The following is a 112,727-nucleotide window of genomic DNA, read 5'->3' on the forward strand; positions in this document are numbered from 1 at the left end:
CGATTGACGCGCACGGCCCAGTGCGGCAGCTCGGCCAGTTCGGCGAGCTGCTCGGCCTGGTTGACGAAGCGGCTGCGGATCGAGCCGGCATCCGCTTCCTGCAGGCCGATGATGTCGAAGTGGGTCAGGGTCGGGGCAATCGCGGCGAGGCTGCGGTCGCGGTCGGCGCTGGGCAGCAGGTGCTTCCAGCCGCCGGTCAGGTAGTCGCGATAGCGGTGCGTGGCGATGCCGACCTGGATGTTGTGCGACAACAGGCGCAGCGGTCGGTGACCGCGCACGGCGGCGAAGTCGCTCGGTCCGTCGGCCGGCCGGCTGGTCGCCAGGTTGCGACGGCTGCCGGGCCGGCGCCTCATCCGCCCACCAGGGTCTCGCCGAGGCGCCGGGTGAGCTGCTCGTTCTCGCGATAGTCGACCGGCACGTCGATCACGCAGACGGCATTGCTTTCCATCGCCTCCTTGAGGATCGGCAGCAGCCCGTCGCCGGATTCCACCCGATAGCCCTTCGCGCCGAAACTCTCGGCCAGCTGGACGAAATTGGGGTTGCCGAAGTGCACGCCGGTGGACCGGCCGAAACCGCGACGCTGCTTCATGTCGATCAGGCCGTAGCCACCGTCGTTCCAGATGAGCACGATGATCGGCGTGTTGCAGCGCACCGCGGTCTCCAGTTCCTGCACGTTCATCAGGAAGCCGGCATCGCCGGTGGCCGCGACGATGTGCTGGTCCGGGTAGAGCAGCTTGGCCGCGATCGCGCCGGGCAGGGCGATGCCCATGCTGGCAAAGCCGTTGGATATCAGGCAGCTGTTGGGACGCTCGGAGCGGTACATGCGCGCCAGCCACATCTTGTGGGCGCCGACGTCGGAGATGACGATGTCGCGGCTGGACAGCGCGGTGCGCAGGTCCCAGATCAGCTTCTGTGGCTTGATCGGCAGGCAGTCGTCATCCGCGTGCCGGTTCATGTCCTCGATCAGCGCCTCGCGCAGGTCGCGGAACGCCGGGCCCTCGTGCGGCGTGGTCAGCTCGCCGAGGCGATCCATCGCCGTGTTGATGTCGCCGACGATGCTGGTGGCCACGGGGTAGTGCGCGTCCACCTCGGCCGCCTCGGTGTCGACGTGGATGATCTGCCGGTCGCGGGTGGGATGCCACAGCTGCGGGTGGTACTCGACCAGGTCGTAGCCGATGCAGACGATCACATCGGCCTGGTCGAAGCCGACGTTGACGTAGTCCTTCGACTGCAGGCCCACCGAACCCAGTGCCATCGGGTGACGGAACGGGATCACGCCCTTGGCCATGAAGGTGTTGGCCACCGGGATGTTGAGCCGTTCGGCCAGGTTGGCCAGCGCCTCGCTGGCCTGAGCGCGGACGACGCCGTGCCCGGCAAGGATGATCGGGTGGCGTGCCTCGCTCAACAGGCGCGCGGCCTGTTCGAGGGACGCTTCGCGCGGTTCGCCCTCGCCGTTGGCGGTCACCGGCAGCGGGTCGGAAAAGCCGGCCTCCACCGGCATGGCGGCGACGTCCTCGGGGAGTTCGATGAAGCTCGCCCCGCCCTTGCCGGCCTCGGCAAACTTGGCCGCACGCCGCACCGTCTCGGGAATCGCCGCGGGGGTGACCACGCGCGAGGCGTAGCGGGTGATCGGCTCGAACATCCGCACCAGGTCGAGCACCTGGTGGGATTCCTTGTGCAGCCGGTCGATGCCGGCCTGCCCGGCGATGGCGATCAGCGGGGCGTGGTCCATGTTGGCGTCGGCCACGCCGGTGACGAGATTGGTCGCACCAGGGCCGAGGGTGGAGAAGCACACGCCCGGCTTGCCGGTCAGCCGGCCGACGATGTCGGCCATGAATGCTGCGCCCTGCTCGTGGCGGGTGACGATCAGCTCGATCGGCGACTCGTTGAGCGCGTCGACAAAGTCGAGGTTCTCCTCGCCCGGGATACCGAAGACGTATTCGACGCCCTCGTTTTCCAGGCAGCGCAGCAGCAGTTTGGCGCCCGAGCTCACGGAGCGATCAGTCGCGTTCGTCGCGGATCGACGCGATCAGCGCGTCGACCACCTGCAGCATCTCGGCGTTACCGCCCGCCAGCCGGCCGGTGACCAGATAACGGCCGTCGACCAGCAGGGCCGGCACGCCGCGCACGCCGGCGGCCTGCGCGATCTGGCCGGTCTTGCGGATCTCGTTCTGCACCGAGAAGCCCTGGTAGGCGTCACGGAAGGCCTTTGCCTCGACACCCTGCTCGGCGTAGAAGTCCACGATCGCATCGAAATCGTGCAGGCGCTTGCCGTCCTCGTGGATGGCCAGGAACACCTCGTGGTGCGTGTCCTCGACCGCCTCGAGCATCTCGGCCGCGTAGTAGGCGCGGGTCAGCGGCAGCCAGTGCTGGCCGAGCGCCAGCGCGCGACGCTCGAAGACCACGTCGTCGGACAGTCGTTCCAGCCACGGCTGGATTTCGGCCTCGAGGTGGTAGCAATGCGGGCAGCCGTACCAGAAGAACTCCTGCACCAGGATCTTGCCCTCGGGCGAGGACACGTCGGTCTGTACCTCGCGGTAGCCCTTGTCGTCGGCCGCCAGGGTGGGGGCGGTGACGGCCATCAGGCCGACGGCCACGAGGGCGAGCAGGCCGTGCTGGAGTCGAGAGGCGAATGTCCGGAAAGCGGTCATGTCGGAGAATCTCCGGGATTGGTTTGGTGATCGGGTGGGGGTGAGCGTACCCCGGAACGAAGTATGGGGCAGACCCGCTGCCCTTGCAGCCGGCCGCCCCATCGGATTCCCTCGGTCGGGACGGGTCAGAGCTCCCCGTAGGAGTGCAGCCCCGAGAGGAACATGTTCACGCCCAGGAAGGCGAAGCTGGTGATGAACAGGCCACCGATGCTCCACCAGGCCATGACCGGGCCGCGCCACCCCTTGGTCAGGCGCATGTGCAGCCAGGCGGCGTAGTTCAGCCAGACGATCAGCGCCCAGGTCTCCTTCGGGTCCCAGCTCCAGTAGCCGCCCCAGGCCTCGGCCGCCCACATCGCGCCGAGGATGGTGGCAATGGTGAAGAAGGCGAAGCCCAGCGCGATCGCCTTGTACTGGATGTCGTCCATCACGGCCAGCGACGGCAGGCGGTCGTTCGGTCCGTCGCCGCCCATCTTCTGCTTGATCAGGTAGGCGATGCCGACCATCGCGGCAATGGCGAAGGTGCCGTAGCCGATGAAGTTCGCCGGCACGTGGATCTTCATCCACCAGCTGTTCAGGGCCGGGACCAGCGGCGCGATCACCTCGGCGTCACGCGTGAACTGGTACCACATCAGGAAAGCCAGGGCGACGCCGACGATCGTCATGACGAAGCCGCCCAGGCTGCGGCTGTTGTAGCGCTTCTCGTAGAACAGGTACAGCAGCGCCGTGACCACGGCGAAGACGATGAATACCTCGTAGAGGTTGCTCACCGGGATGTGGCCGTAGTCGAGGTTGATCAGGTAGGACTCGCGCCAGCGGGAGAAGAAGCCGATGAACGCCATGGCCGAGCCGCTCCATACCAGCGCGCTGCCGACCTTGAGGCCGTACTCCGAGCGCACCGCCAGCCCGATGAAGTAGGTCGGGATGGAAAGGAAGAACAGCGCGACCATCCACATGGTGGCCGCCTGGCTGGAGAGCAGGAACTTGAACAGGAAGTTCGACTCCTGGAACTGTGCCAGTGCGTCACGACCCACGGCACCATCGGCGCCGAGGATGTTGTATTGCCACAGCGCATACATCGACACGACCGCCACCACGCCGGTCAGCCAGCGCGTCGCCGGCCAGACCCAGCCGAGGAAGCCCAGGCCGAGGGCGGCGCCGAACAGCGTGCCGGTGGCGTAGACGTCCAGTGATTCGCTGTACTGGGTGTAGCCGATGCCGGCGGCCACCAGCATGGCGAGCGCCCACAACACGTCGATCACGCCGATGCGTTTCTGGGTCGGCAACTCGCTGGCGGGCTCGAAGCCGTTGGCCATTTGTTCGTTGGGGACGGACATACTCGGTTCTCCTGCGCGGATTGTCCTGTCCTCAGCCCTTCGCTGGGGTCGAGGACGGATTGTTCTGGCCTTTTGACCCGGTCCGTCGCTGAAGTTCATTGCTGAACTGGGCGAAGGCCTGGTCAAAGTCGATGTTCTTGCGGGCATCCGTACCGGCGACGACCACGCGTTGGTCGCCGGACTGGCCATCTTGGTCCAGCGTGGATGGTTTGATCAACACCCACAGCCGGCGGTAGTGAATGTAGAACAGCATGAAGATGCCGGCCGTCAGCATCAGCGAGCCGAGGTAGACCCACAGCATGCCCGGCGCCCGGGTGATCTCCAGGCCGGTCGACTGGATGTGGTTGAAGCTCTTCGGTGCGACGTAGATCGGCGAGCCGTAGCTCGGGATGACCGTGATCACGTCGAGTGCGTTCTCGAAGAAGGCCTCGTCCTGCTGGGTGAAATCCTCGATGCCCTGCTCGTCGAGCACCTCCATGTAGGTCCGCATCAGGACCTGCTGCACCACGCCGAACGTGGCATTTCGTGCCTGTTCGGCCTGCTCGCCGGTCAGGCCGCGTTCGGCCAGCGACTGGTCGACTCGCTCGCCCAGGGCGGAGAAGCCGTCGTTGACGAAGGTGGTGACCAGCTCGGCAATCGAGCGCGCGGCGGCGTTCTGCATCCGCTGGTCGCGCTGCTCCCGGCCCTGCGTGGTCTGGCCGATCAGGTCGGCGGCGACGCCGGCAATGGCGTCGCGGTCCTTGAGCTTGGCGTAGAACGCCATGAAGGTCTCGATCGAGTTGTTGCGGTCGGCCGGGATGAACAGGAACTGCTGCTGGCCGCCGACTTCCTTGGTCACGCCGCTGAGGAAGTAGCGGGTGCCGTCGAAATCGACCGGCTGGAAGTAGTTCTCGTACTCGATCGCCTGGCCGGCGGCGTCACGCAGGCGGAAGGTGACCGACGGGCCGAAGTTGGTGTTCTCGGTCTTGCCGTCGGGGCCTTCGGTCGGGTTGACGTTGAACAGCGAGAAGTCGCGGAATTCCAGCGTGTATTTCTTGCCGTCGAACTCGAAGGTGGTGTCGTCGTTGACCTTGCCTTCGCGCTCCTGATGGCTGCCGACGTCGCCCGCGAGCTGCCAGGCGTCGAAGGTCAGCTCGGTGCCGCCGTCGCCGAAGCTCGACTGGAAGATGTTGTAGCCCTTGTAGCGCAGCGGGTGGTTGACGCGGATGGTCTCGGTGGTCGACTCGCCGGTCTCCTTGTCCGTCAGCGTGAGCTCGGAGTTGAAGGACTTGGGCATGCCGGTGTCGTAGAACTCGACGAAGAAGTCCTCGACCTCGATCTTGAACGGCAGGTTCTGCACCACGTAGCCGTCCTTCAGGCCGATGAAGGCCACGTCGCCCCACTTGCCCTCGGGGATGTTGACCGAGCCGCGGAAGCCGGCCAGCGAATCCGGCGGCAGGTGGGATTCCTCCGGCACCTGGCTGACCGGCAGGTCGCGGGTCTCGACCTCGACCACACCCAGCATGTTGAGCGTCTTGAGGTACATCTTGCTGTCGACCAGGCCGCCGACTAGGATCACCACCATCCCCAGGTGGGTGAGGACGTAGCCGATGCGGTTCATCCCGCCCTTGCGTGCGGCCACTAGGGTCTCGCCGTCGCGCTGCTTGAGGCGCGCCTTGTAGCCCAGCTGCTGCAGCAGGCCGCGGGCGCGCTCGGCCACCTCGTCACCGTCAAGCGGCGTTTCGAACTGGCGCGAGTGGGCGAAGGCCTTGAGCGACTTCTCCTGCGCGTTGAGACGGAAGCTCTTGATGTCGCGCAGGAACCCGGGGGTGTTGCGCAGCAGGCAGGCGCTGGTGGAGGCGAGCAGGAACAGCAGGATCGCCACGAACCAGCTGACCGAGTAGACGTCGTACAGCCCCAGGGTCTTGAACACCTCGTACCAGAACGGGCCGAACTCGATCAGGTAGTCGTTGAACGGCTGGTTCTGCTGCAGCACGGTACCGATCACCGAGGCGATCGCCAGGATCGAGAGCAGCGCGATCGCCAGGTTCATCGACGTGAGCCAGGTGTACAGGCGCGAGGCGAGGCTGCGGCGGCGTTTGCGGGCGGTTTGGGCCTGGGAAGTCATCGGCTAGCCTTGGGATTCGGGGCGAATGTCGGCGTGCAGCCGACCGGCGCCCCGCAGGGCACCGGTCGGCTGCCGGGGAGGATGCGCCGGTCAGTCGAGCGTGGCGATGTGTGCTGCCAGCGCCTCGATCTCCTCGCCGGAGAGCTCGGCGGCGACCGGCAGCATCAGGCTGCCCTGGCCGTGGGCACGCTTGCCGGCGCGGTAGTCCTTGAGCGACTGGCCCACATAGGCGGCCGGCAGCCCGCGCAGCGCCGGGAAGCCGGCCGGCTGGTTGCCGTGGCCGCCCACCCCGTGGCAGGCGGCGCAGGCCGGCACGCCCTCGCGGCCGTGGGCATAGAGCTGAGCGCCCATTTCCGAGCCCTCGCTGGCCGGGTTGGCGACCTTGCGTTCCTGGGCGGCATAGTAGGCGGCGATGTCCAGGATCTGCTGGTCGGAAAGGCCGGCGGCCTGGCCGTTCATGATCGCGTTCTCGCGCTTGCCGCTGCGATAGGCCTTGAGCTGCGCGGCGATGTACTTGGCCGGCTGGCCGGCGAGCGACGGGAAGGCCGGCGTGGGGCTGTTGCCCTTGGCGCCGTGGCAGCCGGCGCAGGTCTGGGTCGCCTCGCGGCCGGCCTTGATCGAGCCGCCTTCCTGCGCGTGGACCGAACCGGCGAGGAAGGTCAGTCCCAGAAGCATGCCGGCAGTGAAACGGCCGCGGCGCGGCATGGGGTGAATTGCGTTCATCATCACTAGCTTTCTCGTTGTGGTTTCGCTGAAGGCCGGCCCTGGCCGAGAAAAACGACCCGTAATCAAACCGCATAAGTCTCTCGCTTGCAACCTCGCGGCGTGGCACGATGCCCGCGGGGAAACACCGGTTTACCTCCGCTTGCCCCGCTCAAGCCTAACCATGACCCAGCGAAACGCTCAGGAACGACCTGCATGACCCAAGATGCCGCCCCGTCGAGCCGCCAACTGTTCGACGCCGCTACCTTCATCAAGAGCGCCCCGCGCCTGGCCGACATCGGTGCGGATGCCGGCGCCGAGGTTGCCTTCGCCGGCCGCTCGAATGCCGGCAAGTCCACCGCGCTCAATGCCCTGGTGGGGCAGAAGGCGCTGGCCCGTACCTCGCGCACGCCCGGGCGCACCCAGATGATCAACCTGTTCGGTCTGGGTGGCGAGAAGGAGGGCGCGCGCTACCGGCTGGTCGACCTGCCCGGTTACGGTTTTGCCAAGGTGCCCCAGGCGGTCCGCCGCCAGTGGGGCGAGGCGATGGCGCAATATTTCGCCGAGCGCGAGTCGCTGGTCGGGGTGGTCGTGATCATGGACATCCGTCACCCGGCCAAGGAACTCGACCGGCAGATGCTCGACTACGCCGCCGCCCGCGGCCTGCCGGTGCTCGCCCTGCTGACCAAGGCCGACAAGCTCGGCTTCGGCAAGGTCAAGCAGACGGTCGCCCGACTCGAGCGCGAGCACCCGCTGCCCAACGGCCAGTGGATGGCGTTTTCCGGCACCAAGAACACCAACGTCCGCGAGGCGCGCGCGGTCATCGCGGATTGGTTGACCGCCGCCGGCTGAATCCGGCCTTATCCCAGCGAGAGGTCGGCGACCACCGGCAGGTGGTCGGAGATGCGCGGCACGATCGGGTCGCGCACCGCGGTCAGCGCATGCGCGTGCAGCGGACCGCGGATCCAGACCTGGTCGAGTGGCAGCAAGGGCCGCGCAGCCGGGAAGCTGCGCTGCGGCGGCAGGCGGGTAATCTGTCGATGCAGCGCCCGCAGGCTGCGCGCCCGCGGCAGCCATTCGTTGAAGTCGCCGGCGAGTATCAGCGGCTCGTCACCGGCCAGGCGTTCGACGGCCTCGGCCAGGCGGCGCCCCTGCTCGCGCCGCTCGATGACCCCCAGTCCCAGATGCACGGCCCAGCAGTGCAGGCACGCCTCCGGCAGCTCCACCCGGGCGCGCAGTGCCTGGCGTGGTTCGCGATTGGCGTGCGACAGCTCCAGCGGGGTCTCGGGGTGGATCGGCCAGCGCGAGACGATCAGGTTGCCGAAGTTGGTGGTCTCGCCGGGCCGATGCGCGCAGCCGCGTTCGTGTGTGGGGGCGAACAGCCAGTGGGGCAGGTCCGGCGCCAGTGCCTTGAGGAGCCGGTCGCGGTCCGGCTCGCTGGCGAGATTGGCTTCCTGCAGGGCGACGATGTCGGGGGCCAGCAGCCGGATCACCCGGGCCGTGCGTTCCGGCGTATAGCGTCCGCGATGGTCGATGCAGCTGTGGATGTTCCAGGTGACCATCCGGAAGCGGCGGGTTGCCTCATGCTGGTCGGTCATGTGTTTCCCGACGCCTGCTCACGCAGGGCGAGCCAGCGCGATAGCCCCCAGCCGATGCCGACGAACAGCACGGTGAGCGCGGCCAGCACACCGATGGTCGTCGGGCTTGGTTCGAGCACGGCGCGCAGCAGCTGATCGGAGAAGATCGTCAGGGCGGCGGTGCCGGGAGCCAGTCCGGCAAGACTGCCGATCAGGAAGTCACGGAAACGGATGCGGGTCGCGCCGGCCACCAGGTTGACCACGGTGAACGGTGCCAGCGGTATCAGCCGCAGGGAAAAGACGGTCAGGATGCCGCGCCGTGCCAGCCGGCGCGAGAGCTCGTCGAGCCGCTTGCCGGCCAGCCGGCGCAGGGCCTCGCCACCGAGGAAGTGCCCGATGAAGAAGCCGAGCAGCGCCGCGAGGTTGAGCGCGCCGTAGGCCAGACCGAATCCCGTCCAGGCGCCGTACATCAGGCCCGCGACCACGACCAGTGGCGTGGCCGGCAGGCCGGCGAGCAGTGCGACCACCGCAAGCCCGAGGAAAATCCAGCTGCCGCCCGGCACCTGCCGCAGATCGCCCAGCTGCGCGAGCAGCTCTCCCGGCGAGATGGCCTCGCCGAGTGGCGTGAACTTGAGCAGGCCGGCGGCGAGCACGGTCAGGACGATTAGCCCGGCGAAGGCGGCGGCCTTGCGGCGCAGCGGTCGGCGCGCCTTCCTTTCAATGAACATGTCGATCAGCTCCTCGGGTGGTCGGGCGCGCTCGGGGTCGATGACGGCAGCGCCCGGCACCTGGCGGTCGATCTCCGGATCGAGCGTGATCTCGAGCGGTTCGAGCCAGCGGTCCTCGCCCGGTCGGTTGAGCCGGTCGATGGCCGCGCTGACACTGCCCTCGGCGCGTTCGGCCTCGGCAACCTCGCCCGGCCGGCAGCCGAGGTGTTCGCCGAGGAGTTCGTGGCGCATGGCGGCAATGGTCCGGCGGGCCTCGTCGCGGTCGCCCAGCAGCGAGAGGTTCAGTTCGCTGTCGAAGCCCATCGAGCGGTTGGAGGTGTTCGCCGAGCCCAGATTGATGTGGCGGTCGTCGCCGATCACCAGCTTGGAGTGCAGGCTGACCATGGACGGTTCCAGTCCGACCACCGCGGGGTAGAACAGCCGCAGGCGGCCGTGGCGGTCGGCCTCGCGCAGGCGATCGATCAGCCGGGCGCGCAGCACGTCCATGGTCAGGCGCTCCAGCCAGCCGTCCTTTTCCCGCGGCAGCAGCACGATCACCTCGGGGCCGGAGTCGGCCTGCAGCGAGTCCATCAGCGCGTCGCCGATGCGATGGCTGGTGAAGTACTGGTTCTCGATGTAGATGCAGTCGCGCGCCTCGCCGATCAGCCGGCACAGGGCGGTCTCGATCTCGCGCACCTCGGTCTGGTCGCGCCAGGCCGGCAGCGTGCGGCAGATGCCGACCGAGGCCTGTTCGAGGGTCACCGCGACCTGTGCTGCGGGCCAGGGTGCCTCGCCGGCCGGCAGGGCCGGTGAATCGAGCGTCTCGCCGGTGGCGCGCTGCCAGCGCTCCCGGGCCAGCTCGCCCAGGTCACGGCAGATCGGTCCGGTGAGGGCGAAGGCGAGATCGTGAAACGGTGGATAGGGATGGCCGTCCGGGTCGCGGCGCACCGGGTCGTCGGCGGCATGGTCACGGCGATCCCAGCGCCAGCGGGACGGGTCGAAGCCGCCCACCAGGGCCGTGCGGTCGTCGACCACCAGAAGCTTCTGGTGCTGCGAGGCCCCAAGCGGGTGTTCGCCGTCGTAGTGGACGCGCAGCCGTGGGTGACGCGCCATCGGTCGCGAGAACAGCGGCATCCATTCGCGCTCGAAGGCGTAGATCATGGCGAAGTTCCACGGCAGCAGGTGGATCGTCAGTCCGGGGTTCCGTTCCAGGGCCCGGTGCAAGATCGCCGTGAGGTGACAGGGCGCCTGCTCGCTTTCGCAGGGCCGTCGCATGATCACGCGGCTGTCGACATCCCAGCACAGGATCACCGCCTGATTCCGGGCCTGAGCGATCAGCTCGGCGAACGCCGGAAACCAGTTTTCGCCGTCGACGACGAGGCCGAGGCGGTCGGCGCGGCCAAGTCGCCAGAACCCTTTCGGCTTGTCGGTCGAGGTTGAGGTGGCCTGTTCCTGGGGTGGCATGCGGGTGTCACCCTCCTGTTCGGGTCGAGCGCTTATGAATGGTCGTCCTCAAGGCTAGTCCAATGGCGGCGTCATGCCGTGAGCAATGCCCACCAGGTCAGCGCCGCGATCAGGCACCAGGCCAGCGGCAGCACCAGCAACGGGACCGGGTGGCGCAGCTGGCTCGACAGCAGCAGTCCGATCGTGGCGATGGCCGTGGGATCGGGTGCCAGGCCGAAGAGTTCCAGTGACGCCGGCGAACGCCCCACGGCCAGCAGCAACAGGGGGTGCCCCAGCAGCCCCCAGCAGGCAATGGCCAGACCGATGCGAGCACGCCGGCCGGCATACCCGATGGCCAGGCCCGGCCCGACCAGCGCAATCGCGGCGATGGCGAGTGCCTGGGCGACGAACACGCCTGCCAGCCAAGGGGCGAGGAGGTTGATCTCCGCGTAGAGATCGAAAAAACCCCAGGCTACCGCGGCCCACGCCGCGGCCAGGAGGATGCCTGCCGCCCGCTGGGCGACCCGCTCGGGGCGCAGGGCGAGCCACAGCATGGCGACGACCAGCAGCGCAAGCAGGCCGTGCCACGGCCACAGTTCGAGGTTGAGCCGCTCGAACAGGCGCCGATAGGTCTCCGGCGAGAACATCAGCAGGTCGCCGGGGCGATAACTCAGCCAGGTGGCGAGCGTGTCCATCATGGGCTCAGAGCCGCGCGACGTGGCGTGCCAGTCGTTCGCGCAGGGCCTCGTCCGGCAGCGGGCCGCGCAATGCCTGCATGTTCTCGCGCATGTGGTCGACCCGGCTGGTGGCGGGGATCGCACAGGTCACCGCGGGGTGGGCGATGATGAACTTGAGCAGGGCGTCGGCCCAGTTGGCCAGCCCCGCCTCGCGGGCCCAGCCGGGAAACGGGTGGCGCTTGACCCGGTCGATCAGCCGTCCGCCCTGGAAGGGCCGATTGGCGATGAAGGCGATGTCGCGCTCGGCGGCCAACGGCAGCAGCCGCTGCTCGGCCTCGCGGTTGGCGAGGCTGTAGCTGGCCTGCACGAAGTCGATGGGCCGCTCGCGCATGATCCGTTCGAGCTCGCGGTGGCGCCGGCCGTGCGAGGTGGTAATGCCGACGTAGCGCAGTTCGCCTGCCTCGCGCATCGCCAGCAGGGTCTCGAGGTGCGCCTCCCAGGCCACCAGGTTGTGCACCTGCATCAGGTCGAAGCGGTCGATGCCCCACAGTCGTTCACTGCGGGCGACCTGCTCGCGGGTGGCGTCCTCGTCGGGCGTCCACACCTTGCTGGCGGCGAACAGCGGATCGGTCCGCTCGATCGACGCGAGGGCATGGCCGAGGACCGCCTCGGCCGAGCCGTACATCGGCGAGGAGTCCACCAGCTGGCCGCCGCGGTCGAGGAAGGTACGCAACACCTCGGTGCGCTGCTGGCGGGCACGCGGATCGCTGCCGACATTGAAGGTGATCCAGGTGCCCATGCCGATCGCGGCCACCGTCTCGCCGCTGGCGGGAATGCGTCGCTTGATGATCGGGTCCGCCACCGCGCGGGCGGACCCGCCCGGCAGATAGCCGGCGATGAGCCCCGCTGCGGCGGCGCGCAGCAACTGCCGCCGTCGCCTGTGGTGGGTATTCGGCACGCCTCGTTTTCTCCCTGAAAAAGTCCCTTTCGTAACAATAGTTTTTCAGCACTGGCAGTGCCAACAACCCAGCGCTAGACTCGGTTTATGCCCCTTTCCGCATAAGGTGCGGTTGACGCTAAGGAGGCGTCGACGGCGTATGCAGCGACGAATCACCCTTTTTCTGCTGCTTGCGGTGGCAATGGCCGCCGCCTTGACGGCACTGAGCGTGGCCGGGTTGGCCAGCCACCAGCTGGCCGAGGTGGGAGAGGAGCGTGTCGCCCACCTGCACAGTCAGCTGCGCGAGCGCTTTCGTGCCTTCGACCTGTTGCTGGCCGAGGAGGAGGCACAACTCGACGAGCGCCTCGAGAACCGGCTGCCGCGCATCGACTCCGCCCTGCGTGTCTGGGTCGAGGACCCGCGTGCCGCTCCGCCGGAGGTGCTGGAGCGTCTGGCAGAACGCTTTCGCGTCGAACACCTCTACGTCATCGATACCGACGGGGTGGTCGTGGCGACCAACTATGCCCCGGACCAGGGGCTTGACCTATCCCAGGCCGGCGAAGGAATGCGCCAGATGCTTGCCCGGCTGCGCGGCAGCGGCCAGGTATTCTCCGACCGGTTCAACATCTCCATCGCCACGGGCAAGCTGCGGAAATATGCCTATTTCGGCCCCGTGGATGCCTCCTACATCCTGGAGGCATCGCTCGACCTGCAGGAGTTCATTGCCAAGCGCCGCAGCGATCGCTACCTCGACTTCCTGTTCAACCGTCTGTTCCGGGCGCCGACCCGGATGGACGGCCAGGTCGTCTCGCTGGACACCTTCCTCGCCAACGGGTTCGGCGCCTGGTCCCTGGGCGGTTCGGGCGAGACCTTGCCGGCCAAGGTGCTCGAGGTGTTCGAGACCACCGAGAGGGACACCGTGGTCCGGCGCCGCGGGGATCGATTGGTGCGTTACGAGCGCTATACCCGCGTCGGCGGCTCCGGCGGCGAGACGGAGGACCTGATCACCCGGGTCGTCTACGACAACAGCGCCCAGAAGCGGCTCCTGCAGCTCACGGGCATTCTTGCCGTGGTGGCGGTGCTGGTGTTCGGCACCCTGGCCTTCCTGATCAGTCGCTGGTTGTTCTCCCGTCACCTCATCCGGCCGGTCAATCGGATTGCCGATGGGCTGGCCGGGCTGTCTCTCGGCCATTCCGGGTCCATCGAGCCGACCGGGGTGCGCGAGCTCGACGTGATCACCCGTGGCGTCAATCAGTTGCAGGGACGCATCAAACGACGCGAGCGGGCGCTGGTGGAGGCCAACGAACGGCTCGATGCGCGGGTTCGAGCCCGCACCGCCGAGCTCGAGGAGGCCAATCGCGAACTGCAGATGCTGGCGACCCGCGACGGCCTGACCGGGCTGGCCAACCGGCGGCATTTCCTCGCAGAGGCGGAGCAGCTCTGGCTGCACGCCAGGCGTTCCGGCGAGCCGCTGGTCATTGCCGTACTGGACCTCGATCATTTCAAGGACACCAACGACCTCTACGGGCATGCCGCCGGGGACGTGGTGCTTTGCGAGCTGGCCGCCTGCCTGCGCGGCACGTTGCGGGAGACCGACCTGGTCGGCCGGCTGGGTGGAGAGGAGTTCGGCGTGCTGTTGCCCGACACGGACCTTGCCGGCGGCGAGTCGCTGCTGCAGCGATTGCGCGAGCGGATCGCTGCCATGCCGGTGAGCTTCGAGGGGCGGACGTTGTCCTTGAGCGCAAGCATCGGCCTGAGCCAAGCGCGGCCCGAGGATGGTGGCATTGCCGAGGCATTGTCCCGGGCGGATCGCGCCCTGTATGTCGCCAAGCGCCAGGGCCGGAACCGGGTGCGCGTGGATCGTGCCTAGGGCCGGTTCCCGTCGTACGCGATGGCGGGTACGCATTTTGAAAACAGAATATTCAAATATTTGATAATGCTGGAATTAAAACTGATTTCAGTCCGCATCTGGACCCCGGTAGGGTAATAGTCCAATAATGCCCACACTGAGGCTGTGGGTTTGGTCATCGATGCCCGTCCCGGCGGGTCAAGGAGGAGGTGGATGCGGGGCAGGCGGAAGCAGGCAGGAGGGTGGGGTCGGGCACTGGCCGATCGGCTGGCCGCCTCGTTCCGTTCGCTGCGCGCGCTGATGGTGATTGCCGCCCTGCTGGTGTCGCTGGGGCTCACCGTCGCGGTCTACCTGGTCACCGAGACGGTGTTTACCCAGGCCGTGCAACGTTCCGCGGTGCAGAACGCCCGCGTGCTCGCCGACGGCACCTTCAACGCGATGTACCAGATCATGCGTCAGGGATGGACGCGTGAGCAGCTCAACGAATTCCTCGATTCCCTCAACCAGCGCGCCGATCCGGGCGCGGTGATCAACGTCTACCGTGGCGAGCGGGTCGACGCGCTGTTCGGCCCGCTCGCCCAGCCCGCCCCCGATGACACGGCACGCGCGGCGTTCGATACCCGTCGCACCCATGTCGAGACCGACGCCCAGCTGGTGCGTTACGACCGTCCCCTGATCGCCAGCGGCGAATGCCTGCAGTGCCACGTCAATGCCGAGGTCGGTGACGTGCTGGGGGTGCTTTCCATCCGTCAGCCGGTCGGACCGATGATCGAGCAGGCGCACGACCAGCTGGTCGACCGCCTGATGCTGATCGTTCCCGTCCCTCTGCTGGTCGCGCTGCTGATCGCCGGCTTTCTCAGCTGGCGGCTGGGTCGGTCGCTGCGGCGGCTCAATCGCTCGGTCGAGCAGGTCAACCGGGTCGACGATCTGGCGCATCTGCGCTTTGCCGGCGCGTCGACCGGCTTTTCCGAATTCGACGACGTGCTCGGTCGGGTGGACGTGCTGACCGACAAGGTCCGTGACGTCGCCATCGACCGCAACCTGCTCGAGTTCGAGATCGGGCTGATGGAGCACTTCGTGATCACCTCCGACGTGGTGCGCGACTGGCGGCGCTACGTGCGCGACCTGCTCGAGGAGATCAACAAGCAGTTCACCGTTCACGGCGTGTTCACCGCCTTCTCGATCGCCGACCGGCCGGTGGGCGTGGACGTGTTCTGGCAGGGGCGGACCGATGAGGTGGTCGCCGCGCGGATCGATGCCGAGGTCAGCCGGCGGGTGGGCGAGTGCTTCGGCGGCGAGGCGCGCGAGGTGACCCCGCGGCAGCACAACGGCCATGACGGCGAACTGCTGACCGACGCCGGTTGCCTCGACCTGCATACCAAGACACTGACGATGGACCTGCCGCCGATGCAGGGCATGGTCGGGCTGATCGTGCCGATGGGCGAGGCGCGCATGACGGTCAAGCGCCTGGTGATCGAGTCGATCCTCTCGACGCTGATCAACGTGGTCGGCTCGGTGCGCGCGATCGAGAAGCACACCGAGGATCTCGAGTACTTCGCCACGCGCGACCCGCTCACGCGTCTGTACAACCAGCGCATGTTCTGGTCACTGCTCGAGTACGAGATCGGCCGGGCTCGCCGTCACGAGTACCGGTTCGGGTTGATGGTCATCGACCTCGACGACTTCAAGCGCGTCAACGACCGTTACGGCCACGGCTTCGGTGACGACTACCTGCGGCGGGTGGCGGATCTGCTGCAGACGGGCCTGCGCGACGGCGACATCGTGGCGCGTTACGGTGGCGACGAGTTCGTGGCCATCCTGCCGGATGCCGACGACCGCACGGCCGAGCAGGTCGGCGAGCGGTTGCTTGCCCGTGTTCAGGAGACCTCCATCGCGGCCCCCGACGGCGAATCGCTGCGCCTGTCCCTGTCGATCGGCCTGGCGGTCGGTCCCGCGGAGGAGGGCGCGACGACCGGCCAGGTGCTGTTCTCGCTGGCCGATCAGGCGATGTACCGCGCCAAGGCCGCCGGCAAGAACCGGCTGGCGGTCGCCGATCGCGACGATGTCACCGCCGCCGAGCCGGTCGACGAGCCTGGCGCGGACGCGGTCACGTCGCTCACGGCCGAGGCGGTGTCGGTGGTCTATCAGCCCGTCCGGCGGGGAGACGGCACGGTGGTGGGCGCCGAGGTGTTTGCCCGCGCCCGGGTCGGTGATCGTGTCGTGCCGGCCGCGGCGTTCGTGGGGGTGCTGGGGCGCGGCCAGATGATCGACGTGGTCGACCGGCGCGTGGTCGCCATGGTGCTGGCCGACCCCGCCCTGGCCGACTGCCGTGGCCAGTTGTTCTTCAATATCGCACCGACCAGTCTCCTGGAATCGCGTTTCATCGATTTCCTGCTCGAATCGATCGCCCATTCGCCGCTGAACCCCGACCAGGTGGTGATCGAGATCAGCGAGAGCCCGCTGGCCGGGGACGTCAGCGCGCTGGGCCGGCCGATGGCGGACCTGCGTGCGGCCGGCGTGCGCACCGCGATCGATCATGCCGGCTCGGGCCGGGAGACGTTCGCCTATCTGCGGCGCTTCGCGTTCGATTACCTCAAGATCGAGGCCGACTGGCTGTGCGATCGCAAGGTGAATCGCCGCGACCGGGCGTTCATCGACGGGCTGCTGGCCATCGCCGAGACCCTCGGCGTCACGGTCGTTGCGCACAATGTCGAGACCGACGCCCAGGTCGAGCTGATCCGCGGGCTGTCGATCGAGCTGATGCAGGGCTACCGCTTCGCCCGCGAGACCGAGGCCCTGCCGTCGGCGTTGCTGCCCGCCCCGGAGGCGCGCTGACGTCTTGGGGGTGGGACGACGGGTGCGGTTTCTCAGCGGCTGGGGCGCACCAGGCTGATGTCATCCAGTCGCTGGCCCGCCTGTTCGCGTGCCAGGCGCAGGAAGGCGTCCATGTAGGCCAGTCGGTGCTCGTCGCGGCGCACCGCCAGGTGCATGGTCGAGGACATGCCGTCACCCAGCGGGCGGGCGGTGACGATGCCGCGCTCCAGTTCGTCGGCGATGGCCCATTTCGGCAAGGCCGCCACGCCATGACCGCTGGCCACCCACTGGGCGATCATCGCCGTCAGTTCGGACTGCCGCGAATTCGCCGGCTCGATGCCGGCCGGGTCAAGGAAGCGGCGGTAGATGTCGAGCCGTTCGCGATCGACCGGGTAGCCGATCACCGTCTGGTCGGCGAGCATCTCGGGCTCGATGCGGGTCTCGTTGGCCAGCGGGTGTCCCGGCGCGAGCGCAAGGACCACGGGGTAGCGGAACAACGGTTCGAAGTGCAGTTCCGGGTCGTCGATCGGATCCGAGCTGATCACGCCGTCGAGCCGGCCGTCGCGCAGCGCATCGATCGCATCGAAGCCCAATGACATCGACAGGTCGGTCTCGATCGATGGCCACTGCGCCCGATAGTGCTCCAGGGTGGGAATCAGCCAGGTGAAGCAGGAATGGCATTCCAGCGCCAGGAACAGGCGCCCGGTCGCCCCGCCGGCGATCTGGCGCAGATCGCGGTCGAGCCGCTCGATCTCCGGCAGGATCACGTCGGCCCCTGCCAACAGCCGGCGGCCCGCCTCGGTCAGACGCATTGGCCGCGAACTGCGTGAGAAAAGCGGCGTCTCGTAATAGGATTCCAGTGCCCGGATCTGGTGCGACAGCGCCGATTGCGTCAGGTGCAGCCGGTCGGCTGCCGCGGCCAGCGAACCGGTCTGCTCGATGGCGCGGATGGTCTTGAGGTGACGCAGTTCCAGAAACATGGAAAGCCCTCGCAGGAACCCTGTTCAAGGATAAAAAAGGCCGGAGGGATTGTCCCGCACCGGCCTTGATGTGTCCGCTGTCCGCGGGACGTCAGTCGTCGCGCGGGGACTTCAGGGTGACCAGTTCCTCGGCCGAGGTCGGGTGCAGGGCCACCGTGTTGTCGAAGTCGGCCTTGGTCAGGCCGGCCTTCACCGCCACCGCGAAGCCCTGCAGCATCTCGTCGGCGCCGTCGCCCACGAGGTGAAGGCCGGCGACACGCTCCTCCTTGCCCACACAGACGAGCTTCATCGCCGTCTTGAAGCCGTGCCCGGAGAGAGCGTAGCGCATCGGCGTGAACCGGGTCTCGTAGATGGTGACCTGATCCTTGCCGAATTGCTCGATCGCCTGCGGCTCGGTCAGCCCGACCGTGCCGACGGCCGGGTGGGCGAAGACCACCGTCGGAATGGTCTCGTATTCGAGGTGCGCCTCTTCCTGGCCGTCGAACAGCCGATCCGAGAGACGTCGGCCCGCGGCGATCGCCACCGGCGTGAGCGGATACTTGCCGATGATGTCGCCGATGGCGTAGATGCCCTTCACGTTGGTGTTCTGATAGGCATCCACCGGGATCATGCCGTTTTTCTCCACCTCGACGCCGGCCTTGTCCAGACCGATGTCGTCGGTATTCGGCTTGCGGCCCACCGCCCAGATCACCTGGTCGAACGGGCCGAGCTGCTCGCCGTCGGCGCCGTGTATGACGGTGCCCTCGTCGGTCTTCTCGAGTTTCGCGACCTTGAACGGCAGGTGGGTTTCGATGCCCTGCTGCTCGAGATTCTCGGTGGCCGTCTCGCGGATCAGCGGATCGAACGGCGCGAGGATGGTGTCGAGCATGTCGAGCAGGGTGACGTAGCTGCCCAGCGAGCGCAGCACGCCGGCGAGCTCCACGCCGATGTAACCGCCGCCGATCACGGCGGTGCGCTTGGGCAGCTCGTCGAGCTCGAAGAAGCCGTCCGAGGTGATGCCGTGCTCGGCGCCCGGCACCGGTGGCACCAGCGGCCGGCCGCCGGTGGAAAGCACGATGTGGTCGGCGCTGTAGGTGGTGCCGTCGACATCGACCTGCTTGTCACCGGTCAGCCGGCCGTAACCGTCGATCACGGTCAGCTTGAGGTCCTTGGCATAGCCGTCCCAGAAGCGGTTGATGCCGGCGATGAACTCGCGGCGCTTCTTTGCCAGCGTGCCGAAATCGACCCCGCCGGTGGCCTCGGGGAAGCCCCAGTCGGCGGCATCGACGCGATCGTGGGCCAGGTTGGCGGCGTACCACATGACCTTCTTCGGCACGCAGCCGACGTTGACGCAGGTGCCGCCGAGAGCGGTCGGCTCGATGACGGCAACGTCCTTGCCGTACTGCGCGGCCCGCTCGGCCACGGCCAGGCCGCCGGAGCCGCCGCCGAGGACGATCATGTCGAAATGCTTGCCACTCATGGATGCCTCCAGAAAGGTGTTGGGACGATTGTCGTCTGGCTTTCGGATGCCGGGGCGCTCCCGCGGCATGCGAAAGCCGGCCCGGGGGAGGCCCGGGCCGGTGATGGGTCGCTACGGTTGAGCGATCAGTAGCCCTGCTGCTTGAGCCAGGCTTCGACTTCCTCGCTGCCGCCGACCTTCTGGCCGTCGACGTAGCACTGCGGCACGGTCTCGGTCTGGGCGACGGCACGCAGGGCGCGCAGGTTCACGTCGTCACCGACGACGATCTCGTCGAACTCGAGATTCGCGTCGTGGAGCATGCCCTTGGCGCGGGCGCAGAACGGGCAGCCCTTGCGGGTGAACAGCATGATCGAGTGCGGCTTCTTGGCGTTCGGCGCCAGCCAGTCGAGCATGGTGTCCGCGTCGGAAACCTCGTACGGGTCGCCCGGCTTCTCCGGCTCGATGAACATCTTCTCGATCGTGCCGTCCTTTACGACCATGGAATAGCGCCAGGAGCGCTTGCCGAAGCCGAGGTCGTCCTTGTCGACCAGCATGCCCATGCCGTCGGTGAAATCACCGTTGCCGTCCGGCAGGAAGCGGATGCGGTCGGCGTCCTGGTCCTCGGCCCACTCGTTCATGACGAAGGCGTCGTTGACCGAGATGCAGACGATCTCGTCGACACCGTTCTCCTTGAACACCGGCGCCAGCTCGTTGAAGCGCGGCACGTGGCTCGAGGAGCAGGTCGGGGTGAATGCGCCCGGCAGGGAGAAGACGGCGACGGTCTTGCCCTTGAAGATCTCGTCGGTGGTCACGTTGACCCAGTCGTGGTTCTGACGGGTGCGGAAGGTGACGTTGGGTACCTTCTGGCCTTCGCGGTTCTCCAGCATGCGGAATCTCCTTTTGAGTTGGAAACAAACGAACGAACAAAACCGGGGCGGGGTGCGGGGCACCTCGCCGTCGAAAAATCATGGGGACGGAACGTCAAAAAACAATCGCCGCCCGGTCAGTCGCCGCGGCGAGTGCCGCGACGTGACTGCAGAAAGCATAGTCGAGGGTTTCCATCGAGGGAAATTGGTTTTTCCCATGCTTTTGATAGCCGAAAACTATCAATTGGTGCGACGGCTGCCGCTTGCCGGCCGAAGGGGTCAGTCGGTCGGCGGCAGTTGTTCCAGCGCCCAGAGCGACTCGAGCGGTTCGCGGCGACGGATCTCGTGGCAGGCATCACCGTCGACCAGCACCTCGGCCGCCCGTGGGCGGGTGTTGTAGTTGGAGGCCATGGAGAAGCCGTAGGCCCCGGCGCCGAGCACGGCAAGCAGGTCGCCCTCGGCCAGGTCGAAGCGCCGGTCATGGCCAAGGAAGTCGCCGGTCTCGCAGATCGGCCCGACGATCTCCCAGGCGGCGTGCTGGCGTTCGCCCGGGGCCTGCCCGGCCGGGACGATCGCCATGTCGCTGCCGTAGAGGGCCGGGCGCATCAGGTCGTTCATCGCCGCGTCGACGATGGCGAACGACTTGTGCTCGCCGGGCTTGAGGTATTCGACCCGGGTGAGCAGTGCACCGGCCGGTCCGGCGATGAAGCGGCCCGGCTCGATCCAGATCGGCAGCTCGCGGGCGAGCGGGTCGGCGTCGACCACCGAGCGGATCGCCTCGATCCAGTCGGCCGCCGCCGGCGGGGTCTCGTCGGTGTAGCGGATCCCGAGCCCGCCGCCGAGGTCGAGGTGTGCCAGTTCGATGCCGCGCTCGGCGAGCTGGTGGGCGAGCTTCATCACCCGTTCGGCTGCATCGCGGAACGGGCTGACGTCGGTCAGCTGCGAGCCGATGTGGCAGTCGATGCCGGTGACCGCCAGTGACGGCTGGGCATGGGCCCACTCGTACAGCGGCAGGGCATCGTCGATGGCGATGCCGAACTTGTTGTCCTTCAGCCCGGTGGAGATGTAGGGGTGGGTGCGGGCGTCGACGTCCGGGTTGACACGCAGCGAGATCGGCGCAATTTGGGACATTTCGCTCGCAATGTCGGCAATGCGCCGCAGTTCGGCCTCGGATTCGACATTGATGCAGCCGATGCCTGCTGCCAGCGCGCCGCGGATTTCGTCGGCCGACTTGCCCACGCCGGAAAACACGCACCGGGCCGGATCGCCGCCGGCCGCCTGCACGCGGGCCAGCTCGCCGTAGGAGACGATGTCGAAGCCGGCGCCCAGTCGGGCCAGCACGCTCAGGATGCCGATGTTGCTGTTCGCCTTGACGGCGTAGCAGATGCGGTGGGACCGCTCGCCGAAGGCCTCGGTGAGCGCGGTGAAGGCCGATTCGATCGCTGCCCGCGAATAGACGTAGGTGGGCGAGCCGAACCGCTCGATGATCGCGCTGGCGGTGACCTGTTCGATCTGCAGCTCACCGTTGGCGGTGCGGGAGAAGAACGGCGGGAGTTCGGTCTGGGACACGGCGTGGCTCCGGGGTCAGTCCTGGTCGGTGGCGGTCGGGGAGGTGTCGGTTTCGGCCGGCGCGGCATTCGCGTCCTCGTCGGGGAGGTACAGCGGCCCCTTCTGGCCGCAGCCGCTCAGGCACAAGGCGGTCAGCAGCAGCCCTGTTCCGATTGGGCGAGACAAGCTGGGGATCGGCAACAAGCGTGTCATGCGGACTCCCGGGCCCGGAGGGCCGTTTGCGGATGAATGACGAGGATGGCTGGCGGCCGATTATGCCTCAAGCCGCGGCCGGTTTGCTCGGCCCCGGCGTCACGGTGCCTGCAGGCAGGCGATGAAGAAACCGTCGCAATCGTGCCGGTCCGGGCGCAGTCGCAGCCAGCCCTCGGCGGTGACGGCATCGCCGGGCAGGCCGATGTCCTCGGGGCTGGCCGTCTGCCAGCCGGGGTGCTCGGCGAGAAAATCGGCCACCACCGCCTCGTTTTCTGCCGGCCACAGGCTGCAGGTGGCATATACCAGCCGCCCGCCGGGGCGGGTGACCGCGGCGCCCTGCTCGAGCAGTTGGCGTTGGGTGGCGGCCAGGCCCGGCCAGTCGATCTCGGCCCAGCGCAGCTCGGGGTGGCGACGCCAGGTGCCCGAGCCACTGCAGGGCGCGTCGATCAGCACACGATCGAACTGACCGAGTGCGTCGGGGAGGGGCTGGGTGGCGTCCAGGGCGTGCAGCGACAGCGCACGATCGCCGTGCCGCTCGGCGCGGGCCCGCAGGCGCTCCAGGCGCTCGGCATGCAGATCGCAGGCGACCAGCTCCAGGTTGCCGCCGCTCTCGTCCAGCAGGCCGAGGCTCTTGCCGCCGGCGCCGGCGCACAGGTCGAGGACCCGCTCCCCCGGCTGCGCGTCGAGGGCGCGTACCACCCACTGGCTGCCGGCATCCTGGATCTCGAACGCACCGCGCTCGAAGGCCGGCAGGCGCGTCAGGCGGGCGGGCCGGTCGAGCCGCAGGCCGAGCGGCAGGCCGGCGATGGGCGTGGCGTCGATCGCCGCGTCTGCGAGCTCGCGCCGCAGCGCGTCGACCGTGCCGCAGCGTGGGTTGGCGTGCAGGTCGATCGGGGCACGGGCCTCGAGCGCCTGCGCCAGTGACTCGGGGTCATCGGGGGCAAGTGCGTCCCACTGGGTCGCGACCTCGGCGCCCAGGTTGAAGCGGATCTCGGTCGGTAGGTCGGTAAAGGACCTCCGTCGGCGATCGGCAAGTCGGTCGATGTCGTGCTCGTCGAGCCCGGCCTTCTCGGCGAGGACCGGGTCGAGCGCATCGGCGAGCAGCAACGCGGCGCCCACCCGCATTGCCATCGTGGGCGCTTCGCGGCCGAGCAGCCAGTCGAGCACATTCCGCTGACGGAGGACGAACAGGGTCAGTTCGCGTACCCGCTCGCGATCGCGGCGGCCCATCCGGCGCCGGGCGGCGAGCTCGCGTTGCAGGGTGCGATCGGCCGGCAGGCCATCCTGGCTGATGCGCTCGAGCAGCTCCGCGGCGAGTTGCAGCTGGGCGGGGAAGGGACGGCCACGCGGCAGGGTCGGCGCGGGCCAGTCGTTGCCGGACAGGGTGGCGGGATCGGGGGTCGGATCGGACATGCCGTGGGCTCGTCGGTCGGTTGGCGGCGCTGGGGTCGAGCGTGGGATCGCTGCCCTTTGGTAGTATCTCACGACCCAGCAAGCGGTCCGGCTCCGGCCGGCCAGCGTCATTCCAAGGGAACCAGTTACATGAACACGCAAGCAAACGCGGCGGTCGACCTGCATTTCGAGGAGCGCGGCGGCGGGCTGCCGGTGATCATCATGCACGGCATGTTCGGCTCGCTCTCCAACTGGCGCGGTGTCGCCCAGTCGCTGAGCGAGAACTACCGGGTGGTCAACGTCGACCTGCGCAACCACGGCCGCTCCCCGCATGCACCGGGACTCGGCTACGAGGCGATGACCAGCGACATCCTCGCCCTGATGGACCGGCTCGGCATCGAGCGCGCCCATCTGATCGGTCACTCGCTGGGCGGCAAGCTCGGCATGGTGCTCGCCGACCGGCACCCCGAGCGGGTCGCGCGCCTGGCGGTGGTCGACATCGCGCCGAAGTGGTACCCGCCCTGGCACCAGGACGTCTTCGAGGCCCTGGATGCGGTCGACCTGCCCAATCTGGAATCGCGCGAGCAGGCTCGCCAGCAGATGGCGGCCCATGTGTTCGAGCCGGAGGTGCGCGCCTTCCTCGCCGCCAATCTCGAGCAGGTCGACGGGCAGTGGCGCTGGCGCTTCAACCTGCCGGAACTGAAGGCCGCCTACGAGCAGACCTCGGACATGCCGGCCCTGTCGGGCTTCTATCTCGGCCCGACGCTGTTCATCCGCGGCGCGCAGTCGGCCTACATCGAGGCGGCCGACGAGCCGCAGATCGGACGGGATTTCCCGCAGAGCTGCATCGCCACGCTCGAGCGGGCGCGCCACTGGCCGCACATCGAGGATACCGAGGGCTTTCTCGACGCCGTGACCCGTTTCTTCGCCCGCGGTTGCGAGGAATTCCCCGCGCCTCGCGAAGACTGACGGCCGGTTTGTAGGAAAATTCCTACAAAACAAATCGCAAATTCCTACGAAACTTTCGGCGATTTCGTCTATCCAGCCGCCGCCCGACGGCGCAATATGTGTCCCGTGCTCGGATGCACATCGGGCAGGAAGCCCACCAGGCCAGGACGGCCGAGGGATCGTACGGCGAACAGGACGTTCGCGCAGGAAGCACCGGCAGAGGATCTGCCAGTACGGGTTGCCGGGTTCGCCCGGCGCGCGCCAGGCGCTTGTCTAAGGATGCGCACCGTAAACAACCGGCACTCGGGACAGAGTCCAGGTTTTTTGCGGGTCGCCAGGAGGCAACGGCGCGTTCGGCAGGGAGGCCGGGCCCGACCAGGGACATGCCGAGCGTCCAGGATGGACGCTGCCAAGGATGGCACGGGACGATTCCGCGCGGGACGCGCGCTCAGATGCAGGAAGGCATCGCCGAAAAAAAACGGTGGTAGACACCGGCAACAACAAGCAACCGCAGGAACGGTCACCGGCGAGACAAGAAGCAAGAAGCAACAGGACCGGCAACGGAGTTGCCCTTGTCTTAGGGATAAGCACTCGCCACACCGGACCCAAGGATTGGGACCCAAGCCTACGCGCAGGGAAACCGCGCGAGATCCGGCTTCACGGCAGGATCGATTCTTGGCCAGGAAGGCCCTCCTCCTTTTTTCAGCAATGCTGTTCGCAAACCACCCTCTGACTGGATCAGATCGGGTGTTTTTTGCGTGTCCGCTGGCCGGGTGCGGTCGCCGGCCGGCCCGGTAGTGGCCTGTCCCGGCGTGGCGGGGTAGACTGCGCCGGCCATGAAGCTCGACGCCTTCGACTACCACCTGCCCCCGGAACGGATTGCCGCTCGTCCGGCCGAGCCGCGCGAATCCGCGCGCCTGCTGGTGCTGCCGGCGACCGGCCCTTTCGATCATCGCCATATCGCCGATCTTCCCGACCTGATCGCGCCCGGTGATCTCCTGATACTGAACGACACGCGCGTGATCCCGGCGCGCGCCTTCGGTCGCAAGGCCTCGGGCGGCCGGGTGGAATTCCTGCTCGAACGACTGCTCGATGCCGAACGGGCGCTGTGCCACCTGCGCAGCAGCCGCTCGCCCAAGATCGGCGCCCAGCTCCTGATGGAGGGCGGTGCGACGCTCGAGGTGGTCGGACGCGACGGGGCCCTGTTCGAACTGCGGCTGGTCGACTCGGAAACGCCGGGTGGCTTGCTCGGCTGGCTGGAAGCGCACGGCCACATGCCGCTGCCGACCTACATCGAGCGCCCCGACGACGACCAGGATCGTCACGACTACCAGACCGTGTTCGCCCGCCGTGACGGAGCCGTCGCCGCGCCCACCGCCGGCCTGCACATGACCGAGGCGCTGCTCGAGAAGCTCAAGGCCGGGGGCGTGGAGACGGCGTTCGTCACCCTGCACGTCGGGGCGGGGACCTTCCAGCCGGTGCGCAGCGAGACCATCGAAGGGCACGAGATGCACCGCGAGTGGACCGAAGTGCCGGAGGCGACGGTCGAGGCGGTTGCCGAAACCCGGCGGCGCGGCGGGCGCGTGATCGCCATCGGCACCACCGCCGTGCGCGCGATCGAGACCGCCGCCCGCGCCCATCCCGAGCGGGCCGCGCGGGGCGAGATCGGGGCGTTCGTCGGTGACACCCAGCTGTTCCTGTATCCCGGTGTGCCCCTGCACGTGATCGACGCGATGCTGACCAATTTCCACCTGCCGCGCTCGACTCTCTTGATGCTGGTCTCGGCCTTCGCCGGGCGCGAGCGGGTGCTGGCCGCCTATCACGAGGCGATCGCACGGGGCTATCGCTTCTACTCCTTCGGGGATGCCATGTTCATCGAAGCCAATTCGTCCGGCGAGCGGAAGACCGACGCATGAAGTTCCAGTTGCACGACTGCACCCTGGCCAAGCCGGCCGGCGAACGGGTTGACGGTCCCCGCCGCGGCCAGGTCCGCTTCGAACGCGGGGTGATCGATACCCCCGCGTTCATGCCGGTGGGGACCTACGGCACGGTCAAGGCCGTCACGCCCGAGGAGCTGGTCGACCTGGGCGCGCAGATCGTGCTCGGCAACACCTTCCACCTGATGCTTCGCCCCGGCACCGAGATCATCGGCCTGCACGGCGACCTGCACGATTTCATGCACTGGGAGCGGCCGATCCTGACCGATTCGGGCGGTTTCCAGGTGTTCTCGCTGGCCGACATGCGCAAGATCACGGAGGAGGGTGTGCGCTTCGCCTCGCCGGTCAACGGCGATCAGGTGATGCTCAGCCCCGAGTCCTCGATGCAGGTGCAGCACGAACTCGGTTCGGACATCCAGATGATCTTCGACGAGTGCACCCCCTACCCGGCGACGCCGGAGGTCGCGGGCGCCTCGATGCGCCTGTCGCTGCGCTGGGCGAAGCGCTCCAAGCAGGCGTTCGAAGCGCTGAAACCCGAGGGCTCGGATCGCGCCCTGTTCGGCATCGTCCAGGGCGGAATGCACGAGTCGTTGCGGCGCGAATCGGCCGCCGGGCTGATCGACCTGGGTTTCGACGGCTATGCCGTCGGCGGGCTGTCGGTGGGCGAGCCGCTCGAGGAGCGCAACGCGGTGCTCGAGGTCACGCTGCCCGAACTGCCCGCAGAGCGGCCGCGCTACCTGATGGGCGTGGGCAAGCCCGAGGATCTGGTCGAGTCGGTCGCCCGCGGCGTGGACATGTTCGACTGCGTCATGCCGACCCGCAACGCGCGCAACGGCCACCTGTTCACCCGCTATGGCGACGTGCGGCTGAAGAACGCCCGCTTTGCGACCGACGTGCGCCCGCTCGATGAAGACTGCGACTGCTACACCTGTCGTCACTACTCGCGTGCCTACCTCAAGCACCTGCACAAGACCCGCGAGGTGCTGGGCGCGCGGCTGGCCACCATCCACAACCTGCACTACTACCAGGTGCTGATGGCGGAGATGCGCGCGGCAATCGAGGCCGACGACTTCGAGGCCTTCCGGGCGCGCTTCTACGCCGATCGCGACCGCGGGACCTGACGGCTCGGCCCAGCGGGCAATGCAATCCCCCGGGCTTGTGGCATACTCCGGGGCTGCTTTAAATCACCACGCACGAATCCAATCGGGAGCACCAAACACGATGTTCTTTATCAGCGATGCCATGGCCCAGGCGCAGGGCGCCGGTGCCGGCGAGCCCAGCCTGCTGGCCACCTTCCTGCCGCTGCTGCTCATTTTCGCCGTCATGTACTTCCTGCTCATCCGCCCGCAGATCAAGCGGCAGAAGGAGCACAAGAAGCTGATCGAGTCGATCGAGAAGGGTGACGAGGTAGCGACCACCGGCGGCATGCTGGGCCGTGTGGTCAATCTGGGCGACACGCTGGTCGTCCTCGAGGTCGCGGACAACACCACCATCGTGGTGCAGCGTTTCGCCATTGCCTCGGTCATGCCCAAGGGCACCATCAAGGACGCTCGCGAGGCCTGATCCTCGCGGTTGTTACCAGGGCTCGCCACGGCGGGCCCTTTGTCATTCCCGTCCACCGACAAGGGATTGTCGTCGGTGGATCGAGCCCCGTCCCGGGGTGCATTCCACGCGAAGGTCTAGAAGATGAACCGCTACCCCCTGTGGAAGAATCTGATCGTCGTCGTTGTCGTGCTGGTGGGGCTGTTCTACGCCCTGCCCAACTTCTTCGGCGAGGAGCCCGCCCTGCAGATCTCCAAGCGTGACGGTGCCGTCGAGCAGACGGCGCTGGCCGAGGCCCAGAGCGCCCTGCGCGCCGCGGGCATCGACTACACACGCAGCGAGACGCAGGACGAGTCGGCCCTGATCCGGTTCCCGTCGACCGACGAGCAGCTCGAGGCCGTCGACGTGGTCCGGGCGGCGCTGGGCGGTGATTACCCGGTGGCGCTCAACCTCGCGCCGGCGGCTCCCGACTGGCTGACCGACCTCGGCGCCCTGCCGATGTACCTCGGTCTCGATCTGCGTGGCGGCGTGCACTTCCTGATGCAGGTCGACATGGATGCGGCAATCAAGACCGCGCTGGAACGTCGCGTCGACGGCATGCGCGCCGACCTGCGCCAGACGAAGCTGCGCTACGTTTCGGCCGAGGTGGGCGATGATCAGCGCATCCGGGTGCGCTTCCGCGATGCCGCCGACCGTGACCAGGCCATCGAGCAGCTCACCGCCGACTACGAGGACCTGACGTTCGACGAGAGCGAGATCGAGGGCGAGCCGTACCTGGTCGCCAAGATGACCGAGGAGGGCGTGACCACCGAGCGTCGCGCCGCGCTCGAGCAGAACATCACCACGCTGCGCAACCGCGTCAACGAGCTGGGCGTGGCCGAGCCGCTGATCCAGCAGCAGGGCGAGGACCGCATCGTGGTCGAACTGCCGGGCATCCAGGACACCGTCCGCGCCAAGGAGATCCTCGGCGCGACCGCGACCCTGGAATTCCGCCTGGTGCACGGCACCCCCACCGACTGGATGGAAGCCGACGATTCCGGCAGCGTGCCGCCGCAGGCGCGTCTCTACCAGCGTCGTGGCGGCGGTCCGGTACTCCTCAAGCGCCAGGTGATCGTCACGGGTGATCGCGTCACCGGCGCCTCCTCCGGTTTCGACCAGGATTCCGGCTCGCCGGCGGTGTTCGTCAATCTCGACAGCCAGGGCGCGCGTCGCATGGCCGACATCACCGGCGACAACATCGGCCAGCAGATGGGCGTGGTGTTCATCGAGAACCGCACCGACAGCAAGGTCGTCGACGGCAAGCTGGTCGAGGAGAAGCGCCGGGTCGAGGAGGTGATCAATGTCGCCACCATCCGCGACCAGCTCGCCAACCGCTTCCAGATCACCGGTCTCGACTCGCCGGAAGAGGCGCGCAACCTCGCGCTGCTGCTGCGTGCCGGCGCCCTGCGCGCCCCGATGGACATCGTCGAGGAGCGCACCGTCGGCCCGAGCCTGGGTGCCGAGAACATCCAGGCGGGCGTGAACGCCGCCATCCTCGGCTTCGTGCTGGTCGCGATCTTCATGATGATCTACTACCGCGTCTTCGGCGTGATCGCCGTGGTCGCGCTGGTGACCAACCTGATCCTGATCGTCGCGGTGCTCTCGATGCTGCAGGCCACGCTCACCCTGCCGGGCATCGCCGGGATCGTGCTGACCGTGGGCATGGCGGTGGATGCGAACGTGCTGATATTCGAGCGCATCCGCGAGGAGCTGAGGAACGGCATGACGCCGCACGCGGCGATGAAGGCCGGCTACGAGCGGGCGTTCGCCACCATCCTCGACGCGAACATCACCACGCTGCTTGCCGCACTGGCGCTGTTCGCCTTCGGCACCGGCCCGATCAAGGGCTTCGCCGTGACGCTGTCGATCGGCATCCTGGCCTCGATGTTCACCGCCGTGATGCTCTCGCGTGCCTTGGCCAACCTGATCTACGGCCGCCAGGCGCGCCTGAAGGGACTTTCCATCTGAGCCGACTCCGTGCCGGCGTTCGAATCAGACGAGTGAAAACATGAACGTATTTCCGCCCAACGCGCGTTTCGACTTCTTCGGCAAGCGCTTCATTGCCTACGTCCTGTCGGTGCTTCTGCTGCTGGTGGCCGCCGGCTCGCTGGCGACCAAGGGCCTGAACCTGGGGTTGGACTTCACCGGCGGCGTGGTCGTCGAGCTGGGCTATCCGCAGGGTGCCGACATCGAGGCGGTGCGCGACACGCTCGACGAGCACGGCTTCGACCAGGCGGTCGCACAGCTGTTCGGTTCCTCCGAGTCGGTGCTGGTGCGCCTGCCGCCGAGCGGCGAGAGCCAGTCGCGCGTCGCCGACGCCGTGCTCACCGCCCTGCAGGCCGAGGCCGAGGACGTGACCATGCGTCGGGTCGAGTATGTCGGCCCGGCCGTGGGCAAGGAGCTGTTCAATGCCGGCGGCCTGGCGCTGCTGGTGGTGCTCGCCGGCATCCTGGTCTACGTCGGTTTCCGCTTCCAGCTGCGCCTGGCCGGCGGGGCGATCCTCGCCCTGGCTCACGACCTGGTGGTGGTTCTCGGTATCGTCAGCCTGCTGGGCATCCGTTTCGACCTGACGGTGCTGGCGGCCTTCCTGGCGCTCGCCGGCTACTCGATCAACGACACCATTGTCGTGTTCGACCGCATCCGCGAGAACTTCCAGAAGATGCGCAAGGGTACCGAGCAGGAAGTGATGAATGCCTCGGTCAACCAGACCATGTCGCGGACGGTGATCACCTCCGGCACCACCTTCTTCACCGCGCTGGCGCTGTTCGTCTTCGGTGGCGAGGCGCTGTACGGTTTCTCGCTGACCCTGCTGCTGGGCATCGCGATCGGTACCTTCTCCTCGGTCTACGTGGCCTCGGCCCTGTCGCTGGACATGGGGCTCAAGCGCCAGGACCTGCTCAAGATCGACGATCGGGAAAAGGCCAAGCAGGTCGAGGACAACGCCTCCTGACCGGCATTGTCGACCGGACACGAAAAAGCCCGCCGATCGGCGGGCTTTTCATTGCCGGCAGTCGCCGTGGCTTACGCCTCCGGGCGGGACACCGACTGGTAGGCCTGATCGGCCTTGCTGATGCGCTGGAGCATCACGTGCGCCAGCTTGGGGTTGGCGCAGATCACGTTGCCGTTGGCCAGGTACTCGTCGCTGCCGCGGTGGTCGACGACCACGCCGCCGGCCTCGCGCACCAACAGCACACCGGCGGCCATGTCCCAGGGCTTGAGGCCGAATTCCCAGAAGCCGTCGAAGCGGCCGGCGGCCACATAGGCCAGGTCGAGCGCAGCCGAACCCGGGCGGCGGATGCCGGCGATCGGGCCGTGCAGCGCCTTGAGGGTCGCGACGTAGCGGTCGAGGTTCTGGTCGTCGCGGAACGGGATGCCGGTGCCCAGCAGCGCGCCGTCGAGCCCCTTGCGCGGCGAGACGCGGATGCGGCGGTTGTCGAGGAAGGCGCCCGAGCCGCGCTCGGCGGTGAACAGCTCCTGGTTGACCGGGTTGTAGATCACCCCGAGTTCCAGCCGGCCGCGACGCTCCAGTGCGATCGAGACCGCGTAGTGGCCGATGCCGTGCAGGAAGTTGGTGGTGCCGTCGAGCGGGTCGACGATCCAGCGGTACTCGGCGTTGTCCTCCCCGCTCGCACCGGTCTCTTCGGCCAGGATGGCGTGATCGGGGTAGGCGCGCTTGAGCGTGTCGATGATCGCGGCTTCGGCCTGGTGATCGACCTCGCTGACGAAGTCGTTGCGCTTTTTCGACTCGATGGTGAGATCGTTGACGCGATCCCGGCTGCGGGAGATGACACTGCCGGCGGCGCGAGCGGCGCGCACGGCGATATTGAGCATGGGGTGCGGCATAATGGTCTGGTCGGCTCGACGAGCGAATGGTGGATGACGGGCCGTGGCAGGCGGTCTCGCCGCTGCCGTCAGGCACGTCCGGGCCGGTCGATCGGACCGATGCGTCCGGCCGTGCCCCGTTTCCCGGATCCGGAATTATACGCGTAAACGCCCCCATGTCAGCCATGTCGCCTTCCCCCACTGCCGCCCCGACCTCCGCCCTTGATCGCATCGAGGTCGTCCTGTGCCAGACGTCGATGGCCGAGAACATCGGCGCGGCGGCCCGGGCGATGAAGACGATGGGGCTGTCGCGGCTGGTGCTGGTCGCGCCCAGGGCGACGATCGACGCCAAGGCGCGGGCGGTGGCCACGCATGCCAGCGATGTCCTCGATGCGGCCCGGGTGGTCGATTCGGTCGACGAGGCGGTGGCCGACTCGGTCGCCGTGTGGGCGACCACGGCCCGCTCGCGCAGCCTGACCCTGCCGCTGCTCGACGGACGGGCGGCCGCCGGTGAGATAACGCGTCAGGCGGCGGCCATCCCGGCGGGTTCCGGCAACCGGGTCAGCGTGCTCTTCGGTGCCGAGCGCACCGGACTGACCAACGAGGAGCTGAACGTGGCCGACCGCTTGCTCGCCCTCAACGCCAACCCGGACTACCCGGTGCTCAACCTCGCCCAGGCCGTGCAGCTGGTCGCCTACGAGGTGTTCCACGCGACCGGCGAGGCGCCGGCCGGTCTCGAACCGGCCGAGCCACCGGTGACCAAGGCCGAGCTTGCTACACTCTGCGCTCGTCTCGAGACGGCGCTCGAGGGGCGTGCCTTCTTTCCGGGCGAGGGGGAGGAGCGCGAGCGGCATGCGCGCCGGCTGATGCAGCGGGTGCGGCTGCTGCTCAATCGCGCCCAGCCACGCCACGACGAATTGCAGATCCTGCACGGCATGCTGACCGCGCTGTTGCGCCTGCCGCGCGAACGGGACGAGTGAGAGACTTTCTGGAGCGAGCCGATGGGTTGGTGGAAAACGATTCTCGATGACGTCGACAGCGTGTTCGACCGCGACCCGGCCGCGCGAAGCCGCTGGGAGATCGCCCTGACCTATCCCGGCCTGCACGCGGTCTGGTGGCATCGTGTCGCCCATGCCCTGTGGCGGCGTAACTGGCGGTTGCTGGCGCGGCTGATCTCGAACGTCAGCCGCTGGCTGACCGGCATCGAGATCCATCCGGGAGCGCACATCGGTCGACGCTTCTTCGTCGACCACGGCATGGGCGTCGTGATCGGCGAGACCGCCGAGATCGGCGACGACTGCACGCTGTATCACGGCGTGACCCTCGGCGGCACCACCTGGCGCGAGGGCAAGCGCCACCCGACGCTCGGTGATGGCGTGGTGGTCGGTGCCGGTGCCAAGATCCTCGGCCCGATCGAGCTCGGCGAGGGCGTGCGCGTGGGCTCCAATGCGGTGGTCCTCAAGGACGCCCCCGCCGGCGCGACCCTGGTGGGGATTCCCGCCCGCGTGGTCGAACAGCGTGCCGAGGAGAACGAGACCAAGCGCCGGGTGGCGCAGCGGCTGGGCTTCGATGCCTACGGGGTCGCTCGCGACATGCCCGACCCGGTCGCCACCGTCGTCGACCGTCTGCTCGATCACGTCCAGACGGTCGATGGCCAGCTTGACGAGATGGCCGACGCGCTGCGGTCGCTCGGCGTCGAGGTCTCGCGCCCTAGCCGCCCCAGCCTGGACGGCTGCCATCTCGACGAGGAGGAAGGCGTGGCCGGTTGCGGCCAGGCCGAGCCGGAAGAGCCGGTGGATGCGGAGCGCCGTTGACAGCGCTCGATCGAAACCGTATACAGCACCGGCCTGCGCGACTATGATGGGCGGGCTATTCCCCGAGAGGATTGCTCGGGATTGACTGTTGGGCAGCACGCCGCGCGGCTGCCGGGAGGTTGTTTAATGAGGCTGACGACTAAGGGCCGATACGCCGTCACGGCGATGCTGGACCTGGCCATCCATGATCGCGGCCAACCCACGGCGCTGGCCGATATCGCCGAACGCCAGTCGCTGTCGCTCTCCTACCTCGAGCAGCTGTTTGCCCAGCTGCGCCGTGGTCAGCTGGTCAGCAGCGTGCGTGGCCCCGGTGGCGGCTACCAGCTGGCGCGCGAGCCTTCGCGCATCAATATCGCCGAGATCATCCACGCGGTCGACGAGGTGGTCGACGTCACCCGCTGCGGCGGCCAGGGCAACTGCCAGGGTGGCGGCAAGTGCCTTGCGCACGACCTGTGGATGGGGCTCTCGGCCCAGATCCGGGGATTCCTCGAGTCGATCTCGCTTGCCGACCTGGTGGAGCAGCCCGACGTGCTCGACGTCTCCGCCCGTCAGGATGGTCAGCTCCAGGCCGCGCGCGACGAGCGCTCCGAGGCCGTCGCCGCCGGCATGCGGGGCGTCGGGCCCTGATCATTCGGCCGCCGTTTCTCGGGCGGCCCGCTCTCGCTTGACGTCTCCGCATGGATTGTTTCCCGGTGACTCGTTAAACTATCGCGCTTTGTGGCCGCTGGTCGGGGAGTTTTCCCGGACGAGCGGCAGCTTTCTGTTTTTTCGTTTCTTTTTACGTTTCACCGGGGCGGGTTGAACCGCCCGATCAGGAGAGAGTCTTATGGCCGTAGAACGCACCCTTTCGATCATCAAGCCCGACGCCGTCGCCAAGAACGTGATCGGTCAGATCATTTCTCGCTTCGAGGACGCCGGTCTGTCGGTGGTCGGTGCGCGCATGATGCAGCTGACCCGCGAGCAGGCCGAGGGCTTCTACGCCGTGCACAAGGAGCGCCCGTTCTTCGGCGAACTGGTCGGCTTCATGGTCTCCGGCCCGGTGTTCGTCCAGGTGCTCGAGGGCGAGGACGCCATCGCCAAGAACCGTGACCTGATGGGCGCGACCAACCCGAAGGAAGCCGAGCCGGGCACCATCCGCGCCGACTTCGCCGAGTCGATCGACGCCAATGCCGTGCACGGTTCCGACAGCCCGGAGACGGCCAAGACCGAAATCGAATTCTTCTTCAAGCCCGACGAGCTGACCAGCCGCTGATCGCGCTGGCACCTTTTCGGGTCGACTAGACTGGTGGCCTGAATGACCTCGACCGACGAACGCATCAATCTGCTGGGCCTGACGCCCAGCCGCCTGCGTGCCTGGTTCGCGGAGATGGGCGAGAAGCCCTTCCGCGCCAACCAGGTGCTCAAGTGGGTGCATCAGCGTCGGGTCGACGACTTCGACGCGATGACCGATCTCGCCAAGAGCCTGCGCGAAAAGCTCAAGGAGATCGCCTGCATCCGGCCACCCGAGGTCGTGCTCGACCAGGAATCCGAGGACGGAACGCGCAAGTTCCTCCTCGACACGGGTAGCGGCAACTCGGTCGAGATGGTCTACATCCCCGAGGATGACCGCGCGACCCTCTGTATTTCCTCGCAGGTGGGCTGCTCGCTCACCTGCACCTTCTGCTCGACCGGCCGGCAGGGCTTCAATCGCAACCTGTCGACCGCCGAGATCGTCGGCCAGCTGTGGGTGGCCGAACGGTTGATCGAGCAGCGCCTGCCGACCGGCAAGGCGATCAGCAACATCGTCTTCATGGGCATGGGCGAGCCGCTCTTGAACGAGCAGGCGGTGGTCGATGCCGCCGAGCTGTTCCTCGACGACTACGGCTACGGCCTGTCCAAGCGGCGGGTGACCATCTCGACCTCCGGCATCGTCCCGGCGATCGACCGGCTGGGCGAGCGCCTGCCGATCTCGCTGGCGATCTCCCTGCATGCGCCCAACGACGAGTTGCGCAACGAGCTGGTGCCGATCAACGAGAAGTACCCGCTCGACCAGCTGATGGCCGCCTGCGATCGCTACGCCAAGGTGGTGCCGCACGGCGCGATCCTCTACGAGTACGTGATGATCGAGGGCGTGAACGATACCCTCGAGCATGCCGACGAGATGGTTGCCCTGCTCGGCCCGCGCCGGGAGGAGGTCAAGGTCAACCTGATTCCCTTCAACCCCTTCGAGGGTTCCGGCTATGAGCGCTCGTCGCGCAACCGCATCATGCGCTTCGCCAAGCGGCTGCGGGACAACGGCATCAACACCGTGGCCCGCAAGACGCGCGGCGACGACATCGATGCCGCCTGCGGTCAGCTGGCCGGGCAGGTGTCCGACCGCTCCCGTCGCCAGGATCGCCTGGCGAAGATGGGGCTGGATCGCGGCGTCGTCGAGGTGACCCGATGATCGGGCGCGGCCTCCTGCTGGTCGCCCTCGCCGCGCTGGGACTGACCGGCTGCGTGACCACCGGCGGCTCTGCCGGTGACGGCGCGATCGAGCGCAGCGTCGGCCAGAATCGCGAGGCGGCCAAGGTGAACACCGAGCTGGCAAGCGGTTACATGCAGGAAGGCCAGATCAAGGTGGCCGTGGAAAAGGTGCGTCGCGCGATTGCCTTCGATGACGGCTACGGCCCGGCGCACCACGTGCATGCCTTGCTGATGGCGCGCCTGGGCGAAGAGGAGAAGGCCCGGGACTCCTTCGCTCGCGCCGCTCGCCTGGATCGGGACAACTCGGATCTCGCCAACAACTACGGTGGCTTTCTCTGTTCGCAGGGCGACTACGAGCAGGCGCAGGCGATGTTCGAGCGCGCCTACAGCGATCCGCTCTACGAGACGCCCGAGTATGCGCTGGTGAATTCCGGGCGTTGCTACCAGGAAGCCGGCAAGCCGACCGAGGCGCTGGCCCAGTTCCGCCGTGCGCTGGACAAGGGGGCACGCAGCCCGGCGGCCCTGCTGGGGTTGGCTCGCGCGCTCCACCAGACCGGCGCGCACCAGGAGGCCGCCGAGGTCATGCGCCGTTACGAATCGCGTCACCGGCACACGCCCGGCTCGCTGGCGGTCGCCATCGCCATCGACAAGGCAACGGGTGACCAGCAGGCGCTGAAGAACCACCGCCTGATCCTGCGCGGTCGATTCCCCGACTCGCCGGAAGCCAAGGCAATCGAACAGGGAGGCAGTCGATGAGCGAACAGGAGCGGCAGGAGCCGGTCGTTGCGGCACAGGGACGCGAGCCGGGCGAGACCGGGTCGCTGGGAGAGGAGCTGACCGGTCCGACCGTCGGCGAGCGCATCCGCCGAGCGCGCGAAGCCTCGGGCCTGAGCGCAGCCGATCTGGCCCAGCCGCTCAACCTCGATCTGAAGGTGATCGAGCACATCGAGCGCGACGAGCTCGATGCGGTGCCGGGGCGTCCCTACATCCTGGCGTACCTGCGCAGCTGGGCCGCGCAACTGGGCCTTGATGCCGACGCGCTGGTCGCCCAGTACAACGCCCAGCAGGCGCCGGGTAACGAGGCGGTCCAGGGCGGTATCCACCCGACCCTGGATGTGATGGAGCCCCGCCGCGGCGGGGCCGCCCGGCGTCTGTTCGGCTGGCTGATCCTCCTGTTGCTGGTCGCCCTGGTGGCCGTTGGCCTGTCGAAGCTGGATACCCAGCAGCTGCGCACCTGGTGGGCGGAGCTGCGCGGCGTCCCGGTCGAGGCCGAGGGCCAGCCGGGTGTCGAATCGAAACAGGGCGATCCGGCGGGTGCCGAGCGTCCGCCGATCGACGGTGCACTCGAACAGCCGCCCAAGCCGCCGGCCGAGCCGGTGGTCGAGCGTGCCGAGCCCGAGCAGGCGCCCGCCGAGATGACCTCGGCCGGTCTCCCCGAGCAACGCCTGGTCGCGATCGAAAGCGCGCCCGCCCCGGAGGAGCCCGAGCCGGCTCCGGCCGAAGCGGCGCCGGCGGCACCGGTGCTGGTGCTGCGGGCCACCGAGGCCGACAGCTGGGTCGAGGTGCGTGACGGCAAGGGCGAGCGCCTGATGTACGACGTGCTCGCTGCCGGCGAAGAGCGGTCGTTCACCGACGTCGAGGGACCGTTCTCGCTGGTGCTCGGTCAGCCCAAGGGGCTGGAAGTGGAATACCAGGGCGAGCCGGTGGAGCTGGGTGAACCCAGCGAGGCCACCGGGGTGCTGCGAACCACAGTGGGGAATACATGAGTTTTCAGCCGGTTCCCGTGACGCGCCGCCTCTCGCGGCGCATCCAGGTCGGATCCGTGGGCGTCGGCGGCGATGCGCCGATCGCCGTCCAGTCGATGACCAACACCGACACCTGCGACGTCGAGGCGACCGTCGCCCAGATCGAGCGCCTCGCGGCCGCCGGCGCGGACATCGTGCGCGTGTCCGTGCCCAACATGGACGCCGCCGAGGCCTTCGGCAAGATCAAGCAGCGGGTGTCGATACCGCTGGTCACCGACATCCACTTCGACTACCGCATCGCCCTGCGGGTGGCCGACCTCGGTGCCGACTGCCTGCGCATCAACCCGGGCAACATCGGTCGCGAGGACCGCGTCCGCCAGGTGATCGATTCGGCGCGCGATCACGGCATCCCGCTGCGGATCGGTGTCAATGCCGGTTCGCTGGAGAAGGACCTGCAGCAGAAGTACGGCGAGCCGACCCCCGATGCGCTGGTCGAGTCGGCCCTGCGCCACATCGACATCCTCGACCGGCTCGACTACCCCGAGTTCAAGGTCTCCCTGAAGGCCTCGGATGTCTGGATGACGCTGGGCGCCTACCGCAAGCTGGCCGACCAGATCGAGCAGCCGCTGCACCTGGGGATCACCGAGGCGGGCGGCCCGCGTGCCGGGGCGGTCAAGTCGGCCGTGGGACTGGGCATGCTGCTGGCCGAGGGCATCGGCGATACCCTGCGCGTCTCGCTGGCCGCCGACCCGGTCGAAGAGGTCAAGGTCGGCTGGGACATCCTCAAGTCGCTCAAGCTCAGGAGCCGCGGGGTGAACCTGATCGCCTGCCCGTCCTGCGCGCGCCAGGAATTCGACGTGATCAAGACCGTCAACGCCCTGGAAGAGCGGATCGAGGACATCGATACCTCCATGGACGTGGCCGTGATCGGCTGCGTCGTCAACGGGCCCGGCGAGGCCCGCGAGGCGGCCATCGGCCTGACCGGCGGCAAGCCCAACCTCCTGTATGTCGACGGCAAGCCCTCGCGCAAGCTCTCCGAGGACGCGCTGGTCGACCAGATCGAAGACACCATCCGCGAGCGCGTCGCCCGGGACAAGGCTGCCCACGAAGCGGCCCGTGATTCCGACGACGACCGATAACCTTCCGAACCCGACGATGAGCAAGACGCCCAAGAGCATCCGGGGCATGCACGACGTGCTGCCCGACGACACGCCCGCCTGGCAGCGCCTGGAGTCGGCGCTGCGCGACACCGCCGCCGCTTACGGCTACGAAGAGATCCGCATGCCGGTAGTCGAGCATACCGGGCTGTTCGCCCGCTCGATCGGCGAGGTGACCGACATCGTCGAGAAGGAGATGTACACCTTCGAGGACCGCAACGGCGATTCGCTCACGCTGCGCCCCGAGGGTACGGCCGGTTGCGTGCGCGCCTGCCTGCAGCACGGCATCATCCACAACCAGCAACGTCGTCTCTGGTACACCGGGCCGATGTTCCGCCACGAGCGTCCGCAGAAGGGCCGCTACCGGCAGTTCCACCAGTTCGGCGTCGAGACCTTCGGCGTGGCCGGGCCGGAGCTGGAGGTCGAGCTGATCCAGATGGCCGCCTCGCTGTGGCAGCGTCTCGGCATCGAGGACGTGCGCCTGGAGATCAACACCCTGGGCCAGCCCGAGGCGCGTGCCCGCCACCGCGAGGTGCTGATCGAGTATCTCGAGGGTCACGCCGACCAGCTCGACGAGGAGGCGCGTCGTCGCCTGCACGAGAACCCGCTGCGGGTGCTCGACAGCAAGAACCCGGACATCCAGCCGATCCTCGAGGCCGCGCCGAAACTGGCCGACTACCTCGACGAGGAATCGGCGGCCGACTTTGCCAAGACCTGCGAGCTGCTCGATGCGCTGGGCATCGAGTACCGGGTCAACCCGCGGCTGGTGCGCGGTCTCGACTACTACAACAAGCTGGTGTTCGAGTGGGTCACCGAGTCGCTCGGCGCCCAGGGCACCATCTGCGCGGGCGGACGCTACGACGGGCTGGTCGGGCAGCTCGGCGGTCGGGCGACGCCGGCGGCGGGTTTCGCCATCGGCCTCGAGCGGCTGCTTTCACTCGCCGAGACGCCGGCGGACGCAGGTCGGGCGGACATCTACGTGGTCGTGCCGGACGCCTCCCGTCTGGGTGCGGCACTGCGGCTGGCCGACCGGCTGCGCCGCACCTTGGCCGGCCGGCGGGTGCAGTGTAATCTCGACGGCGGCAGCCTCAAGGCGCAGTTCAAGCGCGCCGATCGCAGCGGCGCCGAGACCGCGGTGATCGTCGAGGACGAGGCGGCCGCTCAGGTATCGATCAAGCCGCTGCGCGGTGATGGCGAGCAGCAGACGGTTGCCGCCGACGCCCTCGACTCGCTGCTCGCCAAGTAAGGAACATCTGGACACATTTCGGGAACCCCTATGGTCGCCTCAGACGAAGAACAGATCGAACGCATCCGTGACTGGTGGTCGGAGAACGGCCGCACGGTCATTGCCGGGGTGGTGCTCGGCGTCGCCGGCCTGGTCGGCTGGCAGGGCTGGCAGGTCTGGCAGGACAACCGCGTCGCCTCGGCCGCTGCCGCCTTCGCCCATCTCGAGCAGATGGCGGCCAGCGGCGAGGGCGACGTGGTCGAGCGTGCCCAAGCGGTCGCCTCCGCCCACGACGGCACCAGTTACACGGCCCTTGCCTGGCTGATCGGTGCGGGTGCCGCGGTCGAGAAGAATGACCTCGACACCGCCGTGGCCTATCTCGAGCAGGCGCGGGCCAGCGCCGACCGTGAGCAGCTGGTCGCGACCGTCGATCTGCGCCTCGCCCGGGTCCTCTGGGCACAGGGCAAGCATCAGGCGGCCCTCGATCGGCTGGCCGAACCGCCTGCAGGGTTCGCCGGCTTGTTCGCCGAGCTGCGCGGGGACGTGCTCGCCGACCAGGGCAAGCTCGCCGCCGCGCGTCAGGCCTACGAAGATGCGGCCGCCGCCAGTGCCGGCAACGGCCTGCTGCAAATGAAGCTCGACAGCCTGCCGGCTGCCGGGGAGGAGTCGTGATGAAGACCTTGCGCGCCGCCCGTCTGGGCCTGCCGATCGCCGCGCTCGCCGTGGTGCTGGCCGGCTGTTCCTCGCCGCGTGAATTGGTCAAGCCCACGCCGCTGACCGAAATCAGCAACGAAAAGCCGCCCCAGGTGGTCTGGAGCGATTCCTCCGGCGGTGATCAGAACAACGACCTGACCGCCATTGCACCGGTCGAGAGCGATGGGCGCCTGTTCGTCGCCGGGCCGGACGGTGACGTGCTGGCCTATGATCTCGAATCCGGTGACGAGCTGTGGTCGGCCGACCTCGATGCCGATCTGAGTGTCGGTGGTGGTGCCGGCGAGGGGCTGGTCGTGTTCGGTTCCGACGACGGCCGCGTATTCGCGCTGGAAGCCGACAGCGGTGCGCTGCGCTGGCAGACGACCATTCGCAGTACCGTCGACGCGGCGCCGTCGGTCGGTTTCGGTGACGTGGCGGTGCGCGGTCGAGACGGCACCCTTGCGGTACTGGATGTCGAAAACGGCGAGGTGCGCTGGCGCCAGTCGCGCAGCCAGCCGCCGCTGACCCTGCAGGGGCAGGGGCGCGTGCTGATGTTCCCGGATGCCCTGGCCGCCGGCTTCGACGACGGTACCCTGGCCGTCTACGCCCGCGAGGACGGCAACGAGGTCTGGAGCCGGACCGTGGCCCTGCCGACCGGCCGGACCGACGTCGACCGGATGGTGGACGTCGATGCCACGCCGGTGTTCGCCGACGGCGTCTTCTACGCCGCCAGCTACCAGGGCAAGCTCGTCGCGCTGGCGGCCCAGGGCGGTCGCGAACTGTGGTCGCGCAACTTCTCCAACGCCAACAGCATCGCCGCCGGCAGCCGGGCGCTCTACCTCAGTGACGCCGACGGCGTGGTCTGGGCGATCGACCGTCGCAGCGGTGATGCCCTGTGGCGCCAGTCGGATCTCGCCCATCGCGGCCTGACCGGCCCGGCGCTGATCGGCGGCTACCTCGTGGTCGGCGACCGAGAGGGCTACGTGCACGTACTTTCCAGCGCCAGCGGTGCACTGCTTGGTCGGGCCGACTGGGGTGACCCGCTGATCGATCCGATCCTTCAGGTCGACGGGCGGGGCGTGGCCGTGACCCGTGACGGCGAACTGCGCGTTTTCACCCTCGACTGAACCGCCGCCACCCGCCGCATAGCCAACGAGTCCTAACGACGCGATGAAACCCGTTATCGCCCTGGTCGGCCGCCCCAACGTGGGCAAGTCGACCCTCTTCAACCAGCTCACCCGCAGCCGTGACGCCCTGGTGGCCGACTACGCCGGCCTCACGCGTGATCGCCAGTACGGCACCGCGAGCCACGAGGGCCGCGAGTGGCTGGTGATCGACACCGGCGGCCTGACGGGCGAGCGCGGCGGTATCGAGGCGTTGATGCAGGATCAGGCGTGGCTTGCCGTGGAGGAGGCCGATCTGGTCGCCTTCATGGTCGACGGCCGGGCGGGTCTCACCGCGGCCGACGAGCAGATTGCCGCCGAGCTGCGCCGCGCCGGCAAGCCGGTGCAGCTGGTGGTCAACAAGATCGACGGCGTCGACGAGACCGAGGTGCAGACCGAGTTCTGGGCGCTGGGCATGGGCGAGCCGGCCTTCCTCGCAGCCACCCACGGGCGCGGCGTCGGCGGGCTGTGGGAACGGCTCGAGGACATGCTGCCCGAGTCGTTCGATGCCGACAGCGACGAGGAGGGCGAGGATCACGGGATTACCGTGGCCCTGGTCGGGCGGCCCAACGTCGGCAAGTCGACCCTGACCAACCGTCTGCTGGGCGAGGCGCGCGTGCTGGCCTTCGACGAGCCCGGCACCACCCGCGACTCGATCAAGATCCCGTTCGAGCGTGACGGCAAGCCCTACACGCTGATCGACACCGCCGGGGTGCGGCGCCGATCCCGCGTCGGCGAGGCGATCGAGAAGTTCAGTATCGTCAAGACGCTGCAGGCGATCGAGGCGGCCAACGTGGTCATCCTGGTGCTGGACGCACATACCGGCATCACGGACCAGGACCAGCATCTGCTGGGCTTCATCAACGATCGTGGTCGGGCGCTGGTGATCGCGGTGAACAAGTGGGACGGGCTGGAGAGCGACATCCGCGAGCGGGTCAGCTCGGAGATCGACCGCAAGCTCGGCTTCATCAACTTTGCCGAGATCCATCGCATTTCCGCGCTGCACGGCACCGGCGTCGGCCACCTGTTCGAGAGCGTCGACCAGGCCTATGACGCGGCGATGCGGTCGATCTCGACCAATGCGCTGACCCGCACCCTGCAGGCAGCCGTCGAGCAGCACCAGCCGCCGCTGGTCCATGGCCGGCGCATCCGCCTGCGCTACGCCCACCAGGGCGGCAGCAACCCGCCGGTGATCGTGATTCACGGCAAGCAGACCAAGCGCCTGCCGGGCCACTACCACCGCTACCTCGAGTCGTACTTCCGCAAGGAATACGATCTGATGGGCACCCCGATCCGGATCGAGTTCCGCACCGATTCCAACCCCTATGAAGGCAAGTTCGACCGCCGCACGCCGTTGCAGAAGGTCAAGCAGAAGAAGGCCGAAGCGCGCCGCCGTTCGCGTCACCGCGACAAGGGCTGAGTCGGCACGACCGACCCTTCATTCCCGACCGGCCGGGCCGATATCAGCTCACGCAGCCGCCCAGGTTCGAATCACACGCCGTGAACCGGCCGGGCTTCCGGCGCTTAGCTCTGGTCTCTGAGCTCTTTTCTCTGGAATCCTTCCACCCACATCCGGGTCGCCCCGCAGACCCCGACCGGCATGGCGAGGAAATTCGCCACCGGCACCAGGGTCATCAGCGTCATCAGGCTGCCGAATCCCAGCGTCAGGGCCGGGCGCTGCCTGAGTCGACGGCGTTGTTCGGCGAAGCTCAGTCCGTGGTTTCCCGCCGGGTTGTCGACGTACTCGACCGTCATCATCCAGGCCGAGAACAGGAACCAGGCGACCGGGGCGAGCAGGTTGAGACCGGGGATGAACAGCAGCACGAGCAGCGGGATGGCCCAGGCCGCGAGGTAGAGCAGGCGACGGATCTGGTCGACCAGTGCGCGGCCGGCCTCCGCCAGGAAGCCCGCGCCATTCTCGGCGGGCGGGGAGCCGGTCAGATGCGCTTCGACTCGGGCGGCGAGAATGGCGTTGAACGGCGCGGCGATCAGGTTGGCGACCAGGGTGAAGCTGAAGTACGTCGCCACCAGCAGCGTGATCACCAGCAGCGGCATCAGCAGCCAGTAGAGAAAGTCGAGCCAGCCCGGAAGCAGCGAGTCGATCCAGCTGCCGGCGAAGCTCAACAGCAGCCAGCCGGCCAGGGCGAACAGCAGCACGTTGATGGCGAGCGGGATCAGGGTGAAACGCCGCAGACCCGGTTGCCACATCAGTCGCCAGCCGGCCAGCCAGTAGCCCAGTCCGCCCATCTCGGTGGCAGCCTGTCTCAGGGTGCTCATCGGGTTGCTCCTGTCGTCGTTTGCTCGTGCAGGGCGAGCTCGGCCAGGCGGGCAGCACCAATGGCCGCCTCGGTGTGTTCGGCCACCCTCACCGGCACGCCCAGCGCCCGCGAGCGGATCGCGCGGAACACCCTGTTGTGGGCACCACCGCCGGAGGAGAGCACCCGGCGCAGGGGCGAGCCGCCCAGCTCGGCAAAGCGCCGGTAGCCGAGCGCCTCGATCCGGGCGATGCCGCGCAGCAGCCCGGCCAGGAAGGCCGCCGGATCGGTCGGGCGCGGGCTCAGGCGCGGCCCCATGTCCGGGGCGACCACGGGAAAGCGCTCGCCGCGGCCGGCCAGCGGCCAGTAGCCGAGGGTATCGGGGCGCTCGGGATCGATCTTCCGGCTGAGGCGCTCGATCTCCTCGGCCGAGAAATGCGCGGCCAGCACCCGCCCGCCGGTATTGGAGGCGCCCGAGACGGCAAAGCGCTCGCCGAAGCGGTGGCTGTAGACGCCGCTGGCGGCATCGGCGATTGGCCGGTCGCTGATCAGCTTGAGCGCCAGGGTCGAGCCGAGGCTGGTCACGCCGTCGCCCTCCTCAAAGGCACCACTCGCCCAGAGCGCGGCCATGGAATCGGTGGTGCCGGCGGCGATGTGCACGCCGGCCGGCAGCGACCAGCGGTGGCACCAGCGTTCGAGCAACGGCCCGACGGACGTGCCGGCACGCTGTACCGTCGGCAACTGGGTGCCGAAGCGTTCGGCCAGCGCCGCCGGCCAGCGTTCGGCCACCGGGTCGAAGCCCCACTTGAGCGCGTTGTTGCTGTCGCTGACGTGCTGGCCCGTCAGCCGGTAGACGAACCAGTCGGCCTGGCTGACCGGCCGGCCGTGCTGGCCGCGCGATTCGGCCAGCCAGCGCCAGCGGGCCAGCGCGTCGATCTGCGCGTCGGCGTTGATGTCGAGCCGCCGCAATGCCTCGCGCTGCTCGTCGCCACGCGGGTCGTCGTACATCAGCGCCGGCCCCTCGGGGGTGCCGTCCTCGTTCACGGTCAGGACGGTGCCGGAGGTGCCGGCAAAGGCGATGGCCCGAACCTCCCCCAGGCGACCGTTATCGCCGAGCGTTTGCATGAGCTCGTCGAAGGCCAGCCACCAGCCGGACGGATCCTGCTCGTGCCCACTCTCCAGCGTCGGCACCGACCAGTCGGCCTTCTCCAGCCACAGGCAGTCGCCGTCCGCCCCGAGCGCGGCGATACGCAGCCCGGAGGTGCCGACGTCGATGCCCAGTGTCCGCGCTTGCCGGTCCGTCATGGCGCGGGCGGGTCTCAGGGCAGCTCGACGCGCGGGGCGGGCTCCCAGCCGTCCTGGCGGTGCTCGACCACCACGTTGGTCCAGATGCCGCCGCGGACGTTCCAGCGGCCGGTGACGCGCAGGAAACGCGGGTCGATGGCGGCGGCAATGTCGTCGGCGATGCGGTTGGTCATCGCCTCGTGGAAGCCGCCTTCCTCGCGGAACGACCACATGTACATCTTGAGCGACTTGAGCTCGACGCAACGCTGGTCCGGCACGAAGTCGATCACGATGGTGGCGAAGTCCGGCTGGCCCGTCTTGGGGCACAGGCAGGTGAACTCGGGCACTTCCATGTGAATGGTATAGTCGCGTTCCGGATGCGGGTTGGGGAAGGTTTCGAGTGTCTTGCTGGGTTGCGTCGACATAGATGACTGTCCTGTTGCGGCAATGTGGCAATCGCCCGTTGATCGGGGGGGGTGATTATAAGGGCCGAGGGACCGGCTTGCAGGCCGCGTTGTCCCTCGTCCCCCCGATGCGTGCGGGAGGACGCCCGTGCGCCTGACCCGCCTGTACCTGGCCGGCTTCAAGTCGTTCGCCTCGCCCACCGAGATCCGCCTGCCGGCCAACACGCTCGCCATCGTCGGTCCCAACGGCTGCGGCAAGTCCAACCTGATCGACGCCCTGCGCTGGGTGATGGGCGAATCCTCGGCCCGCCACCTGCGCGGCCAGGCCCTCGACGACCTGATCTTCGCCGGCAGCGGTGACCGCGCCGCGGCCAGCCGCGCGGTGGTCGAGCTGACCCTGGACAACCGCGAGCACCGCATCCACGGCCCGTTCGCCGCCTACGAGGAGATCACCGTCCGGCGCAGCCTCGACCGTGACGGCCAGTCCCGCTACGAGATCAACAACACCCGCGTGCGCCGTCGCGACGTGGTCGACCTGTTCCTCGGCACCGGCGTGGGCGCGCGCTCCTACTCGGTGATCGAGCAGGGGCAGGTCAACCGCATCGTCGATGCCAAGCCCGACGAGTTGCGCGGTTACCTCGAGGAGGCGGCCGGCATCTCGGTCTACCGCGAACGTCGCCGCGAGACCGCCAACCGCATCACCCACACCGAGGAGAACCTCTCCCGGCTCAACGACATCGCCGCCGAGCTGGAACGCCAGGAGGCGACGCTCGCCCGCCAGGCCCGTGCCGCGCGTCGCTACCGCGAACTGGCCGAGGAGCGGCGCTACCGCCAGGTCGAGGCAGCGGCCGTCGCCCTGATCCATGCCCGCGAGGAGCGCCAGCGTCTCGATCGCGTGGTGGCCGAGGCGGGCGACATCGAGACCGCCCGCGAAAACCGCCTCGCCCAGGCACAGACGGCACAGGACGAGGCCGAGCATGCCTATCAGGCCGCCGGCGACCGGCTGGGCGAGTTGTCCGCCGAGAAGTACCGGCTCGCCAACGAGCTCAATGCCGTCACGACCCGGCAGGCGGAGCTTGATGCTCGCCTTGAGGGGCTCGACCGTCAGGCCCGCCATGATCGCGACACCCGCGAGCGCCGAGAGACCGAGCGTCGCGAGGCCGAGCACCGGCGCGAGCAGTTGATCGCCGAGCAGCGCGACAGCCGTGCGGGCCTGGACGAGCTGGCCGCTGATCATGACCGGGCGCGGGAGCGTCGCGCCACCGTCGAGGCCGAGCTCGACGCCCTGCGCCGCGAGGCCATGACGGCCGCCGAGGCGCGCGTCGAGCCGCAGCGGGAGCAGGCGCGTCTCGATGCGCGTCTCGAGGCCGTGACGCGGGATTGCCGCCGGCTCGAGTCCGCCCCGGCGGCCGCCGAACTGGCCGCGGTGCGCGACGAGCTGGCCGGGTGGCAACAGGAACGGCAGGCCCGGGCCGACGAGATCGAGAGCGCCGAGGCGGCGGCCGTCGGGGCCGAGCAAGCACTTGATGCCGCGATTGTCGCGGAGCAGGCCAGCGAGGCCGCGCTGCAGGAGCACGACGAGGCGCAGCGTGCCGCCCGCAACGAGCACGACGGTCTGACCAACGAACGCCAGGCCCTGGAGCGGCTGATCAGCGCCCATGCCACTGCCGATCGCGGCGAGGCGGCCGGTCCGCGTCTGGTCGATCGACTTGTCGAGGCCGATATTCACGACCCCTGGGTGGGCCATGCCCTGGGCGAGGCGCTTGAGGCCGAGCTGATCGAGGACCTCGACCTCGACGCGATGGTCGCCGCCGAGATCGACCGATTTGTCGACGAGGACGGTGCGGGTGGCTGGTGGCTCGAGGCCGGTCGCTCGAGCGCCGATGCCGACTGGCTGGCCGACCGGATCCACGACTTTCCGGGACGTCCGGCAGAGGGCCTGGAGGCCGCGCTGGCACGGCGCGGGTCGCTTGCCCGCGGCGAATTCCTGATCACCCCGTCGGGCTGGTGGGTCGGTCGGCACTGGCTCGGCCGCGCGGGCACGTCGGGAGCGGCTGCCCATCTCGCCCACCTGGCACGGCGCCGCGAGTTGGACGCCGCCATTGCCCGGAGCGATACCGCCCTGCAGCAAGCTCAGAAGGCGGTGCAGGCGAGTCGGGCGCGCCGCGACGAAGATCGCCGCGCAGTCGAGGCGGCACGCCGCGAGCGCGACGAGCGCAATCGCGCCCTCGAGTCGGCGCGGCTGGCCTATCGGCATCTGGACGAGCGCATCGAGCGGCTCGAGGACACCGTCGACACCCTGACGGAACGAGCGACGGCCGAGACCGAGGAGCTCGACGCGGCCCGCCGGGACCGGGCGGAACTGGAGCAGCAGCGGGAGGCGGCGGTCGCTGCGGTGACCGAGGCCGATCGCCGGCGGGATGCGGCGGTCGAGCGGCAGGAGGCCGCGCGCAAGGCGCTCGATGCAGCGCGCGACGTCGCCCGGGCGGCGGCCGACCGATTCCACCGTGCCCGTCGCGAGATCGAGCAACGTGACGAGACCATCGCCCGGCTCGGTGACGAAATCCGGCGTCTGGGTCACGAGTGCGAGGCGATCGCCCGCCGACTCGACGAACAGGCGCAGGAGGCCCGGCGGGCGCGCGACGATCGCGAGGCACTCCTGGGCGAGCGGCAGCGTCACAGTGAGCGGCTGGCCGAGGCCGAAACGGCCGAAGCGGAGGCCCGCCAGGCGCAGCAGGCGGCGGCCGAGGCCCAGGCCGAGGCGCGTCGTGTCGTGGCCGAGGCGCGTGCCGAACGCGACGCGGCCCGGGAGAAGAGCGAGCAGGCGCGGATCGATCGTGCCCAGGGCGAGACCCGCGAGCAGCATGCCCGTGCCCGTCTGCAGGAGGCCCGCGAGCAACTGGCCGACGACGAGGACGAGCCCGAGGCGGCGGCCGTCGAGCAGCTGGCGGCCGAGGCGGGCGTGAGCGAGCGCCTGGCCGGCCGGCTGACCGAACTGGACGCGCAGATCCGCCGGCTGGGCTCGGTGAACCTCTCGGCGATCGAGGATCACCGCGAGGTCGAGCAGCGCCGCGAGGAGCTGGCGGGCCAGATCGAGGACGTCGAGTCGGCGCTGGCCCAGCTGGCCGAGGCCATCGACACCATGGACCGCCAGACCCGCGAGCGCTTTCGCGAGACCTTCCACGCGGTCAATCAGCGGCTCGGTCCCCGCTTCGAGGCGCTGTTCGGCGGCGGCGAGGCGCGGCTCGAGCTGACCGGCGACGATCCGCTTGATGCCGGGGTCGCCCTGATGGCCCGTCCGCCCGGCAAGCGCATCAGTCACCTGTCGCTGCTTTCGGGCGGTGAACGGGCCCTGACGGCCACCGCCCTGATCTTCGCCATATTCGAGCTCAACCCCGCGCCGTTCTGCATTCTCGACGAGGTCGACGCGCCGCTGGACGAGGCTAACGTGGGGCGCTTCTGTGCTATGGTTTCGGCCATGTCGGACCGGGTGCAGTTCATGTACATCACCCACAACAAGACCACCATGGCGAGCGCCTCGGCACTGGTCGGCGTGACCATGCGCGAGGCCGGCGTGTCGCGCATCGTGTCCGTCGATGTCGATGCCGCCGTGGACCTGATCGAGACTTGATTCGAATGCCCCTGAAAGCCGTAGCGAGCGGGACGACTGCTGCCGCGAACCACCAGACGTATCGAACTGACGCGCCTGACGCGGGTCGGAGCATGGCGTTCCGCCGGAGAGGCGGGCTCTCGGCGTCGACACCGGGTCTCGGGGGATAGACGTTATGGAATGGTTGCGCTGGATAGTTCTTCTGGTTGGTCTGCTGGTGATCGGGGGCATCGTCTGGATGTACCGTCGCCATCGCAGCGAGCAGGCGGTGGACCTTGGCGGTGGCCGTGCGGACCCCGGCGGTTACCACGACCCGATCGACGCCAGCGTGGGCGCCCGGGACGATGAGGCAGACGCCGGCGAGGCGCGCCGCGAGCCGCAGCTGGAGCTGGGCGGCAGCGGCTACTGGTCCGAGCCGGACGAGGACGGCTTCATTGACGGGGCATCGAAGGCCCGCGTGGTCTCGCCGGCGGACGATGCCGAGCCTGCGCCGCGCGGATCGGATGACGAGGCGTCGTCGGAGCCGGTGATCGGGCCGGACGAGGATCAGGCCGCACCCGAGCCGGCTCCCGAGGAGCGGCCCCGGCCCGGTTTTTCCCGCCTGTTCACCCGCCAGGGACAGCAGCCTCAGGAGCCGCAGCCTTCGACCGAGCCGCAGGCCGAGAACGAAGCGGCGCCGTCCGCCGATACCGCGGCGGACGAGGGCAGTGAGGACGCCGAGGCGAGTGTCGGCGGTGCGGTGATCTCGATGATGATCGTCGACCGGGAGCAGTCGCCCATGCCGGCCGAGCGTGTGCGCCGTGCGGTCGAGGAAGCCGGCTTCGAGTACGGCGAGTTCTCGATCTATCACTTCCACGGGCTTGACGGCGAGGAGTGGTTCTCGCTGATGAATGCCGTCTCGCCGGGTCATTTTGACCCCGACGACCTCACTTCCTACGAGACGCCGGCGCTGGCGCTGTTCATGCAACTGCCGGTGCGTGGCAGCGCGGATGCCTCGCTGGTGTTCGATCGCATGCACCAGGTGGCCTCCTCGCTGGCCGAGTCGCTTGATGCCATGCTGATCGACGACCGGCGCGAGCCGCTGGACAGCGAATCGATCGACCGGTACCGCGAGCTGATCGAGCAGCACGGGTGAACTGCGGCTGATGACTGACGCAGACGATCGCAAACGCCTGTCGGCCCTGCGCGCCGAGCTCAACCAGCACAACTTCCGCTACTACGTCCTCGATCGGCCGACGGTCTCCGATGCCGAGTACGACGCGCTGATGCGCGAGCTCGAGGCGATCGAACAAAGGCACCCCGACTGGATCACGCCCGATTCGCCCACCCGGACCGTGGGCGCCCCGCCGAGCCATGCCTTCGAGACGGTCGAGCACCGCGTGCCGATGCTCTCGCTCGACAACGCCTTCGACGAGGCGGAATTCGAGGCCTTCGACCGCCGCGTGCGCGAGCGCCTCGGCCGCGACGAGCCGGTCTGCTACTTTGCCGAGCCGAAGTTCGACGGTCTGGCGATCAGTCTGACCTACGAGGGCGGCGTGCTCGTACGTGCCGCGACCCGTGGTGACGGTCGCCGCGGCGAGGACGTCACCGACAACGTCCGCACCATCGAGTCCGTGCCCTATGCGCTCGACCTGCCGACCGCCAGCACGATCGAGATCCGCGGGGAGGTGGTGATGACCCACCGGGCGTTCGCCGAGATCAACCAGCGTGCCGAGCGTCGCGGCGAGAAGGTGTTCGCCAATCCGCGCAATGCCGCCGCCGGGTCGTTGCGGCAGAAGGACCCCAGGATCACCGCCAGCCGACCGCTGCACTTCTATGCATACGGCCTCGGGGCGGTCGACGGTGTCGAGCCCCCCGAGCGTCACTCCGCCTGGCTGGACTATCTCGAGAGCCTGGGTTTCTCGGTGGCCGAGCATCGCCAGCGGGTCACCGGCCTGGAGGGGGCGCGTTCGTTCTATGAGGGGCTGGGCGAGCGTCGCGACAGCCTCGCCTTCGACATCGACGGGGTGGTCTACAAGGTCGATGCGCTTGCCGATCAGGAGCGTCTTGGCTTCGTCGCCCGGGCGCCGCGCTGGGCGATCGCCTGGAAATTCCCGGCCGAGGAGAAGGTCACCCAGCTGCGTGACGTGGAATTCCAGGTCGGTCGCACCGGGGCCCTCACCCCGGTCGCGCGAGTCGAGCCGGTGGCCGTCGGCGGGGTGACCGTCGCCAACGTCACCCTGCACAACATGGACGAGATCGAGCGCAAGGACGTGCGCATCGGCGACTGGGTGCGGGTGCGCCGCGCCGGCGACGTCATCCCCGAGATCATCGAGGTGCTCCCCGAGAAGCGCCCGGCGGATGCGCGCGAGATCGAGCTGCCCGCCCACTGCCCGGAGTGCGGCTCCGAGGTGCTGCGTGACGAGGAGCAGGCGGTGGCCCGCTGTACCGGCGGGCTGTTCTGCCCGGCGCAGCGGCGCGAGGCGATCCGCCACTTTGCCAGCCGCAAGGCGATGGACATCGACGGGCTGGGCGAGAAATGGATCACCCTGTTCCTCGAGCGCGAGATGGTCGATCACGTCGACGACCTGTTCCGTCTCGACCGCGACGACCTGATCGCCCTGCCGCGTATGGGCGCGAAGTCGGCCGACAATCTTCTCGATGCGCTCGAGCGGGCCAAGGAGACCACGCTCGGCCGCTTCCTCTACGCGCTCGGGATTCGCGAGGTAGGCGAGGTGACCGCCGAATCGCTCGCCCGCCACTTCCGCGACCTCGATGCATTGATGGCCGCCTCCGAGGAGGAGCTGCAAGCGGTCGAGGACGTCGGCCCGGTGGTCGCGCGACACGTCCACGCCTTCTTCCAGCAGCCACACAATCGCGAGGTGATCGACGGGCTGCTCGATGCCGGCATTCACTGGCCGACGCCGGAGGCACCGGCCGATGACGCGCCTTTGGCCGGCAAGACCTTCGTGATCACCGGCACCCTGCCGGACATGACCCGTGACGAGGCCTCCGACCGGCTGACCGCGCTGGGGGCGAAGGTCACCGGCTCGGTCTCGAAGAAGACCACCGCCCTGATCGCCGGCGAGGCTGGCGGCAGCAAGCTTGCCAAGGCAGAGAAGCTTGGCGTGCCGGTGCTCGATGCCGAGGCATTCGCCCGGCTGCTCGACGATCCCTCCGAGGTCCCGGCCTGAGCGGCGCGGGTCGAGCATCGGTCCGCCCTCTGGCCTTTTTCTTCCCTGTCGCCAAATCGTCAACCGGCCGACACGGCACTGTCATCCAAGCCGCCTAGCGTTCTGATCTACGGGGTACGTTCGCCTCGGATCGATCGCGGGGTGCCGCTTGGATATACGTCTCGTCACGGAAACCTATCTGCCCGACATCAACGGGGTGGCCACCACGCTGGGTTGTCTCGTGGATGCCTTGCGCCTGCGGGGGCATCGGGTGATGGTGACCTGTCCGCGGGGGCGTTCGCGCCGTGACCTGGGCGACGGTACCGAGGTGCCGGGGCTGGCGTTGCCGTTCTATCCCGAGGTGCGTTTCGGTCTGCCGCGTCGCCGCGCGTTTCTCGACGAGTGGCGCGCGGATCCGCCCGACGTCGTTCACATCGCCACCGAAGGCCCGCTGGGTGCCTCGGCGCTCGCTGCAGCCCGCGCGCTCGAGTTGCCGGTCACCACCTCGCTGCACACCAATTTCCACGCCTATGCCCGCGCCTATCGGCTGGGCTGGCTCGCCCGGCCGGTGATGCGTTACCTGCGCCGGTTCCACAACCGCTCCGATGGCACCTTCATCCCGACCGACAAGCAGGCGGCCGACCTGACGGCGAACGGCTTCGAGCGACTGGTGGTGCTCGGCCGGGGCGTGGATACCGACCTGTTCGGTCCGGCTCGGCGGGACCGTGCCCTGCGGTCCTCCTGGGGTGCGGACGAGCACACCCCGGTGCTGCTGCATGTCGGGCGTCTGGCGGCGGAGAAGAATCTCGACCTGCTGATCGAGGCGATGGACCTGGCCCGCTCGGTCAATCCGACCACGCGTCTGGTGATCGTGGGCGACGGCCCCGAGCGCGGCCGGCTCGAGCGGCATCTGCCGGGCGCGATCTTCACTGGCGCACTGCGCGGCGAGACCCTGGCGCGGCACTATGCCTCCGCCGACGGTTTTCTGTTCCCCAGCCTGACCGAGACCTTCGGCATCGTGGTCCTCGAGGCGATGGCGAGCGGGCTCGATTGCCTGAGTTTCGATTACGCGGCCGGACGCATGCTGATCGAGCCGGGTGTCAACGGGCTGCTCGCGCCGGTCGACGCGCCCGAGGCGTTTCTCGACCAGGTGCCGGCGCTGCTGGATGCCACCGGTTCGGACAGTGCGGACGGGCGTCGTGCCCGCGCCCGCGAGACGGCACTCAAGTGCGGCTGGTCAGCGGTGATCGACTCGTTCGAACGGCATCTGCTCGGGGTGGTCGAGAGCGCAACACGGCAATCGGTTGCCATGGAGGGGCGTGCATGAGTCTGTTGCGTCACCGTCCTCTCGGGATGCCGCGCTGGTCGCGGCACCTCGACACCTACCTGGCCTGGGAGGCGCTGGTTACCGAGCGCTGCAACCGTATCCATCGTGTGCGTTGCCTGCGGACCGTGTTCGCGCTCGTCTCGAGGCTGGGCGACGGTATCGGCTGGTACGTGCTGGCCCTGCTGGTCCTGGTGGCGCACGGACGGCCAGCGGTCGAGGCGATGTTGGTCATGCTGCTCTCGGGTGGCGTCGGGGTGCTCGTCTACCTCACCATCAAGCGACGGACCGCCCGGCTGCGACCGCTGCATCGCAACGCGCGGATCGAGGTGAGCGTGGCGCCGCTCGATCAGTACAGCTTCCCCTCGGGGCACACCCTGCACGCGACCAATTTCGGCATCCAGCTTCTTGCCTTCGAACCCCTGCTCGCCCCTCTGGTCGTGCCGTTTGCCCTGCTCGTTGCCGCCTCGCGAATGGTGCTTGGCCTCCACTACCTTTCCGATGTGTTGGTCGGTGCCGTGATCGGGGTATCGATCGCCTCCATCGGCCTCTCCCTGACCTGATTTCCCCCCGCCTGTCGGCCCGGCAGAGAAGCCCCTTTGCGTATATTAGAAAAACATTATGGTAAATCAGTGTGCCGGCAGGAGTGGTTATTTGCCGTGTTATGTGCAGATCTAAATATTCAATGATAGTGCAAGTATATGACTGTAAGGAGGTTAGTCTGGTTGGATTGCCTGTCTAATAAATATGGGTAAAAGAACTGACTATATAAGCATTGCAAAGTCGTGAACTGTGGCGGTAAGGTTGCAGCGCCTGGACGGGGCGTCTAATGCTTGTCTGGGCGACAAGAACAATTCGAGGAGGAAAGGGGATGTCACAGAATCGAGAAGCGGCGCTCAGTCGCCGACTGCCTGCCGTTTCCCTTGCGGCGATCGGGCTTGGCCTGATGCTGGCGACCGGGGCGTCGCAGGCAGATGGTCATACGGGAAAGATGGAGCTGAGCAACGGCTCGGTGATCGGGGCGACCTGCATGGGTTGTCACGGTTTCAAGGGCATGGGTAGCGGCAACATTCCGCGTCTGGCGGGGCTGCCCAAGGAAGTGACGGCCGGGAAGCTGATGGCTTACAAGTCGGATGCGCTCGAGGGCACGGTGATGAACCGGATCGCCAAGGGCTACAGCGATGAAGAGATTCAGGCCGTAGCCGAATTCTTCGCCAACCAGTGAGCCGTCCCGCTCAAGCACAAGGAATACGAGAGGTAACCGCTATGAGTCTTTCCCGACGCGGATTTCTGAAACTGAGTGCCGCGATGGCGGGCGCTGGGGCGATGGGTGCCACCGCCGGCTGCCAGAGCACCGGCATGATGGCCGGGCGCAAGCGCGTGGTGGTCATTGGCGGCGGCTTCGGCGGCGCGACGGCGGCCAAGTACGTCAAGCTGTTCGACCCGAACGTCGACGTCACCATGATCGACGGCAAGGCGAGCCACACCACCTGCCCGTTCTCCAACCTGGTGATCGGTGGCCTGAAGGACATCGACGAGATCACCCACGATTTCACCGCCCTGGAAAAGCGCGGCGTGAACGTGGTCAAGGGTTGGGTCACCGGCGTCGACGCCGGGGCACAGGTCGTCACGCTCAAGGATGGTCGCAGCTACGAGTACGACCGCCTGGTCGTCTCGCCGGGCATTGATTTCCACTACGACGCGATCGAGGGCTACAGCGAGGAGGTGGCCAATTCCAGCATGCCGCACGCCTGGCAGGCGGGTGAGCAGACCTTGCTCCTGCGCGAACAGCTCGAGGCGATGCCGGATGGCGGCACGTTCATCATGGCTGCGCCGCCGAACCCGTTCCGTTGCCCGCCGGGGCCGTACGAGCGTGTCTCCCTGATCGCGAACTACTTCCAGAAGCACAAGCCCAACTCGAAGATCCTGGTTCTCGATCCCAAGACCAAGTTCTCCAAGGAGCCGCTGTTCCGCGAGGGCTGGACGGCCAACTACGGCAACATGATCGAGTGGATCGGCGGCGATTTCGGCGGCGGCGTGACCAAGGTCGACCCGGCCACCATGACCGTCACGGCCGGCGGTACCGAGTACCAGGGCGACGTGATCAATGTCATCCCGCCGCAGAAGGCCGGCTGGATCGCCCACAAGGCGGGCCTGACGGACGATTCCGGCTGGTGCCCGATCAACACCGGCACCTACGAGTCGACGATTCACTCGCGCATTCACGTCGTGGGGGATGCCTGCATCGGCTCGCCGCTGCCCAAGTCCGGATATGCGGCCAACTCGCAGGCGAAGAACTGCGCGGCGGCGATCGTGGCGATGTTCCACAACGAGAGCCCGCCGGAGCCGAGCTGGGTCAACACCTGCTACAGCTTGGTCGCGCCGGACTACGGTATCTCCGTGGCGGCTGTCTATCGCGTAGAGGACGGCAAGACGGTATCCGTGAAGGGCGCTGGCGGCGTCTCGCCGAAGGGCGGCGTCAATGCCGAGAAGGAAGCCGGCTACGCCCATGACTGGTACGCCTCGATCACCGAGGACATCTGGGGCAGCTGATCGCCCCGGCGGCGCCCTTCTCTTTCCCTCGGGCGCCTGATGATGCTGCAAAGGCCCGTCACCGTGAGGTGACGGGCCTTTCTAATCTGCGACACACGGCCCTTGGCGGGGCGGTCCTTGGGCAGGGGTTCGCCGCCGGAAGCGGCCCTTGGGTGGCGGCGTGGTCCAAGCGAACCTTGCCTTCCGGTTGCTAGCTTTCCGCCGTGAGTACGTCCAGCCACTCCTCGAGAAGCTCAACGTGGGTCGCGGCCACGGCCGAGCGCGGCAGCGGCTCGAGCGGCTCCTCGGCGATGTCCAGCCGGCCGTCCAGTTCGGCCGACGTGCCGCCGGCCTCCTGCAGGACCAGCTGGCCGGCGGCGTAGTCCCACAGCTTCTGCTTGCCATGGACGTAGACCTGTACCCGGTGGGCGGCGACCCAGCACCAGTCGAGTGCCACCGAGCCGATCGAGCGTTGCGAGGCGTAGGGCGGCTCGCAGGCCAGCCGCGTGGCGACCGGCTTGGGCAGTCGCTTGAAGTCGACGGTCGCCAGACAGCTGCCGAGAGCCTGGCGGGGCTCGTCCTTGAGCGACAACGGCTCGCCATTGAGCCAGGCGCCGCCATCGCGCGCGGCGTGGAAGCACTCGTCGCGACAGGGGTCGAAGACCACGCCGAAGACCGTCCGGCCACCCACCAGCAGCGCCACGGTCACGGAGTACACCGGGAAGCCGATACGAAAGTTGCTGGTGCCGTCGAGCGGGTCGACCACCCACGTCGGCTGCCCGTCGAGGCATGCGCGCCAGGCGGCTTCCTGCTCGGCGACGCTCATCTCCTCGCCGAGAAAGCCGTGGCCGGCGAAGCGCTCGGCGAGCCCCTCCTGCAGTGCGGCCTGCATGGCCTCGTCGGTGGCGGTGATCCAGCTACCGTCGGCCTTGCGGTCGGCGGACTGGGTGCCGGCGCGGGTCAGGTGCTCGGCGGCGGCGCTTCTGACCAGTTCGATGACGGTCTGCTGCTCGGTCGGGGAAACGTGGTGATCCTGCGTCATATCGGCTTCCGATGGAAATGGGGTCTGCCCCGGATTCTACGTCACCGATCGGACGGTCGACCGCTCGTCGGCCGAAACCGTCCTTTCGTCACCTATGGGCTGGCGGGTCGCGTTCGGGCATGATTGGATCTAGTGCGTGGAAAAGGAATTGAACGGCATGAATCGTAATCTCGTCAGTCTTCGCGGCCGGCAGACGCGGCAACAGGGTTTCAGCCTGATCGAGCTGATGATCACTACCGTGGTCGCAGCCGTGTTGCTCGCCGTCGCGATCCCGAGCTTCCGCAACATCATCCTGGCCAACGAGCTGACCACGACGACCAACGAATGGGTCACCGCGGTGAATCTGGCTCGATCCGAGGCCATCAAGCGCAGCGCCGCCGTCGTGGTCTGCGGTGCTGGCGGTAACCAGAGCGGGAGCAGTGAGCTCAGTGATGGCTGCGCCAGCAATCTCGGGGAGGTGCGCGCGTTCCAGGCGGGGACGACGACCGTGACGGTCGTTCGAGCCGCGCTGGAAATCCCGGATAGCGTGAGCCTGGCGCAGACGCAAAGCCTGCGTTTCGGCTCGACCGGCATCGGTCGGCTGCCGAGTGGCACCGCGCCGTACACGGGGATTGTCGCCGACATCAGCTCGGCGGATCTTGCTGGCGAGAATCACCGCTGCATTCGCGTGATTTCCGGGACCACCGTGACCACCGACTCCGACACGGTATGTAACTGATGAACACGAGCATTCATGACAGAAAGGCGCAGGCGGGCGTCGGGTTGATCGAGATCCTGATCGCCGTGTTGGTGTTGTCGATCGGTTTTCTCGGCATGGCCGCGCTGCAGACCAAGGCGCTGTCGAACAACAACAGTGCGATGGACCGCACTCAGGCGACCATTGCCAGCTACTCGATTCTCGATTCCATGCGGGCCGACCGCTCGAATGCGCTTGCCGGGGATTACGACGGCACCGTGACAGTGGGCAGTTGTCCTGCTGTCGGCGGCACGCTCGCCAGCGTGCAGCTGAATCGCTGGTGCACGGGATCGGGCAACACGCCACCGGACGGGCTGGCCGCCCTCGGCGACGGCACGACCGGCGAGGTCGACTGCGACGGCAACGGCATCTGCGAAATCACCGTGACATTCGACGATGACAAGGCCACCGGCGGCAGTAACGCCCAAGAAGTGGTGACCAGGGCGAGACTATGAACATGATGACCTATCAGCGAAAACCCCGGCGGGGGCATGCGGCCATTCAGCGAGGGGCGCGCGGTTTCACCCTGGTCGAGTTGATGATCGCCATGGTGCTCGGCCTGGTCGTGATCGGTGGCGTGGTCAGCGTCTTCGTTGCCAACAAGCAGTCCTATCGCACCAACGAGGCGCTGAGCCAGGTGCAGGATCACGGCCGGACGGCCTTCGAATTCCTGGCGCGGGATATCCGCATGGCGGGCCTGACCGGCTGCGGCAACCTTAACCGGATCGCCAACGTGCTCAACAACGGGCCGAATGGCGGCTCGGCGACCGACTGGTTCGCCGATTTCGCCAATTCCATCATCGGTTACGAAGGCAACCAGACTGATCCGGCCGTGGCCACCGGTACCGCCGAGGCCGAGCGTGTCGCCGGCACCGATTCGTTCCAGCTTGTCGGTATCGAGGGCAGCGGCTTCAGCGTGGAAAGCCACCAGCCGACCTCGGCCCAGTTCAAGATCAACGAGGCATCCACCGATTTCCAGGTGGGTGACATCGTCGTGGTCTGTGACCCCGATCACGCCGCGGTCATGCAGATCACCAACTACAACAGCAGCAACGTGACCGTGGTGCACAACACCGGTACCGGCACGCCGGGCAACTGCTCCAAGGGGCTGGGCTTCCCGACGCAGTGCACCGCGGTGGGCAACAGCTACGAGTTCGGGCCGAATTCGCAGATCGCCAAGCTGGCATCCACGGCTTGGTACATCGGCAACAACCCGGTCGGTGGTCGTTCGCTCTACCGCATCGACATCATCACCAGTAGCGGTGTGCCCACCGAGCGGGCGACCGAGATGGTGCGCAACGTGACCGACATGCAGGTCACCTACATCACTGACGGCGGCACGACGCTGCAGGATGCCGACGCGGTCTCCGACTGGGCGCTGGTCGACGCCGCGCGGGTCGAGTTGACCATGCAGAGCGAGATGGAGCGCGCCGGTACCGACCAGGACGTCCTGACCCGGACCCTGTCGACCACGGTCGCGGTCCGCAACCGGGTGGAATGACATGACAATGAATGCCCTGAAAAACCGACAATCCGGTATCGCGCTGGTCATCGCGCTGGTGCTGTTGCTGGCCATCAGCCTGGTCGGGCTCGCCTCGATCCGCGGCACGACGCTGCAGGAGAAGATGTCCAGCAACCTGCAGGATCGGGACATCGCCTTCCAGGCAGCCGAGGCGGCCCTGCGCATCGCCGAACGGCGGATCGCCGATACCACCGCGGACATCTGGCACGACTGCTCGCTGGGCGGGGTGACCTGCGAGGCGCTGCCTACGGGTAGCAGCGTGCCGTGGCAGACGGTTGATGCGGGCACGGCGGCCGACGAGTTCGATGCCGGTGCCCTGGCGGCCGCCCAGCCGCAGTACGTGGTCGAGAACATGGGGTTGTGGCCGGATCCGACCTCGAACACGGGCGTGAACCTGAGCGGTGCGGCCAGTCAGTACGGGGCGCAGGGAACCAGCACGACTATCAATTTCTACCGGGTCACGGCACGCAGTGCGGACCCGTCAGTGGCGTCGGACCGGGCCATCGTGGTCCTGCAGACCTGGGTTCGGGGCTAGGAGGAATATCCCATGAACATTGCAATGCGTTACCGGGATCTCTCTTGTCACCTGCGAGCCTTCGGCAGGAGATACGTAGCTCGAGCCGCTTCCAGCCTGCTGCTCGCAAGCGGGTTGTGGGCCGGGCAGGCGACCGCGATCACCATCGACCAGAAGCCGCTGATCGTCCAGCAGGCCTTGCCGCCCAACGTGATGCTGCTGCTGGATGATTCCGGCTCCATGTTGCGCGAGTACATGCCTGATGCTTCGTATCTCAGCGATACCTCTGATCAGGGCATGCAGAGCGCGTCGGTCAACTACATCTACTACGACGGCAGCGTGACCTACGAGCCGCCGGTCAAGGCCGATGGCACCTACTATTCGGACATCACCACCTTCCCGACCCTGCCGCTGGATGGGTTCGATAGCTCCTCGTCCACGGCAGACGTGACCAGGTACTACTCGAACGGCAGCTACGCGAACGTGAACTTCCCGTTCTTCCGCGCCTTCTGTCCGCCGGACACGACCCAGAGCGTCGTTCATTACGGGGATTGCTATTCCGCTACCTACTACAACGATGCCGATCACGTTTTCCTATTCCAGGATAGCGGCAACAATCTCTACTACTACGAGGCCGATGCCCTCGCGTTTGTCTACACCACGCCCGACGGTAGCGGTGGCTACATCGAGAATTATGTCGCCACAAACTGCGCCGATCTGCCGACGGATGCGCAGGCCACTTGTGCGGACGATGCGGCCACCCAGCAGAACGTCGGCAACTGGTTCGGCTACTACCGTACGCGCATGCTGGCGGCCAAGAGCGGCCTGATGAACGGCTTCGCCGACGTGAGCGCGGAGTTCCGGGTGGGGTTCGGCTCGATCAATGGCAACTCCGCCGACTATATTCGCAACATCACCGCCGGTGAGTGCGGGGACGTGTTCAGCGCGAGTTGCCGCTACGGGTTTGTCACTGACACCAATAACAATAACGAACTGGCCGGCGTCGCGACTTGGGGCGACGGTGCTGCCGGTACGCGAAAGGACGAGTTCTGGGGCTGGCTGGAAGACGCCGGGGGCGACCAGAACACCCCGCTGCGTGAAACGCTGGAAGCGGCCGGGGAGTATTACCGCACCGGCCAGCCGTGGTCGAGCCGGGACTCCAGCGGCACTTCCCAGGAATATGCCTGCCGCCAGTCCTACACCATCCTGACGTCGGACGGTTTCTGGAACGAGGTTGGCGCCCCGGATCCGGACGTCGGCAACGCCGACGGCACCTCCGGCGCCACGTTGGGTGACGATGGCTCCGGCACCATGACGGCCCCCAACGGGATCGAGTACACCTACGAGGCGGTCGATCCGTACAGCGATGATTTCAGCAATACGCTGGCGGACGTCGCGATGTACTACTGGAAGAACGACCTGCGCACGGGCCTGACCAATCAGGTGCCTACTACCAACGAGGACCCGGCCTTCTGGCAGCACATGACCACGTTCGCCATCGGGCTGGGATACGACCCGCTCGATGCCAATGGCAACGTGATCGACTCGGACGCGGTCTTCGACTGGGCCAACGGCGGTGACCCGATCAGCGGGTTCGCCTGGCCGGAGCCGGCATCGGGCAGCATCAACAACATTGCCGACATGCTGCATGCGGCGGTCAACGGCCACGGCGGCTTCTATTCCGCCAAGTCGTCGCAGGCCTTCGCCGCGGCGATTTCGGATGCCGTGGGGCGTACCGCCGAGCGGGTTGGTACGGGCGCGAGTCTGGCGGCCAACTCCACGCGTCTGGAGACCGGCACGGTCACCTATCAGGCGAACTACTTCACCGGCACCTGGGTGGGGGACCTGAAGGCTTATCCCGTCGATCCGCTCACCAAGCAAATCGCCACCTACCCGGACTGGTCCGCGGCCGACAATCTGCTGGCCGAGCCGGCAGACAGTTGCGCCGCATCGGCGGGCGAGGTCTGCCCAGATGGCCGGGCGATCTATACCTACGCGACCAGCGATGCCAATCTCGGCAACAACGACCCGCAGTACCGTGAGTTCTTGGCCAGCGACGTCGCCAGCCTGTCCAACGCGCAGCAGGCGGCGCTGGGCGGTACGACGACCGAGCGGCAGGCGATCGTCGACTTCCTGCGCGGCGACACCACCAACGCTGAAGCAAATGGCGGCAACTATCGTGACCGAAGCACCGCGCTCGGTGACATCGTGAACTCCCAGCCAGTCTATGTGGGGCAGCCGGATCCGAACCTCCATACCGCGCGCTCCTTCGACGGGGTGGAGTTTTATCCGGCCTTCGCAGAAGATCCGGAGGGCGACAACGACAACCAGGGCATCGATCCGGAAGGCGGCAGCAACACCCGCGAGCCACTGGTCTACGTGGCCGCCAACGACGGCATGCTGCACGGCTTCGACGCCATTACCGGCGAAGAACTGTACGCCTTCATGCCGGGCGCGGTGATCGAGGCGGGTGTCAAGAAACTCGCCGACCCCGACTATGGGGCCAACCCCGGGCACGAGTTCTTCAACGACGGTGAGCTGACCGTTGCGGACGTCTACATCGACCTGCCCTATACCAACGGCTCCGACGTGCAGTGGCGCACCGTGCTGGTGGGTACCACCGGTCGGGGGGAGGCGAAGACCGTCTATGCCCTCGATATCACCGACCCGGCCGATATCCGTTTCCTGTGGGAGCGTTCTGCCGGTGATGGCGGCGCCAACGCCGGCTATATCGGCCAGATGATCGGCAAGCCGCTGGTGGTTCAGACCGCCAACGGCGAGTGGTCGGTCCTGATCGGCAATGGTTACAACAGCGCCAATGACAGCGCTGCACTGCTGCAGTTCGACGTCGGCACCGGCGCGCTGGACGTGCATGTGACCAACGACGGCATTACCGGCAACGGCCTCGCCGCACCCGCCACGTTCGACTACACCGACAGCCCGGACGGCATCCAGGACGTGGCCTATGCCGGCGACCTGAACGGCTGGGTATGGCGTTTCGACCTGAGCACCTCGACCAGCAACGGCGTGCAGGTCTACCAGGCGACCCGCGCGGACGGCACGGCACAGCCGATCACAGCGGGCCTGCTGCTGGGCAAGAACCCGGCCACCAGCAACCTGTGGGCGTTCTTCGGTACCGGTCAGTACCTGTCGCAGGGCGACCTGACCGACCAGTCGGTCCAGACGTGGTACGGCCTGATCGTCGAGTCTGCCGACACCAGCCTGCCCGTCTCCAGTGGCGACGGGAGGTCGGTGCTGGTCGAGCGCGACATCGTCGACGAGCAGAGCAACGGTACCTTCACGGCGCGTGCCTTCAGCCAGGGGGCGGCGAACGACATGGACGGCAAGTCCGGCTGGTATATCGACCTGATCTCGCCCGACAACGGCGCAGAAGGCGAACGCATGGTCGAGCCCAACCAGTTCCAGGGCGAAGTGCTGGTGGGCACGTCGGTGATCCCGGACGCGGCGGATATCTGTAACCCCTCCGGTCGCGGTTTCATCATGGGGATCGACCCGTTCGACGGCACCAACGTCGAGCAGGCGTTCGTCGATTACAACGGCGACGGTGTGGTCGATGGCTCGGATGTGATCACCGGTGACGATGGCGTGACCTATGCCGTTGGGGCGATCGGCTTCAACCGTCTGCCCAACGCACCGATCTTCGTCGGCAATACCATGCTGATCAGCTTCGATGACGGCAGCACCGCTTCGGTCGAGGCGGCCGGTGGCGGCAGCTCGGGGCAGCGTAGTTCCTGGCGCGAGATCATCTTCGATTAATAAAAGGAGACACGGATGAGCACAGCGATGAACGCGGGCCTGATGTCGCCGTCCCGGCGCGGTCTTGGTTTCACCCTGATCGAGTTGATGATCGTCGTGGCGATCGTTGGCATCCTGGCCGCGATCGCCTACCCGGCGTACACCAATCATGTGGTCAAGACCAAGCGCGCGGCGGCCGCGGCCTGTCTGTCCGAGTATGCGAGCTTCATGGAGCGGTTCTACACCACCAACCTTCGCTACGATCAGGACAGTGGCGGCACCGCGGTGGCCCTGCCGGCTCTCGACTGCGCCTCGAACGACAATACCGGCCAGGATTACAACTACGCCTTCGCCGCCGGCGAACCGACCCAGTCGACCTTCATCGTGACCGCCGCGCCCCAGGGTGCCCAGGCGAGCCGAGATGATTGCGGCACGCTGACACTCGACCAGGCAGGCACGCGAGGCGTGACCGGTGGCGGAACGGTGGAGCAGTGCTGGTAGGGCGGTTGATCCGAGAAGCGATATAAGTCACGAGAGCGGGCGCAGGGAAGCGCCCGTTCGTATTTCTACCAACCGGACAAGGAGGTCCTTATGCTCAAGGATGAGCGGGGAGCCCTGTGTGGCTCCTTTTTGCCGTTGGGTTGCGCCAGCCCGTCCTGCGGTGCGCCTGGCGGTCAGCGCGGCTTTACCATCATGGAACTGATGGTCGCCGTGACGGTGTCGGTCGTGCTGATCGCCGTCGCCGTGCCGGCATTCTCGGCACTTGCGGCGCGTAACGATCTGACCGTGGCGACAAACTCGTTGCGTGGCGCATTGCTTGCCGCTCGACAGGCTGCGGTCACGCAGGGGCGGCCGGTCGGTCTGTGCGCCGGTTCGCCGACGGCCGGATGCACGGGCAACTGGCGTGACGGTCGCTGGATGGTGTTTCGGGATGCCGACCACGGTGGCGACCTCGATGCCGGCGAGACCGTGATCCGCAGCGGCGGGGTGCCCGGCGGCGCGCGCGTCGACGGCAATGGCCCGCTGGACGCAGCGCTGGTGTACGTTCCGATGGGGCATGCCGAGTGGCCGGGCGGTGGCTTTGGCGCCGGTCGTCTGCGTATCTGTGTCCCTCACGACCTCGCATTCAATGCCCGCGAACTGGTGATTTCCGCCAGCGGCCGGGTGCGTCTCGTGTCGCGTGATTTCGGCGGCAGTTGCCCCGCTCTGTGACCGCCGGCGCGCGCAGGCGCCGGACGACCGCGAGGACGAGCGCCGGCAAGGGCTTGCCTGTTACAATCGGCCGGGAAAACTCTGCACGAATCCGATGGCGCTCTGGCTGGCGAGCCGTTCGTGATCAAGGCGCGTCGTCGCCGGCGTGCCGGTGGCCACGGCAAGACGGCGCAACGCCGAGTACGGGCGGATCGCCAAGCCCCGCAGGGCGCGCCTTGAACCGGGCATCTGCTGTGTGGTCGTCCTTGGAAAGAGAATGACTCTTCCGCGGTGGACGATCGCCTTGCACCTGCCCGGCTCAAGACGCGCAGAGCGATATCCGATTCGTGCAGAGTTTTCCCCTAGCAGTGTTCCGGCGAACTGAACTGACGTGGCCCAACCGTGACCGATTACAAATCGACGCTCAACCTTCCCAAGACCGACTTTCCCATGCGCGGCAACCTGCCCAAGCGCGAGCCGCAGATGCTCGAGCGCTGGCAGGAGCGTGATCTCTATCGCGCCGTGCGCGAGCATGCCGCCGACCGACCCAAGTTCGTGCTGCATGACGGCCCGCCGTACGCCAACGGCGATATCCACATCGGTCACGCGGTCAACAAGATCCTCAAGGACGTCATCAACAAGACGCGTCTGCTGGAAGGGTTCGATACCCCCTACGTGCCGGGCTGGGACTGCCACGGCCTGCCGATCGAGCTGGTGGTCGAGCGCGAGCACGGCAAGCCGGGCGTCAAGCTCGACGAACGTGCGTTCCGCCAGGCCTGCCGCGATTACGCGGCCAGCCAGATCGAGCGCCAGAAGCAGGACTTCATCCGCCTGGGCGTGATCGGCGACTGGGACAACCCCTACCGCTCGATGGATTTCGCCTTCGAGGCCGACACGCTGCGCGCGCTGGCGGGCATCATCGAGCGCGGCCACCTGCACCGTGGCGAGAAGCCGGTGCACTGGTGCGTCGACTGCGGCTCGGCACTGGCCGAGGCCGAGGTCGAGTACCAGGACAAGACCTCCCACCAGATCGACGTGGCCTTTGCCGCCATCGACCCGGCGAGCGTCAATCGCGCTTTCGGTGTCGAGGACGAGGCGCCGGTCGACTTCGTCATCTGGACCACCACCCCGTGGACGCTGCCGGCCAACCAGGCCGTGGCGATGAATGCCGAGCTTTCCTATCAGCTGATCGAGATCGACGGCCGGCGCGTGGTGCTGGCCGAGGGGTTGGCCGAGGAAGCGCTTTCTCGCATGGGTGTCGAATCGCCGCGTGTGCTGGGCGAGGCAGGTGGCCAGGCGCTCGAGGGCGCCAAGCTGGCGCACCCCTTCCTCGAGCGCGAGGTGCCGGTGATCCTTGGCGAGCACGTCACGCTGGATGCCGGTACGGGTCTCGTGCACACCGCCCCGGCGCACGGCGAGGAAGACTTCGCGGTCGGCAAGCAGTACGACCTGCCGGTCGACAACCCGGTCGACGGCGAGGGGCGCTTCTTCGCCGACACGCCGCTCGTCGGCGGGCTGGATCTCAAGGCCGGCGGCAAGGCGATCCTCGAGGAGCTCGAGGCCAAAGGTCGTTTGCTGGCGCATTCCAAGTTCAAGCACAGCTACCCGCACTGCTGGCGGCACAAGACGCCGCTGATCTTCCGCGCGACGCACCAGTGGTTCGTCTCGATGACGCAGCAGCGTCTGCGCGCCGATGCGATCAACGCGCTCGACGAGGTCGACTTCACGCCCGACTGGGGGCGTGCCCGCATCGAGGGCATGGTCGAGAACCGCCCGGACTGGTGTATCTCGCGCCAGCGCTTCTGGGGCGTGCCGATCGCGCTGTTCGCCCACAAGCAGACCGGTCACGCGCACCCCGATTCCGCCGAGCTGATGCGCCGTGTCGCCGAGCAGGTCGAGCAGCATGGCGTCGACTACTGGTTCGACCTCGATGCCCGCGAGCTGATCGGCGAGGATGCTGCCGAGTACGACAAGGTGATCGACACCCTCGACGTCTGGTTCGACTCCGGCGTGACCCACTGGGCCGTGCTCGACCGTCGCGAGGAGCTCACCTGGCCGGCGGACCTGTACCTCGAGGGTTCCGACCAGCACCGCGGCTGGTTCCAGTCCTCGTTGCTGACGGCGACCGCCCTGCGCGAGAAGGCGCCGTACCGCGGGGTGCTCACCCACGGCTTCACCGTCGATGCCAAGGGGCGCAAGATGTCCAAGTCGCTGGGCAACGTGATCGCGCCGCAGCAGGTGATTGACAAGATGGGCGCCGACCCGCTGCGCCTGTGGGTGGCCTCGACCGATTTTTCCGGCGAGATGACCGTCTCCGACGAGATCCTGCAGCGTACCGCCGACGCCTATCGCCGTATCCGCAACACCGCCCGCTTCCTGCTGGCGAACATCGACGGCTTCGACCCGAACACCGATGCGGTCGCCGACAGCGAGCTGCTCGCGCTGGACGCCTGGCTGGTCGACCGCGCCGCGCAACTCAACCGTGAGGTGCGCGACGGCTTCGAGGCCTACCAGTTCCACCAGATGGTCGCGCGCATCCACCACTTCTGCTCGATCGAACTGGGGGCGTTCTACCTCGACATCGTCAAGGACCGCATCTACACCGGGCAGACGAATGCACCGATGCGCCGTTCCGCGCAGACGGCGATGTGGCGCACGGTCGAGGCGCTGACTCGCTGGATCGCGCCCGTGCTGTCGTTCACCGCCGAGGAGATCTGGCAGCACCTGCCCGAGCTGGCGGACGGCCGCGAAGACACCGTCTTCAAGGCCACGCACGTCGACGCGCTGGCGCCACTGCTCGAGGACGGTCATGCCGGTCCGGGTCAGCGTGGCTTCTGGGATGACGTGATCGCCATCCGCGATGCGGTCAACCGGCATGCCGAGGCGGCGCGCAACGAGAAGCGCATCAAGGCGAACCTGTCGGCGAACGTGGAGATCTGGGCCGGCGAGACGGTCGCCGAGCGCCTGGACACGCTGGGCGACGAGTTGCGCTTCCTGCTGATCGTCTCGGAGGTCACGGTCCGTCCGCTGGCGGAAAAGCCGGCCGATGTGGCCGCCGAGACGGTCGAGGGCGTAGGCGAGCTGGCGGTCCGCATCGCGCCGATGGAGGCCGAGAAGTGCGATCGCTGCTGGCACTTCCGTCCCGATGTCGGCACGCACGCCGCGCATCCGACGCTCTGCGGGCGCTGCATCGAGAACATCGAGGGTGACGGGGAAACCCGCCACCTGGTGTGATGCGTCTGCCCGCGGGGAATCTGCGCTGGCTTTGGTTGTCACTCGGTCTGCTGGTCGCCGACCAGCTGACCAAGTGGGCCGCGCTGGCGGGGCTGGAGTATGCCCGGCCGCGTGAGGTGTTGCCATTCTTCGACCTGACGCTGCTCTACAACACCGGGGCGGCCTTTTCGTTTCTCGCCGACCACGACGGCTGGCAGCGCTGGTTCTTCATCTTCCTCGCCGTGGTGATCGTCGCGGCCTTGCTGGCGTGGCTCGCGTTCGTGTCCCTCGACGACCGCCGCATCAAGGCCGGGATTGCGGCGGTGATCGGTGGCGCGGTGGGCAACGTAATCGACCGGGCCGCCTATGGTTACGTGGTCGACTTTCTCGATTTTCACGTGGCCGGTTGGCACTGGCCGGCTTTCAACATCGCCGATGCGGCCATTACCATCGGCGTGATCCTGATCATCTGGGCCGAGTTGCGGCCCCAACGGCAAGCGAGCGCATCCGATGACTGACGCCGACAATCCGACGCTGCCGACCATCGCGAAGGACTCCGAGGTCACCATCCATTACGAGATCCGCCTGCCCGACGACCGGGTGGTGGACAGCACCCTCGACGACGAGCCGTTCACGGTGCGCCTGGGCGGCGGGGCTTTCGAACCCCGTCTCGAGGAGGCGCTGGTGGGCCTGCCGCTGGGCGAGCACACCCGCATCCTGCTGACGCCCGAGTATGCCTTCGGCCAGCCGGACCCGAGCAACATTCACACCATGCCGCGCGGGCAGTTTCCCGAGGACATGCGGCTCGAGCCGCAGCTGGTGATCGAATTCGATCTGCCCAACGGCGAGTCCGTGCCCGGGACCGTCACGGCGGTTACCGAGGATGCGGTCACCGTGGACTTCAACCATCCGCTGGCCGGTCAGAACATCCAGTTCATCGTCAAGGTGCTGGGCATCGACGGCCAGCAGGCGGAACAGGCGGGCGAGACCCCGCCGGGAGCGACGACATGAAGATCCAGCTGGCCAATCCGCGCGGTTTCTGCGCCGGTGTCGACCGGGCGGTCGAGATCGTCGACCGGGCGCTCGAGTCGTTCGGCGCGCCGATCTACGTGCGCCACGAGATCGTCCACAACCGCTACATCGTCGACAACCTGCGGGACAAGGGCGCGATCTTCATCGAGGATCTGGCCGACGTGCCGGACGACGCGACCCTGATCTTCTCCGCGCACGGCGTGTCCAAGGAGATCCAGGATACTGCCGCCGAGCGTGGCCTGACGGTGTTCGATGCCACCTGCCCGCTGGTGACCAAGGTGCACATGGAGGTTGCCCGCCACGCCCGCGCCGGGCGCGACGTGGTGCTGATCGGTCATGACGGCCACCCCGAGGTCGAGGGCACCATGGGGCATTTCGACCCGTCGTTCGGCGGCAAGATCCACCTGGTGGAGAAGATCAGTGATGTCGAGCACCTGATCATCGACAATCCCAAGGGGCTGGCCTGGGCGACCCAGACCACCCTGTCGGTCGACGAGACCCGTGCCATCATCGGCGCGCTGCAGGAACGCTTCCCGCAGATCGAGGGGCCGCGCAAGGACGACATCTGCTACGCGACCCAGAACCGTCAGGATGCCGTGCGCGAACTGGCGGTAAGCTGCGACGTGGTGCTGGTGGTCGGTTCGAAGACCAGTTCGAATTCCAACCGTCTGCGCGAACTGGCTCAGCAGGCCGGCACACCGGCGCACTTGATCGACGGGGCGGCGGACATCGACCCGGCCTGGTTCGACGAGTGCAGCCGGGTCGGCGTGACCGCCGGCGCCTCGGCCCCCGAGATCCTCGTCCAGCAGGTGATCGAGCGGCTCAAGCTCGAGTGCGACGCCGCGCTCGAGGAGCGTGAGCCGACCGTGGTGGAGAACATGATCTTCCCGATCCCCGCCGCCCTTCGTTAACGCGCTGCGTCAGCCGTCGCCAGACGGCGGCGAATCAGGCCGGTGAGGGCCCCGCCCACCGAGCGGGTCCAGGGGCGCTACCGAGCTCTCCCTGGCCCTGAAGGCCCGCGCCCCTTTGGCTCCCTGTTAGATCGAAGCCTTGTCTGACGGGCGGCTGGTCATCCGTTCGAGGCGTGCCCGGTCCGCGCGGAACCGCTCCTCTTGCGCGCAGCCTTGCCGGGTGCGCTGCAATACCAGTCTGGCCCAGTCGGGCAGCCGTTCGTTCACCCGGTAGAAGACCCAGGTGCCGTCCCGTCGTACCGCGGTGATCCCCGATTCCCGCAGATGGGCGAGATGGCGCGAGATCTTCGGCTGGCTGAGGTCGAGCGCCTCGGTCAGTTCGCAAACGCACAGTTCGTCGTCCTGGAGCAGAAGCATCAGGCAGCGCAGCCTGGTGGAGTCCCCGAGTGCGCGGAAAAGGGTCTCGGGTTCCAGGGTCACGTCTCTGTTCACGTTTGCATGTGTCCGTTGTAGTGAAACTTGTTCAGTGCGGGCTTCCGTGTGAATGTCTTTCATTTCGGTGGCTCTCTTTGCATTGCCTACACTCAAGAGGGTCAAAACGCACAGGAGTTCCGTATGAAGTGGGATCACATTGCAGGCAACTGGCGAAATTTCATTGGCCATGCCGAGGAATACTGGGGTCGGATCACGGGTGACGAGTTCGCCGTGATCGAAGGCAAGAAGGACGAGCTCATCGGCAAGATCCAGAGGCGCTACGGCGTGAGCGAGAAGGAGGCGCGCGAGCAGGTCCGCGAATTCCAGCGCAAGATGAAGGAGGAGCTCGGGCCAGGCGGGCTTCCCAAGGACTAGACGGAAAGCCGGCCGGTCGCGCACAAAAAAACGCCCCGCATCATGCGGGGCGTTCTCGTTTCCGCTGGCCGGGTCGGGCCCGGCGGCGCGGTGGCGTGGCTTACACGCTGTAGTACATGTCGAACTCGACCGGGTGCGTGGTCATGCGCAGACGCTGCACTTCCTCGCCCTTGAGTTCGATGTAGGCGTCGATCAGGTCGTCGCTGAAGACGTCGCCGCGCTTGAGGAACTCACGGTCCTCGTCGAGGGCTTCCAGCGCCTGGTCGAGCGAGAAGGCCACCTCGGGGATGTTCTTCTCTTCTTCCGGCGGCAGGTCGTAGAGGTTCTTGCTCGCCGCTTCGCCCGGGTGGATCTTGTTCTGGATGCCGTCGATGCCGGCCATCAGCATTGCCGCGAACGCCAGGTACGGGTTGGCGGTGGAGTCCGGGAAGCGCAGCTCGATGCGGCGTGCCTTCGGGTTGGCGACGAACGGGATCCGGATGGATGCCGAACGGTTGCGGCTGGAGTAGGCCAGCTTGACCGGTGCCTCGAAGCCCGGGACCAGACGCTTGTAGCTGTTGGTCGACGGGTTGCAGAAGGCGTTCAGCGCACGGGCGTGCTTGATGATGCCGCCGATGTAGTAGAGCGCCATCTCGGACAGACCGGCGTAGCCGTCACCGGAGAACAGGTTCTTGCCGTCCTTGCCCATGGACTGGTGGACGTGCATGCCGGAACCGTTGTCGCCGACCAGCGGCTTGGGCATGAAGGTGGCGGTCTTGCCGTAGGCGTGCGCGACGTTGTGGATCACGTACTTGAGGTCCTGAACCTCGTCGGCCTTCTTCACCAGCGTGTTGAACGCGACGCCGATCTCGCACTGGCCCGCGGTCGCCACTTCGTGGTGGTGTACTTCGACTTCCTGGCCCATTTCCTCGAGCACCAGGCACATGGCCTGACGGATGTCGTGCAGGGAGTCGACCGGCGGAACCGGGAAGTAGCCGCCCTTGACGCCCGGGCGGTGGCCCATGTTGCCGTCCTCGTACACCTTCTCGGCGTTCCAGACCGCTTCCTTGGAGTCGATCTTGACGAACGAGCCCGACATGTCGGCGCCCCAGCGGACGTCGTCGAGGACGAAGAACTCGTTCTCCGGGCCGAAGAAGGCGACGTCGGCGAGACCGGAGGACTGGATGTAGGCCTCGGCGCGACGGGCGACCGAACGCGGGTCACGGTTGTAGCCCTGCATGGTGTCCGGCTCGATGATGTCGCAGACGACGATCAGGGTCGGCTCTTCGGAAAACGGGTCGATGTTGGCGGACTCCGGGTCCGGCATCAGGATCATGTCCGAGGCGTTGATGCCCTTCCAGCCGGCGATCGAGGAGCCGTCGAACATGACGCCTTCCTCGAAGGTGTCCTCGTCCATGGAGCTGGCCGGGTAGGTGACGTGCTGTTGCTTGCCCAGCGTGTCGGTGAAGCGGAAGTCGACGAACTTGACGCCGTGTTCTTCCATCATGGTCATGACTTTGTTGGTCGCGTTGGACATGGAATCCTCCGGTAGACGTTGAATCTCTCAATGCGGCGGGCGCGGGTTGCGCGGCGAACTGCCGACATGATCCGCTGATGCCCGACTTGGTGCAAGAAAAGCAGAAATCATGCCGGTTTGCATGGCCGAGGTGCGGCGAAGCCCCTGGTCGCCAGTGAGGCGGCCAGCCGTTGGGTAACTGATTGATTGCCGGTGGCTGGTTCGGCAGGCGGGCGACCGGGCAGTCACGCGGCAATCGGTTTCCTGCCCGTGCGGGAGCGCGGACCGCTGCCAAAATGCACCAATAGAGTGCTATTGGTATTCCGCGTGCACGGTAATGGTTCAGGCGCTGGGCTTACGGGCAATCCCCGAGGCGGACGGGGTGACCTGCTGCGACGCCGGATGATGGGGGCAGTCGAAGGCAAGGCAGGTCATGCCGTGGCGGCAGGCTTGCGCGCAGGCGAGCAGTGCCAGCCGGCGGCACAGGGCGGCGCGACCAGTGTCGCTATGGTCGAACAGGTCGGCGACAGACAGCTTGCCCTCGGCGACGAATCGGTCGAGTTCCTGGTAACGGAAGCGGGCGATCAGCTGGTCATGATCGGTGGCGCGGACCTCGATCCGGTCGCCGAGAGCTCCGCAGTGGTGCATCAGTCGCATGGCGGCCTCCGAGAATCGTTTGTGCAAACGATAACGATTCCCGTTCGCGGGCGCAATGTGCGATCACCAGGGAATGGTGGTGCCGTCGATGTCGATGAAGCGCCCGCGGTCGGCTTCGGTGAGATCCCTCATGTTGCGGCAGAGCCCGGCGGCGCTCTCGGCGGTGGTGATCTCGGCGTGCGGACCGCCCATGTCGGTAAGTACCCAGCCGGGATGAAGGGCGACCACGTTGATGCCCAGCGGCTCGAGATCAATCGAGGCACTCTTGATCACCGCGTTGACCGCCGCCTTGCTGGAGCGGTAGATGTAGCCGCCGCCCGAGCCGTTGTCGCCCATTGAGCCGACCTTGCTCGAGAGAATGCCGATCTTCTTCTCCTCGCTGCGGGCGACCTGCTCGGCAAAGGCCTGCATGACCATCATTGGCGCGATGCTGTTGATGCGGAATACCTCCAGCCAGGCATCCACGTCATCGACGTTGCCGAAGGCCACTCCACGCGGGCCGTAGATGCCGGCGTTGTTGATCAGCCAGTCGATCGACTCGTCCGCGAGCTCGCGGGACAGTGCGTCGATGGCGGCCGGGTCGCCCACGTCCAGCGCGTGGCGTTCCAGCGTCGCGGGGAAGCGTTCGGCCAGCTGGGTCAGCTCGGCCGAGTCCACCGGATCGCGGGCGGTGGCGTGTACGCGCCAGCCGTCCTCGAGCAGCTGGCGCACCAAGTCCAGACCGATGCCGCGGTTGGTGCCGGTAATCAGTGCGGTTTTCATCCGGGTTGCCTCCTGTTGATCAAGATTCGTCTCATTCGGCGAGCCGGAGCACCAGCTCGCCCTCCTCGACCTGAACGCTCTCGACCCCGTCGGCCAGCGCTTGCCAGAACCCGGGGTCGTCGCCGAACTGCTCGACCAGGTCGACCCCCTTCAGCCCCCCGATCCAGGCATTGGGCAGCGGCACGCCCCAGAGGCTCACGCCGGTGACGATGACGGCCAGCCGGGTATCGCCGCCCCGCGTGGGCACTTCGCGGACCTCGGCGCCGGCGGTCAGGCGCAGGGTCTGCCCGCCCATCACCGGGAAATCCGGCGGCAGCGGCACCAGCAGCTTGACGCTCACCAGATCCCGGGACAGGTCGATCGCAAGGCGCCTGGCCAGCTCGGGGTCGCGGGCGATGATGGCATTGAGCTCGCGCTCGTCGAAATGCACCTCGCGTGGGCCGTTTGCGTCGCGGTATGGCTCGGGTCGCAGGCGACCCTGCGCATCGAATTCCTCTGCTCGCGGGGCGAAGCGGTCACCGGCAGGGTCGCGCTCGGTCTGCACGCCAAGCGAGGCGAGCTTCCGGTCGAGCACCTGCTGTTCGGTGGCATCGAGCGTCACGGGTTCGAAGCGTTCCGGGAACAGGACGTAGCGGGTCACGAGGGCCCCGATCACGAGGGTGACGATCACGGTGCCGACAATGACGAGGCTGACGCCCAGGCAGCCGAGGCCGCGACGGCGCGGGACGGGTGCGGGTTGGTTGTCCGTCTGCGGGGAACGTGGGTCCACGAGCTGCTCCCAGTGTCACGGACCGGTCTTGGTCCACGCCGGCCAGACTAGCATGCCCTTGCCGGTAGCAGCCGCGCGGCAGTGGCCAGGCCGAGCAGCACGGCAACCAGGATCGGGGCGAACGGCTGGTCGAGTTTCAATGCGGCGGCAAAGGCGACCAGGTAGCCCAGCTGTCCCAGGGCCACTGCCCCCAACAGGGCCCGTCGCCAGTTGCGGGCCTTGCGGAAGGTCGCCCAGGCCGGCAGGAAAACCAGCGCGAAGGTCGCCATCAGGCCGATGGAGAGGGTGCCGGCGGCAAGCGCTGCGGCAACAAGCGTGTCGGTCAGCAGGGCGGTGTGCCGTCGTTGTTGCTGCTCGATGCGTGTCGTCGCGGGCAGGAGGCGGGTTGCAAGCTCGTTGCGGTCGATGCGCGTCCGCAGGCCGAGTATGGCCATCAGCAGGACGAGGGCGGCAACCAGTTCCTCGGTCCCGGTGAAGTAGAGCTGCCCGTCGATCAGCTGTCGCGCGAGGGTCTCGCCCAGCGGACTGTTGGCGGCGACCAGCAGGGTCACGGTCCAGCCGACGAGTATCAGCCAGGCATAGGCGGAATTGCCTGCTCCCGGGAGGTGTCGGCCCAGCATGCCGGTTACCGCCAGGGCCAGCGAGCCCAGCAGTGCCGGTAGCGATATCGACAGGGCGAGCACGGCTCCAGCGCCGGCAAGATGGGCGACGGCGAGGGCGGCCAGCCATTCGTCGCGCAGCCTCAGCCAGGCCCCGACGAGCGGCAGCAGGGTGGCCAGCACCAGTCCGGTGAGAAAGGGCAGGCCGAACAGCTCAGCCATCGCCCGGCTCCGGCATCGCGACGATGCGGTGGCAGCCGGTCGCCAGCAGCTCCGAGTCGTGGCTGACCAGCAGCAGGCTTCGTCCGATGGGTCGCTCGCGAAGCAGGCGTTGCAGGGTGGCTCGTGAGGCGCTGTCGAGGTTGTTGCTGGGCTCGTCGAGCAGGATCAGGTCGGCCGGTGCCGTCAGGCCGGCCCAGACGCGAAGCAGCTGGCGTTGGCCGCCGCTGAGGGTGTCGAGGCGCTGGCCGAGCCAGCCGGCCAGCGGCGCGGGTGGGTTCGGATCGGCATCGGCAAGCTCGAGAAAATCGCGGCCACTGACCGGCAGGTCGCGGTCCGGCCGGGGAGACTGCTCGACCAGGCGCAGGCGTGTGCCGGCCGCCAACTGGCAGTGACCGGCGAGAATCGGTGCCCGCCCGGTGATCGCTGCCAGCAAGGTGGACTTCCCAGTCCCATTTGCCCCGGTCAGGGCGACGGCCTCACCGGCATCCACGCACAGCGATATCGGGCCAATACGCGGTTCGCGCCGGCCCGGCGGTGCCGTGATCACCTCTTGCAATGACAGCAGCACTACTGCCCCGCCGCGAGGGCGTCGACCCAGCCGTCGATCATCTCGATCCAGGCAGTCAGCGTGGGCGCTTGCGGTTCGGTGTAGTGCTGTTCGACCGGCCAGCCGAGGGCCTCGGCCAGCTTGCGCGGTCCCCGTTCGGGGTAGTACGGCGCGTGAATGATCACCCCGTCCCGGCCCTCGAGCGACTCGGCCAGCTCCTGGATGTGCCGCGCCGTCGGCGGTACGCCCGGCACCGGTTCCAGGTAGCCCAGCGTGGGCAGGTCCAGCCAGTCCATGAGGTAACGGGTATCCGCGTGGTGGAAGACGGCGCCGGGGGCGTCGGCCGTGCGTGCCTGCCAGTCGCTCAGCCGTGCCTCGATACGCGTGATCGCCTGCGTGGCGTTCGCCTGATAGTCGGCTGCGCCGGCCGGGTCGAGTTTGCCCAGCCGCTGGGCCAGTGCCGGCAGCAGTGCCTGCATGGCCCGCGGATCGAGGTTGAAGTGCGGGTTGCCCGTGTCGTGAACGTGTCCGGTGCCGGTCCCGCCCACGTCGAGCAGGTCGACATGTCCGGCGGCTTCGAAGTACCCGGGCTGGCCCGGCTGGATTGCCGGGTTGGCGGCTCGCTTGACCGCCGCCGGCAGCCAGCCGGCCTCGAGTTCGGCGCCGACGGCGACGACCAGGTCGGCGCGGCGCAGGTCGCGCATCATCGAGGGCTTTGCCTGCAGGAAGTGGGCATCGCGGTCGGGCGGGGCGAGCACGGCGAGATCGATGCGCTCGCCGCCGACGGCCGAGGCCATCGCGCCCATGGTGTAGGTGGTCGCCACCACGCGCAGGTCCGCCGCGTATCCGGTTGCCGGTAGCAGTGCGGCCAGCAGGATCAGCAGTCGTTTCAGCATGGTGTTGTTCCTCAGAAGCTGTGCGCCCCGTGGGCGCCAAGGCTGATCTGGTATTGCAGGTAGAACTGGGTGTAGTCCTCGCGATGGTCGCCGAAGGCCCCTTCTACCTGCGCGACCTGGGCGCGTATGCGGCTGGTCTCGCTGAGGTGCCAGGTCGCTGCAGCGGTCCAGCGTTGGCTCTCCTCGAAGTCGGCGTCGACCGCCGCTCGCGGGCCGCGCTTCTCGTTGGTAAAGCCGACCGCATCGTAGCGCAGACCCAGCTCCCAACGGGGCGCGATGCCGTAGGTGGCCTGGACGTAGAGGCCGTCCTCCCGGAAGTCGCGCGCCTCGCCGATCACGCCGGGGGTGCTCGCGTGATGGGCGACCTCGAGGTCCTTCTTGACCCACAGGTATTCGCCCGACACGCGCCAGTCGCCCTGGCCGTAGGCCTGTCCGGAGTCGTACTTGTAGACCGCGTCGATGCCGTAGAGGCGGGCGTCGCCGTCGAGCGCGTGCTCTTCCGGCTCGCCGTGGTCATGCATTTCCTGGTGGCTGCGGAAGAAGGCGGCCGATGCGCCGAGCTGCAGGGCGTGATCGTAGCCGAGATCCGGCGACCACTTGGCGAAGGCCGTCCACAGCCGGGGGGCCTTGTCGCGCTCCGGCAGGTCATCGCCGTGCTCGGCTTCGGTGCCGAGGCGCTCGTTGTCGTCACCCTGGAAGGCCTCGATGCCGAACAGGGTGTAATGGTCCCAGGCGGGCAGCCACGTCAGCTGCAGGCCGGTGTCCGCGAGACCATGGATGCCGAGCAGGGTACGGTAGGCGATGTTCTGATCGACGAAGTCCCAGCTGTGGGGGTGCTTTTCGTTGTGATAGCCGATGCCCGAATAGAATTTGCCCGCCTTGACCCGCAGGCCGGCCGGCAGGCCGGTGCTGGCGACATAGGCCTCTTCCACCGTGATGTCGCCTTCGTCGGAGATGGCGATATTCAGTCGCGCGTCGAAGAGTGCGTCGATGCCCCCGGTGACGACCGCCTCGGTGTGACGCAGGTTGAAGCCCTGTTCCAGGCCATGCTCGTGAACGGCGTGATCATCCTCTTCCTCGTGACCATGGGCGGCGAAGATGCCGGCGGTCTCGCCGAGCATCGCATCGCCGCTGCCGTCGATGCTGTCGTCGTAATAGACACCGTCGAGAATGACGGAGAACTGCGGGTCCAGCGGTAGCGGCGTCTCTTCGGCGATAGCCGGCGCGGCGCCTGCGAGGGTTGCCGCACTCATCAGGGCGGACAGCAGGAGTCGTTCGGGGTGGCGGTTTCTCATGGCATGCGATCTTGCAAAGGTGAATCGGAGGCGAATATCAAAAGTCCCGATTGTTATAACATAACACTCGCTGCCCGGTAAGGTCTGTCATGGGACTGAAGTGTGTGACCGATACGTTGCCCTGCTCTCCTGACCGGCTTCGCGACTCTCGCCATAAAAAAGGCCGCGCGACCGGGATTCGGTCAGCGCGGCCTTTTTGTGCCCGGCATCCGGGCGGCAACTCAGGTGCTGGGCTTGTCCAGCAGCAGCGAGCGCTTCATCTTCTTCGGCAGCGGCAGGCCCATCAGCTCGAGCACGGTTGCCGCGATGTTGGCGATCCCGCCCCCATTACGCAGGCGCACCGGTGTCTTGTCGATGACGATGCAGGGCACCGGATAGACCGTGTGCTGGGTGTGCGGATCGCCGGTGACCGGATCGACCATCTCGTCGCAGTTGCCGTGGTCGGCGGTGAGGATGATCGAGTAGCCCTGTTCGCTGGCGGCATCCACCAGGCGGCCGACCTCGAGATCGACTGTCTCCATGGCCTTGATCACCGAATCACGCACGGCGGTGTGGCCGACCATGTCGCCGTTGGCGAAGTTGACCAGCACGAAGCCGTACTGGTCGGCGCGGACGGCGTCGATCGCGGCGTCCGCCACCTCGCGGGCACTCATTTCCGGCTGCAGGTCGTAGGTGGCGACCTTCGGCGAGGGCACCATCACACGATCCTCGCCGGCAAAGGTCTCCTCCTTGCCGCCGTTGAAGAAGAACGTCACGTGAGCGTACTTCTCCGTCTCCGCACAGTGGAACTGCTTGATGCCCGCCTGGCTGATCGCCTCGGCCAGCACGTTCTTCGGTCGCTCCGGCGGGAAGCCGATCGGCGAGAGGAAGCGCGGATCGTACTCGGTCAGGCAGGTAACCACGATCGGCTGGTAGTCGCCGCGGTCGAAGCCGGAGAACTCCGCCTGGCCGAGCGCTTCGGTCAGCTGGCGCGGCCGGTCGTTGCGGAAATTGAAGAAGATCATCGCGTCGTCGGCGGTGAGCGGCTCGAAGCCGTCGAGCACGGCCGGGCGGATGAACTCGTCGTGCTGCTCGGCCTCGTAGGAGGCGGCCAGCGCTTCGCGCGCGTCCTTGAAACGCGGGCCGTCGCCGCGCACGATCGCGTTGAAGGCCTCCTCGGTGCGCTCCCAGCGCTGGTCGCGGTCCATGGCGTAGTAGCGGCCGCTGATCGTGGCGATCGCGCCGTTGGCATCCGCGAGCTTGGGTTCGATCTGCTCGAGGTAGGTCTGTGCCGACTTGGGCGCGGTGTCGCGGCCGTCGGTGATCATGTGTACCAGCGGCCGGGCGCCGATCTTCTTCGCCATCTTGATCAGCGCCAGCAGGTGGCGGACGTGGCTATGCACGCCGCCGTCGGAGACCAGACCGATCAGGTGGATCGGGCGGTCACGGTCGGCGGCCTTCTGCATGGCCTGGGTCAGGGCCGCGTTCTCGTAGAAGCTGCCGTCCTTGATCGCATCGTCGATCCGCACCAGGTCCTGGCGGTTGATCGCGCCGCTGCCCAGTGTCAGGTGGCCCACCTCGGAGTTGCCCATCTGGCCGTCCGGCAGGCCGCAGGCGCGGCCCGAGGCCTCGATCACGGTGTGCGGATTGCTGGCGAACAGCTCGTCGAGGCGTGGCGTCTCGGCGAGGCTGACGGCGTTGTTCTTGCGGCTCGGGTTGACGCCGACACCGTCCATGATGACGAGCAGGACGGGGCGTCGCGGGGCGATGTTGGACATGGCGTTGTATTCCCTCAGGTTATACGTATTGACGAACACCTGAACGAATCGGGTGGCGCGTGGCCTCCGGCCGGCACGCGACGGGCAGCGTGCCATCCGATTCATTCGGGGGTTCCTGGCGCCGCACCCTCCACGTGCGTGCGGCGGCGTGACGAGCCGTTTGGCCCGGGATCATTTCCGTCCCGGGCGCTCCTGGTCGGTCTCGTCGTCTTCCGGCGGCTTGCCCGGCCGGTCTTCGCTCGCGGTCGTGTCCGTATCCTGGTCGGCCGCGGAGCGCTCCCGGGCGTCTTCGTCCCGGTCTGTGGTTTCGTCGAGCGACTGCTGTTCGCGCTCGATCTCGTCGAAGGCGCGATCGAAGTCGAAGTCCTCGTCCTTCTCGGTCTCTGCCTGACGAGGAGCACTCGCCGCACTGCCGCCACCGCTGGTGCCTGAAGGCGTGCCGCCGCCCGGACCGCTGCCGTCCGGGTCCGGATCGTCGTCGGAAGGCAGGACCGGGCCGCCCTGGCGCTTGAGCAGGATGCGACCGATCACGATCCCCAGTTCGTAGAGGAACCAGACCGGGATCGCCATCATGAACTGCGACAGGATGTCCGGCGGGGTGAAAATCGCCCCGAGGATGAATGCCACCAGGATCGCGTAGCGACGTTTCTCGGCCAGCTGGTCGGGGGTGACCACGCCGATCAGGATCAGCAGGACCGTCGCCACCGGCACTTCGAAGACGAAGCCGAAGGCGAAGAACATCGTGATGGTGAAACTGAGGTACTCGTTGATGTCCGGCGCGAAGTTGACCTCGGCCGGACCCACCCCGGCGAGAAAGCCGAACACCACCGGGAATACCGCGAAGTAGGCGAATGCCGCGCCCACGTAGAACAGCACCGTGCTGGAGAACACCAGCGGCACGACCATCTTGCGCTCGTGCTGGTAGAGCCCGGGCGCGATGAACGCCCACAGCTGGTAGAGCAGGAAGGGGATCGCCAGGAACAGGGCAGTAAAGCCGGCGAGCTTGAGCGGGATGAAGAAGGTCGAGGCGACCTGTACCGCGATCATGGCGGTGTCTTCGGGCAGGAAGCGCGACAGCGGCTCGGAGAGGAAGCGGAACAGTTCGTTGCGGAACGGGAACAGTGCCAAGAACAGCACGAACACCACGCCGACCGACTTGATCAGCCGGTTGCGCAGTTCGACCAGGTGCGAGACGAAGCCGGCCAGGCCGGACGGTTCGTCAGTTGTCGCGTCCGCGTTCCTTTGGTTCATCTTGACCTTTCGTCGTCGATTCCTGGGTCGGGGCCGGTTCGGCCGGGGTGTCGGGCTCAGGTTCGGGCTCGGGCGCGGCGAACGGGCGCTGGAAGCTCTCGCCGGTCTCCGATTCCAGCCGGCTCAGTTCGTCCTCGAAGTCGTCTTCAACGCCCGGGGCGCGACCGCTCTCGTCGAGTGCCGCAAGCCGTGTGGCCGAGTCCTGCCGAGACTTCTCGGCGGAGGCCGAGTCGCGCATGGTCTGCTCGGCGTCCGACAGGGCACCCTGCACCGACTTCTCGGTGTCGGAGAGGTCGTGGCGCGTTTCCTCGACCATGGCGCGCAGCTTGGAGATCTCGGACTCCTGCGAGTTCAGCAGTTGCTTCATGTCCTGCATGTTGAACTCGCTGTCCATCTCCGCCTTGGCGTTGGCGACGAACTTGCGGACCTTGTAGGTCCACTCGCCTGCCTTGCGCGCCACGCCCGGCAGGCGCTCCGGTCCGATGACCAGGAGCGCCACCACCAGGATCAGGAAGACTTCCCAGAAGCTGAAACCGAACACGGATCAATCCCGACCGGCGCGGATCAGCTGCCCTTGCGCTCGGAAGACTTCTCGGCGGTCTTTTCCTTGCCGGCCTCGATCGTCTCGCTTTCGATCACCCGGTTGGCGTCGGGCTTCTCGCCCTCCTTGTGCTCCAGGTTCTCGGCGCGCTTCTGCTCTTCCTCGTCCTTCTCGGACTCTTCCTTCACGGCCGACTTGAAGCCCTTGATGGCGCTGCCAAGGTCGGTGCCGAGATTCTTGAGGCGCTTGGTGCCGAAGAGAAGCAGCACGATGGCGAGAATGATCAGCCAGTGCCAAATGCTAAAAGTACCCATGATCGCGATCTCCTACTGGTATCCAGTCAATCTTGTGTGCGCCGCGCCTTTTCTTCAAGGCCCGACAGTCCGAAACGGCGGTCGAGCTCCGCGAGCACGTCCGCCGGGGTTTGGTTGGCGTCGGCCAGCAGTACCAGGCTGTGGAACCACAGGTCGGCCATCTCGTTGATCAGTTCGTCGGGGTCGTCGCCCACCGCGGCGAGCGCGACCTCGACCCCTTCCTCGCCCACCTTCTGGGCGATCTTGGCGCGGCCCTTTTTGTATAGGCTGGCCACGTAGGAGCTGCCGGCATCGGCGCCCTTGCGCTCCTCGAGCAGGGCGGCCAGCCGTTCGAGCACCTCGCTCGACGAAGCGGAAGGGTTGTCAGCCGTTGCCATAGATCGCTCCCGGGGATTTCTTCACCTCGTCGGCCACCTGCCAGCGGCCGTCCTGGAGGCGACGGTAGAAGCAGGACTCCCGTCCCGTATGACAGGCGATGCCGCCGGCCTGTTCGATCGACAACAGCAGCACGTCGCCGTCACAGTCAAGCCGCATCTCGCGCACCTTCTGCGTGTGGCCGCTCTGCTCGCCCTTGTGCCAGAGCTTCTGGCGCGAGCGGGAGAAGTACACCGCCTCGCCCAGCTCGACGGTCTTCGCCACCGCTTCGCGGTTCATCCAGGCGAACATCAGCACCCGGCCGGTGTCGGCGTCCTGGGCAATCGCGGGCACCAGGCCGTCGGCGTCGAAGGCGATGGCCTCGATCCAGTCGGCAGCGCGGTTTTCCGGAAAAGTTGCCTTGGAGTCGGTCACTTGGATGTCGTCGTGCAGCGGTGGGCGGGCGGCGCCGGAGTATATCAGGGATGCGGGTAAAACCGTCAGCGGCCCGAAAGGGCTGGCCCGGTCAGTCCCGCACCTCGATCCCGGCCTTGGCCATGACCGTCTTGGCCTCATGAATGCTGTAGGTGCCGAAGTGGAAGATGCTTGCGGCAAGCACCGCATCGGCATGGCCCTGGGTGATGCCGTCGACCAGATGGTCGAGGTTGCCGACGCCACCGGAGGCGATCACCGGGATCGGTACGGCATCGCTGATGGTGCGCGTGAGTTCGAGGTCGAAGCCCTGCTGCATGCCGTCGCGATCCATGCTGGTCACCAGCAGCTCGCCGGCGCCCAGGTCGGCCATGTACTTGGCCCACTTGATCGCATCCAGCCCGGTCGGGTTGCGCCCTCCATGGGTGAATATCTCCCAGCGCGGCGGCTCGTCCTCGCCGGAGACCCGACGGGCGTCGATCGCCACCACGATGCACTGCGAGCCGACCGCATCGCTCATCTCCTTGATGCGCTCGGGGTGGTGCACCGCCGCGGTGTTGATCGAGACCTTGTCGGCGCCGGCGTGCAGCAGGCGGCGCACGTCGGCCAGCGTGCGGATGCCGCCCCCGACGGTCAGCGGGATGAACACCTCGGCGGCCACGGCCTCGACCACGTGCTGCATGGTCTCGCGCCCCTCGTGGGAGGCGGAGATGTCGAGGAAGGTCAGCTCGTCGGCGCCGGCCTGGTTGTAGCGGCGCGCCGCCTCGACCGGGTCGCCGGCGTCACGCAGGCCTTCGAACTGCACGCCCTTGACCACGCGGCCCTCGGCCACGTCCAGACAGGGGATGATGCGCTTGGCAAGCCCCATGACTTATTCGGAGAACGGCGGGATGCCCGCGCGGTCGTCGATGCGCTTCTGCGCTTCCTGGAGGTCGATGGTGCCCTCGTAGAGCGCCCGGCCGATGATCGCGCCGGAAACGCCGTCGTCGGCCGCGTCGATCAGGCGATCGATGTCGTTCATGTCGGTCACCCCACCCGAGGCGATCACCGGCACGCGTACCGAGGTGGCCAGCTTGCGGGTTGCCTCGATGTTCGCGCCCTGCATCATGCCGTCACGGGAGATGTCGGTGAACACGATCGCGGCCACGCCGTCCTGCTCGAAGCGCTGCGCCATGTCGTAGACATCGTGGTGCGACAGCTTCGACCAGCCGTCGATGGCGACCTTGTCGTCGCGCGCGTCGAGGCCGACGATGATGTGTCCCGGAAAGGCGAGGCAGACGTCCTCGACGAAGTGCGGTTCGGAGACAGCCTTGGTGCCGATGATCACGAACTCGACGCCCAGTTCGAGGTACTGCTCGATGGTCGCCTCGTCACGGATGCCGCCGCCGACCTGGATCGGCAGGTCCGGGTAGGCCTCACAGATGGCCTTGATGACCTCGCGGTTTTTGGGGCTGCCGGCGAAGGCGCCGTCCAGGTCCACCAGGTGGAGGCGGCGCGCGCCGGCCTCCACCCAGCGGCCGGCCACGGCGACCGGGTCCTCGGAAAAGACGGTGTCGTCCTCCATGCGGCCCTGGCGCAGGCGCACGCATTTGCCTTCCTTCAGATCGATGGCGGGAATCAGGAGCATGGTTCAGGCGTCCTCGATACGCGTCTGTCGTGTTGCGGTGGCGGTCAGGACCAGGGTCCGGACCAGCGGGTGAAATTGGCCAGAAGCCGGAGGCCGTCGTCGGCGCTCTTCTCCGGGTGTGCCTGGATGGCGAATACGTACTTGTCCGCGAGCGCAGCGGCGTAGGTCAGGCCGTAGTCGGCCGTCGCGACCTGCTGTGCCGGATTGTCGAGGTCGCAGTAGTAGCTGTGCACGAAGTAGAAGCGGGCGTCCTGGCGGATGCCGTCGAGCAGCGGGTGGTCTTGGGTCTGGTGCAGCTGGTTCCAGCCCATCTGCGGCACCTTGAGGTGCTCGCCGGTCGGGCGGAAGCGTTTCACCTGGCCCGGAAACCAGCCCATCAGGTCGACGCCGTCGTTCTCCTCGGATCGATCGAGCAGTACCTGCATGCCCATGCAGATGCCGAGAAACGGCCGGGTTCGTGCCGCTTCGCGCAAGGCCTCGGGCAGGTTGCGCTCGCGCAGCGCGCTCATGCACTGCGCCGCCGCGCCCTGACCGGGGAAGACCACCTTCTCCGATTCGAGAATGACCTCGGGGGCGTCGGTCAGCACCACGTGTGCGCCGTCCGGGGCGACGTGCTCGATGGCCTTGACCACCGAGCGCAGGTTGCCCATCCCGTAATCGACGACCGCAATCTGCATCAGAGCGAGCCCTTGGTCGACGGGACGACGTCGGCCTGGCGCTCGTCGGCGCTCAGGGCCATGCGCAGCGCCCGGCCGAATGCCTTGAACATGGTCTCGGCCTGGTGGTGCGCGTTGCGTCCGCGGATATTGTCGACGTGCAGCGTGGCATTGGCGTGGTTGACGAAGCCGCGAAAGAACTCCTCGACCAGCTCGGTCTCGAAGCGGCCGATCAGCGAGCGGGTGAAGTCGCAGTGGAACTCCAGACCCGGCCGGCCGGACAGGTCGATCACCACCCGAGACAAGGCCTCGTCGAGCGGGACGTAGGCATGGCCGTAACGATAGATGCCGCGCTTGTCGCCCACGGCTTGCGCCACCGCCTGGCCTAGCACGATGCCGCAGTCCTCGACCGTGTGGTGGTCGTCGATCTCGGTGTCGCCGTCGCAGCTCAGCGTGATGTCGATCAGCCCGTGGCGGGCGATCTGGTCGAGCATGTGCTCGAAGAAGGGGACGCCGGTTTCCAGGCGGGCCTTGCCCTCGCCGTCGAGATTGATCTCGAGAGAAATGCGGGTCTCGTTGGTCTCGCGTCGGATCTGCGCGGTGCGTGCGGCCATGGTCGGTTCGCGTCTCGGGCGGATTGGAGTATGAGGTGACGGGAAAACGGTTCCCGAACCGGGAGCATACAATGCCCGCCGCGGCACGTCAGCCTTTCGGCGCAAAACGCAGCCGCCGGTTCGCCCGGATCCGCCCGTGACGGGGTTGACCGCGAGGGAATTTTGCCGTTAAATGCGCAGCCTCGTTGCCCGGCGCCGGCGTCAGTTCGCTCCAGGCGGCCGGCAGCGAAGAACGGATCTGGCCAGATAGCTCAGTTGGTAGAGCAGGGGATTGAAAATCCCCGTGTCGGGGGTTCGATTCCCTCTCTGGCCACCATGACACGAAGGCCCCTGATTCCATTGGATCAGGGGCCTTTCTCGTTCCGGGGCGCGGTATGCTGTCTTCAGCCGTGCCGGAGAGTGCGCATGCGCAAGATCATCCACGTCGACATGGACGCGTTCTATGCCTCGGTCGAACAGCGCGACCGGCCCGAGCTGCGTGGTCGGCCGGTGGTGGTCGGCGGCGACCCGGCCGGCCGGGGCGTGGTCGCGGCGGCGAGCTACGAGGCGCGGCGCTTCGGCATCCGTTCGGCCATGCCCGCCGCGCGCGCTGCCCGCGCCTGTCCCGAGGCGGTCTTCCTGCGACCGCGCTTTCACGTCTACCGCGCCGTTTCCCGCCAGATCCACGGCATCTTCCGCCGCTACACCGATCGCATCGAGCCGCTCTCGCTCGATGAGGCCTATCTCGACGTCACCCACACGCGTGCCTGTCGTGGTTCCGCCACCCTGATCGCTCGCGAGATCAAGGCGGCGATTCTCGATGCCACCGGCCTGGTCGCTTCGGCCGGTGTCTCCTACAACAAGTTTCTCGCCAAGCTGGCCTCCGATTTCGACAAGCCCGACGGGCTGTACGTGATCGACCCGACGGCTGCCGAGGCGTTCGTCGACCGGCTGCCGGTGGGTGACTTTCACGGCGTCGGGCCGGCGACCGAACGGCGCATGCGGGAGCACGGCATTGCGACCGGTGCCGACCTGCGCCGACACGACCTGCATGAGTTGGTGGAGTGGTTCGGCAAGGCCGGCCGGCACTACTACTCGATTGCCCGCGGCATCGACGAACGGCCGGTGGTCAGTGAGCGGGTTCGCAAGTCGCTCGGTCACGAGACCACCTTCGCCATCGACCTGCGCAGTCGCGAGGAGGTCGAGGCCGCCCTGCCGCCGCTGGCAGATCGTGTCGCCGCCGACCTGGCCGCCCGTGAGCTGACCGCCCGTACCGTCACGCTCAAGGTCAAGTATGGCGATTTCGTGCAGATCACGCGGCGGCAGACCTTCGGTCGCCCCCTTTGCACTGCCGCCGAATTGGTCGAGGCGCTGCGGCCGCTGCTGGATGCCACCGAGGCGGGTCGTCGCCCGGTGCGCCTGTTGGGCGTGACCTGCTCGTCGCTCGAGGAGCGGGTCCCGACAGGCTTGACGGAACTCGATTTCGACTGGCCCGGGAGCGACGGCGGGTGAGGCGAGTTGGGGCGCAAGCGGCTATCGTTGCCAGCATGATTGGAAATGCCGCGTGCCCGGGAGCGCTCGATGCTGCTTGAAGTCAGCCTGATGACCGTGTTCCTCGCGGCCCTGATCACCGCCCTGGCCACCGGCCTGGGGGCGATCCCCCTCGCCTTCGCCCGGCAGGTGGGCGATCGCTGGCTTGCTGCGGGCGCAGCCCTGGCGGCCGGCCTGATGCTGGCGGCGAGCCATGGTCTGGTGACCGAAGGCAGCGCGATCGAGCCCTGGCGCGTGTTGCTGGGGATGCTCTCGGGGCTGTTGCTTGTCGTGCTCGCCGACCGCTGGCTGGATCGGCATCAGACTCCGGACGTCAGTGAATTGCAGGGCGCGGATGCGAAAAAGGCCCTGGTGATCGTCGGTGTGATGACCATCCATTCCTTTGCCGAGGGCATCGGCGTGGGGGTTTCCTACGGTGGCGGGGAGGACCTTGGGGTGTTCATCACCACCGCCATTGCCGTGCACAACATCCCGGAGGGCCTGGCGATCGCCCTGGTGCTGGTGCCTCGCGGGATGCCTGTCTGGCAGGCGGCCTGGTGGGCGGTCTTCTCCAGCCTGCCGCAGCCGTTGATGGCCATCCCGGCCTACCTGTTCGTGACGGCGTTCGAGCCGTTTCTTCCGATCGGCCTGGGTCTGGCCGCCGGGGCGATGATCTGGATGGTGTTTGCTGAAATGCTGCCGGATGCCCTGCGCGGGCTTTCGGGGCGTGCCGTCGGTGCGACCGTGGTGTTCGCCTTCATGGCCATGTTCGCCTTCCAGCTGCTGATAGCCCGCTAGCTCGGGAACGTCTGTTAATGCTGATTGTCGAATATGCAGATCGGGGGATATTTTTCCTTCCAAATCAGACACTCGGGATCGTGAGTGCTGATTGAATTTGCCTCCGTTCGGGGGCATTCTGATCGTCCGAACTGGAGCTGAACGAGGGCAGGGATCATGGCAATCGAACAATTTTTGGGCATGCGGCGCCTGGCGCGTGCCGTGAGCTTTTCACTGCTGGCCGGTGGTCTGACGCTACCGCTGAGCGGCATGGCCGCCGATGCGCCGGCCGCCGTGGCGCAGGATCTGTACGAAAAGGGCGGGGTCGAGTACTGGCTGCCGAAGGCCGAGGATGGTGAGATCTTCGCCCAGTACGTCCTCGGCCACATGTACTGCAACGGCAAGAAGGTCGAGCAGGACTACGCCAAGGGCATGCGCTGGTACCGGGCCGCGGCCGATGCGGGCTTCGCGCCGAGCGAGGTGGCCGTCGGCACACTCTACTTCGAGGGTGAGGGCACGGAGCGCGACGTCGCCGAAGCCGCGCGCTGGTTCAAGCGCGCAGCCGACAAGGGCTATGCGCGTGCCCAGAGCAACCTCGGTGCGCTCTACCTGAGTGGCGACGGCATCGAGGCCGACTACGACAAGGCGCTACACTGGTACAGCGAGGCGGCCGACCAGGGTCACATGGTCGCCCGCTACAACCTGGCGATGATGTACGCCCACGGTCTGGGTATCGACGAGCCGGACTACGTCGCGGCCTACGGCCTGCTGAGCCCGATGGTGGAAAACGGCCACCGGGCGGCCGACGAGCTGATGCAGTCCTTCCTGGGTGAAATGAACGAGGAGGAGCTGGTCGCGGCGCGTGACCTGTCGAAGGAGCTGCGCGAGCAGGGCCGGATGCAGGTGGCCCTGGACCAGCGTGCCGCGCAGCGCTGAGCGCGCGGACAATCCGACGATCGAGGCGGTGCCCTGCGGGGCGCCGCTTTTTTTTGCGTCCGCGAATCAGAGCAGCGGCGAGGTCAGTCGGGCGATGTTCTGCAGCAGGATGCGTCCCCGGCTGCGTTGCGCCCACTGCTGGGGGATCAGTGGGCGACAGGCTCGTCGGTAGATTTCGATCTGATCGGCGAAGCGGGCGGCGGTCTCGCTCGAATAGCAGAGCACGCCGAGCTCGGCATTGATCAGCGACGAGCGCACGTCGAGATTGGCGCTGCCGACCAGGGACAGGCGCCCGTCGCAGAGCGTGATCTTGGTGTGCAGGAGCCGGGTCGGATGACGGCGGATGCGCACCCCGGAATCCAGCAGTTCGTCGAAATAGGATTCCTGCGCGAGCTGCACCAGCGGATGGTCGAGCTCGGCCGGCAGAAGCAGCTCGCAGTGCACGCCGCGCCGGGCGGCCGCCTTGAGGGCATCGAGCGTCGACTCGTCGGGCACGAAATAGGGCGTGACGATCTCGAGTCGTTCGGTCGCGGCGTGGATCAGGCCCAGCAGCAGTCGCTGCAGCAGCGGTTCCGGGTATTCCGGGCCGCTGGGCAGGCCGATACACGACTCGTGGCCGGCCGTCTCCGGCTCCGGGAAGTGCGATTCGGTATCGAGCAGGATGCCGGTTTCCAGGTGCCAGTCTCCGGCGAAGACCGCCTGCAGCTCCAGCACCACCGGCCCCTCGATCCGCATCATCAGGTCCTCGTAGATCCTGCCTTTCTTGAACTCCGGGTGAATCAGGTTCATCGAGCCCGCGTAGCCCAGCCGACCGTCGATGACCACCAGCTTGCGGTGATTGCGCAGGTCGAATCGGGCCGATTTGCGCGGCAGCTTGCTGCGCGGGAAGGCCTGCCCGATCTCGATGCCGAGCTTGGCGAGCGCCTTGAGGTGGCGCATGCCCTCCTTCGAGCCGAAGTCGTCGACGATCAGGCGGACGGTCACGTCGCGCGCGGCAGCCCGTGCCAGGGCATCGAACACCGATCGCGTCGCCGGATCGATTGCCGCGATGTAGAACGTCAGGTGGACGTGGTGTCGGGCCCGGTCGATTTCGCGCACCAGTTCCGTGGCGAAGTCGTCCATGGAGTCGATCAGGCCGATGCGGTTGCCATCGAACAGCGGGAACTGCCGCCAGCAGCGCACCATCTGGTCGACGGCCGCGAACCGGGCCGGGAGGTTGCCGCTGCCCTGCGGCTCCGCGCGAGCCAGGTGTTCGGTGATCGGTCGCAGCGTCTCGGCCAGTCGGGCGATCTTCTCGCTACGGTCACCCGAGATGCGCGGCCGGCCGATCAGCAGATACATCACCAGGCCGACGATCGGCAGGAAGAACAGCAGCAGGAGCCAGGCCGTGGCGGCCGTCGGCGGGCGCCGCATCGGCACGATGAACAGCGCGGCCAGCCGGATCGTCCACTCGATCAGGAAATAGAGCTGAGCAGCTGGCGAGTCGAGGGGGGACATCAGCGCTTGCCGCCCCCGGAGGCTCGGGCCAGGACTCGGTCCATGGCGCGCGTGGTCAGCAGGCGCTTGAGCACGCCGAACAGGTAGGTCGGCACGGTCACCGGGTAACGGGCCTTCGGCCGGCGGGCCTCGATGGCGTGGATGACCCGGCGTACCACCGCCTCGGGCGGCAGGGTGAACGGGGCGGCCGGGCCGGGCTTCTTCAGTCGCTCCAGTTGTCGCTCGTAGGCATCCCGATGTACCGAATGCTGCCAGTCGATATTGGCCTCGAAGGCGCGCTGGGCATTGGCGCGAAAACGCGAGGTGATCGGGCCGGGCTCGATCAATGACACGTCGATGCCGCTGCCCGCCAACTCCAGGCGCATCGTGTCGCTGATCCCCTCCAGGGCGAACTTGGAGGCGACGTAGGCGCCGCGGAAGGCCAGCGCGCTCACGCCGAGGACCGAGCTGTTCTGCACGATGCGGCCGAAACCCGCCTCGCGCATCGCCGGGATGACGCGGTTGGTCAGCTCCACCGTGCCCAGCAGGTTGGTCTCCAGCTGGGCGCGCAGGGTGTCGCGGTCGAGGTCTTCCACGGCGCCCGGCTGGCCGTAGGCGCCGTTGTTGAACAATGCCTCGATCGGTCCGCCGGCGGCCTCTTCCGCGGCCGCCAGTCCGTCGCGGATCGACGCCGGATCGTCCAGATCCAGCGACACTGCCGGGATGTGTTCATGCGGCCAGGCGGCGAGGTCCTCGTCGCCGCGCATGCTGGCGACCACGCGATGGCCGCGTTCGGCCAGCAGTTCGGCGGCCCGCCGGCCGATGCCGGAGGAACAGCCGGTGATCAGGACGCGGCGCGGGGCGATGGCTTGGCGGGAGCGCGACAAGGGTTTCTCCTGTGGTTGCTGGCGGCCGGCGCGATTGCGCCTGAGTTCACAGCACTTATACTCGGTGCTCGATTCGAAATCACATGAATATCAAAGACGAGGTGAGGTTGCATGGCATTCGAGAATCAGACGGCCGTCCAGGCGGGGGTCGATCGGCTCGAGACCCACAAGGTCATCCGCAACACCTACATGATGCTGTCGCTGACGCTGCTGTTCTCGGCGGCAATGGCAACCGTGTCGCTGCTCGCCGGCGTGCCGGGCTGGACCTCGCTGGTCAGCCTCGGGGCGGCACTGGTGCTGATCTGGTTCGTGCTGCCGCGGACCGCCCACTCCGGCACCGGGCTGGCGGTGGTGTTCGGCATCACCGGTCTTTTGGGCTTCGGTCTCGGCCCGATGCTGAGCCAGTACCTCGCCCTGCCGAACGGCGGGCAGATCGTCATGACCGCACTCGGCGGCACCGGCGCGATCTTCCTCGGCCTGTCCGGCTACGCGCTGGTCTCGCGGCGTGACTTCTCGTTCATGGGCGGCTTTCTGGTCGTCGGTCTGGTGGTCGTGCTGGCCGCGATGCTCGGCAACCTGTTCCTCGAGATCCCGGCGCTGTCGATGGCGATCTCCGCGGCGGTCGTGCTGCTGATGAGCGGCTTCATCCTCTATGACACCGGCCGCATGGTGAACGGCGGCGAGGACAACTACCTGCTGCTGACCGTCAGCCTGTACCTGAACATCTTCAACCTGTTCGTCCACCTGCTCAGCCTGCTGGGGATGAGTCAGGACGACTGACGCATCCCGCAATCGGACGACGGCCCCTTGGCGACAAGGGGCCTTTTTTTGGCCTCAGGAGGGTCGCTCCATGGACCTGTGGATGAAAATCGGCATGGCGGTGCTGCTCGGCGCCGTGCTGCTGTTCCTGATCCCCCGCATCAAGCCGATGATGGCTGCCAGCCGCCAGGGTTCGCGCGAGGAATGGCTCGGTGTGGCACTGATCCTGCTAGCCGTGGCCGGATTCGTGGCATTCCTGATGAGTACGCTCTAGGGGAGCTCTGCACGAATGACATACCGCTCTGCGCGCCTTGAGCCGGGCAGATGCAAGGCGTTAGTCCGCCGCGGGAGAGTCACTCTCTTTCCAAGGACGACAACGCAGCAGATGCCTGGCTCAAGGCGCGCCCCGCGGGGCTTAGCGAGTCGCCCGTGCTCCGCGTTGCGATGTCTTGACGTGTCCACCGGCACGCCAGCGACATCGCGCCTTGATCACGAACGACTCGCCAAGCCAGAGAGGCATGGCATTCGTGCAGAGCTCCCCTAGGAGCGTCGGGTTTCCGTCGTTCGCCCGGCAGGGTCAAGTTTTGGCGCCGGGTGTCGATAGAACCCTCTACCCACGGGAAATGCGCGGTCATCGCGTGCCCTGGCGGCACCGTCACCGGGACAGGAGAAAACAATGCTTGCATGGCTGAACCGATTCAGTTTGTCGCAGAAGAACTTGGTGGGCTTTGGTTTGATCCTGGCCCTGATGGTGGGGATCGCCGTGCTCACCATGGTCAACATGAACAAGGTGGCCCACCAGGTCGAAGAGGTGGTCGAGCGCGGTCAGCCCGCAGCCTTTGCCGCCGACACCATCCGCATCCAGGTGGAGCGTGCGGTCGGGGCGCTGGGCTTCTATCTGCAAAGCCAGCGTGACGAGGACCTGGCGCGGTTCCGTGACGCGCTGGAAAAGGTCGAGGCCGCGCGCCAGACGCTGGCCCAGTATCGCGGCGACAGCGGCGGCGAGCTCGGTCAGCGCATCGACCGCTTCACGGCGACGGCCGAGAAGATCATCGCCATCTCCGGCGACGAGGCGGCCAACAACCCGGGCATGCAGTACGCCAACGTCAACGCCAACCCGTTGCAGCGGGAAATCGCGGGGTTGCTGGGGCAGTTGATCAACGCCGAGCAGAATGCCGATGCCAGCCGCTACTCGCGGCGCGCCCTGGTGCTCGACCTGGCGCGGCTGCAGGCGGACTGGGGCAACGTGGTCGCCAGCCTGCGCGGCTTCATGTCCTTCCGTGCGCCCGCCCTGCGCGAGAACTTCAATCTCTACGCCAGCCAGGCGATCGAGCGCGCCGAGAAGATCGCGCAGGACTATGACTACCTGCTGACCTTCGAGCAGCTCGACGCGGTCGAGCAGCTCAACGAGAAATTGCCGCGGTTCGTCGAGGAGGCCGAGCACGCCTTCGACATCCATGCCTCGGAGAAGTGGCGCATGGATGCCTACCTCGTGCGTACCGAGCTGACGCCGATCTTCGAGCAGATCGAAAGCGACGTGGAGGCCATCGTCGAGCGTGAGCGTCACGAGATCGCCGAGCGCTCCGAAAGCCTGCTGGCGGCCCTCGACTCGACCAGCAACTGGCAGATCGGTGCGGTGATCGCGGGGATCGTGGTGGTCGGCCTGCTGGCCTGGCTGTCCGTCCTGATCATCTCGCGTCCCCTGCAGCGGATCGCCGGGCGGATGCACGACATCGCCGAGGGCGATGGCGATCTGACCCAGCGCCTGCCGGCGGAGGGGAACGACGAGATCGCCCAGGTGGGCCGGGCATTCAACACCTTCGCGGATACCGCCCAGAACCTGGTGCGCGAGGTGGCCCGCTCGTCCGCGGCGATGACCGAGGCCTCCGAGAGCCTGGAGCGCGCCTCGCGTCGTGGCCGGGAAGGGGCCGAGCGCGAGGAGTCGGCAATCGACTCGCTGGTCAGCGGCATGGGGCAGACCCAGGAGGCCGCCGAGGAGGTGGCTCGCGGTGCCGAGGAGGCGAGCTCCGCCGTCCAGCAGGCCAACCGTCAGCTGCATGACGGTCTCGGCCGGGTCAACGGCAGTGCGCGCAATGCCGAGGAGCTCGACGAGGTGCTCACGCGTGCCGAGGGCATCGTTGCCAACCTCTCCGATCAGTCGCAGTCGATCGGCAAGGTGCTCGACGTGATCGGCGCGATCGCCGAGCAGACCAACCTCCTGGCGCTGAACGCGGCGATCGAGGCCGCCCGGGCCGGCGAGCAGGGGCGCGGCTTTGCCGTGGTCGCCGAGGAAGTGCGCTCGCTCGCCAATCGCACCCAGGATTCGACCCGCGAGATCACCGAGATCATCGCCCGTCTGCGCGAGGGTGCCGCCGAGGCGGTCGAGGCCATGACCACCGGCCGCGAGGTGAGCAACAAGAGCCTCGAGGCGGTGACCGATGCCGACCGGATGCTCAACGAGATCGCGACTGCCTTCGAGCGGCTCGAGGACATGAGCACGCGGATCGCCGCGGCCGCCGAGGAGCAGACTGCCGTCTCCGGCGAGATGAAGACCAGCATCGAGCACATGAGCGAGACCACCACCGACAATGCCCATGCCGCCCAGGAAACGGCGCGGGCGGGCGAATCGGTGGCGCGCTACGCCCACGAGCTCTCGCGTCTGGTGAGCAAGTTCAACACCGGCTGAGCCGGGCTTCGCATCGATAGCCGTTTGGATCGCCCGGGCTTGCCCGGGCGATTTCGTTTTCGCGGAACGTCTTCGGCTCGTTCCGGTCTAGGCTTGGGCGTAGAATGCGGCTCATGTCCCGCATGCCACCCGGGATGAACACGGCCCGAGGGCCAAGGAGATCGGAATGCGTGCCACCGCCTACCTGATTGCGCTTGGATTGCTGCTGCCGTTCTGGGGGTTGGCCCTGCTGGCCTGGCTGGGGCCGTTCGTCTGGGTTGCCCCGGCGCTGGATGCCCTCTCCGCCTACGCCGCGGTGATGCTCGGCTTTCTCGGCGCGATCCACTGGGGCGTGGTGCTGGCGACCACCCCGGCCGAGCGGGCCTTGCTGGTGGGTGATGCGCGTCATCGCCTGGCCTGGGGTGCCTTGCTGGTACTTGTCGCCTGGGTGGCGGCGATGCTGCCGTGGGCAGTGCTGTCGCTCTCGCTGCTGTTCCTGCTGCTGGTGGTGTCCTGGCAAGTCGACCGGCACTGGCTCGACAACCTGCCGGTCGGCTGGTCCTACCCGCGGCTGCGTCAACTGTTCACGCTGCTGGCCGCGCTGGCGCTGCTGGTGGCGATCGCCTCGTGGCTGCGGCCGTTGATCCCGGGGAGCGGTGCATGAACGAGCAGCCACCGGAAACCCCCGAGGCCGACGGCAAGCCCGGCAAGGGCGGCCGCTTTTTGACCCTGCGCCGCTGGCTGATCGCCGGCATCCTGGTCTGGGCGCCGCTGGCGGTGACCTTCTGGGTGGTCAACGCCCTGATCTCTTTCATGGACAAGAGCATTGTCCTGCTTCCCCCGTCGTATCGCCCGGAGGCAGTGCTGGGCTTCGAGCTGCCGGGGATGGGCGCGTTCTTCGCCGTGGTGATCGTGCTGCTCACCGGCGCCCTGGTGGCCAACATCCTCGGTCGCAGCCTGATCCATGCCTGGGAGCGGCTGCTCAACCGCATCCCGCTGGTGCGCAGCATCTACTCGTCCGTCAAGCAGGTGGTGGAGACCTTCGTCTCGCAGGACTCGCGCTCGTTCCGCAAGGTGGTGCTGGTCGAGTACCCGCGGCGCAATGCCTGGTCGATCGCCTTCGTCTCCGGCGAGCCGATCGGCGAGGTGCAGGACCGCACCGAGGAGCACCTGATCACCCTGTTCGTGCCCACGGCGCCCAATCCCACGTCGGGCTTCGTCATCATGGTGCCGCGCGACGAGGTGATCGAGCTGGAGATGTCGGTCGAGCAAGGCTTCCGCATGGTGGTCTCGCTCGGGGTGGTGGTGCCGCCGCGGCGAGACGCGGACACGGGCGGTGAGCGGGCGATGGAATCGTTGTCCGCAACCGGCGAGACGCCGGGCGCGGATCAGTCCTCGCGCAGCAGCCGTTCGAATGCCGATGCCGGGAGCGGCCGCGAGAAGAAGTAACCCTGGTAGACGCCGCACCCGCGGTGGCGCAGCTCGTCGAGCTGCGCGCGCGTCTCCACGCCTTCGGCGATGGTGACCAGCTCCAGACTGTTGCCCAGTGCGATGATCGCGTCGACGATCGCCAGGTCGTCGAGGTCCTCGGGGATGCCGCGGACGAAGGACTGGTCGATCTTCAGATAGTCGATTGGCAGCTGCTTGAGGTAGCTCAGTGACGAGTAGCCGGTCCCGAAGTCGTCGATGGCCAGCTTCACGCCCCGTTCACGGAACGCCTCGAGCAGCTTGCAGGCGTTGAACGGGTCCTGCATCACGGCCGTTTCCGTGATCTCGAGCTCGAGCTGCCCCGCCGGTATGCCGGCGTGATCGATGGCGTTGTCGACGTCGGCGATGATGTCCGGGCTGGACAGCTGCTGGGCGGAGAGATTGACCGCCATGCGCAGATCGCCGCTCCCCTCGATGCCTCGGTCTCGCCAGCAGCGCAGCTGCTGGCAGGCGGTGTCCAGGACCCAGCGGCCGATGGCGTTGATCTGTCCGGTCTGCTCGGCGACCGGGATGAAGATGGCGGGTGATACCGGGCCGTCCGGGCTTTCCCAGCGCAGCAGGGCCTCGGCGCCGACGATGCGACCGGAGGCGAGGTCGATCTGTGGCTGATAGTGGATCGAGAATTCCTCGTTCTCGACGGCCCGGCGCAACTGGCTTTCGATCTTCATCCGCTCGGTGACCAGGCGCGTGAGCTCGGCGGTGTAGAAGTGATGATTGTTGCGCCCTTCCGCCTTGGCCTGGTACATGGCCGTGTCGGCATTGCGCAGCAGCGTGGCGGCGCTGTCGCCGTTTTCCGGATAGAGGGCCACGCCGATGCTGGCGCCCACGCTCAGCTCGTTGTCGCCCAGCTCGTAGGGGCGCGAGATCTCTTCGATGAGCTTGCGCGCGACCGCGGCGGCATCGTCGGGACCGTCGAGATCCTCGAGTACCGCGACGAACTCGTCACCGCCGAGCCGTGCCAGCATGTCGTGCGAGCGCAGCATTCCCTGCATGCGGCCGGCCATCTCGCGCAGGAGGCGGTCGCCCATGGCGTGCCCCATGGTGTCGTTGACCCGTTTGAAGTGATCGAGGTCCACGAACAGCACGGCGAACCGGGCGCCGGGCTGCCTGATCAGCGAGTCGAGGTGCCGTTCCAGGGCATGGCGGTTTGCGAGCCCGGTGAGCGCGTCCTGGTGGGCCTGCGCTTCCAGTCGCTGGTTGGCCTCGTGCAGATCGGTGATGTCGGAAAAGATCGCGACGTAATGCGTGACCTCGTTGTCGTCGTTACGGATCGCGCTGATGGTCAGCCATTCGGGGTAAATGCTGCCGTCCTTGCGACGGTTCCAGATCTCTCCGCGCCAGTTGTCCGCCGTGTCCAGCTCGTGCCACATCTGTTCGTAGAATTCGGGCCCCTGGCGCCCGGACTGCAGCACCCGCGGGGTGCGCCCGAGTATCTCCTGACGCTGGTAGCCGGTCACCGTGGTGAACGCCTCGTTGACGTCGAGAATGCTGAGGTTCCGGTCGGTGATCATGACCCCCTCGCGGCTGTTCCGCAGGGCGGTCACCACCTGTTGCAGCTTTTCCTCGCTTCGCCTGCGGTCGGTGACGTCGCGGAACACGGTGACCGCCCCCTTCTCGCCGGTATCCAGATCCAGCGGGGTGCTCAGCACTTCCACTTCTCGCAGGCGGTCGTGCGCGTCGCGGAAGGTCTCGTTGTCCGACGAGAACAGCGTGCCGCCCCGCACGACGCGCTCGAAGGGGCATTCGTCACCTTCCGGCGTGGGCTCTGGCGGGTGGGCGTGGAAGGTGTCGTGCGCGTTTCGCCCCAGCAGTTCGTGACGCGAGTAGCCCAGTGTGTCCGTGGCGGCCGCGTTGACGTAGGTGATGCGCCCCCGGTTGTCCGTGACGTAAAGCCCCGACCCCATGTGTTCCGCGACCGTGCTCATGAAGTGTCGCGATTTCTGCAGCCGGTGGTGCGTCGTGAAGGTGAGCAGCAGGAGCAGCGAGCCCAGCAGCCAGATCGCGAAGCTGGCGTTGGTGAGCTCGTCGTGATCGGCGGCCGGAGTGTAGGCGAGTATGTAACCCGCCTGACCGCCGGTGGCACTCTCGACCGGGAGGAAATTGACCGCGTAGCTCATCCCGCCTGCCTTGATGAAGCGGCCGAATGCCTCGCCGCCTTCCATGCGCCGCTGGATCGTCTCGGACCGGGCGATCTCGTGATCGAGTTCCGCGACGTCGCGTGGCAGCTCGTTGCCGCCGGCCTCGTTTCTCAAGGACGATGCCGGGTCCTCGACCACGTAGGCCGGGTTGACCGGGCTGTTGCGGTAGAGCGTCTCGCGACCCTCGAACAGCTTGGGTTCGACCGCCCTGCGCTTGACGATGAACTGGTAATGGGTCTCCGGCAGGGCGGCGGTGCGTTCGAGCTCCTCGCGGATGGCGGTGAACGACATGCTGAATTCGAATGTCGCCAGCAGGTCGCCGTCATCGATGATCGGATAGGCGAAACGAAACCCGTGGGTGACTCGGCCCGTCTCGAAACCCGTGGCGGGCGCCCGCGTCTCGTTGACCTTCTTCAGGATGGGCCGGTAGGGGTAGAGCGGGTCGCCGTAGCGTTCCGGCCGATGCATGCGCAAAAACGAGATGCCGCCGGGGAGATGCACGTGCATTTGGCGCACGTGATTTCGCTTCATGTCCTGGGCGAGCGGGTAGAGCTTGCGATAGAGCAGTCCCCGGGCGACGGCGGCCTGCTCGTCGTCGGGCGAATTGGCCTGGTGGAACAGCCGCAGGTTTTCCGCGGTGGTCACCCGGGAATCGAACGCCAGGTCGGTCAGGCGCCGCGTTCCGGTGAGGATCGCGTCATAGGCGGCCCTCTGCTCGGCCAGGTTGACGTTCAGGGTGTGTTGGCTTTGTTCGCGATGCAGGGCGATCACGGTGGTGGAGACGACTATTTCCACTGCGAGGAACGCGAGCGCGTAGCGGGTCAGCCGTCTCATCGCTTCACCTCGGGGATGCCGTCGGGCAGGGAGCGATACAGTTGTCGTACCGGGTCATATGCGGCGTCGTCGGCGGGGATCGCGCCGTGCCGGATGTTTGAGCCCCAGGATTCGGTCAGTGCCCGGTCTGCCTGCCGGGACAGCGGCTGGAGCGACAGCAGCGCATCGCGGATCGCTGCACGTTGCTTGGCGGTGGTGGTGCGCGGGTTGGCGACCAGCAGGAAGCCGGGCAGGGGTGGCGACTCGGCGATGATCTCGATGTTCAGGTGACGGTACTGGCGGGCGATCGCGCTCTTGGCCGATCCGAGCATGGCGTGCCCCCGGACCACCTCCAGCATGCTCTCCGAGTGACTGCCGGCATAGAAATAGCGGGTGTTGCGCAGGGTCTGTCCGGCATCGCGCAGCAGGTGCTCGGTGGCCAGGTAGCCGCAGGTCGAGTAGGGCTGGGTCAGCGCCAGGTGGGCGCCGCCGACCTCGTCGAGTCCGGCAGGCTGCCCGCCAAACCGGGCCAGCACGCAGCGATACTGGCTCTTGCCTTCGGCGTTGAGAAAGCGCACCAGCGGCTTGAAGGTATCGTCCTCGTCGGTGAGCAGGATGTAGGGAAGCGGACCGAGGAAGGCGAGATCGATGCGGTCCTCGTGCAGACCGTCGAGAATGGACTCGTATTCAGCGAGGGTCTTGAGTTCGAAGGTGTTGCCTGTCTTCCGTTCGAGGTGCTCGAGCATCGGGCGGAACTGCGCCAGCAGGACCTTCCGGTCCTCGAACGGCAGCGGCGCGAATTGCAGTGCGGTGCTGTTTGCGGCGGTGACGGCAGCCGGCATCACGAGCAGCAGGACGAGGGTGCATGCGAGACTGGTCGTCCAGTGCCGGACGACGTGTGAAAGGGCCGGGTGCATGGCGCAATCGTAACCAGCCGACGATCGGCGCGCCAGCGCCGCGCGCCAAGTCTCGAAAAATCACCGCGCTCGGGCTACCATAGCGGGCTTTTCACCAAGACGAGTTTGATGACAATGCCGATGCGGACACACACCTGCGGACAAGTCGACCAGGCGCTTCTCGACCAGGAAATCGAGCTGGTCGGATGGGTCAACCGGCGCCGTGACCACGGCGGCGTGATCTTCGTCGATCTGCGCGACCGGGACGGTCTGGTGCAGGTGGTGTTCGATCCGGACGACCCGGAGATGTTCGCGGTCGCCGAGACGCTGCGCAACGAATTCGTCATCCAGGTGCGCGGCCGGGTGCGCAACCGCCCCGCCGGCACCGAGAATCCCAACATCCGTTCCGGCCAGATCGAGGTGCTCGGTCTGTCCCTGAACGTGCTCAACCGTTCCGAGCCGCTGCCGTTCCAGCTCGACGACGAGCGGGTCTCCGAGGACGTGCGCCTGCGCTACCGCTACCTCGACCTGCGTCGCCCGGAGATGCTCGAGCGACTGCGCCTGCGTCACCGCGTGACCAGCGCCATGCGCCGCTTCCTCGACGATGCCGGCTTCATCGACGTCGAGACGCCGGTGCTCACCAAGGCCACGCCGGAAGGCGCGCGCGACTACCTCGTCCCCTCACGTACCCATCCGGGCGAGTTCTTCGCCCTGCCGCAGTCGCCGCAGCTGTTCAAGCAGCTGCTGATGGTCTCGGGTTTGGAGCGCTACTACCAGATCGTCAAGTGCTTCCGCGACGAGGACCTGCGCGCCGACCGTCAGCCGGAGTTCACCCAGCTCGACATGGAGATGAGCTTCGCCGACGAAGAGATGACGATGGGGCTGATCGAGAACATGATGCGCCATCTGTTCATCGAGACGGTCGAGGTGCCGCTGCACGACCCGCTGCCGCGCCTGACCTGGCATGAGGCCATGCGTCGCTTCGGCTCCGACAAGCCCGACCTGCGCATCCCGCTCGAGTTGGTCGACGTGGCCGACCTGGTCAAGGACGTCGACTTCAAGGTCTTCTCCGGCCCGGCCAACGACCCGCGCGGTCGCGTCGCCGCCTTGCACGTCCCGCAGGGCGGCAAGATGCCGCGCAGCCAGATTGACGAGTACACCAAGTACGTTTCGATCTTCGGCGCCAAGGGGCTGGCCTACGTCAAGGTCAACGACGCGGCCGCCGGCCGCGAGGGCCTGCAGTCGCCGATCCTCAAGTTCCTGACCGACGAGGCGATTGCCGGCATCATGGAGCGCACCGGCGCGGCCGACGGCGACCTGATCTTCTTCGGCGCCGACAAGGCCAAGGTGGTCAACGAGGCGCTGGGCGCGCTGCGCGTGCGCCTCGGTCACGACCTCGACATGGTCGAGCACGGCTTCAAGGCGCTGTGGGTGGTCGACTTCCCGATGTTCGAGTACGACGAGAAGGACAAGCGCCTCTACGCGCTGCACCACCCGTTCACCGCGCCGCACCCGGACGACATCGACAAGCTCGATTCCGACCCGGAAAACGTCCGTTCGCGGGCCTACGACTTCGTCCTGAACGGCTACGAGCTCGGCGGCGGTTCCGTGCGTATCCACGACCCGGAGATGCAGCAACGCGTGTTCGGCCACCTCGGCATCGACGAGGAGGAGGCGCAGGAGAAGTTCGGCTTCCTGCTCGACGCGCTCAAGTTCGGTGCGCCGCCGATGGCCGGCGTGGCCTTCGGCCTCGACCGCATCGCGATGCTGATGAGCGGGGCGACCTCGATCCGCGACGTGATCGCCTTCCCGAAGACCCAGTCTGCCTCCTGCATGCTCACCGACGCCCCGGGCGAGATCGACCCGGCCGCGCTGCGCGAGCTTTCCATCCGCGTGCGCCTGCCGCCCAAGGAAGACAAGGGCTGATCACCCCCAACGGGGTTTCCTACGCTTGCAATTGCTGCTGCTGTCTATAGACATGGGAGACAGTAGTGCCCTGTTCGTTGGCGCGCCGGGTAAGCCCGGCGCGCCGTCCTTCCCGGGAGGCCGTATGACCGCGAATGCCCAATCCGATCGCGCCGCGCGCGAGATTCCCGTTGCCCTCGAACCCGAGATCGCCCGTATCGCGCTGGCCTCCAAGCCGGCCGCCCCGGTGACCGCCGAGGAGCGCGAAGCCCTGCGGGCCGAGATCAAGGAGCTCCTGGCCGAGCAGAACGCCGTGCTGGTGGTGCATTACTACGTCGACGAGGACCTGCAGATCCTCGCCGACGAGACCGGCGGGCGGGTGTCCGACTCGCTCGACATGGCCGCCTTTGGCGCCGAGCACGAGGCGCAGACGCTGGTGGTCTGCGGGGTGCGCTTCATGGGCGAGACGGCCAAGATCCTCAGTCCCGAGAAGCGCGTGCTGATGCCCGAGCTGCATGCCGAGTGCTCGCTGGATCTGGGATGCCCGCCCGAGGAGTTCACCGCGTTCTGCGACGCGCATCCCGATCGTACCGTGGTGGTCTACGCCAACACCTCGGCCGAGGTGAAGGCGCGTGCCGACTGGGTGGTCACCAGCTCCAACGCCCTCGAGATCGTCACCCACCTGAAGGAACGCGGCGAGAAGATTCTCTGGGCCCCGGACAAGCATCTCGGCCGCTACATCCGCGACAAGACCGGTGCGGACATGCTGCTCTGGGAAGGCTCCTGCGTGGTCCACGACGAGTTCCGCGCCGATGCGCTCGCCGAGCTCAAGGAAAAGCATCCCGAGGCGGCCATCCTGGTGCATCCGGAATCGCCCGAGGCGGTGGTCGACATGGCCGACCGGGTCGGCTCGACCTCGCAGCTGATCAAGGCGGCCACCGAGCTGCCCAACGAGACCCTGATCGTGGCGACCGACCGCGGCATCTTCCACAAGATGGCCGAGGCCGCGCCCGGCAAGACTCTGATCGAGGCGCCCACCGGCGGCCGCTCGGCCACCTGCGTTTCTTGTGCGCACTGCCCGTGGATGGCGATGAACGGTCTTGTCAGCGTCCGTGATGCGCTCAAGCACCCGGAGGGGCACGAGATCACGGTCGACCCGGCGGTCCGCGTCAAGGCGGTCGAGTCGATCCAGCGCATGCTCGATTTCTCCCGCCAGCAGGGCATCGTCACCCGCGGCAACAACGACGCCTGATCTCGACCGGGCCCCAGCCGTGCCGTGCATAGACCCGCCCTTGTGGCGGGTTTTTTCATGCCGGCCGCATGGGGGGTGTGCGTATGTTGCTGATTTAGAATTAAAACAATTGTGAATATTCGTGGATCTTTTAATTCACAAAGGCACTTGTCGAATAAGAATATTTGAGTTCCCCGCTGGGTTATTTGGGGCGTAGGGTGAGGACGTCGCTTCTAGCAATCCCAAGGAGGAAACCATGAGAAAGCTGTTCACGATGCTTGCCCTGATCATCGCCGCACCGCTGGCGCTGCAGGCCAACACAGCCATGGCAGAGACCGAGAAGACCAAGCATGTGGTCTATCACTTCAACAAGGCCGACATGAACACCATCAAGGCCGGTCTGCGTAACGCGACCAATCACGTCAATTCGCCCTCAGGTCCGGAGACCCAGCTCCAGATGGTCGTTCATGGCGGCGGCATCAAGATGATGACCGAGGCGCGTCAGGACCCGCAGCTGGCCGCAGCCATCGACAACCTCAAGGCTAACGGTGTCGAGTTCAAGGTCTGCGCCAATACCCTGCGCGGCAAGGGCCTTGAGGTGAGCGACCTCTACTACACCGACGAGTCGGACATCGTGCCGTCGGGTGTTGCCTATCTCGCCGACCAGCAGCTCGAAGGCTGGGCCTACATCCATCCGTAAGCCGGCATGCATGACGGCGGCCTGAGGGCTGCCGTTCAGCCGATCCCTCCTTGACCCGGGCCTGCGCCCGGGTCTTTTGCATTCGTCCGTTGCCCGGCCGAACGTCTATCATGCCGACTGGTTCCCTTCGAGCAGCTGCATGCACGATTACATCCTTCTTTCCCTGACGGCGATTGTCGTCCTCGGCATTGCCGCCCAGTGGGTTTCCTGGCGGGTCAAGGTGCCGCCGATCCTGTTGCTGTTGCTGATCGGTATCGCGCTGGGGCCGATCTTCGGGTTGCTCGAGCCGGATGCATTGTTCGGCGACCTGCTGTTCCCGCTCGTGTCGCTGGCCGTCGGCGTGATCCTCTTCGAGGGCAGCCTGACCCTGCGCTTTCGCGACATTCAGGGGGTCTCGTCGACGATCCTGCGCATGGTGTCGCTGGGCGCGGCAGTCTCCTGGGGCGTGGCTGCCACGGCCGCGAACTGGTTCGTCGGCCTGGAGTGGCCGATCGCGTTCCTGTTCGGGGCGATGGTGGTGGTGACCGGGCCGACCGTGATCGCGCCCTTGCTGCGTATCGTCCGTCCCACCGCGCGCGTGTCCAAGATCCTGCGCTGGGAGGGGATCATTATCGACCCGATCGGCGCGCTGCTGGCCGTGCTGGTGTTCGAGTTCATCGTCACCCAGTCGCAGGCGGGTGCGGCCGGGGTCGGCGGCGTGATCCTGCCGTTCCTCGAGCTGGTGACCATCGGGGCGGTGCTGGGTGTCATCGGCGGCTGGTTGTTGGGCCAGGTGCTGGCGCGCCACGCCCTGCCGGACTATCTCATCAACGTCACCGTGCTCGCCTCGGTGCTGGCGGTTTTCACCACCTCCAACGTGCTGGCCGAGGAATCGGGCCTGCTGGCGGTGACCGTGATGGGCATCTGGCTGGCGAACATGCGCGGGGTGCCGCTGGAGGACATCCTCCACTTCAAGGAGACCCTGAGCATTCTCTTCATCTCGGGGCTGTTCATCCTGCTGGCGGCACGGATCGATCCGGCGACCCTGACCCAGGTCGGTCTCGGGGCGGCGCTGGTGCTCGCGGCGATCCTGTTCGTCGCCCAGCCGCTCAAGGTGTGGCTGTCGAGCATCGGCAGCGACCTCAACTGGCGCGAGAAGCTGATGATCGCCTGGATCGGCCCGCGCGGCATCGTCGCGGCGGCCGTCTCCGGTCTGTTCGCGATCAAGCTGGTCGACGAGGGCTACGAGAGTGCCGAGGTGATCGTGCCGCTGACCTTCATCGTCATCGTCGGCACCGTGGTGTTCGCCTCCCTGACCGCCCGGCCCATGGCCCGGGCGCTGGACCTCGCGCTGCCGGAGGATCGCGGGGTGCTGATCGTGGGGGCCAACCGGGTGACCCGCGAGATTGCCAAGGTCCTCAAGCGGCACGGCTTTCGCGTGGTGCTTGCCGACGGCAACTACAGCGAGATCCGTCAGGCCCGCATGGACGGGCTGGAAACCTACTATGGCAACCCGGTCTCCGAGGCGGCCGACCGCAAGCTCGACCTGGTGGGGATCGGGCAGATGTTTGCCATGTCCGCCCAGTCGGAGATCAACAACCTCGCGGCGATTCGCTACGGTTACGAGTTCGGCCAATCGAACGTGTTCGTCCTGCAGACGCCACAGGAGGTCTCCGGGTCGGACAATCAGCGCATCACGACGCAGTTCAACGCTCGCCACCTGTTTCGTGAAGGCGTCTCGCTGGGGCATCTTTTCCGGCTGGTGGAGGCGGGGGCCGAGCTGTTCAGTACCCGCCTGACCGAGAACTTCGGCTACAGTGAGTACGTGGTGCATTACGAAGGTCGCGGCGAATTGCTGTTCGGTATCAGTCCGGACGGCAATCTGCGCCCGCTGAGCGAGGAGCCCAGCCAGCGTCCGGGGCCCGGTTGGATACTTATCGGCCTGTACGAGCCGAGTCCGGAGGCCGATCGTGTGGCCTCGCGCTCGGGGAAGCCGGCGGGCGAGCCGGGTGTCGAGCGCCTGCCCGGCTGAGCGGCTCGACAAGAATTTCTGCCTGCGATCAAGAGGATGGCGAGGCACTCCGTCATCGGCGCGAAATTTTTTCGTCATCGGCGTGCCAAAGGGGTTGCGTCGCCGATTCGGGTTTGTATAATGCGCGCTCTAGCAAACGCAGTCGAGCGATCGATTGTGTGAGATGTGCGGGAATAGCTCAGCTGGTAGAGCACAACCTTGCCAAGGTTGGGGTCGCCGGTTCGAATCCGGTTTCCCGCTCCAATGGGTGGTTAGCTCAGTTGGTAGAGCGGAGCCCTTACAAGGCTTAGGTCGGGAGTTCGAGCCTCTCACCACCCACCATCATCTCTACAAGCAGCGGTAGTTCAGTTGGTTAGAATGCCGGCCTGTCACGCCGGAGGTCGCGGGTTCGAGTCCCGTCCGCTGCGCCACATCCCGAAAGGCCCGCCTTCCATGGCGGGCCTTTCTTCGTTCCGGGGTGCCCCCAAGCCCCGTCGGTCAGGGGCGTCGAGGCTGTCCCCTGAGCGGCTGCAGCCACTGCCAGGCCTGGCCCTGGGCGCGCCGCAACGGGCGAGGGGCGGCAGTCAGCCGCTTCACTCCCGCCTCCAGGTCGGCCGGCTGCCAGCCCTGTCGGCGATAGATCATCACGGTGTTGAGCCGATCGGGCACGTGCGCGACCAGGGCGTCCGGGTGGAAGTGACCCGACAGCTGGCGATGGATCTCGACCACCGCCGGCATGCTGCTGCGCCACAGGTTTACCGCCAGCAACCCGTCGGGGGCGACGGCATCGGCGAGCCGGGCGACCGCCGCGTCCGGAAGGCGCGTCATGCCGGCCTCGTCGAACAGGTCGAGCAGCGCGAGGTCCAGTGCCTCCGGTGGTTGCCACTCCGAGCCGCACAGGTCGGCGAACTGCAGGTCGAGGCGCGGGTGGTCGAGTTCGAGTCCGAAATGGCGCTGCGCCAGCGGTGCCAGGGCCGGGCGCAGGTCCACGGCGTGGATGCTAGACTCGGTATGTTCAAGAAGAAACTTCGCCAGGACGCCGCCCCCCAGGCCGAACAGGCCGATCCGTTCCGGGTTCGGGTGCAGCGCCAGCGGCAGGGTCAGGCCGCGATAGTAGGCAAAGCACAGGCGATCCGGTGCATCGGGGCGCCATGCCGACTGGGCGGTCTGATTGCCGAAGTGCAGGGCGATCTCGCCGCTCTGTTCGTAAACCTCCAGTGGACCGAATTCGTCGACCTGGCGTTCGAGCAGCTGCGCCTTCATGCCGCTCTCCGCGGATCGGGCGGTTGCGGAACGAAGCCGGCGGGCATCGGTCTGGAACGATACGGAGGTCGGGGCATGACAAACACGACAATCGAGGTATTGATGATGAGGATCAACCTGTCAGCGGATCGGGCCGGCATGACGGCGGCCGGCCGCAAGGCCTGGACCATTATCCGCGAACGGGCGTCGGCTTTCACCCGGCGCGCGGTCGGGGTGTGGGCCGCCCTTGCCCTGTCGGTGCTGGCCTTGCCGCTCCAGGCGGCCACGTTCGAGGTGGGTGAGAAGGTGTTCGTGCCGATGTTCCAGCCCAACCCCGAGCTGGACGGCTATGCCGTGGGCTTCGTCGACCAGGTCCATGACGACGGCACCCTGACGCTCAAGATCGACGAGGTGGTAACCGGCAAGAACAAGACCCTGGCCGGTACCTGTCACCCCTCGGGTGGCACGCCGCTCGCCGGAGCCCAGATCCTGTCGGACGACCCGGAGCGGATCGTCATCGAGCAGCGACTGGACGCCGACGAGGTGATGCCCTATCGCCGCGGCAGCCAGCTCTATCTCAAGCGCGAGAACCTCAGCGTCGCCTACCTGAAGTATCTCGGCAGCGGCATGGGGATGACGCCGGATCGGCTCGACGTCGCCATTCGCCGTGCGAACAGCGTTGGTCTGCCCGACATGGCCACCGCCATGAAAATTGCCAAGAAGCAGGTGGTGTCGACACAGGGCCGCGGCTTTCCGGTGCCGGCGAGCCGGGCGTTGCAGAAGGCCGCTCCCATGCTCGACGAGGTGGCCGAGATGGTCGAGTCGCACCCGGGGGCCGTCAAGGAGGCCGCGAGGATTCTCGGCGGCACCACCCCCTCGCATCGCGACCAGCCGATCGCCGCGGTGATCGTTCGCCTGCACGAGCTCCTCGAGGAGCAGCTGGGTGAGCTGGAGCAGCAGAGCAGTGATCCGCGCGAGGTGTCCGGCTACAGCGTCGATGATCTCCTGGCGATCTATACCGGCTGGTATCGGGTAATCACGGCCGATGACACGCAGCCGTTCCAAAATGCACAGGTCGAGTATTACCGAGAGCGGGCGGCGAAGGCGCTCGAGAGCGGCGAGTGGCCGTCGCTGCTGTAACCGGGCGTCCGATTACCGAGACGAAAAAACGCCCGAGCGATGTGCCGCTCGGGCGTTTTTCATGCGGCCGCACAGGTGCGTGCGCTTACTTCTGGTAACGCGACTTCCATTCCTCGTAGGGCATGCCGTAGACATGCTCGCGCGCCTCGGCATCGGCCACCTCGATACCCTGCTTCTCGGCCTCCTCGCGCAGCCAGCGCGACAGGCAGTTGCGGCAGAACCCGGCCAGGTCCATCAGGTCGATGTTCTGCACGTCCGTGCGCTCCTGCAGGTGGGCGACGAGCCGCCGGAACGCGGCGGCTTCGAGTTGGTCACGGTTGCTGGAATCAATGGCCATGATCGGGATGCCTCTTCGGTCGGGTGGGCTCAGCTGTCCGGGGTGCGGGTGTCGTAGGTCACCGCGTGCAGCTCGCCGGACTCGAGCGCCGGCTTGAGGATGCGGTTGAGGATCTGGTGCTGCTGCAGCAGCGACTTGCCGACAAAGGCGTCGCTGGTCACCGCGATGCGGAAATTGCAGCCCTCGCCATCGGGGCGCACGCGGGCGTCGGGGAGTTCGGCCTGGATCAGCTCGATGATCTCGTTGTCGGTCATCTGCGGATGGTCCTCCGGTCGTGGTCGTCAGTCTTGTGCCTGCAGGATCGGGGCGAGCAGCGCGGCGCGCCAGCCCCGAGTGAGTCGAGAAGGCCGATCCGGATTGGCCAGGTGCTGTTTCAGTTCGGCGCTCGTTGCCAGCCGGGAGGCGGTCACGCCGGTCTCGGCGGCCATCCCTGCCAACTGCGATTGCCATGATTTTACCAGTTCGCGCTGCTCGGGAGGCATGGCGGGCGGACGTGGCTGCCGTGGCCAGTCCTCGGTGTTTCCGGACAGGGCCGTGGCGATTGCGGCGGCCATGTCGTGGCGTGCCTCGGGGGTCTTCCCCAGCGGTGCCTTGCTGCGCACAAGGCGCTCTTCGATGCTTGCGGCGGTCGCCGGTGACTTCTCGCGCACGATGGCGTGGGCCAGATCCAGCATGGCCTGGTCGCCCCAGACCCAGCGTCGCGGCCGGTCGAGTTCGCGTGCCCGGCGCTCGCGCCAGGCGGCGAGTTCGCGCAGCGCGGCCAGTCCGGCGCGGTTGAGGGTCTGGACGCCGCGCACCTTCTTCCAGCGTTGCTCGTCGTCCGGTGCAAAGCGTTGCGGGTCGAGCTGGTGGCGGGACTCCTCGGCCATCCAGTCGAGCCGGTCGCGCTCGGCCAGTTGCTCGCGCAGCAACGGGTAGAGGGCATGCAGCTGGGCGACGTCCTGCACGGCATAGTCGATCTGTTGGGGGCTCAGCGGGCGGGCAAGCCAGTCGCTGCGCTTCTCGGCCTTGTCGAGGGCCACGCCCAGCAGCGCCTCGACCAGGGCCGCGTAGCTCATTTGTCCGCCGATGCCGAGCAGTTCGGCGGCGATCTGGGTGTCGAAGACGTCGCGGGGCAGTTCCCCGGCGGCGGAGAGGATGAGGTCGAGGTCCTGGTCGCCGGCGTGCAGGATCACCGGCACGTCGGTCGTGACCAGTGCATGCCAGAAGGTGGACAGGTCGATGCCGGAGGTCGGGTCGACCAGCCAGACGGTGCTGTCATCGGTGGCAATTTGCAGCAGGGCCAGGCGCGGGTAGTAGGTGCGTTCGCGGACGAATTCGGTGTCCAGCGGCAGGTAATGCGCCTGCGCCATCGCCTCGAGCAGCGCCTCGAGCGCTGCCGGCTCGGTGACGAAGCGGACCTCGGGGGCGTCCGGCGTCATGGGAGGCGACGAGCGCTTTGCGTCGTTCGAGTCACGTCGCCTCAGTCGTCCGCCTGAATGACCCGCATCGACTCGATCCGCACGGTCTCGCGCGGCACGTCCTTGCGGAATGGCCCGGCCGCGCCGGTGGGCAGGTCCGCGATGCGCTCGACGGTCTCCATGCCCTCGACCACCTCGCCGAATACCGTGTAACCGGCGCCGGCGGCCGAGTCGTCACGGCGGTCGAGAAAGGCGTTGTCGGCGAGGTTGATGAAGAACTGCGAGGTGGCCGAGTCGGGGTCCGACGTGCGCGCCATCGCGAGCGTTCCGCGGGTGTTGCTGATACCGTTGCCGGCCTCGTTCTTCACCGCTGCGCGGGTCTCCTTGCGGGTGAAGTCGGCGGTGAAGCCGCCGCCCTGGGCGACGAAATCCGGGATCACGCGGTGGAAGATCGTGCCGTCGTAGAAGTCGTCCCGGACGTAGTCCAGGAAGTTCTCGACCGTGGCCGGGGCACGCTCGTCATAGAGCTCGATCAGCATCGGGCCGTGACTGGTCTCGATGCGTACCTGGGTGTCGGCGAGCGCCAGCGGCGCCGAGAACAGCAGGCCGGCGCCGAGAAGCCAGCCGGTGACGCGTCGGGCGATATCAGTCATCACGCTGGACACGCTCGAGTCGTTCGTGGCGTTCCTGGGCCTCGATGGTCAGCGTGGCGATCGGGCGGGCCTCCAGGCGCTTGAGGCCGATCTCGTCGCCGGTCTCCTCGCAGAAGCCGTAGTCGCCATCGCTGATGCGCTTCAATGCCTTGTCGATCTTGTTGATCAGCTTGCGGTAGCGATCACGGGTGCGCAGCTCGAGGGCGGCGTCCGACTCCAGCGTGGCGCGGTCGTTGATGTCCGGCTCCTGCCAGTTCTCCTCGCGCAGATGATTGATGGTGGAATCCGATTCCATCATCAACTGGTCGCGCCAGGTCAGGAGCTTCTGCCGGAAGTACTCCAGCTGCATCGGGTTCATGTATTCCTCGTCTTCCGAGGGCTTGTAACCTTCCGGGAGTTCAACTGCCATGTTTTGCACCACCTCTGCCCGAGCAGACGCTGAAATTGGAAATGGAATGCGCCGATGAGACGACTCGCGGCGTGGGACCCGGCGGGTCGATCTGGGCCGCTGCCTGCCTCGTCATCCGGTCCATGGCCGTAGACGGGCGACGGGCAAGTATAGGGGTGGTGCCCTGTCAGCGCAACGCCCGCCCGGTGGGGGCTCACAGTTGCCAATCAAGGGCTTGCGGGGGCTTCGTTGCGCAGGCGGCGGTCGCTGGTGAAGACCCAGGTGCGGGTGATCACCAGCCGGTCGTGCTCGGCGGCAAGCTCGGCAGGGAACGGCGGGTAGGGTGCCGCGGCCTGCAGCAGGTTGCGGGCGGCGTTGTCGACGACCCGGTTGCCCGACGAGCGCCGAATGGCCAGGTTGAGCACATGCCCCTTCTTGCCGATGGTCACTTCGAGGATCACCTGGCCGGAGATGTTCCGCTGGACCAGCGCGCTGGGGTAGTGCTGGTTGCCGTAAACCTCCACCTGGCGCTTCCAGCGCGCGAGATAGCGTCCGGCGGGGCCGCCTTGGGTGCGGCTGGTGGCGTAGCCGGTGCGCAGGGCCGAGTTCACCTGCTCGTACAGGCGGTCGATGCGGTCCTGGGTGGACAGGTGACGCGGCGTGTCGCTCGCGCCGCCTGCACCTTCATGCTGCGGCCCGCGGCCGTCCTCGCGCAGCGTGTCGCTGGGGCTGGCCTGGCCGGCTAGGCCGGCCAGCGTGGGATCGGTCGGCAGGTCGAGGGCCTCGGCATCCGTCTGGCGGCCGGCATCGAGACTGCGCTCTGCCTGCGGGGCATCGAGGGTGATCTCGATGACCGGGCGTTGTTCCACTTCCGGGCGGGTGAAGTGCACCAGCAGCAGCCCGATGTGCACCAGTACTGCCAGCACCAGTGCCACCTTGAGTACACGGCTCGATCCGAGTGCGTCGGTGTGTGCTCGCTCCTTGATCGCGATTTGCTGCGTCGGCATCCCTGCCCTCTTGGCTGATGGTCAAAGCGTCCGCCAGTCGACGGATTTGCCGGCGGGCGATGGCTGCATTGCCTGCTGCATGCCCGTATCCCGCCACGGCTGCCCATTCTCGGTCACAAGCAGGGTGCCGTCGAGTCCCAGTTGCCGCGCGAAGTGACCAGCCTCGGCAGGCGCGATCAGCATCAGGGCGGTGGCGGCACCATCGGCAGTCACGGGGTCGCGGCCGAGCACGGTGGTGCCGGCATTGATTCGGGCCGGGCGCGCGGTCAGCGGGTCGAGAATGTGGCCGAGATTCTCGCCGCGGTAGCGGATGTGGCGTTCGTAGTTCCCCGAACTGCACAGGGCCCGGCGTCCGGACAGTGACACGCCGCCGAGCGGGTTGTCGCCGAATGGGTCACGGATCCCCAGCTGCCAGTCCCGCTCGCCGGGCCGGCCGAGGGTGTAGAGGTCGCCGCCGGTATCGAGCAGGCAGTCGGTCACGCCCAGCTCCCCGATGGCGGACAACACTTG

The 112,727-nt window shown here is 67.2% G+C and carries 104 protein-coding genes, 4 tRNA genes and 1 pseudogene (2 of these 109 cut by a window edge); 57 read left to right on the top strand and 52 right to left on the bottom strand.

The annotated features are described in order from the left end of the window. From AWR35_RS05660 to AWR35_RS05685, 6 genes are all read right to left on the bottom strand, one after another. Positions 1-353, bottom strand: the 5' portion of a protein-coding gene (locus tag AWR35_RS05660) for an endonuclease/exonuclease/phosphatase family protein (RefSeq protein WP_058574977.1). 562 nt of this gene lie to the left of the window's left edge; 353 of the gene's 915 nt are visible here — the first part of the coding sequence; it begins with the start codon at positions 351-353; the stop codon falls past the left edge of the window. Beyond that, positions 350-1,993, bottom strand: coding sequence for an acetolactate synthase large subunit (locus tag AWR35_RS05665; RefSeq protein WP_058574978.1), 1,644 nt, complete (start codon positions 1,991-1,993; stop codon positions 350-352). The genes AWR35_RS05660 and AWR35_RS05665 overlap by 4 nt, the downstream gene beginning before the upstream one ends. 7 nt (positions 1,994-2,000) lie before the next feature. Beyond that, a complete protein-coding gene (locus tag AWR35_RS05670; RefSeq protein ID WP_058574979.1) occupies positions 2,001-2,651 on the bottom strand; it encodes a thiol:disulfide interchange protein DsbA/DsbL in 651 nt (216 codons plus the stop codon). 125 nt (positions 2,652-2,776) lie between these two features. After that, the gene (ccsB, locus tag AWR35_RS05675) at positions 2,777-3,985 is read right to left on the bottom strand and encodes a c-type cytochrome biogenesis protein CcsB (RefSeq protein WP_082663933.1); all 1,209 of its coding nucleotides are present in this window, start codon (positions 3,983-3,985) and stop codon (positions 2,777-2,779) included. 31 nt (positions 3,986-4,016) lie between these two features. Then, complete coding sequence (locus AWR35_RS05680) at positions 4,017-6,092, bottom strand: cytochrome c biogenesis protein ResB (protein ID WP_058574980.1); 2,076 nt, start codon at positions 6,090-6,092, stop codon at positions 4,017-4,019. Positions 6,093-6,182: 90 nt separating this feature from the next. Beyond that, positions 6,183-6,818 carry a c-type cytochrome gene (locus AWR35_RS05685; protein WP_058574981.1) on the bottom strand — a complete coding sequence of 212 codons (636 nt, stop codon included), beginning with the start codon at positions 6,816-6,818 and terminating at the stop codon, positions 6,183-6,185. 192 nt (positions 6,819-7,010) lie between these two features. On the opposite strand from AWR35_RS05685, the gene yihA reads away from it, so the two are divergent. Then, positions 7,011-7,646 (top strand): ribosome biogenesis GTP-binding protein YihA/YsxC, encoded by a 636-nt coding sequence (gene yihA, locus AWR35_RS05690; protein WP_058574982.1) that lies wholly within the window; start codon positions 7,011-7,013, stop codon positions 7,644-7,646. Positions 7,647-7,654: 8 nt separating this feature from the next. Here yihA and AWR35_RS05695 read toward each other — a convergent pair whose 3' ends face one another. The 4 genes from AWR35_RS05695 to AWR35_RS05710 all read right to left on the bottom strand — a co-directional run bounded on the left by AWR35_RS05695 (position 7,655) and on the right by AWR35_RS05710 (position 12,156). Then, positions 7,655-8,392, bottom strand: coding sequence for an endonuclease/exonuclease/phosphatase family protein (locus tag AWR35_RS05695; protein WP_058574983.1), 738 nt, complete (start codon positions 8,390-8,392; stop codon positions 7,655-7,657). After that, complete coding sequence (locus AWR35_RS05700; protein WP_058574984.1) at positions 8,389-10,542, bottom strand: VTT domain-containing protein; 2,154 nt, start codon at positions 10,540-10,542, stop codon at positions 8,389-8,391. Before AWR35_RS05700 ends, AWR35_RS05695 begins: the two co-directional genes overlap by 4 nt. A gap of 71 nt (positions 10,543-10,613) precedes the next feature. Then, entirely contained in the window at positions 10,614-11,219 is a 606-nt protein-coding gene (locus tag AWR35_RS05705) for a DUF6064 family protein (protein WP_058574985.1), read from the bottom strand. 4 nt (positions 11,220-11,223) lie between these two features. Beyond that, on the bottom strand, positions 11,224-12,156 hold the full coding sequence (locus AWR35_RS05710; protein WP_058574986.1) for an aldo/keto reductase: 933 nt from the start codon (positions 12,154-12,156) through the stop codon (positions 11,224-11,226). A gap of 139 nt (positions 12,157-12,295) precedes the next feature. Here AWR35_RS05710 and AWR35_RS10985 point away from each other — a divergent pair, with 139 nt between their 5' ends. Both AWR35_RS10985 and AWR35_RS05720 read left to right on the top strand, forming a co-directional pair. Then, positions 12,296-14,005 (top strand): diguanylate cyclase, encoded by a 1,710-nt coding sequence (locus AWR35_RS10985; protein ID WP_058574987.1) that lies wholly within the window; start codon positions 12,296-12,298, stop codon positions 14,003-14,005. A gap of 192 nt (positions 14,006-14,197) precedes the next feature. Next, positions 14,198-16,819 carry a diguanylate cyclase gene (locus tag AWR35_RS05720; protein WP_058574988.1) on the top strand — a complete coding sequence of 874 codons (2,622 nt, stop codon included), beginning with the start codon at positions 14,198-14,200 and terminating at the stop codon, positions 16,817-16,819. Positions 16,820-16,851: 32 nt separating this feature from the next. On the opposite strand, the gene AWR35_RS05725 is transcribed toward AWR35_RS05720, so the two are convergent. The 6 genes and pseudogenes from AWR35_RS05725 to AWR35_RS05745 all read right to left on the bottom strand — a co-directional run bounded on the left by AWR35_RS05725 (position 16,852) and on the right by AWR35_RS05745 (position 23,256). Beyond that, a complete protein-coding gene (locus tag AWR35_RS05725) occupies positions 16,852-17,778 on the bottom strand; it encodes a LysR family transcriptional regulator (RefSeq protein WP_058574989.1) in 927 nt (308 codons plus the stop codon). Between the two features lie 91 nt (positions 17,779-17,869). Then, on the bottom strand, positions 17,870-19,237 hold the full coding sequence (gene gorA / locus AWR35_RS05730) for a glutathione-disulfide reductase (protein WP_058574990.1): 1,368 nt from the start codon (positions 19,235-19,237) through the stop codon (positions 17,870-17,872). 125 nt (positions 19,238-19,362) lie between these two features. Beyond that, positions 19,363-20,103: a glutathione peroxidase gene (locus AWR35_RS05735; RefSeq protein ID WP_058574991.1), complete on the bottom strand. Its 741-nt coding sequence runs from the start codon at positions 20,101-20,103 to the stop codon at positions 19,363-19,365. Between the two features lie 258 nt (positions 20,104-20,361). Next, a complete protein-coding gene (gene lysA, locus AWR35_RS05740) occupies positions 20,362-21,651 on the bottom strand; it encodes a diaminopimelate decarboxylase (protein ID WP_058574992.1) in 1,290 nt (429 codons plus the stop codon). A 75-nt stretch (positions 21,652-21,726) separates the two neighbouring features. Next, a pseudogene (locus tag AWR35_RS10920) lies at positions 21,727-21,816 on the bottom strand (lipoprotein); the annotation flags it as partial. Positions 21,817-21,942: 126 nt separating this feature from the next. Next, positions 21,943-23,256 carry an RsmB/NOP family class I SAM-dependent RNA methyltransferase gene (locus AWR35_RS05745; RefSeq protein ID WP_058574993.1) on the bottom strand — a complete coding sequence of 438 codons (1,314 nt, stop codon included), beginning with the start codon at positions 23,254-23,256 and terminating at the stop codon, positions 21,943-21,945. Between the two features lie 129 nt (positions 23,257-23,385). On the opposite strand from AWR35_RS05745, the gene AWR35_RS10760 reads away from it, so the two are divergent. The 6 genes from AWR35_RS10760 to secF all read left to right on the top strand — a co-directional run bounded on the left by AWR35_RS10760 (position 23,386) and on the right by secF (position 30,651). Beyond that, positions 23,386-24,204, top strand: coding sequence for an alpha/beta fold hydrolase (locus AWR35_RS10760; RefSeq protein ID WP_058574994.1), 819 nt, complete (start codon positions 23,386-23,388; stop codon positions 24,202-24,204). A gap of 815 nt (positions 24,205-25,019) precedes the next feature. Then, on the top strand, positions 25,020-26,099 hold the full coding sequence (gene queA / locus AWR35_RS05755; RefSeq protein WP_058574995.1) for a tRNA preQ1(34) S-adenosylmethionine ribosyltransferase-isomerase QueA: 1,080 nt from the start codon (positions 25,020-25,022) through the stop codon (positions 26,097-26,099). Next, entirely contained in the window at positions 26,096-27,241 is a 1,146-nt protein-coding gene (tgt, locus tag AWR35_RS05760; protein ID WP_058574996.1) for a tRNA guanosine(34) transglycosylase Tgt, read from the top strand. Before queA ends, tgt begins: the two co-directional genes overlap by 4 nt. Before the next feature lie 100 nt (positions 27,242-27,341). Next, positions 27,342-27,683: a preprotein translocase subunit YajC gene (gene yajC, locus AWR35_RS05765; RefSeq protein WP_058574997.1), complete on the top strand. Its 342-nt coding sequence runs from the start codon at positions 27,342-27,344 to the stop codon at positions 27,681-27,683. A 123-nt stretch (positions 27,684-27,806) separates the two neighbouring features. After that, the gene (gene secD, locus AWR35_RS05770; RefSeq protein ID WP_058574998.1) at positions 27,807-29,669 is read left to right on the top strand and encodes a protein translocase subunit SecD; all 1,863 of its coding nucleotides are present in this window, start codon (positions 27,807-27,809) and stop codon (positions 29,667-29,669) included. 40 nt (positions 29,670-29,709) lie between these two features. After that, a complete protein-coding gene (gene secF, locus AWR35_RS05775; RefSeq protein ID WP_058574999.1) occupies positions 29,710-30,651 on the top strand; it encodes a protein translocase subunit SecF in 942 nt (313 codons plus the stop codon). Positions 30,652-30,722: 71 nt separating this feature from the next. On the opposite strand, the gene AWR35_RS05780 is transcribed toward secF, so the two are convergent. Next, positions 30,723-31,544, bottom strand: a complete 822-nt coding sequence (locus tag AWR35_RS05780) for an inositol monophosphatase family protein (RefSeq protein ID WP_058575000.1) — start codon at positions 31,542-31,544, stop codon at positions 30,723-30,725. 155 nt (positions 31,545-31,699) lie between these two features. On the opposite strand from AWR35_RS05780, the gene AWR35_RS05785 reads away from it, so the two are divergent. The 12 genes from AWR35_RS05785 to der all read left to right on the top strand — a co-directional run bounded on the left by AWR35_RS05785 (position 31,700) and on the right by der (position 43,185). After that, complete coding sequence (locus tag AWR35_RS05785; RefSeq protein WP_058575001.1) at positions 31,700-32,503, top strand: RNA methyltransferase; 804 nt, start codon at positions 31,700-31,702, stop codon at positions 32,501-32,503. Positions 32,504-32,524: 21 nt separating this feature from the next. Then, on the top strand, positions 32,525-33,337 hold the full coding sequence (gene cysE / locus AWR35_RS05790; RefSeq protein WP_058575002.1) for a serine O-acetyltransferase: 813 nt from the start codon (positions 32,525-32,527) through the stop codon (positions 33,335-33,337). Positions 33,338-33,463: 126 nt separating this feature from the next. Continuing rightward, positions 33,464-33,964: an Rrf2 family transcriptional regulator gene (locus tag AWR35_RS05795; RefSeq protein ID WP_058575003.1), complete on the top strand. Its 501-nt coding sequence runs from the start codon at positions 33,464-33,466 to the stop codon at positions 33,962-33,964. 199 nt (positions 33,965-34,163) lie between these two features. Beyond that, a complete protein-coding gene (gene ndk, locus AWR35_RS05800) occupies positions 34,164-34,589 on the top strand; it encodes a nucleoside-diphosphate kinase (protein WP_058575004.1) in 426 nt (141 codons plus the stop codon). Positions 34,590-34,631: 42 nt separating this feature from the next. Beyond that, the gene (rlmN, locus tag AWR35_RS05805) at positions 34,632-35,762 is read left to right on the top strand and encodes a 23S rRNA (adenine(2503)-C(2))-methyltransferase RlmN (RefSeq protein WP_058575005.1); all 1,131 of its coding nucleotides are present in this window, start codon (positions 34,632-34,634) and stop codon (positions 35,760-35,762) included. Then, the gene (gene pilW, locus AWR35_RS05810; RefSeq protein ID WP_058575006.1) at positions 35,759-36,538 is read left to right on the top strand and encodes a type IV pilus biogenesis/stability protein PilW; all 780 of its coding nucleotides are present in this window, start codon (positions 35,759-35,761) and stop codon (positions 36,536-36,538) included. Before rlmN ends, pilW begins: the two co-directional genes overlap by 4 nt. After that, positions 36,535-37,548 (top strand): helix-turn-helix domain-containing protein, encoded by a 1,014-nt coding sequence (locus AWR35_RS05815; protein WP_058575007.1) that lies wholly within the window; start codon positions 36,535-36,537, stop codon positions 37,546-37,548. The genes pilW and AWR35_RS05815 overlap by 4 nt, the downstream gene beginning before the upstream one ends. Continuing rightward, a complete protein-coding gene (gene ispG, locus AWR35_RS05820) occupies positions 37,545-38,666 on the top strand; it encodes a flavodoxin-dependent (E)-4-hydroxy-3-methylbut-2-enyl-diphosphate synthase (RefSeq protein WP_058575008.1) in 1,122 nt (373 codons plus the stop codon). Before AWR35_RS05815 ends, ispG begins: the two co-directional genes overlap by 4 nt. 16 nt (positions 38,667-38,682) lie before the next feature. Next, positions 38,683-39,930, top strand: coding sequence for a histidine--tRNA ligase (gene hisS, locus AWR35_RS05825; protein ID WP_058575254.1), 1,248 nt, complete (start codon positions 38,683-38,685; stop codon positions 39,928-39,930). A 30-nt stretch (positions 39,931-39,960) separates the two neighbouring features. Further along, positions 39,961-40,581, top strand: coding sequence for a tetratricopeptide repeat protein (locus tag AWR35_RS05830; protein WP_058575009.1), 621 nt, complete (start codon positions 39,961-39,963; stop codon positions 40,579-40,581). Further along, positions 40,581-41,729, top strand: coding sequence for an outer membrane protein assembly factor BamB (bamB, locus tag AWR35_RS05835; protein WP_058575010.1), 1,149 nt, complete (start codon positions 40,581-40,583; stop codon positions 41,727-41,729). The genes AWR35_RS05830 and bamB overlap by 1 nt, the downstream gene beginning before the upstream one ends. Before the next feature lie 43 nt (positions 41,730-41,772). Then, positions 41,773-43,185 (top strand): ribosome biogenesis GTPase Der, encoded by a 1,413-nt coding sequence (gene der / locus AWR35_RS05840; protein WP_058575011.1) that lies wholly within the window; start codon positions 41,773-41,775, stop codon positions 43,183-43,185. A 104-nt stretch (positions 43,186-43,289) separates the two neighbouring features. Here the strand turns inward: der and cysZ are convergent, their stop codons facing one another. From cysZ to queF, 3 genes are read right to left on the bottom strand one after another with little or no spacing between them, the layout of a single operon-like run. Then, positions 43,290-44,042, bottom strand: coding sequence for a sulfate transporter CysZ (gene cysZ / locus AWR35_RS05845; RefSeq protein ID WP_231723561.1), 753 nt, complete (start codon positions 44,040-44,042; stop codon positions 43,290-43,292). Beyond that, complete coding sequence (locus tag AWR35_RS05850; RefSeq protein ID WP_058575012.1) at positions 44,039-45,325, bottom strand: FGGY-family carbohydrate kinase; 1,287 nt, start codon at positions 45,323-45,325, stop codon at positions 44,039-44,041. Before AWR35_RS05850 ends, cysZ begins: the two co-directional genes overlap by 4 nt. A 14-nt stretch (positions 45,326-45,339) precedes the next feature. Next, the gene (gene queF, locus AWR35_RS05855; protein ID WP_058575013.1) at positions 45,340-45,729 is read right to left on the bottom strand and encodes a preQ(1) synthase; all 390 of its coding nucleotides are present in this window, start codon (positions 45,727-45,729) and stop codon (positions 45,340-45,342) included. 127 nt (positions 45,730-45,856) lie between these two features. Between queF and AWR35_RS05860 the strand changes: the two genes are divergently transcribed. The 7 genes from AWR35_RS05860 to AWR35_RS05890 all read left to right on the top strand — a co-directional run bounded on the left by AWR35_RS05860 (position 45,857) and on the right by AWR35_RS05890 (position 56,347). Further along, the gene (locus tag AWR35_RS05860; protein ID WP_058575014.1) at positions 45,857-49,339 is read left to right on the top strand and encodes an AAA family ATPase; all 3,483 of its coding nucleotides are present in this window, start codon (positions 45,857-45,859) and stop codon (positions 49,337-49,339) included. 154 nt (positions 49,340-49,493) lie between these two features. After that, a complete protein-coding gene (locus AWR35_RS05865) occupies positions 49,494-50,453 on the top strand; it encodes a cell division protein ZipA C-terminal FtsZ-binding domain-containing protein (protein ID WP_058575015.1) in 960 nt (319 codons plus the stop codon). Between the two features lie 10 nt (positions 50,454-50,463). Continuing rightward, positions 50,464-52,491, top strand: coding sequence for an NAD-dependent DNA ligase LigA (ligA, locus tag AWR35_RS05870; RefSeq protein WP_058575016.1), 2,028 nt, complete (start codon positions 50,464-50,466; stop codon positions 52,489-52,491). A gap of 148 nt (positions 52,492-52,639) precedes the next feature. Next, the gene (locus tag AWR35_RS05875; protein WP_058575017.1) at positions 52,640-53,797 is read left to right on the top strand and encodes a glycosyltransferase family 1 protein; all 1,158 of its coding nucleotides are present in this window, start codon (positions 52,640-52,642) and stop codon (positions 53,795-53,797) included. Further along, positions 53,794-54,357 carry a phosphatase PAP2 family protein gene (locus tag AWR35_RS05880; RefSeq protein ID WP_231723562.1) on the top strand — a complete coding sequence of 188 codons (564 nt, stop codon included), beginning with the start codon at positions 53,794-53,796 and terminating at the stop codon, positions 54,355-54,357. Before AWR35_RS05875 ends, AWR35_RS05880 begins: the two co-directional genes overlap by 4 nt. Before the next feature lie 308 nt (positions 54,358-54,665). Further along, positions 54,666-55,019, top strand: a complete 354-nt coding sequence (locus AWR35_RS05885) for a c-type cytochrome (RefSeq protein ID WP_058575018.1) — start codon at positions 54,666-54,668, stop codon at positions 55,017-55,019. A gap of 41 nt (positions 55,020-55,060) precedes the next feature. Then, positions 55,061-56,347 (top strand): NAD(P)/FAD-dependent oxidoreductase, encoded by a 1,287-nt coding sequence (locus AWR35_RS05890; protein ID WP_058575019.1) that lies wholly within the window; start codon positions 55,061-55,063, stop codon positions 56,345-56,347. A gap of 190 nt (positions 56,348-56,537) precedes the next feature. On the opposite strand, the gene AWR35_RS05895 is transcribed toward AWR35_RS05890, so the two are convergent. Then, a complete protein-coding gene (locus AWR35_RS05895) occupies positions 56,538-57,368 on the bottom strand; it encodes an inositol monophosphatase (protein WP_058575020.1) in 831 nt (276 codons plus the stop codon). Positions 57,369-57,525: 157 nt separating this feature from the next. Here AWR35_RS05895 and AWR35_RS05900 point away from each other — a divergent pair, with 157 nt between their 5' ends. The 11 genes from AWR35_RS05900 (at position 57,526) to ispH (ending at position 70,243) form a co-directional block, all read left to right on the top strand. Then, positions 57,526-58,086 carry a GspH/FimT family pseudopilin gene (locus tag AWR35_RS05900; RefSeq protein WP_058575021.1) on the top strand — a complete coding sequence of 187 codons (561 nt, stop codon included), beginning with the start codon at positions 57,526-57,528 and terminating at the stop codon, positions 58,084-58,086. Then, on the top strand, positions 58,086-58,559 hold the full coding sequence (pilV, locus tag AWR35_RS05905) for a type IV pilus modification protein PilV (RefSeq protein WP_058575022.1): 474 nt from the start codon (positions 58,086-58,088) through the stop codon (positions 58,557-58,559). Before AWR35_RS05900 ends, pilV begins: the two co-directional genes overlap by 1 nt. Positions 58,560-58,561: 2 nt before the next feature. Continuing rightward, positions 58,562-59,605, top strand: a complete 1,044-nt coding sequence (locus AWR35_RS05910) for a prepilin-type N-terminal cleavage/methylation domain-containing protein (protein ID WP_197408142.1) — start codon at positions 58,562-58,564, stop codon at positions 59,603-59,605. Between the two features lie 7 nt (positions 59,606-59,612). After that, positions 59,613-60,161 carry a PilX N-terminal domain-containing pilus assembly protein gene (locus AWR35_RS05915; protein WP_197408143.1) on the top strand — a complete coding sequence of 183 codons (549 nt, stop codon included), beginning with the start codon at positions 59,613-59,615 and terminating at the stop codon, positions 60,159-60,161. Positions 60,162-60,173: 12 nt separating this feature from the next. Next, on the top strand, positions 60,174-63,917 hold the full coding sequence (locus AWR35_RS05920) for a PilC/PilY family type IV pilus protein (protein ID WP_066185084.1): 3,744 nt from the start codon (positions 60,174-60,176) through the stop codon (positions 63,915-63,917). Between the two features lie 42 nt (positions 63,918-63,959). Continuing rightward, a complete protein-coding gene (locus tag AWR35_RS05925) occupies positions 63,960-64,397 on the top strand; it encodes a type IV pilin protein (protein ID WP_156413957.1) in 438 nt (145 codons plus the stop codon). A gap of 90 nt (positions 64,398-64,487) precedes the next feature. Then, positions 64,488-65,108 carry a GspH/FimT family pseudopilin gene (locus tag AWR35_RS05930; protein WP_058575026.1) on the top strand — a complete coding sequence of 207 codons (621 nt, stop codon included), beginning with the start codon at positions 64,488-64,490 and terminating at the stop codon, positions 65,106-65,108. Positions 65,109-65,489: 381 nt separating this feature from the next. Further along, a complete protein-coding gene (gene ileS / locus AWR35_RS05935) occupies positions 65,490-68,321 on the top strand; it encodes an isoleucine--tRNA ligase (RefSeq protein WP_058575027.1) in 2,832 nt (943 codons plus the stop codon). Next, positions 68,321-68,818: a signal peptidase II gene (lspA, locus tag AWR35_RS05940; RefSeq protein ID WP_058575028.1), complete on the top strand. Its 498-nt coding sequence runs from the start codon at positions 68,321-68,323 to the stop codon at positions 68,816-68,818. Before ileS ends, lspA begins: the two co-directional genes overlap by 1 nt. Then, positions 68,811-69,311 carry a peptidylprolyl isomerase gene (locus tag AWR35_RS05945; protein ID WP_058575029.1) on the top strand — a complete coding sequence of 167 codons (501 nt, stop codon included), beginning with the start codon at positions 68,811-68,813 and terminating at the stop codon, positions 69,309-69,311. Before lspA ends, AWR35_RS05945 begins: the two co-directional genes overlap by 8 nt. After that, complete coding sequence (gene ispH / locus AWR35_RS05950) at positions 69,308-70,243, top strand: 4-hydroxy-3-methylbut-2-enyl diphosphate reductase (RefSeq protein WP_058575030.1); 936 nt, start codon at positions 69,308-69,310, stop codon at positions 70,241-70,243. Before AWR35_RS05945 ends, ispH begins: the two co-directional genes overlap by 4 nt. A gap of 126 nt (positions 70,244-70,369) precedes the next feature. Here the strand turns inward: ispH and AWR35_RS05955 are convergent, their stop codons facing one another. Further along, positions 70,370-70,723 (bottom strand): metalloregulator ArsR/SmtB family transcription factor, encoded by a 354-nt coding sequence (locus AWR35_RS05955; protein ID WP_231723563.1) that lies wholly within the window; start codon positions 70,721-70,723, stop codon positions 70,370-70,372. A 135-nt stretch (positions 70,724-70,858) separates the two neighbouring features. Between AWR35_RS05955 and AWR35_RS05960 the strand changes: the two genes are divergently transcribed. After that, a complete protein-coding gene (locus AWR35_RS05960) occupies positions 70,859-71,092 on the top strand; it encodes a CsbD family protein (protein ID WP_058575031.1) in 234 nt (77 codons plus the stop codon). A 100-nt stretch (positions 71,093-71,192) separates the two neighbouring features. On the opposite strand, the gene glnA is transcribed toward AWR35_RS05960, so the two are convergent. The 18 genes from glnA to hisB all read right to left on the bottom strand — a co-directional run bounded on the left by glnA (position 71,193) and on the right by hisB (position 85,880). Next, the gene (gene glnA, locus AWR35_RS05965) at positions 71,193-72,608 is read right to left on the bottom strand and encodes a glutamate--ammonia ligase (RefSeq protein WP_058575032.1); all 1,416 of its coding nucleotides are present in this window, start codon (positions 72,606-72,608) and stop codon (positions 71,193-71,195) included. Between the two features lie 321 nt (positions 72,609-72,929). Beyond that, positions 72,930-73,244 carry a hypothetical protein gene (locus tag AWR35_RS05970; RefSeq protein ID WP_058575033.1) on the bottom strand — a complete coding sequence of 105 codons (315 nt, stop codon included), beginning with the start codon at positions 73,242-73,244 and terminating at the stop codon, positions 72,930-72,932. Positions 73,245-73,307: 63 nt separating this feature from the next. Further along, on the bottom strand, positions 73,308-74,006 hold the full coding sequence (locus tag AWR35_RS05975; protein ID WP_058575034.1) for an SDR family oxidoreductase: 699 nt from the start codon (positions 74,004-74,006) through the stop codon (positions 73,308-73,310). Between the two features lie 31 nt (positions 74,007-74,037). Continuing rightward, positions 74,038-74,775: a hypothetical protein gene (locus tag AWR35_RS05980; protein ID WP_058575035.1), complete on the bottom strand. Its 738-nt coding sequence runs from the start codon at positions 74,773-74,775 to the stop codon at positions 74,038-74,040. Between the two features lie 47 nt (positions 74,776-74,822). Beyond that, positions 74,823-75,596, bottom strand: coding sequence for a metal ABC transporter permease (locus AWR35_RS05985; RefSeq protein ID WP_058575036.1), 774 nt, complete (start codon positions 75,594-75,596; stop codon positions 74,823-74,825). Beyond that, positions 75,589-76,164, bottom strand: a complete 576-nt coding sequence (locus tag AWR35_RS05990; RefSeq protein ID WP_058575037.1) for an ATP-binding cassette domain-containing protein — start codon at positions 76,162-76,164, stop codon at positions 75,589-75,591. The genes AWR35_RS05985 and AWR35_RS05990 overlap by 8 nt, the downstream gene beginning before the upstream one ends. Next, positions 76,164-77,039: a metal ABC transporter substrate-binding protein gene (locus AWR35_RS05995; protein ID WP_058575038.1), complete on the bottom strand. Its 876-nt coding sequence runs from the start codon at positions 77,037-77,039 to the stop codon at positions 76,164-76,166. The genes AWR35_RS05990 and AWR35_RS05995 overlap by 1 nt, the downstream gene beginning before the upstream one ends. An 11-nt stretch (positions 77,040-77,050) precedes the next feature. Further along, on the bottom strand, positions 77,051-78,334 hold the full coding sequence (locus AWR35_RS06000; protein ID WP_058575039.1) for a porin: 1,284 nt from the start codon (positions 78,332-78,334) through the stop codon (positions 77,051-77,053). Positions 78,335-78,555: 221 nt separating this feature from the next. Beyond that, positions 78,556-80,091: a 2,3-bisphosphoglycerate-independent phosphoglycerate mutase gene (gene gpmI, locus AWR35_RS06005; protein WP_058575040.1), complete on the bottom strand. Its 1,536-nt coding sequence runs from the start codon at positions 80,089-80,091 to the stop codon at positions 78,556-78,558. A gap of 171 nt (positions 80,092-80,262) precedes the next feature. After that, the gene (tatC, locus tag AWR35_RS06010; RefSeq protein WP_058575041.1) at positions 80,263-81,342 is read right to left on the bottom strand and encodes a twin-arginine translocase subunit TatC; all 1,080 of its coding nucleotides are present in this window, start codon (positions 81,340-81,342) and stop codon (positions 80,263-80,265) included. Continuing rightward, positions 81,311-81,883: a Sec-independent protein translocase protein TatB gene (tatB, locus tag AWR35_RS06015; protein WP_058575042.1), complete on the bottom strand. Its 573-nt coding sequence runs from the start codon at positions 81,881-81,883 to the stop codon at positions 81,311-81,313. Before tatB ends, tatC begins: the two co-directional genes overlap by 32 nt. A 23-nt stretch (positions 81,884-81,906) precedes the next feature. Continuing rightward, positions 81,907-82,197: a Sec-independent protein translocase subunit TatA gene (gene tatA, locus AWR35_RS06020; protein WP_058575043.1), complete on the bottom strand. Its 291-nt coding sequence runs from the start codon at positions 82,195-82,197 to the stop codon at positions 81,907-81,909. 26 nt (positions 82,198-82,223) lie between these two features. Beyond that, the gene (locus AWR35_RS06025; RefSeq protein WP_058575044.1) at positions 82,224-82,574 is read right to left on the bottom strand and encodes a phosphoribosyl-ATP diphosphatase; all 351 of its coding nucleotides are present in this window, start codon (positions 82,572-82,574) and stop codon (positions 82,224-82,226) included. Further along, positions 82,561-82,986, bottom strand: a complete 426-nt coding sequence (gene hisI, locus AWR35_RS06030) for a phosphoribosyl-AMP cyclohydrolase (RefSeq protein WP_058575045.1) — start codon at positions 82,984-82,986, stop codon at positions 82,561-82,563. The genes AWR35_RS06025 and hisI overlap by 14 nt, the downstream gene beginning before the upstream one ends. A gap of 91 nt (positions 82,987-83,077) precedes the next feature. Beyond that, a complete protein-coding gene (hisF, locus tag AWR35_RS06035; protein WP_058575046.1) occupies positions 83,078-83,851 on the bottom strand; it encodes an imidazole glycerol phosphate synthase subunit HisF in 774 nt (257 codons plus the stop codon). 3 nt (positions 83,852-83,854) lie between these two features. Further along, positions 83,855-84,610, bottom strand: coding sequence for a 1-(5-phosphoribosyl)-5-[(5-phosphoribosylamino)methylideneamino]imidazole-4-carboxamide isomerase (gene hisA, locus AWR35_RS06040; RefSeq protein ID WP_058575047.1), 756 nt, complete (start codon positions 84,608-84,610; stop codon positions 83,855-83,857). Between the two features lie 44 nt (positions 84,611-84,654). Beyond that, a complete protein-coding gene (hisH, locus tag AWR35_RS06045) occupies positions 84,655-85,290 on the bottom strand; it encodes an imidazole glycerol phosphate synthase subunit HisH (protein WP_156413945.1) in 636 nt (211 codons plus the stop codon). Further along, on the bottom strand, positions 85,287-85,880 hold the full coding sequence (hisB, locus tag AWR35_RS06050; RefSeq protein ID WP_058575049.1) for an imidazoleglycerol-phosphate dehydratase HisB: 594 nt from the start codon (positions 85,878-85,880) through the stop codon (positions 85,287-85,289). The genes hisH and hisB overlap by 4 nt, the downstream gene beginning before the upstream one ends. A 240-nt stretch (positions 85,881-86,120) precedes the next feature. On the opposite strand from hisB, the gene AWR35_RS06055 reads away from it, so the two are divergent. The 4 genes from AWR35_RS06055 (at position 86,121) to AWR35_RS06070 (ending at position 89,102) form a co-directional block, all read left to right on the top strand. Then, positions 86,121-86,196 (top strand) — tRNA-Phe (locus AWR35_RS06055). Between the two features lie 89 nt (positions 86,197-86,285). Further along, a complete protein-coding gene (gene dinB / locus AWR35_RS06060; RefSeq protein WP_058575050.1) occupies positions 86,286-87,371 on the top strand; it encodes a DNA polymerase IV in 1,086 nt (361 codons plus the stop codon). 69 nt (positions 87,372-87,440) lie between these two features. Further along, a complete protein-coding gene (locus tag AWR35_RS06065; RefSeq protein ID WP_058575051.1) occupies positions 87,441-88,187 on the top strand; it encodes a ZIP family metal transporter in 747 nt (248 codons plus the stop codon). Between the two features lie 156 nt (positions 88,188-88,343). Next, entirely contained in the window at positions 88,344-89,102 is a 759-nt protein-coding gene (locus AWR35_RS06070; RefSeq protein ID WP_058575052.1) for a tetratricopeptide repeat protein, read from the top strand. Positions 89,103-89,168: 66 nt separating this feature from the next. Here AWR35_RS06070 and cls read toward each other — a convergent pair whose 3' ends face one another. Both cls and AWR35_RS06080 read right to left on the bottom strand, forming a co-directional pair. Next, positions 89,169-90,599, bottom strand: coding sequence for a cardiolipin synthase (gene cls / locus AWR35_RS06075; protein ID WP_058575053.1), 1,431 nt, complete (start codon positions 90,597-90,599; stop codon positions 89,169-89,171). After that, positions 90,599-91,465, bottom strand: coding sequence for an SDR family NAD(P)-dependent oxidoreductase (locus tag AWR35_RS06080; RefSeq protein WP_197408144.1), 867 nt, complete (start codon positions 91,463-91,465; stop codon positions 90,599-90,601). Before AWR35_RS06080 ends, cls begins: the two co-directional genes overlap by 1 nt. Before the next feature lie 111 nt (positions 91,466-91,576). Between AWR35_RS06080 and AWR35_RS06085 the strand changes: the two genes are divergently transcribed. From AWR35_RS06085 to AWR35_RS06105, 5 genes are all read left to right on the top strand, one after another. Further along, entirely contained in the window at positions 91,577-92,245 is a 669-nt protein-coding gene (locus AWR35_RS06085) for a Bax inhibitor-1/YccA family protein (protein ID WP_058575054.1), read from the top strand. Positions 92,246-92,315: 70 nt separating this feature from the next. Then, complete coding sequence (locus AWR35_RS06090; RefSeq protein ID WP_058575055.1) at positions 92,316-92,498, top strand: hypothetical protein; 183 nt, start codon at positions 92,316-92,318, stop codon at positions 92,496-92,498. Positions 92,499-92,900: 402 nt separating this feature from the next. Next, positions 92,901-94,910, top strand: a complete 2,010-nt coding sequence (locus AWR35_RS06095) for a methyl-accepting chemotaxis protein (RefSeq protein ID WP_058575056.1) — start codon at positions 92,901-92,903, stop codon at positions 94,908-94,910. 166 nt (positions 94,911-95,076) lie between these two features. Then, positions 95,077-95,553, top strand: coding sequence for a DUF3429 domain-containing protein (locus tag AWR35_RS06100; RefSeq protein WP_058575057.1), 477 nt, complete (start codon positions 95,077-95,079; stop codon positions 95,551-95,553). Further along, positions 95,550-96,338 (top strand): DUF502 domain-containing protein, encoded by a 789-nt coding sequence (locus tag AWR35_RS06105; protein WP_082663941.1) that lies wholly within the window; start codon positions 95,550-95,552, stop codon positions 96,336-96,338. Before AWR35_RS06100 ends, AWR35_RS06105 begins: the two co-directional genes overlap by 4 nt. Here AWR35_RS06105 and AWR35_RS06110 read toward each other — a convergent pair. Next, entirely contained in the window at positions 96,278-99,349 is a 3,072-nt protein-coding gene (locus tag AWR35_RS06110; protein ID WP_058575058.1) for an EAL domain-containing protein, read from the bottom strand. The genes AWR35_RS06105 and AWR35_RS06110 overlap by 61 nt on opposite strands. Continuing rightward, entirely contained in the window at positions 99,346-100,245 is a 900-nt protein-coding gene (locus tag AWR35_RS06115) for a PhnD/SsuA/transferrin family substrate-binding protein (protein ID WP_082663942.1), read from the bottom strand. The genes AWR35_RS06110 and AWR35_RS06115 overlap by 4 nt, the downstream gene beginning before the upstream one ends. Positions 100,246-100,365: 120 nt before the next feature. Here AWR35_RS06115 and aspS point away from each other — a divergent pair, with 120 nt between their 5' ends. From aspS to AWR35_RS06150, 7 genes are all read left to right on the top strand, one after another. Then, positions 100,366-102,150 (top strand): aspartate--tRNA ligase, encoded by a 1,785-nt coding sequence (aspS, locus tag AWR35_RS06120; protein WP_058575261.1) that lies wholly within the window; start codon positions 100,366-100,368, stop codon positions 102,148-102,150. 124 nt (positions 102,151-102,274) lie between these two features. Beyond that, positions 102,275-103,381: a quinolinate synthase NadA gene (nadA, locus tag AWR35_RS06125; protein WP_082663943.1), complete on the top strand. Its 1,107-nt coding sequence runs from the start codon at positions 102,275-102,277 to the stop codon at positions 103,379-103,381. Between the two features lie 235 nt (positions 103,382-103,616). Beyond that, on the top strand, positions 103,617-104,060 hold the full coding sequence (locus AWR35_RS06130) for a DsrE family protein (protein ID WP_058575059.1): 444 nt from the start codon (positions 103,617-103,619) through the stop codon (positions 104,058-104,060). Between the two features lie 139 nt (positions 104,061-104,199). Continuing rightward, positions 104,200-106,071, top strand: a complete 1,872-nt coding sequence (locus AWR35_RS06135; RefSeq protein WP_066185085.1) for a sodium:proton antiporter — start codon at positions 104,200-104,202, stop codon at positions 106,069-106,071. Positions 106,072-106,238: 167 nt separating this feature from the next. Further along, positions 106,239-106,314: transfer RNA gene (locus AWR35_RS06140), tRNA-Gly, on the top strand. Between the two features lie 2 nt (positions 106,315-106,316). Further along, positions 106,317-106,392 (top strand) — tRNA-Val (locus AWR35_RS06145). 12 nt (positions 106,393-106,404) lie between these two features. Beyond that, positions 106,405-106,481, top strand: a tRNA-Asp gene (locus AWR35_RS06150). Positions 106,482-106,548: 67 nt separating this feature from the next. On the opposite strand, the gene AWR35_RS06155 is transcribed toward AWR35_RS06150, so the two are convergent. Further along, the gene (locus tag AWR35_RS06155; RefSeq protein ID WP_058575060.1) at positions 106,549-107,313 is read right to left on the bottom strand and encodes a hypothetical protein; all 765 of its coding nucleotides are present in this window, start codon (positions 107,311-107,313) and stop codon (positions 106,549-106,551) included. Between the two features lie 75 nt (positions 107,314-107,388). Here AWR35_RS06155 and AWR35_RS06160 point away from each other — a divergent pair, with 75 nt between their 5' ends. Then, a complete protein-coding gene (locus AWR35_RS06160) occupies positions 107,389-108,432 on the top strand; it encodes a hypothetical protein (RefSeq protein WP_058575061.1) in 1,044 nt (347 codons plus the stop codon). Positions 108,433-108,517: 85 nt separating this feature from the next. Here the strand turns inward: AWR35_RS06160 and AWR35_RS06165 are convergent, their stop codons facing one another. The 7 genes from AWR35_RS06165 to AWR35_RS06195 all read right to left on the bottom strand — a co-directional run. Next, positions 108,518-108,763 (bottom strand): DUF1244 domain-containing protein, encoded by a 246-nt coding sequence (locus AWR35_RS06165; RefSeq protein WP_197408160.1) that lies wholly within the window; start codon positions 108,761-108,763, stop codon positions 108,518-108,520. Positions 108,764-108,798: 35 nt separating this feature from the next. Then, positions 108,799-109,023 (bottom strand): BolA/IbaG family iron-sulfur metabolism protein, encoded by a 225-nt coding sequence (locus tag AWR35_RS06170; RefSeq protein WP_058575063.1) that lies wholly within the window; start codon positions 109,021-109,023, stop codon positions 108,799-108,801. A gap of 27 nt (positions 109,024-109,050) precedes the next feature. Continuing rightward, complete coding sequence (locus AWR35_RS06175; protein WP_058575064.1) at positions 109,051-110,190, bottom strand: HRDC domain-containing protein; 1,140 nt, start codon at positions 110,188-110,190, stop codon at positions 109,051-109,053. A 41-nt stretch (positions 110,191-110,231) separates the two neighbouring features. Then, positions 110,232-110,822: a peptidylprolyl isomerase gene (locus AWR35_RS06180; RefSeq protein ID WP_082663944.1), complete on the bottom strand. Its 591-nt coding sequence runs from the start codon at positions 110,820-110,822 to the stop codon at positions 110,232-110,234. Further along, positions 110,815-111,231, bottom strand: a complete 417-nt coding sequence (gene dksA / locus AWR35_RS06185; RefSeq protein WP_058575065.1) for an RNA polymerase-binding protein DksA — start codon at positions 111,229-111,231, stop codon at positions 110,815-110,817. Before dksA ends, AWR35_RS06180 begins: the two co-directional genes overlap by 8 nt. A gap of 206 nt (positions 111,232-111,437) precedes the next feature. After that, complete coding sequence (locus tag AWR35_RS06190; protein ID WP_058575066.1) at positions 111,438-112,217, bottom strand: TonB family protein; 780 nt, start codon at positions 112,215-112,217, stop codon at positions 111,438-111,440. Positions 112,218-112,238: 21 nt separating this feature from the next. After that, positions 112,239-112,727 carry the 3' end of an FAD:protein FMN transferase gene (locus AWR35_RS06195; RefSeq protein ID WP_058575067.1) on the bottom strand. Its footprint extends 570 nt past the window's final position, so the window shows 489 of its 1,059 coding nt (coding positions 571-1,059); the start codon falls outside the window, past its right edge; its stop codon occupies positions 112,239-112,241.

Source organism: Guyparkeria sp. WRN-7 (assembly GCF_001641825.1).
In the GTDB taxonomy this organism is placed as follows: Bacteria; Pseudomonadota; Gammaproteobacteria; order Halothiobacillales; family Halothiobacillaceae; genus Guyparkeria.

Excerpts from the sequence above, each read along its gene's own strand:
- secD (WP_058574998.1), top strand. The coding sequence starts at position 27,807 with ATGAACCGCTACCCCCTGTGGAAGAATCTGATCGTCGTCGTTGTCGTG.
- AWR35_RS05900 (WP_058575021.1), top strand. The coding sequence starts at position 57,526 with ATGAATCGTAATCTCGTCAGTCTTCGCGGCCGGCAGACGCGGCAACAG.
- AWR35_RS06070 (WP_058575052.1), top strand. The coding sequence starts at position 88,344 with ATGGCAATCGAACAATTTTTGGGCATGCGGCGCCTGGCGCGTGCCGTG.
- AWR35_RS05880 (WP_231723562.1), top strand. The coding sequence starts at position 53,794 with ATGAGTCTGTTGCGTCACCGTCCTCTCGGGATGCCGCGCTGGTCGCGG.
- secF (WP_058574999.1), top strand. The coding sequence starts at position 29,710 with ATGAACGTATTTCCGCCCAACGCGCGTTTCGACTTCTTCGGCAAGCGC.
- AWR35_RS05830 (WP_058575009.1), top strand. The coding sequence starts at position 39,961 with ATGGTCGCCTCAGACGAAGAACAGATCGAACGCATCCGTGACTGGTGG.
- queF (WP_058575013.1), bottom strand. The coding sequence starts at position 45,729 with ATGTCGACGCAACCCAGCAAGACACTCGAAACCTTCCCCAACCCGCAT.
- AWR35_RS05945 (WP_058575029.1), top strand. The coding sequence starts at position 68,811 with ATGACTGACGCCGACAATCCGACGCTGCCGACCATCGCGAAGGACTCC.
- cysE (WP_058575002.1), top strand. The coding sequence starts at position 32,525 with ATGGGTTGGTGGAAAACGATTCTCGATGACGTCGACAGCGTGTTCGAC.
- AWR35_RS05930 (WP_058575026.1), top strand. The coding sequence starts at position 64,488 with ATGCTCAAGGATGAGCGGGGAGCCCTGTGTGGCTCCTTTTTGCCGTTG.
- dksA (WP_058575065.1), bottom strand. The coding sequence starts at position 111,231 with ATGGCAGTTGAACTCCCGGAAGGTTACAAGCCCTCGGAAGACGAGGAA.
- AWR35_RS06175 (WP_058575064.1), bottom strand. The coding sequence starts at position 110,190 with ATGACGCCGGACGCCCCCGAGGTCCGCTTCGTCACCGAGCCGGCAGCG.
- ligA (WP_058575016.1), top strand. The coding sequence starts at position 50,464 with ATGACTGACGCAGACGATCGCAAACGCCTGTCGGCCCTGCGCGCCGAG.
- pilV (WP_058575022.1), top strand. The coding sequence starts at position 58,086 with ATGAACACGAGCATTCATGACAGAAAGGCGCAGGCGGGCGTCGGGTTG.
- AWR35_RS05705 (WP_058574985.1), bottom strand. The coding sequence starts at position 11,219 with ATGATGGACACGCTCGCCACCTGGCTGAGTTATCGCCCCGGCGACCTG.
- AWR35_RS05865 (WP_058575015.1), top strand. The coding sequence starts at position 49,494 with ATGGAATGGTTGCGCTGGATAGTTCTTCTGGTTGGTCTGCTGGTGATC.
- AWR35_RS05780 (WP_058575000.1), bottom strand. The coding sequence starts at position 31,544 with ATGCCGCACCCCATGCTCAATATCGCCGTGCGCGCCGCTCGCGCCGCC.
- ccsB (WP_082663933.1), bottom strand. The coding sequence starts at position 3,985 with ATGTCCGTCCCCAACGAACAAATGGCCAACGGCTTCGAGCCCGCCAGC.
- cysZ (WP_231723561.1), bottom strand. The coding sequence starts at position 44,042 with ATGAGCACCCTGAGACAGGCTGCCACCGAGATGGGCGGACTGGGCTAC.
- AWR35_RS05920 (WP_066185084.1), top strand. The coding sequence starts at position 60,174 with ATGAACATTGCAATGCGTTACCGGGATCTCTCTTGTCACCTGCGAGCC.
- queA (WP_058574995.1), top strand. The coding sequence starts at position 25,020 with ATGAAGCTCGACGCCTTCGACTACCACCTGCCCCCGGAACGGATTGCC.
- rlmN (WP_058575005.1), top strand. The coding sequence starts at position 34,632 with ATGACCTCGACCGACGAACGCATCAATCTGCTGGGCCTGACGCCCAGC.
- AWR35_RS05885 (WP_058575018.1), top strand. The coding sequence starts at position 54,666 with ATGTCACAGAATCGAGAAGCGGCGCTCAGTCGCCGACTGCCTGCCGTT.
- AWR35_RS05850 (WP_058575012.1), bottom strand. The coding sequence starts at position 45,325 with ATGACGGACCGGCAAGCGCGGACACTGGGCATCGACGTCGGCACCTCC.
- yihA (WP_058574982.1), top strand. The coding sequence starts at position 7,011 with ATGACCCAAGATGCCGCCCCGTCGAGCCGCCAACTGTTCGACGCCGCT.
- AWR35_RS05975 (WP_058575034.1), bottom strand. The coding sequence starts at position 74,006 with ATGAAAACCGCACTGATTACCGGCACCAACCGCGGCATCGGTCTGGAC.
- AWR35_RS05720 (WP_058574988.1), top strand. The coding sequence starts at position 14,198 with ATGCGGGGCAGGCGGAAGCAGGCAGGAGGGTGGGGTCGGGCACTGGCC.
- ispG (WP_058575008.1), top strand. The coding sequence starts at position 37,545 with ATGAGTTTTCAGCCGGTTCCCGTGACGCGCCGCCTCTCGCGGCGCATC.
- AWR35_RS05995 (WP_058575038.1), bottom strand. The coding sequence starts at position 77,039 with ATGCTGAAACGACTGCTGATCCTGCTGGCCGCACTGCTACCGGCAACC.
- nadA (WP_082663943.1), top strand. The coding sequence starts at position 102,275 with ATGACCGCGAATGCCCAATCCGATCGCGCCGCGCGCGAGATTCCCGTT.
- AWR35_RS05890 (WP_058575019.1), top strand. The coding sequence starts at position 55,061 with ATGAGTCTTTCCCGACGCGGATTTCTGAAACTGAGTGCCGCGATGGCG.
- tatC (WP_058575041.1), bottom strand. The coding sequence starts at position 81,342 with ATGAACCAAAGGAACGCGGACGCGACAACTGACGAACCGTCCGGCCTG.
- AWR35_RS06115 (WP_082663942.1), bottom strand. The coding sequence starts at position 100,245 with ATGCACCCGGCCCTTTCACACGTCGTCCGGCACTGGACGACCAGTCTC.
- AWR35_RS05700 (WP_058574984.1), bottom strand. The coding sequence starts at position 10,542 with ATGCCACCCCAGGAACAGGCCACCTCAACCTCGACCGACAAGCCGAAA.
- ndk (WP_058575004.1), top strand. The coding sequence starts at position 34,164 with ATGGCCGTAGAACGCACCCTTTCGATCATCAAGCCCGACGCCGTCGCC.
- hisS (WP_058575254.1), top strand. The coding sequence starts at position 38,683 with ATGAGCAAGACGCCCAAGAGCATCCGGGGCATGCACGACGTGCTGCCC.
- hisA (WP_058575047.1), bottom strand. The coding sequence starts at position 84,610 with ATGCTCCTGATTCCCGCCATCGATCTGAAGGAAGGCAAATGCGTGCGC.
- AWR35_RS10985 (WP_058574987.1), top strand. The coding sequence starts at position 12,296 with ATGCAGCGACGAATCACCCTTTTTCTGCTGCTTGCGGTGGCAATGGCC.
- AWR35_RS05960 (WP_058575031.1), top strand. The coding sequence starts at position 70,859 with ATGAAGTGGGATCACATTGCAGGCAACTGGCGAAATTTCATTGGCCAT.
- AWR35_RS06135 (WP_066185085.1), top strand. The coding sequence starts at position 104,200 with ATGCACGATTACATCCTTCTTTCCCTGACGGCGATTGTCGTCCTCGGC.
- AWR35_RS05695 (WP_058574983.1), bottom strand. The coding sequence starts at position 8,392 with ATGACCGACCAGCATGAGGCAACCCGCCGCTTCCGGATGGTCACCTGG.
- AWR35_RS06180 (WP_082663944.1), bottom strand. The coding sequence starts at position 110,822 with ATGACTGATATCGCCCGACGCGTCACCGGCTGGCTTCTCGGCGCCGGC.
- AWR35_RS05925 (WP_156413957.1), top strand. The coding sequence starts at position 63,960 with ATGTCGCCGTCCCGGCGCGGTCTTGGTTTCACCCTGATCGAGTTGATG.
- lspA (WP_058575028.1), top strand. The coding sequence starts at position 68,321 with ATGCGTCTGCCCGCGGGGAATCTGCGCTGGCTTTGGTTGTCACTCGGT.
- cls (WP_058575053.1), bottom strand. The coding sequence starts at position 90,599 with ATGTCCCCCCTCGACTCGCCAGCTGCTCAGCTCTATTTCCTGATCGAG.
- AWR35_RS06000 (WP_058575039.1), bottom strand. The coding sequence starts at position 78,334 with ATGAGAAACCGCCACCCCGAACGACTCCTGCTGTCCGCCCTGATGAGT.
- AWR35_RS05970 (WP_058575033.1), bottom strand. The coding sequence starts at position 73,244 with ATGCGACTGATGCACCACTGCGGAGCTCTCGGCGACCGGATCGAGGTC.
- AWR35_RS06190 (WP_058575066.1), bottom strand. The coding sequence starts at position 112,217 with ATGCCGACGCAGCAAATCGCGATCAAGGAGCGAGCACACACCGACGCA.
- AWR35_RS05670 (WP_058574979.1), bottom strand. The coding sequence starts at position 2,651 with ATGACCGCTTTCCGGACATTCGCCTCTCGACTCCAGCACGGCCTGCTC.
- yajC (WP_058574997.1), top strand. The coding sequence starts at position 27,342 with ATGTTCTTTATCAGCGATGCCATGGCCCAGGCGCAGGGCGCCGGTGCC.
- AWR35_RS06155 (WP_058575060.1), bottom strand. The coding sequence starts at position 107,313 with ATGAAGGCGCAGCTGCTCGAACGCCAGGTCGACGAATTCGGTCCACTG.
- AWR35_RS06170 (WP_058575063.1), bottom strand. The coding sequence starts at position 109,023 with ATGACCGACAACGAGATCATCGAGCTGATCCAGGCCGAACTCCCCGAC.
- AWR35_RS05685 (WP_058574981.1), bottom strand. The coding sequence starts at position 6,818 with ATGATGAACGCAATTCACCCCATGCCGCGCCGCGGCCGTTTCACTGCC.
- gpmI (WP_058575040.1), bottom strand. The coding sequence starts at position 80,091 with ATGTCCAACATCGCCCCGCGACGCCCCGTCCTGCTCGTCATCATGGAC.
- AWR35_RS06110 (WP_058575058.1), bottom strand. The coding sequence starts at position 99,349 with ATGAGACGGCTGACCCGCTACGCGCTCGCGTTCCTCGCAGTGGAAATA.
- pilW (WP_058575006.1), top strand. The coding sequence starts at position 35,759 with ATGATCGGGCGCGGCCTCCTGCTGGTCGCCCTCGCCGCGCTGGGACTG.
- tatA (WP_058575043.1), bottom strand. The coding sequence starts at position 82,197 with ATGGGTACTTTTAGCATTTGGCACTGGCTGATCATTCTCGCCATCGTG.
- tgt (WP_058574996.1), top strand. The coding sequence starts at position 26,096 with ATGAAGTTCCAGTTGCACGACTGCACCCTGGCCAAGCCGGCCGGCGAA.
- AWR35_RS05785 (WP_058575001.1), top strand. The coding sequence starts at position 31,700 with ATGTCAGCCATGTCGCCTTCCCCCACTGCCGCCCCGACCTCCGCCCTT.
- gorA (WP_058574990.1), bottom strand. The coding sequence starts at position 19,237 with ATGAGTGGCAAGCATTTCGACATGATCGTCCTCGGCGGCGGCTCCGGC.
- AWR35_RS05745 (WP_058574993.1), bottom strand. The coding sequence starts at position 23,256 with ATGTCCGATCCGACCCCCGATCCCGCCACCCTGTCCGGCAACGACTGG.
- der (WP_058575011.1), top strand. The coding sequence starts at position 41,773 with ATGAAACCCGTTATCGCCCTGGTCGGCCGCCCCAACGTGGGCAAGTCG.
- dinB (WP_058575050.1), top strand. The coding sequence starts at position 86,286 with ATGCGCAAGATCATCCACGTCGACATGGACGCGTTCTATGCCTCGGTC.
- aspS (WP_058575261.1), top strand. The coding sequence starts at position 100,366 with ATGCGGACACACACCTGCGGACAAGTCGACCAGGCGCTTCTCGACCAG.
- AWR35_RS05815 (WP_058575007.1), top strand. The coding sequence starts at position 36,535 with ATGAGCGAACAGGAGCGGCAGGAGCCGGTCGTTGCGGCACAGGGACGC.
- AWR35_RS10760 (WP_058574994.1), top strand. The coding sequence starts at position 23,386 with ATGAACACGCAAGCAAACGCGGCGGTCGACCTGCATTTCGAGGAGCGC.
- AWR35_RS05915 (WP_197408143.1), top strand. The coding sequence starts at position 59,613 with ATGAATGCCCTGAAAAACCGACAATCCGGTATCGCGCTGGTCATCGCG.
- AWR35_RS06100 (WP_058575057.1), top strand. The coding sequence starts at position 95,077 with ATGCGTGCCACCGCCTACCTGATTGCGCTTGGATTGCTGCTGCCGTTC.
- AWR35_RS05910 (WP_197408142.1), top strand. The coding sequence starts at position 58,562 with ATGATGACCTATCAGCGAAAACCCCGGCGGGGGCATGCGGCCATTCAG.
- AWR35_RS05725 (WP_058574989.1), bottom strand. The coding sequence starts at position 17,778 with ATGTTTCTGGAACTGCGTCACCTCAAGACCATCCGCGCCATCGAGCAG.
- AWR35_RS06160 (WP_058575061.1), top strand. The coding sequence starts at position 107,389 with ATGACAAACACGACAATCGAGGTATTGATGATGAGGATCAACCTGTCA.
- hisF (WP_058575046.1), bottom strand. The coding sequence starts at position 83,851 with ATGGGGCTTGCCAAGCGCATCATCCCCTGTCTGGACGTGGCCGAGGGC.
- AWR35_RS05680 (WP_058574980.1), bottom strand. The coding sequence starts at position 6,092 with ATGACTTCCCAGGCCCAAACCGCCCGCAAACGCCGCCGCAGCCTCGCC.
- AWR35_RS05895 (WP_058575020.1), bottom strand. The coding sequence starts at position 57,368 with ATGACGCAGGATCACCACGTTTCCCCGACCGAGCAGCAGACCGTCATC.
- AWR35_RS06090 (WP_058575055.1), top strand. The coding sequence starts at position 92,316 with ATGGACCTGTGGATGAAAATCGGCATGGCGGTGCTGCTCGGCGCCGTG.
- bamB (WP_058575010.1), top strand. The coding sequence starts at position 40,581 with ATGAAGACCTTGCGCGCCGCCCGTCTGGGCCTGCCGATCGCCGCGCTC.
- AWR35_RS06025 (WP_058575044.1), bottom strand. The coding sequence starts at position 82,574 with ATGGCAACGGCTGACAACCCTTCCGCTTCGTCGAGCGAGGTGCTCGAA.
- AWR35_RS06065 (WP_058575051.1), top strand. The coding sequence starts at position 87,441 with ATGCTGCTTGAAGTCAGCCTGATGACCGTGTTCCTCGCGGCCCTGATC.
- ispH (WP_058575030.1), top strand. The coding sequence starts at position 69,308 with ATGAAGATCCAGCTGGCCAATCCGCGCGGTTTCTGCGCCGGTGTCGAC.
- AWR35_RS05735 (WP_058574991.1), bottom strand. The coding sequence starts at position 20,103 with ATGCTGGAGAACCGCGAAGGCCAGAAGGTACCCAACGTCACCTTCCGC.
- hisB (WP_058575049.1), bottom strand. The coding sequence starts at position 85,880 with ATGGCCGCACGCACCGCGCAGATCCGACGCGAGACCAACGAGACCCGC.
- AWR35_RS06085 (WP_058575054.1), top strand. The coding sequence starts at position 91,577 with ATGGCATTCGAGAATCAGACGGCCGTCCAGGCGGGGGTCGATCGGCTC.
- glnA (WP_058575032.1), bottom strand. The coding sequence starts at position 72,608 with ATGTCCAACGCGACCAACAAAGTCATGACCATGATGGAAGAACACGGC.
- AWR35_RS06130 (WP_058575059.1), top strand. The coding sequence starts at position 103,617 with ATGAGAAAGCTGTTCACGATGCTTGCCCTGATCATCGCCGCACCGCTG.
- AWR35_RS06095 (WP_058575056.1), top strand. The coding sequence starts at position 92,901 with ATGCTTGCATGGCTGAACCGATTCAGTTTGTCGCAGAAGAACTTGGTG.
- AWR35_RS05985 (WP_058575036.1), bottom strand. The coding sequence starts at position 75,596 with ATGGCTGAGCTGTTCGGCCTGCCCTTTCTCACCGGACTGGTGCTGGCC.
- AWR35_RS06105 (WP_082663941.1), top strand. The coding sequence starts at position 95,550 with ATGAACGAGCAGCCACCGGAAACCCCCGAGGCCGACGGCAAGCCCGGC.
- AWR35_RS05795 (WP_058575003.1), top strand. The coding sequence starts at position 33,464 with ATGAGGCTGACGACTAAGGGCCGATACGCCGTCACGGCGATGCTGGAC.